This is a genomic window from Janthinobacterium paucivorans (assembly GCF_051380805.1).
GTDB lineage: Bacteria > Pseudomonadota > Gammaproteobacteria > Burkholderiales > Burkholderiaceae_D > Janthinobacterium > Janthinobacterium lividum_D.
In genome coordinates this window covers 1-111,127 of sequence record NZ_JBNYXR010000018.1, presented here as the reverse complement: position 1 = coordinate 111,127, position 111,127 = coordinate 1, and the positions used below count along the sequence as shown (strand labels likewise).

Sequence of the window (111,127 nt, the reverse complement as noted above, 5' to 3'; positions counted from 1 at the left end):
GCGCAAAGCCGGTGCCACGTCAAGCACTATTTCATTGATTTGCCATCAATTGCGCGGGCTTGCTCCTTAACTTGGGTGGATTGGGGTCCGACCCCAGCTCTTTGCCTCTGGGGTTAGCGAATTTACTGGCGCTCATAAATCACGCCAAAATCCTTAACTGAACGGCATTAGCCCTATGACCGCCTTATGACGTAGCGCTAACATTACACGCGCGCCGGCGCGCCGATCGCGTACTATGACTGCATCACCGTCACCCCTACAGCCCATGCCCAGCCAGAACTATCGCCAGCCGTGCACTATCGGCACCGTTTGTTTGCTTGCCTGCGTCGTGCTGGCGGCGTGCACACCGTTGCCGCCCGCTCCCGTCCAGACGCCGGCCCATACACCTGGGCCAGCCGCCCTTGCTGCCACACCCGCGCCAGCGCCCGCGTGGCAACAGCAAGAAAAAGGGGTCTTGCACATCGTTCCACAGCAATCCCTGCTGACCATCACCGTGCGGCGCGGCGGCGCGCTGGCCCGGCTCGGGCATGACCATGTGATCGCCAGCCGCAATCTGCAAGGCGTGGTGGCGCCGGCGCTGGGACGCGCGCAATTCCAGTTCCGGCTCGACGAGATGAGTGTGGATGAAGAGGGCTTGCGCCAGGCGGCAGGCCTGACGACGACGCCGTCAGCGGACGCCATCGCCGGCACGCGCCACAACATGCTGGTGCGCGTGCTGGAGGCCGAGCGTTATCCGTGGGTGCGTATCGAGGCGCGCCGCACGGACGACAAAGAGACGCTCGAAGCAGACATCACTGTGCATGGCGTGACGCGCACGGTGCAGTTGCCCGTACGCATAGAAGAAGCGGCCGATGGTCGCGGCCTGCAGGCCAGCGGCAGCCTGCTGCTGAAACAAAGCGACTTCGGCATCGTGCCATTCGCCATCCTCGGCGGCGCCATGGCGGTGCAGGACCAGATGGAACTGGCGTTCCGCATTAGCGCCCGCCAGGAAGTCAGCGCGCCAGGATCAGGCGCAAGCCCAGGCCGATAAAGATGCTGCCGGCCACGCGGTCCAGCCACAGGCCGGCGCGCGGCCGGCCGTTGAGCCAGCGGCCGACGGCGCCGGAAAAATAGCCGAGCAAGCCAAACAGCACACACGCCTGCGCCGTGAAGACCAGGCCCAGCTGCGCCGTCTGCCAACTGGCATTGCCTTGGCCAGTGACAATGAACTGCGGCAAAAACGAGAGGAAAAACAGCACGACTTTCGGATTGATACTGTTGGCAAACAAACCCTTGCCGAACAGGCGCAGCAATGATTCATCGGGCAAGGCGGCTGCGCCATCGACTTTCGCGCCGCCTCGACTGCGCAAGGCGCCGACCCCCAAGTACATCAGGTACAGCCCGCCGGCCACTTTCAGCACGGTCAATGCCGTGGGCGTAGCGGCCAGCACGGCCGACACACCGATGCTCGCCAGCACAGTGTGGGTGAGGCAGCCAAGGGCGCAGCCCAGGCCGAACGCCATGCCCTGGCGACGCCCGCGCGACATGCCCACGCCCAGCACCATCAGATTGTCGGGGCCGGGACTGGCGGTAATGAGAACGGCGGCGGCCAGGAAGGCCAGCAACTGGTCGGCACTGAGCATGGAAGTCTCGCAGGAAAAAACCGCCATGATACCGTAGCACTCGCCATGCCGACAGCAGATGAAATTGCACTTGCGTCACCAAGAGTCGATTAAAATGACGTATCCATAGCAAACGGCATTGCCGCCGATTCCAGCGCGACCATCACCTCACTCATCGATGCCAGCCCACCCGCCCCCATCCAGCCACCGCGCCCCCATCTGCCGCGTCAGCGGCGGGCTATGCGGCTGGCCGCTTCTGTTCGGTATGCAGTTCCTTCTGCTGTTCGCCCTGCTGGGCTTGGCCGGCGTGGCGCAGGCAGCGCCCTTGCCCCTGACACAGCAAGGCATCGTACACCTGGGCAAAGGCGGGCAACTATTTCTCGCTGCAAATGAGGTCGCGCCTGCCGACGCCGCCACGCTGCCCGCCTGGCTGGCGCGCCAGCGCCCGGCCGGACAAGTCGACCTGTTCGGCGGCGCCTACTGGTTGCATGCGCAGGTGCGCAACGACAGCAACGTCGCGGCCTGGGTCATCGACCCGAACGACACCCTGATCGATCTGGTCGACCTTTACGTGTATGGTCCGGGGCCGCAAGCGGCGCCGCAAACCTTGCTGACGGGCTACCAGCGCCCACACGAATATTTGCTGCACTACGGCAGGAACGTGCAGCTGGCGCCCGGTGCCACGTATGATATCCTGATCCGCTTTTCCAGCCCCTACTACGCGCGCGCGCCCCTGTTCGGCATGCAGACGCAGCAGGACTACCGCAAGCTGGTGGGCAAGGAAAACTTCTTGATAGTGGCCTCCATCGGCGCCCTGCTGGCGCTGGGCCTGTTCAATTTCTTCATCTTTTCCATTACCCTGGAAAAGGCCTCGGCTTATTACGTGCTGTACGTGCTGACATATGGCCTGGCCTGGGCCATGACCTTCCACGTCTTCGCCGACCTGTTCGACTGGCACCAGCTGCAGCTGCATTACGTGCCGTTTTTCCTGCTGCCCGTCTTCAGCACCCTGTTCTATATGCATTTCCTGCGACTGCGCGACTATTCGCGCCTGCTGTACCGCATCAGCAAGGTCAACCTGGTGCTGCCGCTGCTGCTCTTGCCTAGCTGCTTCTTCGCCCTGTCGTATGCACACACCTTGGCCACCATCGTGATCAGCATCTGGATGCTGCTGGCGCTCATTTGCGGCATCGTCGTGTGGCGCCGCGGCTACCAGCCGGCGCGCTTCTTCGTGCTGGCCTTCGTCGCCCTGATGCTGCCCGGCTTCATGATACTGCCGGCCAACCTGGGCCTGATGCCAGCCATGGTGGCCAACGCCCAGCTGGTGACGCTGCTCGGTGGCACGCTTGACGGCTTGCTGCTGGCCTTTGCCCTGGCCGACCAAATCCGCCTGCTGCGCAACAACCTGGAACAGCGCGTGCGGGAACGCACCTTGGCGCTGACCCTCAGCAACGACGCCCTGCTGAAGGCCAAGGAACATGCGGAAGTGGTGAGCCGCCATCGCATCGACTTTCTGTCGGCCATGAGCCACGACATCCGCACGCCGCTCGCTGGCGTGATCGGCATGCTGAAGTTCGCCCTGCGCGACCAATCCATCAAAGGCCGCACGCAAGAATACCTGCGCATCGGCTTGCACAATGGCGTCTCTCTGCTGACCATTCTCAATGATATCCTCGATTTCTCGAAGATCGACGCAGGTAAGCTGACCCTGGAAACGCTGGACTTCGACTTGCTGGCGCTGATCGGCGACGCGGCCGGCATCGTGCAGGGCCAGGCCGATGCCAAGAGCCTGTTGCTGCGCCGCGAACTGGCGCTGGACCTGCCGCGCTACGTGTGCGCCGATCCCACGCGCCTGCGACAAATCCTGATCAACCTGCTGGGCAACGCACTGAAATTCACGGCCAATGGCGAAGTACAGCTGGAAGTGCGGCGCGCCCGCACGCCACCGCGCCGCGATGGCCGTAGCGAGATCGAATTCATCATCAGCGACACCGGCCCCGGCATCGACGCCGATACCTTGCCGCGCCTGTTCCAGAAGTTCGAGCAGGCCGACCATTCCACCACGCGCCGCTACGGCGGTACGGGCCTGGGCCTGGCTATCTGCAAGGAACTGGTCGAACTGATGAAAGGCACGATAGGCGTGGAAAGCCGGGTCGGTATCGGCTCACGTTTTCATTTCACCTTGCCACTGCAAGACGGCAGCGCGCCAGCGGCCGACACGCGCCGGCCGACGCGCCAGGCGCGCCATGCCTACCGCCTGCGCATCCTGTGCGCCGAAGACGTGCGCACCAACCAGATCATCATCGGCACCCTGCTCGAAGGCATGGGCCATGCCGTGAGCATCGTCGAAAACGGCGAAGAGGCGCTGCGCGCGCTGGCCACGGGCGCCTACGACTGCGTGCTGATGGATGGCCGCATGCCGCTGATGGATGGCGAACAGGCCGCACGCCTGATCCGCGACGGCGGCAACAGCCAATTTGCTATTGCCGACGCACAGATCCCCATCATCGCGCTGACCGCCAACGCCAGCGAACATGACCGGCAACGCTACCTGGCCTCGGGCATGGACGACTTCCTTAGCAAGCCAGTCGACGAAGCGCTGCTGTTCGAAAAAATCAATGCCATCATCGACCTGCTGCTGGCGCGCGGCCAGGCACTGCCGCCGGCCATGCCGGCTGCGGACGATACCCTGGCGCGCCAATTTGGCCTGGACGACGCCAACAGCGCGGCGCAGACGGACACGCCGATGCCGGCCGATCCGATGACGACGCGCGTGCACATCCTGCCGCTGGCAGGTCTGTCACCGCAACACTTGCAGCGTATTGCGCAAGCGTTCCTGATGGAAGCGCCGCGACGCCTGGACCTGGCATGCCACGCCGTGCGCGATGGCAACGCCAGCGCAGCCGCAGCCGCCTTCCACGCCTTGAAAGGCAGCGCCGGCTACCTGAGCCGCCCTACCCTGCACAGCCTGTGCCACCAGATGGAAACCCTGGCCTCGAATGGGCGGCTCGATGAGGTAGAACAATTCCTGCCTCAGTTGCAGGCAGCACTGGACGTGGCGCGGCGCGACCTGGAAGACCAGCCCGGAACCTGAGCCATCAGGCCTGGAAGTCCGTCTCTCCCTGGATCACGGCCGGATAGCCCGTCATGGCGCGCGAGGTCTGCATGCCCGCCATCACGGCCGCCTCCACGCAGCCCGCGTTCAAGCCCGTCTTGATCCAGTCGCCCGTGAGGAACAGGTTGGAAAAGCCCGACTGATCGGTGGCCAAGCGATACTGCGTGCTGTTTACCACCGACATCACGTAGCGCTCGGACGGGTCGACGTTGGCGCGCCAGTACTGGCTGTCGAAGCGCGCCGGCCCGGTGCCGGCCTTGGCATCGACCAGCCATTGCCAGGGAAATGCGCCTGGCGCACCGGCCTCGGGCCACAGCGCGCCGATCTCGCGCTCCAGCTGATGCAGCGCGCCCTGCTTTGCCTTGTCCGCGCAGCGGGCGGGGAAACCCGTGTCGGTGACGGGCGGGTAGCTGTCAACGGGGAAGGCGCTGCAAAAGTAGGACACATTCTTCGGTTCCAGTCCCGCCGGCCAGTCTTCGCGCGCCAGCAACTGGTCCATCGGCGCCCAAGTGTCGTACGGCTCCGTAAAGGCCGACAGCACGGGCTGCTGGCCGTTGGGCTGCATGCTCCAGCCCATCTGTGTCAAATCCTTGTTGAGCCACACCTGGTAAGCCTGCGTGGCCACGGTTTTCACCTTCTCGACCGTCAGTTGCAGGGCCGGGTTTTGCGCCAGCAGTTGCGGGCACAGGGCGGGCAGCGAGCCGATGGAAATACCAAATACCACCTTGTCGAAATCGACGCCCTTCTTCAATACCGTGACCGGCAGCTCGCGGCCGCACGCTTGCCGGTATTGCTGCGGCCAGTCGCTCCAGTACGATTCCAGGTTGACGTCGTGCTCTTGCAGCAGCGCCGCCTGCGCCGGATCAAGCTGTGCGTAATCGGGCGTGCTGGGCCAGCACGCCAGGCCCTTCACGTCCACCAGCGGCGCATAGCCGGCGCCAGGGTCCTTCAATTGCACCTGCTGCGTGATGCGGATGCTGTCGATGTCGCCCGCACCCGGCACCAGCTCTTCGACCCGCTGGAAGAACTTGAATTGCACGCCGCGCTTGCGCAGCACTTCATACAGGGGAGTAAAGATGGTGTCGCCCATGCCGGCCTGCATCTTGAACATGATGCCGCCCTTGTAGGCCAAGCCGATGCGCGCCATCGATCGCAACAGCGTCCCCGCCTCGATATTCGGTTTCGCGAAATCGCCGCCCTCGTAGGCGAACACCAGGTCATAAAAACCGCGCACGGGCGCCGAATTGATGCAGAACTGCTCGTCGCCGCCATGTTTTTTCAGCCAGGCGCGGAAATCGATGTCGTTGATCACGTCAAAGCCATTCTTCAACACGCCATCGTCGAACATGCCTTTCATGACCGTTATGCCCAGGTCCAGACAAGTGAACAGGCGACGCAATTCATCGTCGCCCTCGATCAGGGCGCGGTAGCGCAGGCGCAACCAGGCACGGATGCCGCTCAGGGTGCTGGCCAGCAGCCGATGGCTGGCCGCGTCATGGCGCGTGGAATCGGGCGCCAGCTCGGCCACCAGCGCCACCAGCGCGCCCACCGACAAACCCACGTCCAAGCCCAGTTCATCGGCCCGCCCCACCACCGCGTCAGCCAGGTGGCGCAGCCAGCCCGGCCAGACGCCCTCACCCTCACTCTCGCCATCACCTTGCAGCGCGCTGCTGCGCACGATGCGCGCGTCGGCATCCGCTACCTGCCGGATCTGGCGTATCCACTGTTCGATCCAGCCCACCATGGCGATCGCCATCTGCCACAGGGTGACGTCTTCGCCGCCCTCGCCCGGCTCGCCCGGCAAGGTGGGAAAGACGATGGACCAGTTGCGCCACTGGCCCTTGACGTCTTCCGACAGGGCCACGTAATCGTGCTGCTTGAAGGCGTCGCGCCAGGTGGCCAGCGGTGCGCCGGGCGGACGCTCCAGGCTGGCATACGCTTCCTTGATCATCTTGAAAGCATTCGCATAGAAGCCGAACCAGATATGCAGGCCGTGCTCCTCGATGCGCTGGCCAAGCTGCGCATTGCGCCCACTGGCACCCTTGCCGCCCAGGCGCCAGCCCAGCTGGTAGACAGTGATCGCATGCTGGTTTTGCCAGCCAGGCTGGTTCGTCAAATAATAGGCGGCCGTCATGGCGGCCACGCCGCCGCCGAGGATGGCGATTTTTTCCGGCGCGATCTGCGAATTGTCGACCAGTTCCTCGCCCGGCATGGCCGTGAAGTCGAAATTGACATGGAACGGCAATATCGCCGCCTGCGGCCCCAGCCGCAAGCCCAGGGTCTGGTCCAGCGGGAAGCTGTCGAACGCATGCAAGGTGCATTCGTATTCGTAGCCGAGCAGGCGCGCGCTGTGCAGACGGTTGATCTCGGCCGGCGCGGCCACCAGGGCCTGGTACACGGCTTTCACGCCCGCGCTGTCGGGAAATTGCTTGAGGAAAATCTGGTCGATGCGCGGCTTGCGCAGCAAGGAAACAATATCGGCCCAGCCGGCTTGATCGAGGTCGAAGAAATCGGGGATGGAGAGAAAAATCTTGAACGCCTGCTCGATGAGTTCCAGGAAACTGTTGATGGGCTGGTGCTGCCCCGTCTGCACGCTGGCATTCACTTCCAGCAACGGGTGCAAGGCCAGCTTGGTTTCCGGCGAAAAATGCTGGAAACCCTTGGCGGCCACGGCGCAGCGCAGCGGCTCGCTGCCGGCAGCAGGAATGTCGTATTCGCACAGGTATTTCGGATAGCCGAACAGTTCGCGCCCGTTGATCAGGGCCATCGCGTCATCGACAAAAATGTGACAGGGATACCAATAAATATGCGCGAGCTTGCCAGCCGCATCCATCTCGCCGACCATGATCCAGGTGACGATATCGACTTCCGTGATCCAGCCCTTGGCCTGGTCGACGGGATTGGCCGAATCGGCATGGTTGACGCGCGTAAACGTCAGCATCACGTACGGTGACAGCGCTTTCAAGGTCATCTTGCGGCCCGCCACCTGGTTCAGCGTGGTATTGACGGTCGCTTGCAACTTCGTCAGCTCGCCCCTGACGAAATAACCATACATTTCAGACTGTTTCAATTGCAGCGGCGAGTGCATCATCACCGAACCACCCTGATAAATATACGCAGGTCTTGCCGAAGGTATCGCTGTCATTGCCCTATCTCCTTAAGTTTCAATCAAACAAGATTTCTCTAGTGTTCTAGTGTATTTGAGAAATATCAATGCATGATATGAAATAAATTAAAGGATTTGCCAAGATGCATAGCTTAGCTTTCTTTCATGCAAGAAACAGCCTGCGCAGGGCAGGCGCAGCAAGTCCCTGCCATCGGGTGTAGGATGAAGCTTCCTCAGCGTTTCGAGCACCCTGCCATGGCAATGATTACCACCGACTACGTTTCCACCTATTCCGGCAACCGTTTTTATCCTTTGCGCCCGCATATCGACAAGGTCGCCATCGAAGACATTGCCCATGGCCTCGCCTACCAATGCCGCTTCAATGGACAGACGCAAGTGTTTTACTCTGTCGCCCAGCACAGCCTGATTGTCGCCGGCCTGGTGCCGCCCCATTTGCGCCTGGCGGCCCTGCTGCACGACGCGGCCGAAGCCTACCTCGGTGACATGGTGAAACCCTTGAAAGTGCTGCTGCCGCAATTTGCCGTACTCGAAGACAAGGTCAGCGCCATCATCGCCACCACCTATGGTCTGGATTTTTCCGATTACGCGCCCATCAAACGGGCCGACCTGATCGCCTTGGCGACGGAAAAGCGCGACCTGATGCCCCACTCGGCCGAGCGCTGGGATTACCTTGACGACATCGTCCCCTTGCCCGGTATAATCGAGGCCATGGGTCCGGCCGAAGCCAAGCAGCGCTTCCTGCACGCCTTTACACAGCTGGGCGGACTTGGAATGGCGCCGTGAAAGTCTCTTTCCATGCTGCGCCAACGGGCGCTAAGCCACGGTTTTTGCACGGCTTTTTCAGATATCCACAGCAACTGTGGATAAGGTTGTTGATAAGTCCCTCTTGACAAGCCGCAACACCAGCATTGATGCGGCTTTCAATAATTTGCTGAATTCACAGGCAATTTTTTAATCCAATGAAATCAACGACTTGGAATCATGATTTAGCGCCAGAGCGAAGCAGCTGGGGCAGCATGAAAATATATTTTGCTATGCATAAGCAATCCTGCCCCAGGCCATCTTGCCTGGACAGCATTGTTTTGACAAACCCCGCAGACTGGCATAGTGTGGGGTACGCGAGTACGATCAACGGTGGGTAAATGCATGAATATGGATAGCGACAGTGCCGCCAAGGGGGCGGACGAACCCGACTGGCTCATCGACGAGCCACTCGGGCGCGCAGGCGCGACGGCAGAACCTGCGATCGCGACGCCGTGGCGCGTGCTGATTGTCGATGACGATGTCGATGTGCACGTGGTAACCAAGTTCGCCCTCAGCCAGGCCAGCTTCCAAGGCCGTAGGCTGAGCTTTTTGCACGCTTATTCGGGGAGCGAGGCGCTCGCCTTGCTGCGCAGCACGCCCGATATCGCCGTGGTGCTACTCGACGTCATCATGGAAACCCCGGATGCCGGGCTGCAAGTGGCGCACCAAGTTCGCACCGAGCTGCACAACAGCGCCGTGCGCATCATCCTGCGTACGGGCCAGCCCGGCCAAGCGCTCGAACACCGCATCGTCATCGACTACGACATCAACGATTTCTGGTGCAAGACAGACCTGACCACGCGCAAATTATTTACCACCGTAATCACCTCGCTGCGCACCTACGCCACCTTGCGCGAATCGCAACAACAAGTCACCGACCTCGCTGCTGCCCTGGCCCAGTGTGGCGACACGCCAGCGTGAGGGGCCGATGGCAAGCTTTGGAACGCCACCGCCACGTTGACAACGGCTAAGCAAACCGGCGCGCGCAGTGACATCAGCAAACAAGCAAGAAATCATGGGTAGATGCCGCGCTTGACAGCAAGCGTCGCCGACTGAAGACGACGACGCGCAGTCAGTGTTGATCGGCCTTGTCAGGCATAACAACAAGTGTACTGGATAAACATACAGGCCAATTCCCCACCGTGCCTTGGGCTGCGGCGACGCTGCATTTGCCACGCCGATCCGGCACCACTATCTAAGTGGCGGATTGTTAAGCGCTTTTTCAGATATCCACACGGACTGTGGATATCTTTGTGGATAAGGCTCTATTGACAAGCCTCAAAGCCACAGCCCGTGCGGCTTTCAATAAACTGCTCAATCAAACAGCAAAAATAAAACCGATTAAAATCAGTTACTTAGAAAATCAAACAATATCACCACAAAATTATTTCGCCAATTTCGCTAAGCCATGATTTGTGCATAACTGAGCCGTAGTGAGCAATCCGGCAACACCGGACTACGGCTGCCAGCAACACAGTTGCCGCGAGGATACTCAATGCACGGTCCGGCGGCGCTGCTCCGGATGCAACAGCACGCGCTCGATCAGTTCGGGGGCGACATTGTATGACTTCAAGTATTCCAGTGCACACAAGGTACTGAAGGCAGCCTGCACGGCAATGCCCAGGTTGACGATATCGCACATCTTCTGGTCGCTCCGGACATGCAGCACCAAGGTTTTGACGGGCATATGCAGCGTTTCTGTGTAATGAGACATGACGAACGACTCCTGCGAAGGGGATAGAGGGGTGGAAACGGCGTTGCGGCGCCGGCCGCGCTAACGCGGACAGCAACAGCGGTCGTGTTGCCTTTAAAGTATTGCTGATATATTCTTAATGTCAATAGCAGGGAAACATGAGCCACGGTTTTTTCTTGCAGGCACAAGCGCTGCCGAAAGCGATGGACAAGCGCAAGCGGCCACGGCGATAATCAACCATGCCCTCATCCCCCCTCGCCGCCCGCCCGCCCGACCTGCCCCACCCGCAACCGGCCTCGCTGGCCGACCTGTTTTTCTCGTTTACTTGGCTAGCGCTGCAGGGATTTGGTGGCGTGCTGGCCGTGATCCAGCGCGAAATGGTCGAGCGCAAGCGCTGGCTGACGCAAGAGCAATTTATGGAAGACTGGGCCTTGGCACAAATCATGCCAGGACCGAATGTCATCAACCTGTCGCTGATGCTCGGCGCGCGCTATTTCGGCTTGCGAGGCGCCCTGACGGCACTGGCCGGCATGCTGGCCGTGCCCCTCGTCATCGTGCTGTTGCTGGGCGTGCTGTACACGCACTTTGGCGACAACGCGCAGATGGCAGGCGCCTTGCGCGGCATGGCGGCCGTGTCGGCCGGCATGATCGCCGCCATGGGCATGAAACTGGCAGGCGCGCTAGGCAAGCATCCGCTGCCTCTGTGGCTGACCTTGTCCATCACGGTGCTGGGCGTGCTGATGGTGGCGATCTTGCGCTGGCCACTGCTGTACATCCTGCTGGGCCTGGGCGGCATCGGCTGCCTGCTGACCTATCGCAAGCTGTCCTCATGACGCCGCCTTTGCAACTGACCTTGAGCGCGGGCGACTGGCTGAACCTGTTCGGCCATTATCTGATGCTGTCGCTGATGTCGATCGGCGGCACCATTTCCACCACCGCAGAAATGCACCGCTTCCTGGTCGAACAGCATGGCTGGCTGACGCAGGCGCAATTCAATGAGTCGATTGCCATCGCGCAAGCCGCGCCCGGCCCGAACGTGCTGTTCGTCGCCCTGATGGGCTGGAACGTGGGCATGAATGCCGGCAGCTACGCGGCTGCGTGCCTGGGCGTGCTGGTGACCATGGTGGGCATCATGCTGCCCAGCACCACCCTCACCTACGTGGCGGCACAGTGGGGCTACCGCAACGCCGACCTGCGCGCCGTACGCGCTTTCAAGCAAGGCATGGCGCCCATCGTCGTCGCCCTGCTCATTTCCACGGGCATGATATTGGGCAGCGCGCATCACGACATCCGCACCGATTGGCCCCTCTGGAGCCTGTCCATCGTGGCCGGCCTGATCATCTGGCGCACGAAAATCCACTTATTGTGGCTGCTGGCGGCCGGTGCCATGCTGGGCTGGCTGCAACTGGTGTAGGTCGACACGGCCTGATGGCGCTGCGCTGGGCTGCACCACCTCGTCATCCATCGACTGCGCGACGCCGCTGCTGCATCCGGCCAGGAGCGCACACAGCGCCTGCCCTTAGGGAACGATGCGCGCGCCTTGCCCATTAGCCCTTGCGCGGCAAGCCTCTCAAGCGGCGCCAGCCCCTGCGTCCCAGCGGGTACAGCAGCACGAAAGCGATCAGCCAAGGCAAAATGTATGCCATGGCCGTGATGGCGTTGGCCACCCCTTGCGACAGGTTTTCCGTAAAATTACCCAGAGCGCGCTTGACGGGGCGCCAGAATGATTGCTTGCCTTCGGCGCTGATATTCACGCTCAGCAAGTCCGTGTCGATGCGCTGCAGCAGCAGCGCATTGGCCGCTGTCGCCTGCTCCAGCTCCACTTGCACGCTGGCCAGCTCCTTGCTCACCTTGATCAGGGCATCGACGTTCGCACTCGAACGTTTTTCCAGCTCCTGCAGCTGGGCCTGGTACTGTTTGAGCATGTCCAGGCGTTTCTTGCTGTCGAGCACAGGACGGCCCAGGTCTTCCACCTTGGTGCCCTCGCTGCTGACGTCGCCTCCGGCCGCGACCAGCGCAACGAGCTTCTTGATGCCGGCCGGCTTGGCGCGCAGGCTGATGCGCGCATGCACGTAAGACCCGCTGTCGATAGCGGAGTCAAGCAACAGACAGCCGTTTTCCGTATCGGCCTTGCAGGCGGCGGCCACTTTTTCAACCAGGGGCCGCACTTGCGCCTCGCTCGTATCGACGCTGACATTGTGTTCATAGGCAAGAAACGCCTTGCCTCGTTCCTTGCCATCGAAACGCGCGGCACTGGCTAGGCTGGCGCCCTCGTCCTTGCCGCCGCAACCTGCCAGCAGCACCAGGCCGATCAGATATATCCCTACTGCTTTCATGATTTCTTTCTCACAGTTATTTGTGCTGCGACAGCAACGCAATATCGGGCAAGTCGCATTCATCGGGCTACAGCACGGGACAAGCCGCCAGACATGACAGGCAAGTCATGCAAAAAGACAATCCGCGATTCTAGTCGAAGTGGCCAAAAATCGTATGTTTCCTTGCGTAGAGACAAAGAAAATCCCAGCCTACAGCAGGCACAAGGGGCGCCGGCGACTTTGGCGGCGGCGCCGTAGCTGGTATCATGCGGGCAAACGCAGCCGGCCAGATAGGCGCGGCACATGCACCACCTTGCGCAGCGGCCCCGCCACCGGGCGCGCCGCCGACGCCACCCTACAAAGCAGAGAAACGAGTTAGCTATGAGTACATCATCGTCCCACCCATCGTTCTGGCGCCGCGTCCCGCTAGCCTTCGGCGCCTTCTTCAGCACCCTGTCGGACGCCGCCTATGCGGCCCGCGTGGAAAAACTGTCCTTACCCGTAGCTGCCCCGCCGGCACCCGCTCCGACACCGGCACCGGCCCCCGTGCCAACGCCAGCGGCCGCACCCGTCATCGTAAAAGAAGCCACGCCGGACGCCGCCCTGCAATTACTGGCGTTGTTGCAACGCGAAGCACGCCTGATCGACTTCACCCAGGAAAACCTGGGCAGCCATGCCGATGCCGATATCGGCGCCGCCGCCCGCGTCGTGCATGAAGGCTGCGCCAAGGTCATGCGCGAATATTTCACTATCGACGCCGTGCGCCAGGAAGCCGAGGGCAGCCGCATCGTGCTGCAGCAAGGCTTTGACAGCGCCCAGGTACGCCTGACGGGTAACGTCGTCGGTTCCGCACCATTCACGGGCACCCTCAGCCACCGCGGCTGGCGCGCCTCCAGCGTACGCCTGCCGAAACTGAGCGCGCAACACGACGCCGCGATCCTGGCACCGGCCGAGGTGGAACTGTGAGCGATGCGATGAACACCCCCCCAAACACCGCGCGCTACGCCATCGGCATCGACCTGGGCACCACTCACAGCGCCTTGTCGTATGTGAACCTCAATGAGAGCGACGGCGAAAAGTCCAGCCATGGCGTGCTGAAAGTGCCGCAGTTGTCGGCGCCGGGCACCGTCGAAAACCTTGCCTTGCTGCCGTCGTTCGTCTATCTGCCGCACGCCGATGAAGTGGCGGCGGGCGACCTGGCCCTGCCCTGGGTCACCGAAGAAGCGCAAGCTCCCTTCGTCGTCGGCGAAATGGCGCGCAGCCGTGGCGCCACCACGCCCATCCGTTTAGTGTCGAGCGCAAAAAGCTGGCTGTGCCACCCGGGCGTGGACCGCCGCGCCGCCATCTTGCCGAACGATGCACCGGCCGAAGTGGCGCGCATTTCGCCCATCACGGCCGCCACGCGCTACCTGACGCATTTGCGCCAAGCCTGGGACCACGCCCACCCGCAAGCGCCGTTCGCGCAGCAGGAAATCACCGTCACCATTCCCGCCTCGTTCGATCCGGCCGCGCGCGAGCTGACGATGGAAGCGGCGCAGGCGGCCGGCTATACCTCGCTGACCCTGCTGGAAGAGCCGCAAGCGGCCCTGTACAGCTGGATCCAGACCAGCGAAGGCCGCTGGCGCAAGGAAGTCAAGCCGGGCGACATCATTCTGGTGGTCGACGTGGGCGGCGGCACCAGCGACTTTTCGCTGATCGCCGTGTTGGAGCGCGACGGCGTGCTGGAACCGCACCGCGTGGCCGTCGGTGAACACATCCTGCTCGGTGGCGATAATATGGACCTGGCCCTGGCCCACCTGGTAGCACGCAAGCTGGCAGCCAACGGCAGCCAGCTCGACGCCTGGCAAATGCGCGCGCTGACCTATGGCTGCCGCAGCGCCAAGGAAAGCCTGCTGGCCGACAGCGGTCTCGATGTGGCGCCGATCGTCGTGCCGAGCCGCGGCTCGAAACTGATCGGCGGCTCCATCCGCACGGAACTGACGCGCGCCGAAGTGTCCACCTTCATCCTCGACGGCTTCTTCCCGCAGGTGGAAGCGTCGAGCCGCCCAGCCGTGCGCACGCGCGCCGGCCTGACGCAACTGGGCTTGCCGTATGCGCAGGACGCCGCCATCACGCGCCACCTGGCCGCGTTTTTGGGCCGGCAAGTGGCGGCGACCAGCGAGCTGGCAGGTTTTGCGGGCCGCCAGGCAGCAGGCGCCAGCTTCTTGCACCCGACGGCCGTGCTGTTCAACGGCGGCGTGTTCAAGTCCGACTTGCTGGTGCAGCGCATCATGGCCACCGTCAACGATTGGCTGTACATGGAAGGCGCGGAACCGGCACGCATGCTGGCCGGGGCCGACCTGGACCTGGCCGTGGCCCGTGGCGCGGCCTACTACAGCTACGTGCGGCGCGGCCATGGCGTGCGTATCCGCGGCGGTACGGCCAGTGCCTTCTACGTGGCCATCGAATCGGCCATGCCCGCCATCCCCGGCATGGAACCGCCGATCCAGGCCCTGTGCGTGGCGCCGTTCGGCATGGAAGAAGGCAGCGAACTGGAACTGCCGGGCCAGCAATTCGGCCTGGTGGTGGGCGAACCCGTGCACTTCCGCTTCTTCGCCTCATCCACGCGCCGCAACGACCAGATCGGCGACTTGCTCGACTTCTGGGGCCATGATGAGTTACAAGAGCTGAGCGAAATCCAGGCAACCTTATCGGCCGAAGGTCGCCAGGCTGGCGACGTGGTGCAAGTCAAGCTGCACGCCCGCGTGACGGAAGCGGGCACCCTGGAGCTGTTAGCGGTATCTGCCGACGGCGCCGAGCGCTGGAAAGTGGAATTCGACGTGCGCGGCACGACGCAGCAATAAGCATGCGCAGCGCGAAGGTGCAGCCGGCCTGGCTGGTCGGCATCGACCTGGGCACCACCAATACGGTGGTGGCGTATGCCAATGCCAACGATCCGCAAGCCGGCATCGAGCTATTCGCCATCGAGCAACTGGTCGCTCCGGGCGAAGTGGCAGCACGCCCGCTGCTGCCCTCGCTGCGCTACCACCGCGCCGATGGCGAACTGGCGGCCGGCGATTTGCAGCTGCCGTGGCCACAGGACGCTGACAACAACGCTGCACGCCCCGTGCTCGGCGAACTGGCGCGCCAGCTCGGCGCGCAAGTGCCGGGACGGCTCGTTGCCAGCGCGAAGAGCTGGCTGTCAAATGCGAACGTGGACCGCCAGGCACCCATCCTGCCGTGGGGCGCCGATGCCGACGTGGCCAAGGTGTCGCCCGTGGCGGCCAGCGCCAGCTATCTCGCGTATGTGCGCGCGGCGTGGAATCAGCGCTTCCCCGATGCGCCACTGGAAGACCAGGAACTGGTGCTTACCATCCCCGCCTCGTTCGACGAGGGCGCGCGCGCACTCACCCTGGAAGCGGCGCGCATGGCAGGCTTGCCCACGCTGCGCTTGGTGGAAGAGCCGCAGGCCGCCTTTTATGATTATCTGCACCGCCAGCGCGAAACGCTGCACCTAGACCTGGCGCAAACGCGGCGCATTTTAGTATGCGACGTGGGCGGCGGCACCACCGATTTCAGCCTGATCGATGTCGCCTTTGATGACGATGGCGCACCGCAACTCACGCGCAGCAGCGTGGGCAACCATTTGATCCTTGGCGGCGACAATATGGACCTGGCGCTGGCCCACCTGGCAGAAACGCGCATGGCGGCAGGCCAGGAAGGCGGCATGCGCCTGTCCGCCACACGCCTGTCGCAGCTGATGCAGCGCTGCCGCGCTGCCAAGGAATTACTGCTGTCGAACGATGCGCCGGAAAGCACCAGCATTACCCTGCTGGGCGCCGGCTCTCACCTGATAGGTGCCAGCCGTTCCACCGACATTACGCGCGAGGAAGTGGCGACCATGCTGGTCGACGGCTTCTTCCCGAAGGTGGAACTGAGCGAAGTAGCCAGGAAAAACCGCGCCGGCATCGTCGAATTCGGCCTGCCGTATGCGCAGGACGCAGCCATCACGCGCCATCTGGCCAGCTTTTTGCAGCAGCATCAAGGGGCACTGGGGGGCGACCTGCCCGACACCTTGCTGTTAAATGGGGGCGTGTTCCGCGCCGACGCACTGGCGCGCCGCCTGGCCGAGACGCTCGCCCACTGGCGCGGCGCGCCCCTGACCATCCTGCACAACGACAATCCCGACGTGGCCGTGGCGCGCGGCGCCGTCGCCTACGCGCTGGCGCGACGCGGCCAGGCGCCGCGCATCGGCGGCGGTTCGCCGCGCAGCTACTTCCTCGTGCTGGGCGAGGCGGGCAAGGACAACCGCGCCGTCTGCATCCTGCCCCGTGGCAGCGCCAGCGGCGAAGAAATCGGCTTGACGCAGCGTTTGTTCGCGCTGCGCCTGGGCCGCCCCGTGCGCTTTCACCTGGCGTCCTCGATTGCGCAAACGGCCACGCCGCCCAAGCTGGGCGACATCGTCGATTTGAGCGTCGGCGAGTATCTGCGCCTGCCGCCGCTGGCCAGTGTGCTGCACGACAAACAGGATGCCAATGACAAGCGCGACATCACCGTGCAACTGGCCACCGTGATGACCGAAGTGGGTACCCTGGAAGTACACTGCGTGGCCGCAGCCGATGCCGGCCAACGCTGGCTGCTGGAATTCCAGCTGCGTGGCGAAGAGGAAACGCAGGCCCAAACATCTGCCCTGTCGCCACGCGTGAAAGAAGCCATCGAGAAGATCGAGCGCATCTTCGGCGGCAAGGCACAAAAAGTCGACGTCAAGGAAGTGCGCCAGCTGCGCCAGCATCTGGAACTGGGGCTGGGCGGGCGCGAGAGCTGGGATACGCCGCTGCTGCGCCAGCTGTTCGACGCCCTCATGCAGCGCGCCCATGGCCGACGCCGCTCTGCCGAGCATGAGCGGGTCTGGCTGAACCTGGCCGGCTACTGTTTGCGCCCCGGCTACGGCGACGCGCTCGACCCGTGGCGCATCGAACAGCTATGGGCCCTGTTCGACACGGGCATACAGCATCACAAAGACAACCAGGTGTGCGCCGAATGGTGGACCCTGTGGCGCCGCGTGGCCGGCGGCTTGAGCACGCAGCAGCAATTGCGCCTGCTCGACGACTTCGCCTTCAACCTGCAAGCCGATGCAGCCCAGCGCGGCAGCCGCCCTGTCACCCTGGTCAATGGCAGCGACGACGACATGCTGCGCCTGGGCGCGTCGCTGGAGCGCATTCCCGGCGCCTACAAGACGGAAGTGGGCGCCTGGCTGATCAAACGCATGGAAAAGGCCAGCAAGAAGGGCGAAGCGGCGCAGACGAATACCCTGTGGGCGCTGGCCAGAGTCGGCGCGCGCCAGCCCTTCCACGGCAGCGCGCACGAAGTGGTCGACAGCGCCAGCGTGGCCGAATGGCTCACGATGCTGCTGGCGCTGGACTGGAAAAAGGTGGAGCCGGCGGCGTTTGCCGCCACCCACCTGGCGCGCATGACGGGCGACCGCTCGCGCGACATCGCCGACGATGTGCGGGCCATCATCCTGGCCCGTCTGAAAGCCGTTGGCGCCCCGCCCCTGTGGCAAGCCATGGTCAGCGAAGTGACACAGCTCGACGAAGCAGTTACCCGGCGCATGCTGGGCGAGGCCCTGCCGCCGGGCTTAAAACTGATCGGCTGAAACCATGGGTCACGTAGGTCGGATTAGCGTAGCGTAATCCGACAGGCATCGCCAACAATGTTGTCGGATGACGGCCTGCGGCCTGATCCGACCTACCTTTCGCTGCGCGCGCCGCAATACCGCGGCAAGCTATCGGCCAGCCATACCCAGGCCATTGCGGCACGCCGCCTTGCGCTAAATCACGGCGATGATCAACAGCACCACCGCCAGCGGCGCCTGCACCAGCACGATGCCGGGATGCGTGCGGCGCAGCTGGGCCCAGACGGACAGGCCCGGCACCTCTTCGTGCGGATGGTGCGCTTCGTTGCGCAGCGACATCGCGTGCAGGAACATGCCGGCGATCAGGGGGCCGGGGTTGACCCACCAACCCTGTTCGAGCAAGCCGCGCGACAGGTAGATCGCCAGCGCACCGATGGCAAATGGCGAAGCCCACACCAGCAGCAGCATCAAGCGGATAGCATAGAATTCGAACAGGGTACGCAGGCGGTGCAAGCGGCTGAAATCGTGATCTTGCAGGCGCTGGTCGATGGCCAGCTCGGCACGGCCATACAATATCCACAGGCCGCCGAAGAGGCAGCCCAGCAACACGCCGATGACGATGTCGGCCACGAACACCACGTATTTATTCACGTCCGCCGTACCGATGCCCAAGGAAGCGTGGGCGGCCGCATGCAAGTGCAGGCCAGCCTGCTCGCCTTCGGCCGTCGTGTAACGGTTACGTACGTCATAGCTGCTGCCGATATACACGGCGTTCTTGCGCCCTGCCACGGCAGCCACCCCAGCCTGACCATCGATCAGGCTGGCGCGCATGCGCGTGGGATTGATGAATTGCCGCGCCACGGCAGCCGGGTGGAACGGCGCGGTGACGGCGTTCTGTTCGGCCGCGGCCTTGGCGTCGCCATGGATCACGGGTTCGAACGCCCAACGCGCCAACTCCTTTTCGCTACCCGCGCGCCGTGCCAGCTCGCATACGCGGTCGGCCAGCGCCAGCCCTTCCTTTTGCTGGGACAAGACGGCCGGCATGGGCTGCTTCTGCTCCTGCTCGTCGGCGCCATGCGCCAGCTCGAAGGCCACGGCAGCGAGCACCGGGCTTTTCAACTCGATGCGCGTGACGGCGCCCATGCGCTCGCGGATCTGCGCACTGGCGAAATGGATGCCGGCGGCGCAACGCGCGCGTATCCATGGCAGGTTCGCGTTCTGGTCCGATTGTTCGGGCAGGATCAGCACCAGTTGCCGGCCACTGCCAGCCAATTGGTCGAGCAGGCGATCCAGCGCCCGCTCGCCCGCCTTGTGCTGTTCATACACGGCCGGCGCCAGGTCCAGATCGATGGCCAGCACCGTGCCGGCGTGCGCGGCGGCGCTGGCGATCAATTGCTCGAGGCGCGTGCGCTCCAGTGGTTCGCGCTCATCGAAAACCCGTTCGAACGCAGGCTGGTCGATTTCAATGATGCCGGGCCGGTAGGCGGCACCCGGATCCTCGCTGCGCTTCAGTAGCTGTCCCTGTCCCTGCAGCGCGCTGGCGCGCAGCATGGCCGCATCGAGCCATTCGAGCACATGCAAACCTTCCAGCGCCAGCATCATCGCAGCGATCAGGCTGGCGCCGATCACGTGGTGCAGCAGGTGCGTGCCCGTCAGCTTGAAGGCCGAGCCAAGCTGGGAAAATGGCCACAGCCAGCGCCGCCAAAGCGGCAGGCACGATTTGACTGGCTCGCTGTTTTCCACGGTATGCTCCCCTTGCGTACAGCGCTTGAATTATTATTAAAATAACAAATTATACCGAAACGATAGTGTATTGCAGTTGTGTCCGTTCCGCCGCACGGCTGGCACGGACCATCCTGCTGCGCCCTGCTTCGGCTTGGCCAGCAACAGTATGCCCGGCACTTCAACAATCTGATCTCGCCCGAGGTGGACTAGCAGGTGGGCAAGGTGTGGTGATTGGGAAATAGAGAACAGAGAATAGTGGCAGCAGCAGGTGCATCACTTGTCGTGATCGCCGTCACTGCCAGGAAAAAAGAAATGGCGGCGGACCGGAGTGCGCCGCCACTTTCATTCTGCCGCCAAGAATTACTGCTTGATCGCTTCGATCGCGAACGTCAGGGTCACATCGTCGCTGACAGCGGGCGCATATTTGCCGGCGTTGAATTCAGAGCGCTTGATCTTGGCCGTCGCGTTGGCGCCGCAAGCGTCTTTTTTCAACATCGGATGCGGCGCGCAAGCGAACGAGGTGACGCTCAGGGTGACAGGCTTGGTCACGCCTTTCAGGGTCAGGTTGCCTTCGACGGAGGCCAGCTTGTCGCCGTCGAAGTTGAACTTGGTCGATTTGTAGGTGGCGACCGGGAACTTGTCGGTTTCAAGGAAACCATCGCCCTGGATGTGCGTGTTGAACAGGGTCGAACCGGTGTCGACGGATTTGGTGTCGATCAGCACTTCGACGGCGCCCGTCTTGGCGGCGCGGTCCAGCGTAATTTTGCCGGTGGTGGTGTTGAAACGGCTTTGCTGAGTCGAGAAGCCCATGTGGGTGTACTCGAAACGCGGGAAAGTGTGGCTACCATCGATGACATAGACTTCGGGCGCGGCAACGGCGGACAGCGAGAAACCGGCGGCGGCGATAAAAGCGAGCAGTTTTTTCATGGTGGATTCCTGATAGGGAGTGGAGGATGTCAAAACCGCAAGCAGCAGCAGGCGAACCACGCATGCGACTATTTGTCTGGTTTCAGTTGCAATGAATTATGCATGGCATGAAGATCGATGTAAAACGGAAAATATACCTAGTTAGTATCGAAAAAATCGATAATAAGATCCACAGTAGCTTCTCTGATGCCGATTATTGTCTGCATTCGCAACAATATCCAGCGGTATCGGGCACCTCAGCTGGCGCCACAAATGACACCACAAATGAGAATGATTCTTGTTATTATTTGAAAGGCTTGCTATCATGGCGCGCTTTGATCACGGGAACATGCGCTGTGCTTGAACGCTATTACCAGCAATTGCTGCGCCTCATTTCGCGCTCCACGGGATGCCGCGATAAGGCACAGGACGCGGTGCAGGAAGCCTATGCCCGCATCCTGGCGCGCCAGCCGCAGGGCGGCGCGCACGCCCTGCGTGGCGATACGCCACCCGACAGCGGCCAGCGCGCCCTGCTGTACGTCACGGCAAAAAACATCGCCATCGACGAACAGCGCTTGCGCCAGAGGCGGCCCCATGATGCGCTCGACGAGCCGCACATGCAGTTGCGCGCGCCGCGCGCCGATGAACCGGAACAGCGCCTGCACGACCGGCAAACCATGGAGCGCCTGCTGGCCATCATCGAGGCCTTGCCGCCGCGCTGCCGCCTAGCCTTCGCGCTGTACAAGTTCGATGGCCTGAGCCAGATCGAGATCGCCGCGCGCATGGGCATCTCCGTCAACATGGTGGAAAAACACATCATCAACGGCATGCTGGCCTGTAAAAAAGGCTTGCCCGAGCGGGACCTGGTATGAAACAGCGCATGACATCACAAGACACGACGCTCGACGAGATCGACTTCCTGGCGGCGCATTGGCGGCTGCGCCACGACGCAGGCCTGGCCGCAGCTGAACTGGCAGCATTGCGGCAATGGCTGGCAACGGACACGCGCCACCAGCGGGCCTGGGATGCGCTGGGCCGCACCAATGCGCTGCTGGCCAGCTTGCCGGCGCAGCGCGTGGCGGCCTTCAGCCAGCGCGCCCCGGCTGCGGGCACGCCGTCATCGCTGCGGCAACGGCTGCGGCAGTTGCGCCAGACGACCACCTTCCCGCCGCTCGGCGCGCTGACCGGCGGCGGCTTGCTGCTGTGCGCCGTGCTCGCATGGCCGCTGGCCAGCCATTTGCAGCAAGCGCGCTTCGAGCACGATTACAGTACGGCGCGCGGCCAGTTTGCCACGCAAGTGCTGCCCGACGGCAGCCGCATCGAACTCGATAGCGGCAGCGCCGTTGACGTAGCCCTGTACCGCGACCGTCGCACCGTGCGCCTGCTGCGCGGCCAAGCCATGTTCCATGTGCATGCCGATCCTGAGCGTCCGTTCCAGGTCATGGCGGGAGCGGCCACGGCGACGGTACTGGGCACGCATTTTTCAGTGCGCCACGTGGGCGCCACGACCCAGGTGAGCGTGGCGCAAGGCACGGTGCGCGTCGACAGCGACAACGGCGCGCATGCCGCAGTGCTGCGCGCGGGCGACACGGTGAGCGTCACGCAGCAGGGCGTGCAAGCGCTGGCCAGGGTCAACGCCCAGGCGGTGGGCAACTGGCGTGCCGGGCGCCTCGATTTCGAGGATGCCACCCTGGCCGAGGCGCTGGCCGAATTCCAGCGCTATGGCGATACCAAGCTGGTGCTCGACGATCCGGCCCTGGCCACCCTGCGCCTGAACGGCAGCTTCGATGCAAAGTTGCCGGCGCAATTTGCCGCGGCCCTGCCGCTAGCCTTGCCAGTGCGCCTGCTACCCCAGGACGGCAAGCTGCATATCGTCGCCCGCTGATTTACTCCAGCGTCCACATGCAGCGAAAATAAAATGCATGTGCACGTCAGGGTAAATGATACTCATTCGTTTTAACTATGAATGACTACCATATCACCATAGGAAAAACATGCACATGAACTCACCGCGCCATTGCTTGCACGCCCGCCTGTCTCCCCTGTTCCTGGCCATCGGCCTGGCCTTCGCCACGCCTGCCGTACATGCCGCTGCGCCGGTGGCGGCAGTGGAATGGCAGATCCCGGCGCAGCCTTTGAGCCGAGCGCTGAACGAACTGGCACGCCAGGCCGGCATGGTGCTGCTGGCAGACGCGCGCCTGACGCAAGGACGGCAAAGCGCGCCGCTGCAGGGCCGGCATTCGCTGCCCGATGCGCTGCGCCAGCTGCTGGCCGGCAGTGGCCTGCAGGCGCAGTTGCAAGGCGGCACGACCATCATCATCAGCGCACCGGCGCCCCTCGCTGCCGGCGCCGTACAGATCGGCACCCTGCGCGTGAATGGCCAGGGCGGCAGCGGCACGTTCGAGGCAGACGACACGGACCCGGCCGACCGGCCCTACCTCACGCCGGCCGCCTCTGTGTACATCGGGCGCGAACAGATCGAGCGCTTCCGCGGCACCTCCCCGGCCGACATCTTCAAGGGCGTGGCCGGCGTGCAGGTGGGCGACAGCCGCAACAGCGGCGCCGTCGACGTCAATGTGCGCGGCATGCAGGGCCAGGGCCGCGTGCCCGTGCTGATCGACGGCAGCTTGCAATCGTCGACCGTGTACCGCGGCTACGCGGGCATTGCCGATCGCAGCTACATCGACCCGGACCTGATCAGCGCCATCCACATCGACAAGGGCCCGAACCTGTCGGCGCAGGGTGCCGGCGCCATCGGCGGCATGGTCAGCATGCAGACCCTGCGCCCGGAAGACATTTTGCGACAGGGCCAGCGCGCGGGCGTGCGCCTGCGCGGCGGCATCCAGGACAACAGCGTCACGGCGCCCGACGATTTCGGCAGCGCGCCGCGCACGCAGCGCAACAAGTTGGGCGACCCGCGCAGCGGCTTTGCCAGCATTGCCGTGGCCACGCGCCAGGACGACTACGACTTGGTGGCCGCCATCAGTCAGCGCAGCATCGGCAATTATTTTTCCGGCACGCGCGGTTTCGAACGTTATCAGCTGCTCAACGAATGGGGCGACGACAATGGCGTGACGCAATTTTTCAAGCGCGGCGATGAAGTGCTCAATACGGCCAACCGCACTACCTCGGCCCTGCTGAAGGCCAATCTGCGCCTGCCGCACGAACAGAAACTGGAACTGGGCTACCGCTATTTCGACAGTAGCTACGGCGAAATCATGCCCTCGCAAATCTACCGCAACAGCACTGGCAGCATTCCCCAGTGGGACCACAGCGAGGTGCGCACCAATGCGCTGACGGCGCGCTATGAATGGAAGCCCGAAGGCCAGCAGCTGATCGACCTGAAAACCAATCTGTGGCTGACGGACATGCAGAGCAAGTCGCGCAACGGCGATATCTTCAGCAATCCACTGGAAGGCAAGCCCAATCCGGGCGACAACGAATGCAAGCAATGCGTGGAAGTGCTGTACCTGGCAAAAAACCAGGCGCGCAGGGTGGGGGCGGATCTGACGAATACCTCACGCTTCGCCACCGGCATGGGCGCGCTCAAGCTCGATTACGGCTTGTCCCTGCAAAACGAGAATATCGGCCCGGCCGACAGCGTGCGCATCGTCGACGCTGACCTGAACGCCAATCACACCCTGCGCAACGGCAAGCGCCACGAGCAAAGCGTGTTCGCCTCGCTGCAGTGGCAGGCGCGCGACTGGCTGAGCATCGACGCGGGCGGACGCTTCCAGCGCTTCGATACGCGCGACCGCAACCGCCGTGCGGAACAGCAATACCATCCACAAGGCTGGCAGTGGGTCACCATGTGGAACAAGGACGGCGAGCAGCTTGGCGCCGCGAAGTGGTATCAGGATGCGCAGGGCCGCTTCACTGCCGCCAACAATCCGGCGCTGGTGGGCGGCATGCTGGAACGCTATGGCGAGCAAGCGGTGCCACTGGACCTGTCACAGGTCGACCAGTGGAGCGGCAACAACTATGTCTACCGCGACGCCATCGCCGGCCTGTTCAAGTACAGCACGCCGATCCGTCGCAAGGACCACGGCTTTGCGCCCACGTTTGCGCTGACGGCGCGCCTGTCCGACAGCGTCAGCCTGTTCCTGCGCGACGCGCGCGGCCTGCGCATGCCCAGCCTGTACGAATCGACGATAGGTTTCTCGGCCACCTATTCGTCGCCGTTGAACGCCGAGCGCAGTCACAACCGCGAGATCGGCGTGAGCGTGATCAAGGATGGCGTATGGAGCGCCGCCGACAAGCTGCGCCTGCGCGTGGCGTACTTCGACAACGTTACCCACGGCTACATCACGCGCCGTCCGATTCCTGATTTGCCGGCCTACGCGCAGAATTTCTCGATGGCCAATACGGACAAGTACAGCGTCTCGGGCATCGAACTGCAGTCCTCGTATGACCGGGGTAGCGTGTTTGCCGATTTTTCCGGAACCTGGAACCGCAAGACACTGCTCTGCGACGCCGCCACGGCGGCCTATTTGCGCAAGGCCAGCAAGTGGCAATCGGATATCTGGAACACGCCCGACTGCTCGCCCATCGGTTTTAGCAGTTCTTACGTGAGCAACCATATCCAGCCCAAGCTGAGCGCCAACCTGACCCTGGGCAAGCGCTGGCTGCAGGAGAAACTCAGCATCGGCACGCGCCTGACGCGCGTCGGCAAGCCGCTGGCACGCCAGGACGACAAGGCCGTGTGGCAGTCGTGGACGGGCACCTCGCCGCAAGTGCTGACGCAGGCCTACACCCTCGCCGACCTGTTCGCCAGCTACAAAATCACGCCCAATGTCACCGTCGACGCGGCAGTGGACAACCTGACGGACCGATACTACCTCGATCCGCTGACCCTGAGCCTGATGCCGGGACCGGGCCGCACGGCGCGCGTCACCCTCAGCGTTCGTTTCTAATTTGATTCATCCTTATAATAGAGAGCAGATATCCATGCATGCAGCAAGCGACACCAGCAACACCTTGAACGCCGTTCCGACCAACGCAAGCCCAACTCGCAGCCAGCGCCTGAAAGCCGACACCATGGCCACCCACGAATTGCTGGACCAACGCATCATGGCTAGCGCGCCGTTTTCCAGCCGCGACAATTACGCGCGCTTCCTGCAGGCGCAGTACGCGTTCCTGCGCGATGTCGACGCACTGTACGACAACGCGCAACTGGCCGCCCTGCTGCCAGACCTGGAACAGCGCCGCCGCTACGCCAGCATCGCCGCCGACCTGCGCGACCTCGATACCGCGCTGCCAGCCGATGCTGCCACGGCGCCGTTCGACGCGCAACTGGACCTGGCCACGGCGCTGGGCTGGCTATACGTGAGCGAAGGCTCGAAGCTGGGCGCGGCCATCCTGTATAAACTGGCTGGCAAGATCGGCCTCGATGAACACCACGGCGCGCGCCACCTGGCCGGCCACCCGGACGGGCGCGCGCGCCACTGGCGCGATTTCACGTGCGTGCTCGATACGGCCGTCCTTGACGATGCGGGCGAAGCGCGTGTGATCGACGGCGCGCGCGCCGCCTTCCTGCGCATGCTAGGCCACGTCGAGGCCTGCGCCTGATGCAAGAGCCAGTCATCCGGAGCGGCGCGCAAGCGCATACGGCGCGGCTGCGCCGCTGGGCCTGGACGGCCGCCGGCATGCTGATGGTGGCGCTGGGCGTGATCGGCGCCATGCTGCCCGTCATGCCGACGACGATCTTCCTGATCCTGGCGCTGGCCTGCTTCAGCCGCGCCTCGCCACGCCTGGAGCACTGGCTGCTGCACCACCCACGCTTCGGCGCGCCGCTGCGCCAGTGGCGCGAGCACCGCGCCGTGTCGCGCCGCGGCAAAGCCCTCGCTTGCCTGGGCATGACCATCGGCTTTGTCGCCATGTGCCTCGGCCATCCGCCCTGGTGGGTGATCGTCCTCGTGGCAACGATGGAAATCGCCGTCATCGTCTACCTGCTGCGCCGACCAGATGGGCCGGGGGCGGGGCCAGCGCCGGGGCCGGGGCCAGCGCCAGCGCCAGCACCAGAAAAGACGGCGCCGACGCACTGGCACAAGCCACTGACGATTGCCACCGTCTTCGCCGTGCATGGCGCCCTGCTGGCATGGGCACTGTACCAGCGCGCTCCAGCAGCGCCCGTGCTGGCCATCGTGCCCGACGTGGCGCAGCCGGCCATGCTGCTGTATCTGCCGGCCACGGCCCCGCCGCGCCCCCTGGAGCAGAATCTTGCTGAACAGGCCAGCGCTGCGGCCGCGCCGTCGCGCGCCCTTGCCAAAAAAACAACGCCAGCCATAGCGCAATTCGTGCCGCCGCAGCCCGATGCCGCGCCCATGGCGCCGCAGGCCGAGGCCGTCGCGGCCGTCGCCGAGGTGCGCCACGCCCCCGTCTCGCCGGTGCCGGCGGCCACGGCGTCTGTCGCGGCGGCGCCGCCCTCGCCTGCCCTACCGCCTGCGCCGCAGGAGCTGCGCAGCGGCGTATCGAGCTGGGAAGGCAAGGTATTGGCGCGCATGGAGCGTTTCCGCCGCTATCCGGCGGCGTCGCGCGCGAAGCAGGAACAGGGCGTGGTGTATCTGCGCTGCCGCATCGACCGCGACGGCCAGGTGCTGGCGGCCAGCATCGAGCGCAGTTCCGGTTCCGCCGCCTTGGACCAGGCAGCGCTCGACACCTTGCAACGGGCGGCGCCACTGCCACGCATCCCCAAGGAACGGCCGGAGCCATTGGAATTATCGATTCCCGTCGAATTTTCCATCGGCTGAACCCACAAAAACCGCTTTTACTCTCGCTAAAAATCCATATAGACATTATTTGCATATTCAAAGCAAGATTCTGTCGTAGGAGCAACAACACAAACGGAGGTATACTACGCAACCGACGTAGCAGGCCGGGCGATTTGGCCCCCGCAAGCAAGCCTGTCACGGTCCAATAAAAAAGGAAACACTGCATGACCACACCACACCGTACGCCGGTGATTCGCATCGATGGCGCGAACAAGACCTTCGCGCTGCCCAAGGGCGAACAATTCCACGCGGTCAAATCGGTCACGCTGGAAGTCTATCCCGGTGATATTTTCGGCCTGATCGGCAAGAGCGGCGCCGGCAAATCGACCTTGCTGCGCCTGATTAACCTGCTCGAGCGTCCAGACAGCGGCACCATTACCGTGGCCGGGCGCGAACTGACCGGCCTGGGCAAGAGCGAATTGCGCGACGCGCGCCAGAACATCGGCATGATTTTCCAGCAATTCAATTTGCTGCAAAACGCCAGCGTCTTCGACAACGTCGCCTTCCCCCTGAAAATCCATGGCACCACCAAGGGCGCGCAAATCGCCGCCCGCGTCGAAGAATGCCTGGCGCTGGTGGGTTTGTCCGACAAGCTGCACAGCTATCCGGCGCAGTTGTCGGGCGGGCAAAAACAGCGCGTGGCGATTGCGCGCGCCTTGGCCAGCCATCCTGACGTGCTGCTGTGCGATGAGCCGACGTCTGCGCTGGACGCGGAAACTACGCGCGCCCTGCTCGACACTTTGCGCGACATCAATGCGCGCTTGAAAGTGACCATCGTCATCGTCAGCCATGAGCTGTCGGTGCTGGGCGCCATCTGTAATCGCGTGGCCGTGGTGGAAAACGGTGCCATCGCCGAACAATTCGATTTGAGCGACACGGCCACCCCACGCAAGACGGCGCTGGGACGCGAACTGGCGTATTACGGCACCGAGGCGTTTGAAGCCACCGCATGGAAGGATGCAACACATGTTTGAAGAATCGATCAAAAACGTCATCAACCTGCTGCCGGAAATCTGGGTGGCGCTGGGCCAGACCATGACCATGCTGGGCATCGGCCTCACCGCCGCCATCCTGATCGGCGGCCCGCTGGGCATTGTGCTGTTTCTCGTCTCGCAAGGCCAGTCACTGGAAAACCGGCCGCTGTCGATGATTTTGGGCTGGCTGGTCAATACCGTGCGCAGCTTTCCCTTCATCATTTTACTGGTCGCACTGACGCCGTTTACGCGCATCATCGCGGGCACCTCGATCGGCCCGCTGGCGGCTGCCGTGCCGCTGTCGTTCGCCGCCATTCCCTACCTGGCGCGCCTGGTGGAACAAAATCTGCGCGAAGTGCCGCGCGGCGTGATCGAGGCAGCGCATGCGATGGGCGCCTCGGAAATGCAGATCATCTTGCGCGTGCTGCTGGTGGAAGCGCGCTCCGGCCTGGTGCTGGCCCTGACCGTGCTGTCGATCAGTTTCCTGTCGTATTCGGCCGTGGCAGGCGTGGTGGGCGGCGGCGGCATCGGTGACCTGGCCATCCGCTACGGCTACTACCGCTTCGAGACTGACATCATGGTCGTAACCGTAGCTATCCTGATCGTGCTGGTGCAAACCATCCAGTTCGCAGGCACACGCATCGCCAAGCGCCTCGACAAACGTTAATCCAATTCAGAAACAAGGATACCTATGAACCACATTCGCCGCACCCTGCTCCTGGCCGCTACCAGCCTCGCTTTCGCCACCGCCGCCCATGCCAAGGACCCGAAAGAACTCGTCATCGGCACCAGCTCCGGTCCGTATTCCGACCAGCTGAAGCTGGGCATCAAGCCGATCCTGGAAAAACAGGGCTACAAGGTCAAGATCGTCGAATTCAACGACTACGTGCAGCCGAACTACGCGCTGGCCGAAGGCTCGCTGGACGCCAACGTGTTCCAGCACATCGTCTACCTGACCAAGTTCGCCACCGATAACAAGCTGCCACTGAGCGCATTGATCACCGTGCCTACCATGCCGATCGGCCTGTACGGCGGCAAGCAAAAGACGCTGGCCGACGTCAAGAACGGCGCCACCGTCACCATGCCGAACGACCCGACCAACCAGGCGCGCGCACTGGTGATGCTGGCCAAGATGGGCTGGATCAAGCTCAAACCGAACGTCGATCCGCTGCGCGCTTCCGAGCGCGACGTACTGGAAAACACCAAGAAGCTGAAACTGGTGCCATTGGAAGCGGCGCAACTGCCCCGTTCGCTGGCAGATGCAGACTATGCCTTCGTCAATGGCAACTTCGCCCAGGCCGCCGGCATGAAGCTGACCTCAGCTCTCGCCGTGGAAAAAATCTCGGACAGCTACATCAACCTGGTGGCCATCCGCACGGCCGACAAGGCCAAACCGTGGGTCAAAGACCTGGAAGCGGCCTACCGTTCGCGCGCCTTCCTCGACGCGACGAACAAATACCTGGCCGGCTATGAAAAGACCGATTACCAGCTGGCGCTGGAAAAGACGGCGAAAAAATAAAGCGGCGCAAACAATGCAAAAAGGACGGCCAGGTGCAAACCCGGCCGTCCTTTTTTTTCCCGCGCTACGCGAGTATCTTCAACACTTGCAAGGCCTAACAAAACCGTAGCGAGCGGAAGGAAGGCTCGGCGCCCCCGTTGGCTTGAGAAGCGCAACTGTACGAAGGTACAGTGAGCATCGCAGAGCGCAAATTCCGACGCGCAGTAGGTTTTAATGGGTGTTCTTAGAAGCGGTAGCCGACGCCTACGCCAATCAGGACAGGGTCGATCTTGACTTCGCTGACCTTGGCACCAGCAGCGGTCAATACATCGCTGCGGATCTGCACTTTCTTGATGTCGAAGTTCAAGGACCAGTTTTTGTCGAGTTTGTAGTCGACGCCGGCTTGCAGCGAGTAGCCCCAGCTATCGTGTTCCAGGCGCAGGCCAGGAATTTTGACAGCCGAGATATTCGTGTAGTTCACGCCCGCACCCACGTAAGGGCTAAACTGTTTTTCAGGCATGAAGTGGTATTGCAGCGACAGCGTCGGTGGCAGATGCTTGAACGTGCCGATATTTTGGCCCGACAAGGTGACGTCATGCTTTTGCGGATACGTCAGGATCAGCTCGGCAGCGATATTCGGCGTAAAGAAATACGAAATATCGATTTCAGGAATCGTCTTGCTGCTGACATGGATCAGGTCCGATGCGCCGACGCCACCAACAGGCGTAGATTTATTCGCAGGATCGATGTGCACGGCGCGTGCGCGCACCAGCCATGGGCTTTCCTGCGCCATTGCATTGCCGGCCAATGCGCCGATAGCGGCCAGGACGATTGCTGCTGCAGTTGCGGACTTCTTCATTCTAGTTCCCTCTTTTTATCGTTAAGTAACGCTGCAAAGTCTAAGAGTGCAGTGCAACAAAAACTTTGATCCACATCAAATAGTGCTAGATGGCATCAATCTAGGGTTTATTTCTTTGCCCAGATCAAAAAAATGCGGCATTGCAAAAATTAAACAGCGCACTGACCAGGCTGGCGCCCGAGCCGCCAAACACGCGCCCGCACAGCAAATATGGCCCGCTACGCAATCGTCATTTGCGCCGCGGCCAATCGATGCGCCCCTGCCTGCGCCACATGCTATTGCGCGTCCGTACGATACAAATGAGAATAGTAATGATTATCATTTGCGATATAATGGCGTACCTCGCTCAGCGATCACAACAAGGAATGGGAGACATGGATATATTGAGGGAACTGCGTGAATCGGGCTTGAAAGTGACCATCCCGCGCTTGCGGATTCTGCAGCTGTTTCAAGAAGGCACAATCAAGCACCTGAGTGCGGACGATGTCTACAAACTATTGCTGGCTGAAAAAATCGACGTGGGCCTGGCCACCATCTACCGCGTGCTGATGCAGTTTGCCGAAGCGGGCATCCTGTTTCGCCGGCATTTCGAATCGGGCCATGCCGTCTTCGAGCTCAATCAAGGACAGCACCACGACCACCTGGTCTGCACCGCTTGCGGCAAGGTCGATGAATTCGTCGATGACGGCATCGAGCTGCGCCAGAACGAAATAGCCGCCGAGCGTGGCTTTGTGCTCCACGAGCACGCATTGTCGCTATACGGCACCTGCGCCGAGTGCACGGCAAAGTGCATTCCACCGCGCCGCGCCTGAGGCCAGCGCGCAGCGTAGCTCGGTCGCTTGCCTGCGCCACACTGCGCACAAGCTCGACAAAGAACAAGCATGTACATCGGAGAAATCGCCCGCATGGCGGGCACCTCGCCCAAGGCCTAGCGCCATGATGAAACGCTGGGCTTGACGGGCGACGTGCGCTGGCCCGGCGCCTGCCGCGTCTACACGCAGCAGCGGGCGCGCTGGCCGGCACAGGCACAGGCGCTGGCCCGGCGCCTGCAGGCCCGGCAACGGCTTGCCATGCAGCCATCTTGCATACTATTTTAACAATTTTGTAATCAAGCCGTCACATTCAAAGGTTAATATGATCACATTGCCTGTTTGTCAGTCGCCACACCTTCGCGACAACAACGGCCCGATCGTCATGTAAAGGTAGCCGCTGTGGAGTTCAACGCTTCTCGATTGCATCTTCCCCGTTATCGCACCTCAGTCGCGCTTGATCTGTGCATTGCCACGGAATCGGTGCAGGCCGACACCAGCAATTTCGCCGTACTGGAGCTGTTTACGGAAAGGCGCGACATGATGAGCCTACCCGTTACGGAGCAGCAGAAGCCGATTGGTTTGATCAGCCGCAACATCTTCATGTCGCAGATGTCCAAACCTTTCTACCATGAGGTGTACGGCAAGAAGAGCTGCATCGCCTTCATGGACAAGGAGCCGCTGATCGTCGATGGCGCCATGAGCATCGAGGACCTCACCTTCCGTGCCGTGGAAGCAGGCGAAAAGGCACTCGCCGACGGCTTTATCATCACCAACGATGGCGCGCTGGCCGGCGTCGGCTTCGGCTTGCAGCTGATGAACGTGGTGGCCACCATGCAGGCCGAAAAGAACCGGCAAATCATGCACAGCATCGATTACGCCAGCGTGATCCAGCGCGCCCTGCTGCGCAGCTCCGACGCGCAATTGCGCCTCACCTTGCCCGACGCCCACCTGGAATGGCAGCCGCGCGACGTCGTCGGCGGCGATTTTTACTTCTTCGAACGCCATGCAGGCGGCTGGTTTGCCGCCATCGCCGACTGCACGGGCCACGGCGTTCCCGGTGCCTTCATGACACTGATCGCCTCGTCGGCCCTGAGCCAGGCCTTGCGTGAACTGGGACCGCACGATCCGGCCGCCCTGATCGGCGCCGTCAGCCGCGCCATCAAGACCTTGCTGGGCCAGGACGGCGCCAGCTGCGGCAACACCGGCCACGCAGGCTCGAACGACGGCATGGATTGCGCCTTCCTGTGCTATGACACGGCCAGCGCCAACCTGCATTTCGCGGGGGCTAAACTGGCGCTGCAGTTGGTGGCGCCGGGCGCACAGGCCGTGCGCACCGTCGACGGCGCGCGCATGGGCGTGGGCTATGTCGACACGCCAGCCAGCTACTGCTGGCACAAGGAAACGCTAGCCATCCCCGCCGGCAGCCTGCTGTTCATCACGACCGATGGCTTGCTTGACCAAATCGGCGGCGCGCGCGACATCGCCTACGGCAAGCGGCGCATGCGCGAGCTGCTGCTGGCGCAGCGTGACGCCCGCGCCAGCGACGTGGCGGCAGCGCTGCTGCAGGACAGCGCCGCCTGGCAAGGAGCACAGCCGCGACGCGACGACCTGACCTTTTTCTGTTTCCGCCTGTAGTTGGGCGCCATCGAGCCACCTTATTAACAAGAAACCGGGTCACCGGCTAGCCAGGAGCACGCACGTGCTGTACGAAGAATTCAACGAGTTTTGGGATGTGGCGCGCAAGCGCAACATCATCTTTTTTTACGTGGGCTATTTCTCGCAGCACGTGGTCAGCGCCATTTCCGAAACCATCAAGGCGCGCCTCGACACGGCCGGCGCAGCCGGGCCCACGCGACGGCGCATCTTTTCCTCGTTCATTGAGATGTCGCAAAATATCATGCACTATTCGGCCGACAGCCTGACGCCTGATGCCCAACTGGACCAACAGATGCGGCGCGGCTCGTTTTGCATCGGCACGCACGACGACAGTTTTTTTCTGCTGTGCGCCAACCCCGTCTCGACGGACAATGTGGCGCAGATCCGCACCCGCCTGGAACCGCTGCACAGCATGACGATGGAAGAAATCCGCCTCGCCTACAGGAAGGCCCTGCGCGAAGAAACGCCGACCGACAGCAAAGGGGCGGGCCTGGGCTTCCTCACCATGGCGCGCGACGCCAGCGAGCCATTGGAATTCGAATTCGCCCCGGATCCGCAGGAGCCGAGACACACCATCTTCTGTATCAAAGCCATCATCTGAAAGAGCCGCCTCAGGAAAGCATATGCAATTACCGTCACCACTGTTCATCGCCGCGACCCCGAGTTCGCCTGAAATCGACTTCCGCTTCGAGCAGCACACCCTGTCGATCAAGGGCGAGTCGTATCCGGAAAACGCGGCCGCCTTCTATGGCCCGCTGATCGCCGCCGTGCGCGCCTATCTCGACGGCTGCTGCGAGAGCAGCATCACCGTCAACGTCTCGCTGGCCTACTTCAACAGCTCCAGCACGAAGATGCTGTTTACCCTGTTCGACACCCTGAACCAGGCGGCCGTAGAGGGCAACCAGGTGCGCCTGAACTGGTATCACGACGAGGACGACGACACCATCCTGGAATTCGGCCAAGAGCTGCAGCAAGACTTTACCGCGCTCGATTTCTGCGACCACCCAGTGCAGGGCAGCTAGAGCATGCGCGCCGCCCTCTCCGACGCCGAACTGGCGCCCGACCTGTTTACAGTGGAAGCGGCGGCGCTGGCCGCCGCGCGCCGCATGCACGCCGACGCCCATGCCAGCGGCGAGGCACAGCGCCGCGTGCTCGGTGAATTGATCATCCATTACGAGCGGCTGATGCGCGAGACGCGGCGCCTGATCGGCCGCAGCGACCGCGCCGAGCGCGACATGCATTTGCTGAACCGGCAATTGCAAACCCTGGCCGGACAGCTCGAATACCGCGCCACGCACGACCCGCTGACGGGGGCGCTGAACCGCGGCGCCGTGATCGAGCATGCCTCGCGCTGCCTGGCGCACGGCGACATGGCCTTAATCGTGCTCGACATCGACCTGTTCAAGCAGGTCAACGACGATTTCGGCCACCCGGCCGGCGACGGCGTGATCCAGGCCGTGGTCGACTGTCTGAAGCAGTTATTAGGACAGGAAACGGCTATCGGCCGGGTCGGTGGTGAAGAATTTTCCGTGGTCTGGCCGACCTCTTCGCGCGACGATGCGCTGGCCGTGGCGCAGCGCATTTGCGATAACATCGGCCGCCAGCGCCATGCGGCGCCCATCACGCGGCCCATCACCGTCAGCGTGGGCGTGAGCTTGAACCGCGCCGGCACGGCCTTCGAGACGGCCTACAGCCATGCCGACCAGGCCCTGTACCAGGCCAAGCGCGAAGGACGCAACTGCGTGCGCCAGTGGCTCGAGAGTTGAAGCGCAGGCGCTAGCGGCCGTGCTCGCGCAGCATGCTGGCATCGCGCTGCATGGCGGCAGCGGCGCGCTGCATGGCAGCCGCTTGCGCCTCGGGCACCTTGAGGTTACAAGCCAGGTAGGTCTGCACGCGATTAAAGGTCAGCAGCGGCTCCACCTTGCCCTGCCACTCTTTGCCGGCAAACGGCTTGCTGCCCGGTGCCATGCTCACGGCCCACAGGTCTATGCGCCCCAGCAGCAGTTTTTGTGGATTGAGCCACTCCTGCGTCACGGGTGCGACGCTCAGGCCACGCTGGCGCAGGTAGTCGTCGCGCGCGTCGCCCAGCACCGTGCCGATCACCAAGCCACGCGCATCGGCCAAGGTATGCAGCGTCCGATGCTGCTCGACCAAGCCATACAATATCCACTGCGCTTCGTTGAGGGGGCCGATCCAGCGAAATTGCGCTTCGCGCTCTTGCGTGCGCGTGGTGGAAAAGATGCAGGTATCGGGCTCGCGCAGCGCCTGCGCATAGGCGCGCTTCCAAGGCAGCAATTCGATACTGTAAGCAATACCGGCGCGCGCCATGATGTCGCGCACCTTCGCCGTTTCGCGCCCGACGACGACATCGCCTTCCATCATGCTCGCTGGCGGCAGGTGCTCGCCGACGATACGCAGGCCGGCAGCAGCGACCAGCACCGGCATCAGCAGCGTCACTGCCAGCAGCCATGCCATGCTTGCTTGTTTCATGCTTGTTTCATGCTTGCTTTCATCTGCTACAGTCAATGCAAGCCGATGTCAGCATCGGCCCGCAGCAACATCGTTGCATATTTTCAATCACAGCATGCATGGGCGCCGCGTCGCAACACGCCAACGCCGCTACGATCACCATGCAGGGGGAAAGGGAAAAGAAGAATCACTGGCGGAAAACAGTAGGAGTCGAACCTACGGGAGAACGTCTGACGCCCTCCACCGGGTTTGAAGCCCGGCCACATCACCGGATGAGTGTGCTTTCCGCGGTACCTGAACTAGCTGTTGGGCAAGTCTGCAGTGTAGGACCATAGCGCCTGCGGGCGCAGTAAATGCCCATTGCCAACACGGCGAGTATAACCTACGCGGTCAAAAAATTCCAAGACCTGGATCGCCCGCTTTCGGCCCAGGCCGCTAGCGTCGCGGAAGGTGGCGGCACCCACGGCACCATTGCCGGCAGGCAAACCTTCTTCCTGTTCGGCTTTTTCAGCCAGGCTACGCACCAGTTGCGCCAGCTCGGCCAGCGCCGCCTGGTGATAAAACAGATCGTGCACCACCTGGCTGATCTGTCCTGCCTTGGCAAGTTTGCGCAACAGCCGGCGCGTTTCATCTTCGGCCAGGCCGAAGTCGCGCGCCAGGTCACGCGTCCACGGCGGATCGTAGCGCCCCTGCAGCAACAGCGCCAGCAAGGGTTCGGCCAGCGCCGCCTCCTGCGCCGTCAGCTCCACGCTGTGCGTCGGCAGATGCAGGCTGGCACCGCGCGCCTGCACCTCGCCGCGCGCCAGCAAGCCTTCGACCAGGTGGCTCCACAAAGCGTCTTCCATCTCCGCGTCAACGATGCGCTTCAAGCGCCACAGTTCCGGCCCTGCCTCATCGGGCGCGCGCGCGTGGAACACCGCCAGGGCGGCCAGTAGCCGCTCTTCCAGCGCGGCCTGCGCCGCCGGCGCCAGCAGCAGGGCATCGTTTGCGCGCAGAGCGATGCGGCGCGTATCGGGCGGCAGCGCGATGGCGTGCGCCGGCAGCAGCGACAGGCGCACCAGCAGCGACTCGCGCAAGCCCAGCGGGCTTTGCGCCAGCAGCGCCGCATAGTCGCCGTGCGCGACAAAGGCTGCCAGAGCATCGAGCCAGGCAAGCCTGGCCGGGCTGCGCCGCTTGCGCGCGGGGCCGAACGGATCGAGCACCATACCGCCGCCCACCGTTTGCGTCGCTTGCGCATTGCGCACGACGAAGCGGTCACCGGGCACGCCGTGCATGGGTGCGTCGAACACCAGCTGCACCCTGCCCGTCTGCCCCGGCCCCAAGCTTACGCCATCGAGCATGACGGCGCGCGCCACCTGGTGCGCCGCCCCCAAGTGCACGTGCAGCGGCGACCAGGCTTTCAATTGCACGCCCGCGTCGGGCAGCAAAGTCAGTTGCACGTCGAGGCGCTCCGAGCATTGTGCCAGTTGCGGCGCAACGATCCAGTTGCCCCGTTCGATGCGCTCGCGCTCGATGCCGGCCAGGTTCAGCGCCAGGCGCTGGCCCGCCACGCCCGTGTCCGCCGCGCGGTTTTGCGCATGGATGCTGCGCACGCGCGCGCCTGTGCCGCCCGGCACCAGCTGCAGCGTGTGCCCCACCTTGGCCATGCCGGCCAGCGCCGTGCCGGTGACGATGGTGCCCTGCCCCGACAAGGTAAACACACGGTCCACGCCCAGGCGGAACAAGCGCCGCTCGTCGCGTTGCGGCAAGTCGTGCGCCACTTGCGTCAGGTGCGCCAGCAAGGCAGCCACACCGGGATCGTTGTCGCCGCTGGCAGCGGTGCAGAAAACCGGGCTGCCTGCGAGCGGCGTGCCGGCCAGCAGCGCCTCGATGTCGGCTGTCACCTGCGCCACGCGGGCGCCGTCAACGCGGTCGACCTTGCTCAACGCCACGGCGCCGCGCCCCACGCCGAGCAGCTGCAAAATAGCCAGGTGCTCGTGCGTCTGCGGCATGATGCCATCGTCGGCAGCCACCACTAGCAGGGCAAAGTCGATGCCCGTCACGCCGGAAGCCATGGTGCGGATGAATTTTTCGTGGCCAGGCACATCGATCACGCCCAGCACCGTGCCGTCCGCCAGCGGCAGATAGGCATAGCCCAGTTCAATCGAAATGCCGCGCGCCTGCTCTTCTTTCAGGCGGTCCGTGTGCACGCCCGTCAGCGCGCGCGTCAGCGTCGTCTTGCCATGGTCGATATGGCCAGCGGTACCGACGATCATGCGGATAACCCGGCGAGCTGCGCGATGAAAGCCGTCTCGTGCGGCGCCTCCAGGCAGCGCAGGTCCAGCCACAGCGCCTCCTGGCCAATGCGCCCGATCACGGGACATGGCAAGGCGCGCAAACGCTGTTCCAGCGTTCCCAATGGATTACTCAGGCGCGAGCCCGGCACGCTGCGGATGGCCAGGCCAAAGCTGGGCAGCTGGTCGATGGGCAAGGCGCCGCTGCCGATCTGGCTTTTCATGGCTTCGGCCGTCACAACGTAGGCTTTTCCCAGCACCTGCTGCAACGCCGGCAGCAGCAGCTCGGCTTGCGCGCGCATGGCGGCCGCAGGCCGCGTCAGCAAGCGCAACGTGGTCAGGCGCTCGGCCAGCAAGTCCGGCGCGCGGTACAGCTGCAACACCGGAGCCAATGCCGCCAGCGTCAGTTTGCCCACGCGCAGCGCGCGTTTCAGGGGGTTGCGCTTGATCTTCGCAATCAGGTCGGCGCGTCCGACAATGATGCCGCATTGCGGGCCGCCCAGCAATTTATCACCGCTGAACGTCACCAGGTCGGCGCCCGCCGCTATCGTTTCGCGCACCGTCGTTTCATGCGGTAGCCCGTATTGAACCAAATCAAGCAATGTGCCGCTGCCCAGGTCCACCGCCGTCGGCACGCCGTGTTTTGCACCCAGCGGCGCCAGTTCGTCGAGCTCCACGCTTTTCGTGAAGCCGGTGATCACGTAATTGCTACAATGCACTTTCATCAGCAAGCCGGTGTGCTCGTTGATGCCGTCCGCGTAATCGTCCAGATGGGTGCGGTTAGTACTACCCACTTCGCGCAGCACGGCGCCGGCGCGCGTCATGACGTCGGGAATGCGGAAGGCGCCGCCGATTTCCACCAGTTCGCCGCGCGAAACAATGACTTCCTTGTTCTGTGCCAAAGTGTTGAGCATCAGCAGCACGGCGGCGGCATTGTTGTTGACGATGGTGGCCGCTTCGGCCCCCGTCAGTTCACGCAGCAGCTCCTCGACCAGGTCGTCGCGGTCGCCGCGCTTGCCTGTCTCGAGGTCAAATTCCAGGTTCATCGGCGATTGCATCGCTTCCACCACGGCTTGCACGGCGGCGTCGGGCAGCAGCGCCCGACCCAAATTCGTATGCAGCACGGTGCCCGTCAGGTTGAACACGGCGCGCAGCTGCGAGCGCGATTGCGCCTGCAGGCGTTCGGCCATTTGCGCGACGATGGCAGCCAGTGATGCGCCCTCTTCACAGACGGCACCGGCCAGCATGGCGGCGCGCAATTCGGCCAGCACGGCACGCGCGCAGGCCAGGCTCTGCACGCGGCCATAGTGCGCAATCAGGCCCAGGCAAGCCGCGTCACCGAGGATGCGGTCGACCGACGGCAGGCGCACGGTTTGCCCTGTCATCATGGCTGCACGTCCTCGCCGCTTTCGCTCTTGCCCAGCCACAGCAGCGGATTGCCGCTGGCGCGCTGGTAGCCCGCTTCGCCCACCAGCAGGTCGAGCATCAGGCTGGCCAGGTCGTCGGCCAGCGGCTCGACGTTGTAGTCATGCTCCTGATTGAAGACCTTGCGGTAGGTATGGCAGTCTTCGCAGGTTTCCGCGCGCGCCACCTTCTTGGGATCATTCGCCTTATTGGGCAATTTTTCGTCCTTCGCCGTCACGGGGTCGAACGGTGCCGCTTCGGCCGCGTCCAGGCCCTGATAGGCAATCTTGCCATTGTGTTCGCAGGTCGAGCACTTCACGCGCACCATATGCCATTCGCTTTCGCAGATACCGCAGTGCAGATAGCGATAGCCTTGCGATTGGCCGCCGATGCGGATCACGCTGGCGACGGGATGCGAACCACACACCGGACACAGGGTACCCGTTTCAAGGTCCGGCACGCGCGCGGCGCGCAGTTCGCTGGCCGATACCGACCACAGGATTTGCAGCGCTGCCGCAACGAAGGGCGCGTGCATGGGATTGAGGTTGTCGCCGTTTTCATCGAGCACGGCATCGGCGCAGGCATCGAGCGCTGACGCGTCGAGCGCGCGCAACTGGAGCAGCACCTGCGTCAAGCCGGCGGACAATGCCGGCACGCTCGCTGCCGTGACGGCCAGTTCATCGAGCACGCTGGCAAAGATGTCGCGCCACACGGGTGGACGGGCGCCGTTGACGGGCAACACGGGCATGCGGTGCTGCATCGCGCGGCGCAGCGCGTCGGGATCGGCGGCAGGCACGGCGCCAGGCGCCAGTTTTCCTACCACGGCGGCCTGCGCGTCGGCCAGCGCGGCCATCAGCACCAGGTAGCCCTGCATGCCCGCGTCGACGGGGATGCCCTTGATATTGCCTTGCGCCAACTCGCGCAAGCGCAAGGCGCGGGCCTTGAACAGGCTGTCAGGCTGCGGCAGCAGCAGGCGCGGAATCGCGTTGTGGTCCAGGCCTTCGATTTCGCCTGGCTGAAGAATGCGTTGTACCAATGGAGTTTTCCCATCAAAAAAGGCAAAGCAGAGCCAGCGGAGTTGGCTATGCTGTAAAAGTATTTTAATCGATATAGCGCAACGCAAGCCGCAAAGGAAAACCGGGGTCAGACCCGACGGGTCTGACCCCAGCTCTTGCACTTGGGCTACTTAAGCAAAAAACCGTTAATCCTTGCTGTTGCGTATTACCGCCTCAAACCACTTCGGATGGTGCTTGCGCGCCCAGCCGTAAGTGACGGTGCCGCGCACCATGGCGCCGATCGAGCCCTTGACCCACAGCGCCGCATAGATATGCACGATGATGGCGCAGATGATACCGAAGGCACAAACAGCGTGCAGCAAGGCGGCAGCGCGGATGACGGGAATCGGGAAATAGAACGCGAAATACGCGCGCCAGATCACGATGCCAGACAGCAACAATCCCACCATGAAAGCGAGCAGCGCGAAGAACAGGATCTTCTGGCCGGCATTGTATTTGCCGATCTTAGGAAGCTTTTCCTCACGGTTGTTGAGCACGTCGTCCATCTGTTTCAGCCACTGCTTGTCGCCGTCCTCGAACTGGTTGTGGTGCCAGAAGCGCACCACCAGGATCGCGAACGAGACAAACATCAGCACGCCGGCAAACGGATGCAAAATACGCGTCCATTGCCCGCCGCCGAACAGGTTGGCCATCCATGCCATCGAAGGATGGAACATGGCCAGGCCGGACAGCGCCAGCATGACGAAAGTGATGGAAGTGACCCAGTGATTGGAACGCTCGTTGGGATTGTAGCGTTCAATCAGGGGATTGCCATCCTTGTCGAACAGTTTGCCATCGTGATGTTCACTCTGCTGTTCACTGTGATTCATGCTGTTCCTCCCGGATACGCTTGGCCTCTTCCAAGGCTTCGTGCTCTTCTTTCTTGCTCACTTCGTTCGGACCGATGCGCGTGTAATGGAAAAAGCCTGCCAGTGCCGTGGCAGCTATGCCGGCCACTGCCAGCGGCTTGGACCAGCCCTTCCAGAAGCCCACCATCGGACTGATGCGCGGGCGTTCCGGCAAGTTCGAATACAGCTTCGGCTTGTCGGCATGGTGCAACACGTACATCACGTGCGTGCCGCCCACGCCCAGCGGATCATACAGACCCGCATTCTCGAAACCACGCGATTTCAGGTCGACGATACGCTCTTCCGCATGCACCTTCATGTCTTCCTTGGTGCCGAAGAGGATGGCGCCGGTCGGACAGGTTTTCACGCAGGCCGGTTCCTGGCCAACGGCCACGCGATCCGAGCACAAGGTGCACTTGTAGGCGCGGTCGTCCTTCTTCGAAATACGCGGCACGTCGAAAGGACAGCCAGCCACGCAGTAGCCGCAGCCGATGCAGTTTTCCTGGTGGAAATCCACAATGCCATTCGTGTATTGCACGATGGCGCCCGGCGCCGGACAGGCCTTCAGACAGCCCGGGTCCTCGCAGTGCATGCAGCCATCCTTGCGGATCAGCCACTCGAGGTTACCGTCGTTGTCTTCGTGTTCGGCAAAACGCATCACCGTCCACGATTGCGGCGTCAAGTCCGTCGGATTGTCATAGGTGCCATGGTTTTCGCCGACTTCGTCGCGCAAGTCGTTCCATTCCATGCACGCTGTCTGGCAAGCCTTGCAGCCGATGCATTTCGACACATCGATCAGCTTGGCCACGGTGCCCGTCACCGGGCTGCGCGCTTGCGGCGGCGTTACCGTGGTAGCCGACAGGCGCCGGATATCTAAGGATTGCAGTGCCATTATTGAGCTCCCATCATGCTTTTTCCACCTTCACCAAGAAGGACTTGAATTCCGGCGTTTGCGAATTGGCATCCCCCACGCCTGGCGTCAGGGTATTAATCAGATACCCGGGCTTGGCCACGCCCGCAAAGCCCCAGTGCAACGGCAGGCCCACGGTATGCACCTGCTTGCCTTCGATCATCAACGCTTTGATGCGCTTGGTAACCACGGCCTTGGCGATGATGTGGCCTCGCTTGGAACTGACGCGCACTTCACCACCGGCGACGACGCCGATGCTCTTGGCCAACTCTTCGCCAATTTCAACGAATTGCTGCGGCTGGATGATGGCATTCAGGCGTGCATGCTTGGTCCAGTAATGGAAATGCTCGGTCAGGCGGTAGCTGGTCGCCACATGCGGATATTGCTCATGCGTACCGAGCATTTTCCGATCCTCGGCGAACACGCGCGCGGCCGGGTTGCTGGTCGCCATCGGATTTTTCGGATGCATCGGGTTGTAACCGAGCGGATTTTCGAACGGCTCGTAATGCTCGGGGAACGGCCCTTCGGCCATGGCGCCACGCGCAAAGAAACGCGCCACGCCCTCGCCCAGCATGATGAACGGACCCATGCCATTTTCCGGCGGTTCGTCGGCCTTGAAGTCGGGAATATCGGCCCCGCTCCAATTCGTGCCATTCCACTCGATCAACTTGCGGGTCGGATCGAAAGGCTTGCCTTTCAAGTCGCACGAAGCACGGTTATACAGCACGCGCCGGTTCGCCGGCCACGCCCAGGCCCAGCCCAGCGTCTGACCGATGCCGGTCGGGTCGCTGTTATCGCGCCGTCCCATCTGGTTGCCCGCCTGCGTCCAACTGCCGGCAAAGATCCAGCAACCGCTGCTGGTGCTGCCATCGTCACGCAATTGCGCAAACGAGGCCAGCTGCTCGCCCTTCTTCAGCAACAACTTGGTCGGATCTTTGAGATCGTACAAGTCGGCCAATGCCTTGCCGTTGAATTCGCGGGCGATTTCTTCCGGCTGCGGGTTATGCGGCTGCGCATAATTCCAGGTCAGGTTGACGATAGGATCGGGAAACTTGCCACCCTCCTTCTTGTACAGCGTGCGCATGCGCAAGAACAGGCCCGACATGATTTCCAGGTCGCTGCGCGCCTGGCCCGGCGGTTCGGCCGCCTGCCAGTGCCACTGCAGCACGCGCGCCGAGCTCACCAGCGAACCGCGCTCTTCGGCGAAGCAGGTGGTCGGCAAGCGGAACACTTCCGTCATGATCTTGGTCGGATCGACTTCGTGATATTGCCCGTGCGGCTTCCAGAATTCGCCCGTTTCCACGGCCAACGGGTCCATGATGACGAGGAACTTCAGCTTCGACAGCGCTTCCGTGACCTTCTGCTTGTTCGGCGCGGACGCCAGCACGTTGAAGCCCTGGCAGATATAGCCGGTCATCTTGCCTTGATGCATGTTCTCGATCGCTTGCATCAAGTCATACGGCTTGTCGAGTTTCGGCAAGTAGTCGAAGGCGTAATTGTTCTCGGCCGTGGCAAAATCACCCCACCACGTCTTCATGAAGCTGACGTGGAACTTGCGGTAATTGCTCCAGTAGCTGAGCTGGTTAGGCCGCAGCGGCTTGGTCGCGCGCGCAGCGATGTAGGCATCGAAATCCTGCTCGCGCTCGTTAGGCAGGGTCATATAACCTGGCAACAGGTTTGACATCAGGCCCAAGTCGGTCAAGCCCTGGATGTTCGAGTGGCCGCGCAAGGCGTTCATGCCGCCGCCGGCGATACCCATATTACCCAGCAACAACTGCACCATGGCGCCCGTGCGGATGGTTTGCGCGCCCGTCGAGTGGTGCGTCCAGCCCAGTGCGTACAAGATGGTACCCGCGCGTCCTGGCACGGCGGTCGAGGCGAGTGCCTCTGCCACCTTGTGGAACTTTTCAGGCGACACGCCACACGTGCGTTCGACCATCTCGGTCGTGTAACGTGCGTAGTGCTTCTTCATCATCTGGTAGACGCAGCGCGGATGTTCGAGCGTCGGGTCGACCTTGGCATAGCCGTCGTCGCCGATCTCGTAATCCCAGGTGGCCTTGTCGGTGTACTTGCCTTTTTCCTTGTCATAACCCGAGAACAGGCCATCTTCGAACGCATAGTCTTCGCGCACGATGAAAGGCATGTCAGTGTAGTTACGCACGTACTCATGCTGGATCTTGTCGTTCGTCAGCAGATAATTGATGATCGCGCCGAGGAAAACGATGTCCGTGCCGGTGCGCGTGGCGCAGTAGTAATCTGCCACGGATGCGGTACGGGTAAAACGCGGATCGACAACAATCAGCTTGGCCTTGTTATGCGCCTTCGCTTCCGTTACCCATTTGAAGCCGCAAGGATGTGCTTCTGCTGCATTGCCGCCCATGACCAAAATCACATCGGCATTCTTGATATCGACCCAATGATTCGTCATCGCGCCACGGCCAAACGTCGGGGCAAGACCTGCCACCGTCGGTCCGTGTCATACACGCGCCTGATTATCAAAGGTCAGCATCCCCATGCTGCGCACTGTCTTGTGGGTCAGGTAACCGACCTCGTTGCTGCCGGCGGACGCGGCAAGCATGCCGGTGGAGAGCCAGCGGTTGACGGTCTTGCCGTCGGCATTCTTTTCGATCAGGTTGGCATCGCGATCATCCTTCATCAGGCGCGCGATCTTGTCGAGCGCCACATCCCAGGAGATCGGTTGCCATTCCGTGCCACCGGGTGCGCGGTATTCGGGCACTTTCAAGCGACTCGGACTGTGGATAAAGTCGATCAGACTGGCGCCTTTCGGGCACAGGGTGCCACGGTTTACCGGGTGATCGGCATCGCCTTCCACGTGGATGATGCTGGAGACGGCATTTTTCGCGCCGTCGCCCAGTCCATACAGCAGGATGCCGCATCCTACCGAACAATAAGGACACGTATTGCGTGTCTCGGTCGTGCGAGACAGCTTGTATTGCCGCACTTCCGCCATCGCCTGGCCCGGTGCAAAACCGAGCAAGGCGAGGCTGGAGCCAGCAATGGTCGCGCCAGTTACCCGAAGGAACTGGCGCCTGGACATCTGAACCATATTCAGGCCTCTATGATGTGAGTAAATAAAAAGTCATACGGTGTCATGGCGGTGTCATATCAATAAGATATAAGCACCATACCTGTTCCGCATGGCATCATTTTACCCCTCAAATCTCGTCAAGGCTTGGAGTGCTCGAATAAATTGCACATAGACAACATTTTTCCATAGGCAATAGGCGGCCACTCAAAACACTATCGCTACGCGAACAATGACTCCAAGCCGGTAGTGTGCGCACACATACAATTCTTCACTGATGAAAAACCAGGATCGCAAGCGACTTTTGAATGCGAACAAACTGCCAGGCTAGCGACAGACTGTCGCGCAAATCGTGCCCTTCGACGCCGTCACGGTGAAAGTCGGCAAGCTTTCCTCAGGCATAGCCGCGAGTGGCGTGACACCCAAGGTCAGGGGCAAGGCCTCCCAGTACGGCACTCGTGATCGCCTCGCCTGCGCGCATGCGCTGTTGCTGCAGAGAAGACCCTGACTGATGCCTGACTATGCCTGATTGTCATGATATGGACATCAAGCAGTGCGGTGGAAGGCAAGGCAACATGTAAGTGATAGTACTTATTGACTAGGCAATTGGTGCAGAAAAGCAACAAGAAGTAAATATCGACAAGCAATTTAAATTGTTTGAAAAACTATTTCCGTGCGTCAATGCTATACTCGCCTCAGCTGGGCAGTAGCATTCCCACGCCGTCACACCCCTTGCTTTACCTCCACGGCGCGCACTGCGCGGCGCGGCGCCATGTCACCATGCGGCACCCGAAAACCACGATCCCCTGCGCCTTGCGGCGACTGCCTGCCCCTGCGGGCGGCGGCGATCATGACAATTAACTGTTAGGAATTACATGAAAAACCTGAACATCGGCAGCCGCCTTGGCGTCGGCTTTGCTATCGTATTGTTGCTGCTTGCCGCCTTGACCGTCACCGCTATCGTACGCATGCAAACGGCCAGCGCCCTGACTGACCGCCTGCTCAATACCAGCATCAAGAACCAGCGCATGGTGGCCGAATGGTCGAAGATCATCGAAGTGAACAGCGTGCGCGGCGTAGCCTCGTTTGAAATTGCGGATCCCGTCGTGCGCGCAAAAATCGAAGAAGATCTCAAAGTCGATGCGGCACGCTCGAGCAAGCTGCAAGATGATATCGCCGCCGCATTGCGCAATCCGGGCGTGATCGAGCAATTCAAGGTGGTGCGCAAGGTGCGCACCGACTATGTGACGACGCGCGCACGCGCCTTCAAGATGAAGGCCGACGGCGACATGGCGGGCGCCAAGGAAGTGTTCGACAAAGAAGTGACACCGATCACCAAGGCTTACCTGGCCGAAGTGAAGCAATTTGCCACCATGCAGATCAACGCTTCCGACGCCGTCGGCGCCAGCATCGTCGAGTCGTATAGCGACACCCGTGCCTTCCTCATCAGCATGGGCCTGCTGGCCGTGCTGATGGGCATCGGTTTCGCTTGGTGGATCACGCGCTCGATCACCGGCCCCATCCGCGACGCCGTGAAAGTGGCAGAAACAGTGGCAGCAGGCGATCTGAGCAGCACAATCACGGTGCAAGGCCGCGATGAAACAGGGCAGCTGATGCAGGCCCTGAAAAGCATGAACGACAGCCTGGTCGGCATCGTGAGCCAGGTGCGCAGCGGCACCGACACCATCGCCACGGCTTCCGCAGAAATTGCCGCCGGCAACCAGGACCTGTCGTCGCGCACGGAACAGCAAGCCAGTTCGCTGGAAGAAACTGCCTCGTCGATGGAAGAGCTGACCTCGACCGTAAAGCAGAATGCGGATAATGCGCGCCAGGCGAATAAACTCGCTGGCGACGCGGCCGGCATCGCCAGCCGCGGCGGCGCCGTGGTGGCGGAAGTGGTCTCCACCATGGGCGAGATCAATACCTCGTCGAAGAAAATCGTCGATATCATCTCGGTCATCGACGGCATCGCCTTCCAGACGAATATCCTGGCCCTGAACGCGGCTGTGGAAGCGGCACGCGCCGGCGAACAGGGCCGCGGCTTTGCCGTGGTGGCCACGGAAGTGCGCAACCTGGCACAGCGCTCGGCAGCGGCGGCCAAGGAAATCAAGGGCTTGATCGACGACTCCGTGCAAAAGGTCGACGTGGGCACGGACCTGGTCGACAAAGCCGGCAAGACGATGGAGGAAATCGTGCAAAGCATCGGCTTCGTCACATCCATCATGAGCGAGATCAGCAACGCCAGCGAAGAACAGAGCGCAGGCATCGAGCAAGTCAACCAGGCCATTTCCGAAATGGACCAGGTGACTCAGCAAAATGCAGCCCTGGTAGAAGAGGCCTCGGCCGCAGCCGAAGCGATGCAGGATCAGGCGAGCGAGCTGGCGCAAGTGGTCAGCGTCTTCCGCCTGGACGCCAATGCGGCGACGACCGACCGTTTCAGCATGAAAGCGGCGCAACGCAGCACGCCTGCAGCGACGGCAAGCGCGGCCGCAGCGGCCCGCAAGGCTACGGCCCCTGCCCTGCGTCTGCCCGTGACACGCGCCAACAGCAAGGCAGCCAAGCCTGCCGAAGGCGAGTGGGAAGAGTTTTAAACGCTGAAGATCGATGCGTGGCAGTGACTGCCACGCAGGCGCAGCAGCCAGGCATCAGCCCAGCCTGGCTTGCGCATCCTGAATCAGTTTTGCCAGCTCGCGCGGCGCAGATTGGGCCAGAAATGCCAGCGCCAGCGCCTGCGGATCGATAGCCGCATCCGCTGGCAAGCCATGCTCGAAGCCACCCACCATATAGCGGCAGAAGTGCGGCGATTCGGCCCGCGTTTCCACATACCAGCAACCCGCATGACTCTGTACAAAGTATTCGCCGATAAAGTAGCCGAGCGTGGTTTTCACCCACTGCCAGCTCTCGTCGCGGATGACGATGGTGCGCATGGCCGCATCGATGTAAGGCAGGTATTCGGCCGCATTCGTCAATACTTCGTGCGCGGGCTGGATACCCAGACGTTCGACAAAATTCACCAGCGACGCCCCCAGCGCGTCATAATAAGCATCGAAACCCGCCTGGCTCTGTTGTAACAATTGTTCTTCTTCGTTCGACAGCATTCACACTCCACAGACATTCATCAATTGCGTCCATTTTCAATCAACGGCGCAGATCACGGCATCGCCCATTTTACGCCGCGTGCACAGCCACGTCAGCGCTCTGCTGCAGGGCTTGGTTGCGGGCGGACAAATGCGGCAATGCTGGGCTACCGCTCCCCCCGGCAGCGACGCACGCGCCTTTCCTCAAGCACGGCATGCAGATGATGATGAACAGTCGATTCTGCGGCTCATGCGAGATTAACACCGTAGCAAGGTAGGGCAACAGACAAAAAAATAGCCCACTCGAAAGTGGGCTATTTTTTTCATCTGGAGGCGAGGACGGGAATCGAACCCGTCTAAACGGCTTTGCAGGCCGCTGCATAACCTCTTTGCTACCTCGCCAGAGGAACTGCTAGGGTGCGCCTTGCGGCCCACCTTGAAAACTGGAGCGGGAGAAGAGTCTCGAACTCTCGACCTCAACCTTGGCAAGGTTGCGCTCTACCAACTGAGCTACTCCCGCATTGGAGCTTGTTTACTACTTAATCACGCCACATACTGAGCGGATAAAAAAAGGAAGCCAGCTTAGCTTCCCTTTAGAATTCTGGAGCGGGAGAAGAGTCTCGAACTCTCGACCTCAACCTTGGCAAGGTTGCGCTCTACCAACTGAGCTACTCCCGCATACGAACTACTATTTTACTGCCTTTTACACCCGTTTACCAGTGCTGCTTTACTGCTGATCCAGCATTCACTGGAGCGGGAGAAGAGTCTCGAACTCTCGACCTCAACCTTGGCAAGGTTGCGCTCTACCAACTGAGCTACTCCCGCAGTGGACAACATTGTATCAGAAGCTCTACTGCACCGCCAGTACTACTTTTTACTGCATCTGCTGTTTTTACCTATGACACGATCCAGAAAACTGGAGCGGGAGAAGAGTCTCGAACTCTCGACCTCAACCTTGGCAAGGTTGCGCTCTACCAACTGAGCTACTCCCGCGTCATCAACAACAGGCCAGCATTATAGAGGGATTACAGGGACTGTCAACTGGCAATATCTGGTCTTTTGCAAAATATTTGAAGTCAGAGCATGTGGGCCTGCCCCCTTTCAATGCAAATTGCCGGCCTTTTCCTTGATCAACGGCCATGCCAGGCGCAGGTAATAGAACATCGACCATACCGTCAGCACGCTGGCGATCCACAGCAGCTTTTCGCCCCACACGTGGGTATCGATCGCGCCGAAGATCACGTCGTGATACAGCAGCAAGGGAATGGCCGTCATTTGCGCAGCCGTCTTGATCTTGCCGATCGAACTGACGGCCACCGATTTCGATGCGCCAATCTGCGCCATCCATTCACGCAATGCGGAAATGGTGATTTCACGACCAATGATGATGAAGGCCAGCACGGCATTGACGCGATCGAGCTGCACCAGCACCAGCAAAGCGCCCGCCACCATCAGCTTGTCGGCGACCGGATCGAGGAAGGCGCCAAAGGCCGAGGTCTGGTTCCAGCGCCGCGCGAGAAAACCATCGAACCAGTCGGTGACGGCGGCAACAATGAAGACCAGGGTGGCGACGAGGTTCTGGTCGCCATGCAGCAGCATCGACGGCGGCAAGTAAAACACGCCGACGACGAGTGGGATCAGGGCCACGCGCAGCCAAGTCAAAAGGATGGGGATATTAAAAGGCATAAGCAAACAATCGGCCAACGGGTGAATTGAACATGAAGAAAGCGTAAAGAAAGCCCCCCTAGTCTACATGGCCCAAGGGCATTAGCCTAGTGCGCTTGCCGCAGCACCGGAGCAGGCAATCAGGAACCCGAACAAAACCACCGCGAGCGACGACGAATCGCCACGCACTGTCGATTTGCGCAGGCGTTCTAATGCAGCTGCTTGTAAATCTCTTCCGCAAGCTGCGTCGAAATGCCCTCCACCGACATCAAATCCTCGACGCTGGCGTCGACCACGCCGCGCAAGCCGCCAAAACGCGACAGCAGTTTCTGCCGGCGCTTGGCGCCTATGCCTTCTATCTCTTCCAGGCGCGAGGTCTGACGTGTCTTGGCGCGCTTGGCGCGCATGCCCGTAATGGCAAAGCGGTGCGCCTCGTCGCGAATTTGCGCGATCAGCATCAAGGCTGCCGACTCTTTGCCCAGCGCTTGCGGCGCACGCCCATCGACGAACAGCAGGGTTTCCAGGCCCACCTTGCGCCCTTCCCCCTTGGCCACGCCGACGATCAAGCTGATATCGAGTCCCAGCTCGGCAAATACCTGGCGCGCCATTTCGATCTGCCCCTTGCCACCATCGATCAGCACCACGTCGGGCATCACGCCATCGCCATTGGCCACCTTTTCATAGCGGCGCATCAAGACCTGGCGCATGGCCGCGTAATCGTCGCCGGGGGTGATATCGTTGATGTTGTAACGCCGGTATTCGCCATTGTGCATGGCGTGGTGATGAAATACCACGCACGACGCCTGCGTCGCCTCGCCCTGCGTGTGGCTGATGTCGAAACACTCCACGCGCAAGCTGTCGATCTCTTCCATTTCCAGTCCCAGCGCCTCGGCCAATGCACGCGTGCGCGACTGCTGCGAACCCTGCTCTGACAGCAAGCGCGCCAGCGAAATCTCGGCGCCTTTTTGCGCCATCTCCAGCCATTGGCGACGCTGCCCCTGCGGCTGAAAGATCAGGTTAATGCGGTGGCCGCACTGCTCCATCAGCGCCACCATCAGGGCTGGCTGGTCAAACTCGATATTCAGTATCAGGGTGCCGGGAATGAATTTTTCCGTGTAGTGCTGGGCCAGGAAGGCCGCCAGCACTTCCACCTCGATCGCTTCTTCGGCAATCGCTGCCGCGTCGCTGAACTGACTGGGGAAATAGGCGCGGTCGCCCAGGTGGCGCCCCCCGCGCACCATGGCCAGGTTGACGCAGGCGCGCCCGCCCTGCACCAGCACGGCGAGGATGTCGACATCGGCGTCGTCCGTGGTCTCCATGCTTTGCTGGTGCAGTACGCGCGACAGCGAGCCAATCTGGTTGCGCACCACTACCGCCTGCTCGAATTTCAGCTCGGCGGCAAAGGCGTGCATCTTCTTTTCCAGGTCCGCCATCACTTCGCTCTGGCGCCCGCGCAGGAAGCGCGCCGCATTTTCCACGTCGTTTTTATAGTCTTCCTTGCTGATCAGGTCGACGCAGGGCGCGCTGCAGCGGCCGATCTGGTGCAACAGGCAGGGCCGCGTGCGGTTCGCATACACGCTGTCCTCGCAGGTGCGGAGCAAAAATACCTTTTGCAAGATCTGCATCGATTCCTTGACGGCCCAGGAACTGGGGAACGGCCCGAAATACTGATTTTTCTTGTCCACCGCGCCCCGGTAATACACCATGCGCGGCGCATCGCCATGCGTGATTTTCAAATAGGGGTACGACTTGTCGTCGCGAAACAGAATGTTGTAGCGTGGCTGCAGCGCCTTGATCAGGTTGTTTTCCAGGATCAGCGCCTCGGCTTCGCTATGCGTCACGGTCGTTTCCAGGCGTGCAATACGCTCGACCATCATGGCGATGCGGGGGCTGGCCAGATTCTTTTGAAAATAGCTCGATACGCGTTTTTTCAGATCACGCGCCTTGCCGACATACAACACCTTGTCGGCGGCGTCGAAATAGCGATACACGCCAGGCAGGTTGGGCAGCTTGGCGACCGTCGCCAGCACCTGCGCGCGCGGCTCGGGTGGCGTTTCCATGGAATTGAGATCGGATATTGCTTCAGTCATTGCTGGCTCATTGCGCGCTCATCGTTACACTGCTTGTTCCACGATCACGAACGCGACCGCATAGTCTTCTTCATCGCTGATCGTCACTTGCGCGCTCAGGCGGTTTTCTTGCATGAAGTGCGCCAGCACGCCACTGCACACGATCATCGGCTTGCCGCTGGCATGGTTCAGCATTTGCGCCGCAGGCCACGTCATCGGCATGCGCAAGCCCAGGCCAATGGCCTTGGAAAATGCCTCTTTGGCCGCAAAGCGGGTGGCCAGAAAACGCACGCCGCGCACCGCGTTCTTGGCGCTGCGGGCATGGAATTTCTCCATCTCCTGCGGTCCCAGTATTTTCTGCGCGAAACGCTCGCCGTGGCGCGCCAGTGCCGCCTCGATGCGCGCAATCTTGCAGATATCGGTGCCGATACCGTAGATCATGCTGCCTCCTTGGTGCGCGCGTTTATGCTTTGCTGCCCAGGCGCGCGGCCACCATGATGGCCTTCATTTCGCGCACGGCATTTTCCCAGCCGACAAACACGGCGTGCGCAACGATGGCGTGGCCGATGTTCAGTTCAGTAATGTCAGCAATGGCTGCAATCGCCTGCACATTGGTGTAATGCAAGCCGTGGCCCGCGTTGACCTTCAGGCCGCGGCCCACGCCGAACAGCACGCCGGCTTTGATGCGTTCCAGCTCGGCCAATTGCTCGGCGCCTGCCGTGTCGGCATAGCGCCCCGTGTGCAGCTCGATCACCGGCGCACCGAGCTCGGCAGCGGCAGCGATCTGCTGCTCGTCGGCGTCGATGAACAGACTCACGCGGATGCCCTCGCCTTGCAATTGTTTGACCGCAGCTTGCACTTCCTTGAAGTAGCGCACCACGTCCAGCCCCCCTTCGGTGGTCACTTCCGTGCGTTTTTCCGGCACCAGGCAAACGTCGGCCGGCTTGATGACGCAGGCGAAATCGAGCATTTCCTGCGTCACGGCCGCCTCCAGGTTCATGCGCGTGAGCAACTGCGGCGCGATGGCGATCACATCGGCATCCTTGATATGGCGACGATCTTCGCGCAAATGCAGGGTAATGCCATCGGCGCCCGCCTGTTCGGCCAGCAAGGCCGCGCGCAGCGGGTCGGGATATTGCGTGCCGCGCGCATTGCGCAAGGTGGCCACGTGGTCGATATTGACGCCCAGGTCGATGACAGGGCCGGAAGGCTGCAAAAAGCTCATATATTGGTATCCGTAAAGTGCCTTGGCGCTGCATGGCAAAGAGCAGCACTACAGCTGCATTAAATCGATCAGTATCTGGCGCGTGTTCAAAGTGGCGCCCCCCAGTTGATGGGCCAGCAAAAAGCGCATCAGCAGCTTGCTTTGCGCCTGCGTGGCCACGTCTAGATAATCTTCGCGCTGCATGTCGAGCAAGGTCTTGCCCGTGATCTTAGGCCAGGCATCGCTGGCGCGTGCCGGGCGCGGCCCCCGTTCCGGGTCGACCACGTAGACTTGCCCCGCCTCGACGATCTGGCGCGTGCCGGTGCAGTGCGTCAGGTCGGCCGCCACGCCCGTTTCCTTGAGCAGGGCGCGCTCGAACTTGCGCAGCACGATAGGCGGCGGCTCATTGTGCGCCAATTGATTCAAGGTGGCAACGTAGTGGTCGAACAGGACCGGATGCGGATCGTCGCGCGCCAGCAATTTCACCAACAGTTCGTTCAAATAGAAACCACACAGCAGCGCGGTCTTTTCTAGCGGCAACATGCCACCGACCCATTCGGCACCCGTCAAAATACGCAGTTCGGATTTGCCCGTCCAGCCCGCTTGCAGCGGTTGAAACGTCTGCAGCACGCCGCGCAACTGCGAATGGGGCCGCTTGGCGCCCTTGGCGACGAGCGCGATGCGGCCGTACTCGCGCGTGAACACGTCGACGATGAGGCTGGTTTCTTTGTGCGGGTAGCTGTGCAGCACGAAGGCTGGCTGGCCCGTGATGCGGCCGTCGCGCGCGGGCGCACGGCTGCGCCGGGGGGCAGCCGAGGTGGGCGCTGCGGAAGGTGCGGAAGGTGCGGCCGGCGGCGCGATGGCCACCGGCGGGGGCGCAGATGTGGAGACAGCAGGTGAGGCTGGCGCGATATCAGGCTGCGCTGGCGTGGTGGTGCTCATGCGTGTAGCGTCGCCCCCGGGTTGCCGATTACTCGTAGCCGTAAGCGCGCAAGCCCGCCTCGTTGTCGGCCCAGCCCGACTTGACCTTGACCCAGATTTCCAGGTACACGGGGCCGCCGAAAAGTTTTTCCATATCCAGGCGGGCCTGCGTGGACACTTCCTTCAGGCGCGCGCCCTTGTTGCCGATGATCATGGACTTGTGCGTATCACGCTCGACCAGAATGGCGGCGAAGACGCGCCGCAGATCGCCTTCCTGCTCGAATTTCTCGATCAGCACCGTGCTCGTGTACGGCAATTCGTCGCCGACAAAGCGGAAGAGTTTTTCGCGCACGATTTCCGAGGCGAGGAATTTTTCGCTGCGATCCGTGATGTCGTCCGGGCCAAAGATCGGCTGATTTTCCGGTAGGAAACGCTTGATCTCGTTTTGCAAGCCTTCCAACTGGAAATGCAGCTTGGCCGAAACGGGGACGATGGCGGCGAAGTCGCGCATGGCGGCAATTTTTTGCGCAAACGGCAACAATACGGCCTTATCCTTGACGCGGTCGGATTTATTGATGACGAGGATGCATGGTACTTCCTTCGGCAGCAAGTCCATCACTTGCTGGTCGGCCGGGCCAAAGGTACCCGCCTCGATCACGTACAGAATGACATCCGAGGAAATCAGGGTATTGGTGACGGTCTTGTTGAGCGTCTTGTTCAGCGCGTTCGAGTGACGCGTCTGGAAACCAGGCGTATCGACATAGATGAACTGCGCATCGGGCACCGTCTGAATGCCCGTGATGCGGTGGCGCGTGGTTTGCGCCTTGCGCGAAGTGATACTGACCTTGGCGCCGATCAGCACGTTCATCAGGGTCGATTTGCCCACGTTCGGGCGGCCCACGATGGCGATATAGCCACAGCGGAAGTGGTCGGGCATTTTGGTGGCTGTCATGCTAGTGTCGATTCTGTTTAGTGTGAGCGGCGATCGCCGGGGCCACAGGGGCTACCGCGGCGTCGCTCTGGATGGTGGCAATGCCGGCCAGCTTGAGCTGGGCGGCGCGCGGTTTGGGCTTGCGGCTGGCGGCAGGCGACTTCAGCAGCGCCTGCTCAGCCACGTCCAGCGCCAGTTTGGCGGCAGCTTGCTCACCGGCGCGGCGGCTTCCGCCACGGCCGTAGACCTGGATATTCAATTTCGGCACCAGGCATTCGATCTCGAATTCCTGGCTGTGGGCGGCGCCGTGGGTGGCCACCACATTGTACTGTGGCAGCGAAATTTTCTTGCTTTGCAAAAACTCCTGCAGCAAGGTCTTGGCATCCTTGCCCAGGGTTTGCGGATCGACCGAGTCGAGGATGGGAATGTAGAAGGCGCGGATCACCATGCTGGCAGCGTCAAAGCCCGTGTCGAGGAAAATGGCGCCCAACAAGGCTTCCAGGGTATCGGCCAGGATAGACGGACGGCGGAAACCGCCAGACTTCAGCTCGCCTTCGCCCAGGCGCAAAAATTGCGACAATTCCAGCGTTTGCGCGATCTCATATAGCGACTGCTGCTTCACCAGGTTGGCGCGCAGGCGCGACAGGTCGCCCTCGTCAATGGACTTGAAGCGTTCGTACAGGATGGAAGCGACCACGCAATTGAGGATGGAGTCGCCCAGAAATTCCAGCCGCTCATTATGCAAACTGCTGTGGCTACGGTGCGTCAAGGCTTGCTGCAACAGGCCAGCATCCTGGAACGTATAGCCTAAACGGTTTTGCAATAGCTGAAGATTCATTGTTGTTTCTGTATCATCTGAGTAATTCGGCTGGCCACCGCGCGCGACATCGGCGCGGTAGCCATGGGCAGTCTGCCTCGGCAGACCCGGCCGGCTTAGTGTATGCCGCCCACGCGTTTCGGATTGCTGAAGTTCATCCACACCAGGAAAGCTTTGCCGACGATGTTCTCGTTCGGCACGAAGCCCCAGTAGCGGCTGTCGGCGCTATTGTCGCGGTTATCACCCATCATGAAGTAATTGCCTTGCGGCACCACACAGGTAAAACCGTCTTCGTTGTAGCGGCAGGCATCCTGCTGCGGGAAATCCTTCACTTCGCGCAAGTTCAACGCGGGAGCAGGCTCGTCGTTAAGGATGCGGTGGCTCACGCCCGTCAGGTTTTCTTCCAACTGCTTGTGGTAGACCGTGCTTTCGTCGTCCAGATAGTCGTCCAGCGCGGTGTACGCCACATCCTTGCCGTTGACCGTCAAGCGCTTGTTTTCATAGGTGATTTTATCACCAGGCACGCCGATCACGCGCTTGATGTAGTCTTGCGACATATCTTTCGGGTACTTGAACACCATCACGTCGCCGCGCTGCGGATCGTTGACTTCAATGATGCGCTTGTTGACGATCGGCAACCGAATACCATAGGTGAACTTATTCACCAGAATCAAATCGCCCACCAGCAAGGTCGGCACCATCGAGCTCGACGGGATCTTGAACGGCTCGTACAGGAATGCACGCAGACAAAACACCAGGGCGATGACGGGGAAGAAGCTGCCCGAATACTCGACCCAGGTCGGCTGGCGCAACAGCGCTGCCTCGATGGTGGCGCGGCTACCGCCGGCGTCGGACTTGATACCCTCGGCGGCCAGCTTGGACTGACGCGCATCGAAGTCAGCCAGAGCGCGGTCGGCCGCCTGGCGGCGCTGCTTGGCCAGGTAAAACACATCGAGGCACCAGACCAGGCCCGTCAACACCATCAGCACGAACAAAATTAAAGCGAAATTTCCTAAAATCACTTGCAGGTTCATTGATCAACCATCCACTTGTAAAATTGCCAGGAATGCTTCTTGCGGGATCTCCACGGAACCCACTTGCTTCATGCGCTTCTTACCCGCTTTTTGTTTTTCCAGCAATTTTTTCTTGCGGCTGATATCGCCGCCGTAGCACTTCGCCAGCACGTTCTTGCGCAAGGCTTTGACGTTCTCGCGCGAAATGATGTTGGCACCGATGGTTGCCTGAATAGCCACGTCGAACATCTGGCGCGGGATCAGTTCACGCATCTTGGCGGCGACCTGGCGGCCACGGTACTGGCTGTTCGAACGGTGCACGATGATGGCCAGCGCATCGACTTTTTCGCTGTTGATCAGCATGTCGACCTTGACCACGTCGGCCGCGCGGTATTCCTTGAACTCGTAATCCATCGAGGCATAGCCGCGCGACGTCGATTTCAGGCGATCGAAGAAGTCCAGCACGATCTCGGCCATCGGCATTTCATACACGAGCTTGACCTGGCGGCCGTGGTAACTCATGTCCATCTGGATGCCGCGCTTGCCGATACACAGGGTGATGACGGAGCCGACGTATTCCTGCGGCATGTACAGATTGACCGTGACGATAGGCTCGCGCACTTCCTCGATGCGCGACGGATCGGGCATCTTCGACGGGTTGTCGACGTTGATCAGGCTGCCGTCGCGCTGGATCACTTCATACACCACGGTAGGCGCCGTGGTAATGAGGTCCATGTCGAATTCGCGCTCTAGGCGTTCCTGCACGATTTCCATGTGCAGCAAGCCCAGGAAGCCGCAGCGGAAGCCGAAGCCCAGCGCCTGCGACACTTCCGGCTCGTACATCAGGGCCGCGTCGTTCAATTTCAGCTTTTCCAGCGAGTCGCGCAGCGCGTCGTACTGGTTCGCTTCCACGGGGAACAGGCCGGCAAACACTTGCGGCTGCACTTCCTTGAAGCCGGGCAATGGCGCGGCGGCAGGACGGCTGACCAGGGTCACGGTATCGCCCACCTTGGCCGCCTTCAATTCCTTGATGCCGGCGATGATGAAGCCCACCTGGCCTGCAGACAATTGCGGCAAGGATTGCGAACGCGGCGAGAACACGCCGATGTCTTCCACCAGTTGCACCGAATCGGTGGCCATCAGGCGGATCTTGTCTTTCGGTTTCAGGGTGCCGTTGACCACGCGTACCAGCATGACCACGCCGACATAGGCGTCATACCAGGAGTCGACGATCAGCGCCTGCAGCGGCGCATCAGGATCACCCTTCGGTGGCGGCACCTTGACGATCAGTTGCTCGAGCACGTCCAGTACGCCAAAGCCGGTCTTGGCCGAGCAATGCACGGCGTCGGCCGCGTCGATGCCGATCACGTCTTCGATCTCGGCAATAGCGTTCGGCGGGTCTGCGTTGGGCAAGTCGATCTTATTCAGGACAGGCACCACTTCCACGCCCAGGTCCAGCGCCGTGTAGCAGTTGGCGACTGTTTGCGCTTCCACGCCTTGCGACGCATCCACCACCAGCAGCGCGCCTTCGCAGGCGGACAGCGAGCGCGACACTTCATAGCTGAAGTCGACGTGACCAGGCGTATCGATCAGGTTCAGGTTATAGATCTGGCCATCGCGCGCCTTGTAGTGCAGGGCCGCCGTCTGCGCCTTGATGGTAATGCCGCGCTCGCGCTCCAGATCCATCGAATCGAGCACCTGCGCCTCCATCTCGCGGTCGGACAAGCCGCCGCACAATTGAATGATGCGGTCAGCCAGGGTCGATTTACCGTGGTCAATATGGGCGATGATGGAGAAATTGCGTATGTTGTTCATTAACTAATATATGTGCGAGTGACGACACTGCTTTAACAGGAATCATGGGGATCATGCTCGGGCCAAAACCGGGCGCCCCACTCATGATGAAAAAAGCGCTCCGAGCAGGACATCTGCATGCCCAGGCGAGCGCTTTTGAAGCGACAGAAGCTGCTGCCTCGGACAGTAGCTTTTTCGACCTCCCCATTTTACCGGATTTCAGAGCGGAAAGCCCGTCTTTCAGAGACCGGCACCGGGCGAGGCGACATTTTCAGCTGTTTTAAGCAGCAGAATGGTGCAATGCAGTGTCAATATTGACATTTCAACTATGCCAGGCGGCGACGTACGGCGGCCACATCCAGGAAATAATGGCATAGCTCGGGTTGGGTCAGGTCGCCAAACAGCACGGGCACAAGCTCATCGAAACGCGCCAGCAGCGAGGCATCGGGCGAAGTGTCGATATCGATCACATCTACCGTAAATGCTTGCTCAGGCGGCTGCAGCAGGAGCAAGGCGTCGAGCATGTCCTGGCATAAATGGCAGTAACTGCGGGAATAAAGGGTGAAATGCATGCGGAAAAAGGGGAAAGGCATCCCGGCAGGACCGGGATGCAGATTAGACCAGAAACCTACTTGAGCGCAGGACGCAGCGAGACGAACTGTGCCGTATCGCCACGGCGCACCAGCACCGCTGACGACTTCTTCGGATCGAGCTTGGCCACCAGGGCAAGGAACTGCTTGGCATCTTTCACGGCAACGTTATTCAATTGCAAGATCACATCGCCAGGCTGCAGGCCAGCCCGGGCCGCCACGCCATCGGCATCATCGACCAGCACGCCCGCATCGATCTTCAATTCCTGCTTTTTCGCAGCCGGCACATCGCTGACTTTCAACCCCAGTGCATTGACGGCTTGCGCCTCGGGCTCCCTGGCGCCCTTCTTGGCCGTTTTACCGCCTTCCAGTTCGACGACGGTAACAGCAATCTCTTGCTGCGCGCCATTGCGCCAGACGCTCACCGTCGACTTGCCATTGACGGCAGCGCCGCCTACCAGGCGCGGCAGGTCGGACGAACGCTCGATCAGGGCGCCGTTGAATTTCAGGATGATGTCACCGGGCTTGATGCCCGCCTTGTCTGCCGGACCACCGGGCTCCACCATCGACACTTGCGCACCCTTGGCATTGGGCAAGCCCAGCGATTCTGCCACGTCCTTGCTCAGCTCGCCGATCTGCACGCCGATGCGCCCGCGCACCACTTTCCCCGTCTTTTTCAGTTGCTCGCCCACGCGCATGGCTTCATCGATAGGTACGGCAAACGAAATGCCATTGTAGGCGCCGGACAAGGTGGCGATCTGCGAATTGATGCCGATCACTTCGCCCCGCATATTGATCAAGGGCCCTCCCGAGTTGCCGGGATTGACAGCCACGTCGCTCTGAATCAGGGGCAGGTAGTCGCCCGTGTCACGGGACTTGGCGGAAATGATGCCTGCCGTCACCGTATTTTCCAGGTTGAATGGCGATCCGATGGCGATCACCCACTCGCCCACGCGTATCTTGTTCGAGTCGCCGATGGTCAGGCGCGGCAAATTGGCGCCCTCGATCTTCAGCAGGGCCACGTCAGTGCGCGCATCGGCACCGATCACCTTGGCCTTGAATTCGCGCTTGTCCGTCAGGGTCACGTACACCTCGTCGGCACCGTCGACGACATGGGCATTGCTCAGGACATAACCATCGTTTGAAATAATGAAGCCGGAACCGACACCGCGCTGGACTTCCTGCTCCTGCGGCACGCCGCGACGGCCGCCGCGCGGCCCCTGCTGGCGCGGCGCGGGCATGGCGCCGCCAAAGAAACGGCGCAAGAATTCCTGCATTTCCTGCTCATCCTGACCGCCCGCGCCGGGCGTATTCATTTTCAGGCGCTCAGTGGTGCGGATATTGACTACGGCCGGGCCGACGGCGTCGACCAAGTCCGAGAAATCGGGCAACTTCACGGCCGACACGGCGGCATGCGCTGGTGGCGCCAGGCCCAGCATGCTGGGAGCAAGAAAGACGCCAGCCGTACCGAACAATAAAGCGGAAAGCGTCTTCACTGAAAACGACTTGCTGGCGGCACACATGTTTTTTTTCATGGAAAGGATCTTTTCGAGTATATAAACGGATCAAAACGCGAATCAGGCGATTGCCTGCGTGCATGATTGGCCGTCATGACGGCATCCCAGGGGCAAACACACCTGGCAGCGCGCATAGCAAACAATGCAACAATATATCGCAAAGCAATATATTGCCTGCGCACAGTGTCAATCGTAGCGAAGTCCAGTGTCAAGAGGGCCAACAGGATATTAAGCCTGGCATAAGATGGAAGTACGCTAGCGCTGCACCAGCGATGCCGCTTCCAAGGGCTCGGCCGCGGCGGCCGAAACGCTGGCAGTGGACAGGGGCGGCAATGACTGCGCAGGGACAGCCTGTCCGCCAGGCACCACCTCGGCGGCCAGCCGGCTGGCCAGGCGCGCGTCGAATTGGGCGCTCAGGGCATGGCCGCCCTGCTCCGAGCGCAGCACGTCGCCGATCAAGCGATAGGCCTGCCATGCCTGGCGACCCTGATCCATGTCGAGGGCGGCAAAAGCCAGTTCGCGTTCGCTCGCCGCCAGCTCGCCATCGACCAGGGCCGAAATCGTCTCGTGCAATCGTGTATGCGTATCCATGATGGGTCCTGCCATTTCAAGAGAATGGTTGCGCAAATAGGAGGCAACCATATATCGTTCATGTGTCCAAGATTACCAGCGCTTGTCAAGCGGCATGTCCAACAACGGTTTCAATTTCTCCGCTATCACTTCACGCGCGCGAAAAATGCGGCTGCGCACGGTGCCGATGGGGCACGCCATGATCGCCGATATCTCTTCATAGCTGAGGCCCTCGATCTCGCGCAGCACGATGGCGGTGCGCAAATCGATGGGCAGCAACGCCATGGCCGCATTGACCGTGGCGGCAATTTGCTTGCTGGCCAGCACCGATTCAGGCGTATTATTATCGCGCAATTTACTGCCGTCATCGAAAGACTCCGCCTGCTCAATGTCGGTATCGCTGGACGCGATGGCGCGCCGACCCTGCGTGGCAAGATAATTCTTGGCCGTATTGATACCGATGCGATACAACCAGGTGTAAAAAGCGGCATCGCCGCGAAAATGGCACAGCGCACGATATGCCTTGATAAAGGCTTCCTGCACCACGTCTTCGGCCTCCGACGGGTCATGCACGAGGCGCGACACCAGGCGCATCAAACGGCGCTGGTATTTCGATACCAGCACATCGAATGCCCGTTTGTCGCCAGCCTGCACCCGCTCGACCAGTAACTGATCATACTCGCGCTCTGTGCTCACGCCGAATGTCCCTGTAGTCATGCAGCGTGGCGTCTGTATGGATATAGAGTTGGCCCGCTGCAAGAAGTTCAGTGTTCGCCCACGTTTATTCTTCGCCACTGCGTACCGCGATCGCCCGGCACGCCACGGCCAGCGGGCGAAAGGCGGCGCAACTGCCGCCACGCTGCACCCACACCTGCGTGCGCCGCCCCGCCGCATCGGCCAGGCACAGCACCAGCAACGAAGGCCATAGGGTCGAGCCCGGCAACAGGCGCAGCACAGGTGGCACAGGTGGCACCGACGGCCCCGCGCCGGCCGCTTCCGCCGCGCCGCCGGCAGCACTCGCCGGCATCCCGTCATGCTCCAGATATACCGTCAGCCGCAGCTGGCCGACCGGCGAAATATCAAGTACCTGCGGCTTTCTGCGCTGGCACAGCAAAGCGAGCAAAAATATGCCGCCAGCCACACTCGACAGCGCACCGGCCCAGCCCAGCGCATAAGCACCCACCAGTTGGCCGGGACCGGGACCGGGGCCGGGAACAGAACTGGACAGGGCCGCAGCGGGCCACACGCCGCTCAGGGGCCAGGCGGCCAGCACCGCGCACAACCCCAGCGCCGCTTGCAGCAGGCGCAAACAGACAGGCGTGCGAATGACAGCCGCAACGGCAATGGACATATAGATAATTAAATGGAAAACATCAGGCGCGCCGGCTTCGTGCCGGGCAAATTCAGGCGCCAACGGGCGTTGGAGCCGAATCAGCGCTCACTACGGTTTGACCGTAGCGAGCGCTTGAAAGTTCCTACTTATTTCGCTTTACCGAAAATCAGCGTGCCATTCGTTCCGCCGAAGCCGAACGAATTCTTCACTGCATAATCGATCTTCATATCACGTGCCGTATTGGCACAGAAATCGAGATCACAAGTCGGATCCTGGTTGAAGATGTTGATGGTCGGTGGCGACACCTGATGGTGCAATGCCAAGACCGTAAACACCGCTTCCAGACCGCCCGCGCCGCCCAGCAAATGACCCGTCATCGACTTCGTCGAGTTGACGACCATCTGCTTGGCATGCTCGCCGAAGGTGCGTTTGATACCCATCACCTCCGCCACATCGCCTTGCGGGGTCGACGTGCCGTGCGCGTTCAGGTACTGAATCTGATCCGGGTTCAAGCCTGCGTTGTTGAGGGCCGCGATCACCGATTTGCTGCCGCCGCTACCATCTTCCAGCGGCGAGGTCATGTGATAAGCATCTGCGCTCATCCCGAAACCATGCACTTCAGCGTAGATCTTGGCACCACGGGCCACCGCGTGCTCGTACTCTTCCAGCACCATGACACCAGCGCCCTCGCCCAGCACGAAGCCGTCGCGGTCGACATCCCATGGACGCGATGCCGTTGCCGGATCGTCGTTGCGGGTCGACAAGGCACGCGCCGAAGCGAAACCGCCGAGGCCCAGCGGCGACACAGTCGATTCAGCACCGCCAGCAATCATGACGTCGGCATCGCCGTACTCGATCATGCGCGCTGCAGCACCTATGCTGTGCAAACCGGTGGTACACGCTGTCACGATCGCCAGGTTCGGACCCTTCAAACCATATTTGATCGAAAGGTTGCCAGAAATCATGTTAATGATCGAGGCAGGCACGAAAAATGGCGAGATACGGCGCGGACCGCGCTTTTCGTACTCGGATTTGGTTTCCTCGATCAGCGGCAAGCCACCGATACCGGAACCGATGATCACACCGATGCGCTCGGCATTTTCCTCGGTCACTTCCAGGCCGGAGTCCTGCATCGCCTGCATGCCGGCAGCCATGCCGTAATGGATAAAGGTGTCCATATGGCGGGCTTCCTTACCGGAGATGTAATCTTCGATATTGAAACCTTTGACTTCACCGGCAAAATGCGTAGTGAATGGCAATGCATCAAACTTGGTAATCGTGGCAATGCCGGATTTACCTTCAATGATTGCGCCCCACGCCTCGGCAATAGTATTGCCGACAGGTGAAACGCAGCCCAGGCCGGTGACAACAACACGACGGTTTTTAGAACGGCTCAAGCGATTCTCCTGAAGTCGGTCAGACAGGCTTAGGCCTTGACGTGTGCGGTGGCGTAGTCGATCGCCTGTTGCACGGTGGTGATTTTTTCAGCTTGTTCGTCAGGGATTTCCATTTCGAATTCGTCTTCCAGGGCCATGACCAGTTCCACGGTGTCCAGGGAATCGGCGCCGAGATCGTCGACGAAGGAGGATTCGATTTTGATGTCTGCTTCTGCAACGCCCAGTTGCTCAGCGACGATTTTCTTAACGCGTTGTTCGATATCCGACATGTTATGGCTCCAAAGTGTGTGTTACGGAAAGTGCGCGCATTTTATCAGGTTTGCGCGTCCGAATACTAATTTCGGTGTCTGCTGCTAATTCGACCGAAGCTGCTGCTAAAAGATGTGATTATAGACAAAAATGAACGTTCAATCATGCCACAAACGCCCACCCCGTCTAGCTTTCACATCAATTCATGTACATTCCGCCGTTCACGTGCAGGGTCGTGCCCGTGATATACGCCGCTTGCGGCGAGGCCAAAAAGGCCACCGCCGCTGCCACGTCTTGCGGCTTGCCCAGGCGTGACAGAGGAATTTGCGTCAACAGGGCCGCGTGCTGCTCTTCGCTCAGGGCCTTGGTCATGTCGGTATCGATGAAGCCGGGGGCGATGCAGTTCACGGTAATGTTGCGGCTGCCGATTTCGCGCGCCAGGGCGCGGCTCATGCCTTCCACGCCGGCCTTGGCGGCCGCGTAATTCATTTGCCCCGGATTGCCCGACGAGGCCACCACCGAAGTGATATTAATGATGCGCCCGGCTTTGGCTTTCATCATGCCACGCAGCACTGCGCGCGACAGGCGGCCGACGGCCGACAGGTTGGTGGAAATCACGCTATCCCACTCTTCATCCTTCATGCGCATGGCCAGCTGGTCTTGCGTGATGCCCGCATTGTTGACGAGGATAGACAGGCTGCCATAGGTTTTCTGCACTTCATCGACGACGGCCGCGCAGCGCGCCGCATCGGTCACGTTCAGAACCAGGCCCTTGCCCGCCACGCCTTCGGCGGCCAGGTAATCGGTGATGGCTTGCGCGCCACTTTCCGAGGTGGCGGTGCCAACCACGGTAGCACCGTGCTTGCCCAGTTCGGTGGCGATAGCGCGACCGATGCCGCGCGAAGCGCCCGTGACCAGCACGACTTGATTTGCTAAATTCATGAGTATCCTTAAAAGCATGCGCGGCAGACAGGCTGCCGCAATCTGATGTTTATTTGAGCTGCGTCAAAATGCGCTCCAACGAGGCCTGGTCGACAATGGCATCGCCCACCAGCACCGGATCGATGCGCTTGGCCAAGCCCATCAGGACCTTGCCCGGACCGCATTCGATCACTTGCGTGATGCCATCCAGAGCGACCCTTTGCATGGTTTCCACCCAGCGCACCGGGCTTGCCGCCTGGCGCACCAGCGCATCCTTGATGCCGGCGACATCGTTGACGATGGCCACGTCGACGTTGTTGATCAGCGCGATCTGTGGCGCCGAGAACGCCAAGCCGGTCATATACTCGCGCAAACGGTCCGATGCCGGCTTCAGCAGCGACGAGTGGAACGGTGCCGAAACGGGCAGCTTCATGGCGCGCTTGGCACCCTTGGCCTTGGCCAGTTCGCAAGCGCGCTCGACCGCAGCCGTGTGGCCGGCGATGACCACTTGCGCTGGCGCATTAAAATTGACGGGCTCGACCACCAGGGCCGGGTTTTCCGCCGCAGCTTGCGCACAGGCGGCGCGCACGTCATCATCCGACAGGCCCAGCACCACGGCCATCGTGCCCTGCCCCACGGGCACGGCTTCCTGCATGGCTTGCGCGCGGAAACGCACGAGCGGCACCGCATCCTTGAACGAGATGACGCCGGCGGCGACCAGTGCCGAATATTCACCGAGACTATGCCCGGCCACGACCGTCGGCACGGGGCCACCCGCTGCCAGCCAGGCGCGGTAAAAAGCCACGGCTGCCGTCAGCATCACCGGTTGTGTGTTGGTGGTCAGGTCCAACTCTTCCTTCGGACCTTCGGCGATCAGCTTGCCCAGGTCGAATTGCAGCGCGTCCGACGCTTCGGCGACGGTTTGCGCCACCACGGGGTTGCCAGCGAAACCGTCGAGCATCGCAATCGCTTGCGAGCCTTGACCGGGGAAAACAAATGCAAATTGTGTCATGTCGACTCCGTTTTTTTACTATTCATTCAGAGAACCAAATACAACTGCTGGGGTCAGTCCCTTCGGGAGCGCATTTCCCCAACGGGTCTGACCCCGGTGCTGACCAGTTTACATTCTTGCGAGTACCGCGCCCCAGGTAAAGCCGCCGCCCACGCCTTCCATCATGACGTTGTCGCCCTTCTTGACGCGACCGTCGCGCACGGCGATGTCGAGCGCCAGCGGAATCGAGGCCGCCGACGTGTTGCCATGCTGGTCGACAGTGACGACCATCTTGTCCAGCGGCAAGCCGAGCTTCTTGGCCGTGCTGTTCATGATGCGGATATTCGCCTGGTGCGGGATCAGCCAGTCGATCTGGTCCGATGTCATGTTGGCGTGGGCCAAAGCTTCGTGCGCGACCTTTTCCAGCACCGACACGGCCAGCTTGAACACGGCCGGGCCATCCATGTACAGGAATGCGCTGCCAGCGAGCGCGCCGCCAGCCAGGCTACCGGGCACGCTGAGGATGTTCGAGTGGCGACCGTCCGCATGCAGCTTGGTGGCCAGGATGCCCGGCTCGGTGGAGGCGGTCATGACGATGGCGCCGGCGCCGTCGCCGAACAGCACGCAGGTGCCGCGGTCATCGAAATTAAGAATGCGCGAAAACACTTCGGCGCCGATCACCAGCACGTTCTTGTGCATGCCAGATTGAATAAAACTGTCGGCCGTGGCGACTGCATACACGAAGCCGCTGCAGACGGCCTGCACATCGACGGCGGCGCAGTTGTTCGTGATGCCCAGCTTGTTTTGCACGATGCAAGCCGTGCTGGGGAAGCTGCCAAAGAAATCAGGGGTCGAACTGGCGACGATGATCAGATCCAGGTCGTTGCCGCTCAAGCCCGCCATTTCCAGCGCCTTCTTGGCAGCTTCCACGCCCAGGTCCGAGGAATTTTGCATTGGTGCCGCGTAATGGCGGGCCGAGATACCGCTGCGCGAGACGATCCATTCATCCGACGTTTCGATACCCTTGGCGGCGAGCTGTTCGGTCAAATCCTGGTTCGTCACGCGCCTCTCCGGCAAGTAGCTGCCGGTGCCGATAATTTTGCTGTAAGTTTTACTAAAAACAGTCATGCAAGTACCCGTCCACTAAATGGTAGAGCTTGTTGAAGTAGGTTCGTCCGGTACTGGCGTGCGCGGCATCAGCTCGGCGATCATACTGGCCAAGTGCGCTTGCACGTCATTTTTTGCCGCATCAAAGGCACGCCGCAAGGCCCATTCAAACGAATAGGCATCGGCGCTGCCATGACTCTTGAAGACCAGGCCACGCAAGCCCAGCAGGCTGGCGCCGTTGTAACGCGAAGGATTCAGGCGGTTACCGATGGCTTGCAAGGCGCCGCGCGCGATCAGCGCGCCCAGCATGGTGATCGGATTGCGCTTGAATTCTGACGTGAGCACGTCCTTCATGAAACGCGCCAGGCCTTCGATAGCTTTCAGGGTGACATTGCCGACAAAACCGTCGCAGACGACGATATCGGTCGTGCCCTTGAAGATATCATTGCCTTCCACGTTGCCGTAGAAGTTCAGTGCGCCACGCTCGTGGTCGGCCTGCAGCAACTTCGAGGTCAGTTTCACCACTTCATTGCCCTTGATATCTTCCGTGCCCACGTTCAGCAATCCGATCGTCGGACGTGCGATGCCTTCCATGGCGGACACCAGCACGGAACCCATGATGGCGAACTGATGCAAGTGATGCGGTTCGCAATCGACATTGGCACCCAGATCGAGCATGTAGGTCGGGCCGTTCTTTTGATTCGGCAAGATGCTGCAGATGGCCGGGCGGTCGACGCCGGACATGGTTTTCAATACATAGCGCGACACGGCCATCAGGGCTGCCGTATTACCGGCGGAAACGGAGGCTTGCGCCGCGCCGCTCTTGACCTGTTCGATGGCCACGCGCATGGAGGAATCCTTCTTGCGGCGCAGGGCCACTTCCAGGGGATCGTCCATGGTAACTTGTTCGGAGGCATGCAAGACCGACAGGCGCGGGTGCGTGTCAGCTTTATGTTTCTTCAGTTCGGCACGGATCACATCTTCCAATCCAACCAGGATCAGTTCTGCTTCAGGCTCATGTTTTACGAAGGAAATTGCTGCAGGGATAGTGACTGAGGGACCATGATCTCCGCCCATGCAGTCGATAGAAATTTTGATTGTCATTTGTGTTGATTCAATACCGCTGCGGGCGTGCGGCAAGATGTGAATCGGACTGGAGCATATTCAGGGCGTAGCACGTCATGCACGGACCTGGACAGCGTGATTCAAAATGACGGGTGTGCAAGATGAATTGCAGCCGATAAAAAAGAAGAAGCGGCGCCACGCCGAATAACCACGCAACACCGCTTTCATCTTACCCAACAAAAACGTCGATTACTCGTCGTTTTTGGTCTTCAACACTTTACGGCCACGATAGAAGCCGTTAGGGCTGATATGGTGACGCAGGTGTGTTTCGCCGGTAACTGGCTCGACGCTCAATTGCGGCGCGACCAGGAAGTCGTGCGAACGGTGCATGCCGCGCTTGGAAGGGGTTTTCTTGTTCTGTTGAACTGCCATGATGACTCCTAATACATAAGTTCTAAAATTTTAGCACAATCGATTGGCAAATACCTGCGAATCGAGTATCCCAGCGGCAAAGACTACCCGAAAATAGTCCGGACCGACATCGTTTATTACAATTACATTTCACTACACTTGCCATACTCGATTACAACACGCGTTTGACACGTTCTTTACTAGAAAAGCAGCAAAAACTGTCGCGCCACCTGCTCGCTACGGCTTTTGAGGCTCTCTACAAATCATTCCTACTTTATTCTGGCTTCAAGTCTTTCAGGGCCGCAAACGGCGACTTCTTTTCATTCTTGAGAGCATCGAGCTGCGACGTATCTGGGCAGACCTCATGTTTGGGCACCTGCGGCAGGGCCAGCAAGGCTTCATCTTCGAGCAGTGCCGCTGCATCCATGTTGCGGCTACCGACGATCACGTCGATCGTTTCATCGTTGATGATTTCTTCGATCTCGTCCGCGTGTTCGTCATCCTTGCCCAGCATCAGCGTGGTTGTTGAATCAATTGCGTAAGCATACGGAGTCAGGCAGCGCTGGCAAACCAGCTGAACGGTGCCGTTGACCGACAAGGTCAGTTGTGGGTAGCCCAGCTTGCTGGTGCCGCCAACGATCTTCCAGGCGATCTCGCCGGAAGCATCTGCACAATCCTTGGTCAACCGGGTCATTTCAGCGACAGCAGTTACACCCTCGCGGCTCCCGCTGATACGACAAAAATCAAAGGCGTCGATCACAAAAGCATTCATTGGTAGAAAATTTCCCCGGAAAACCTGCGATAATAACAGGGTTTTCAGCACCGAGTCAAAGCCTACGCACGTTTTTTGACGACTCGATTGCCGTATTTGTGACAAAATCAGTGATGAACTCGGCGGTAAGCCCTGTTGCAAACTCATCAACATCATTAACACCGTCATGCCGCATGGGGCTTCAGTGATGAGTCCTAAGCCCTGGAATTTGCGTGACATTCCACTGACATCGACCAAGGCGCCCTGCCGGCCGCCATCTAACACCGAATGATACCAACTTCCACCCCATTGCGCTTGATTCTTGCATCGAGTTCAGCCTACCGCAAGGAACTGCTGCAACGCCTGCGCCTGCCTTTCGAGGTCGCCGTGCCCGATCTCGACGAAAGTGCCCTGCCCGGCGAAAGCCCCAGCGCCACGGCCCTGCGCCTGGCCCAAGCCAAGGCACAGGCCGTGCTCGAGCGCTACCCTGGCAGCGTCGTCATCGGCTCCGACCAGGTCGCCACCCTGGATGACGCGCAGATCGGCAAGCCGGGCAATCACGCCTGCGCCTTGCAGCAGCTACAAACCATGCGCGGGCGCCAGACCGTATTCCATACGGCCCTGTGCCTGCTCGACGGGCGCCACTCGCCCGCCGTAGCGCAAGTGGAAGATATTCAAACCATCGTTACCGTGCGCGACTTGTCCGACGCCGAACTGGACGCCTACCTGCGCATCGAGCAACCGTATGATTGCGCCGGCAGCGCCAAGAACGAGGGCTTGGGCATCGCCCTGCTCGAACGCATCGACAGCGTCGACCCCACCGCCCTCACCGGCTTGCCGCTGATCGCCCTGACGGGCATGCTGCGTAAGGCGGGCGTGACGTTTTTTAAAATTTAAATACCCCTAACGACAACATCTGGGGTCAGACCCGACGGGGGAGTGCGTTCCAGTGGAGCGCACTCCGATCCCGAAGGGACTGACCCCGACCAATACAAAGCTAACAATATGACCGGCACCCTGTACCTGATCCCCAACCACCTTGGCCTGTCCGAAGGCGCAATCGATCCACTGAGCCGCCTCATTCCAGAGCAAGTGCAGCACATCACTTCGCAGCTCGATTATTTCGTCGCAGAAAACGCCAAGACGGCGCGCGCCTTCCTGAAATTGATCGGCAACCAGCATCCGCTGGCCAAGCCCTTGCAGGACATAACGATTTCCGAACTCAACGTCAATACGCCTGCGCAAGCACTGGCCAGCTTGCTGGCCCCCTTGCTGGCGGGACGCGATGCGGGTCTCGTGTCAGAAGCGGGCGTGCCAGCCGTGGCCGACCCCGGCGCCGACCTGGTGCGCCTGGCGCATCAGCACGGCATTAAAGTACGCCCGCTGGTAGGCCCGTCATCAATCCTGCTGGCCGTGATGGCCAGCGGCTTGAACGGCCAGAGTTTCGCCTTCAACGGCTACCTGCCCACCGATGCATCGCTGCGGGCCAAGCGCATCAAGGAACTGGAAGTGCGCTCCCGCACGGAAAAGCAGACCCAACTTTTCATCGAAACGCCCTACCGCAACGCCGCCATGCTCGAAGCGCTGGTGGCGCAATGCGCGCCGTCCACGCTGATCTGCGTCGCCACCGACCTGAGCCTGGACACGGAAAGCGTGCAAACGTGGAATGGCGGGCAGTGGAAGAAACAATTGACCGCCGGCAAGGCACCCGACTTCCACAAGAAACCGACCGTGTTCTTGTTGTTGGGACAGTAAACGACAAACGCCACGAACATATTTGCCGTGGCGTTTACTTTGTTCAACTACGATAGTTACGCCACCTGACAAAACCGTAGCGAGCGGAAGGGAGAGGTGGCTAAGAAGCGCAACCGTACTCTACTACGGTGAGCATCGCAGGCCGCCTATACCGACGCGCAGTAGGTTTGGTCAGGCGTCCTCAGACTCGACGTGTGCCGGTATTTTTCTGACCGCCCTTGCCCGTTTCCAATACAAACTTCGCGCCATCGTCGCGGCCCAGCACCTTGACCAGGTAAGGCATGACTTCGCGCAACATCGGCTCGAGCGTGTACGGCGGGTTCAAAATGAACATGCCGCTGCTGTGCAAGCCGAAACCATCCGGCGACGGCGTGTTGACCGTCAAGGTCACGTGCAGCCAGTCCGAGCTAGGCAATTGCTTGAGCTTATCGGCAAACTGGCGCGACTCCATGCGCTGCAGCACTGGATACCAGACGGCGTAGATGCCCGACGGGAAGCGCACCAGGGCGTCGGCCAAGGTGTCCTTGACCTTGCGGTAATCCATCTTGTCTTCGTATGGCGGGTCGATCAACACCAGCGCGCGGCGCGACGGCGGCGGCAACAGCGCTTTCAGGCTCTGGAAGCCGTCGGCCTTGGTAATCAGCACGCGCTTGCCGCGCACGCTAGGACGCTCGCCCTGGGCCAGCGCATGCGCCTCGACCTTGCGGAAGTTGTCAGCCAGAATTTTCGCGTCAGCTGGATGCAGCTCAAACAGGCGCAAACGGTCTTGCTCACGGCTGACCTTGTCAGCGCAGTATGGTGAACCCGGGTAATAGCGCATCTTGCCGCTCGGATTCATTTCCTTGATCAGCTTCATGTACTCGGCCAGCGAGGCCGGCAAGTCCTTGCGATCCCACAGGGGCGCGATGCCCGTTTCATACTCGGCATTTTTCGAGGCATAGCCACCGTCGAGCGCATACACGCCCGCGCCGGAGTGGGTATCGATATAACTATAGGCGGTATCTTTTTGATTCAGATATTGCAACAACTGAATCTGCACATAATGCTTCAACACATCGGCGTGATTACCCGCGTGAAAGGCGTGGCGGTAACTCAACATAAGCTGGCTAATTCCATAATAAAAATAAACAAAGGCGGGGCTGCGCTGACACCGGGCGGGGCATGAAAACAGACTGGAGGAGTCAGGCTGCGGGGCCAGGAAACAGCATGGACCAGCGTAATCAGCGCGCATTTACCAGCATTATCCACCAGAAAGGCCTGTTACATCAAAAAACACAGCGAAACAAGCGCATGCATTCTCAAGACCAAGGGAGTCGGGCGCGGTAGAATACGCGCCTCGGGCACCCCGCGCCCATCAGCCTACTAATATAGATACTGCCATGCACAGCCTGACCCTCACGACCGATAACCGCGCCGACGTCGCGGCAGCCCTGGCCGGCCCGCGCTGGACGGTGGCCTGCCTGTGCGCGCTATGGTGCGGCACCTGCGGCACTTACCGCGCCACGTTCGAGGAACTGGCAGCGCGCCACCCCGATAGCGTGTTCGTCTGGATCGACATCGAAGACCAGGCCGACGTGGTGGGCGACCTCGACATCGACAACTTTCCCACCCTGCTCATACAGCACGAGGACCAAGTCGCCTTCTTCGGCACCGTGCTGCCCGACGGCGGCCTGGCACACCGCATGGTGCAGGCGCAGCAAGCCCTCAGCGGCGATGAACTGGCGGCACTCGCCAGCAGCACACAAGAGCGGCGCGACTGGCAGCGCGACTGCAACCTGCGTACCCTGCTGGCCGCCAGCCTGGCCTAGAACACCCGAAAAAACCTGCTGCGCGCCGCCATTGGCGGCCTGCGGTGCTCACTGCGTCGCCACACAGCGAGGCCTCCGGCCACAACTGGCTGCCGCCCGCGACGCTGTTGTGCGTGTTCTGCATCAACTTTAGCCGAGCCGTAGCGGCAAGCTGCGCAGCCGTTTCCCCGTCAAACTGAAGATGGCGTTGGCCACGGCCGGCGCAATCGGCGGCGTGCCGGGCTCGCCCACGCCTTCCGGATGCTCGGCGCTGGCGATGATGATGGTTTCGACCTCGGGCGCCTGCCCCATGCGCAGCACCGGATAGTCGTGGAAATTGCTCTGTTCCACCTTGCCATCCTTGAAGGTGATCTCGCCACCGAGCGCCGCAGACAAGCCAAACAGCACGGCCGACTCCATCTGCTGGGCAATGATGTTCGGATTGACGGCGATACCGCAATCAATCGCGCACACCACGCGTTGCACGCGGATTTCGCCGTTTTCCACGCTGACCTGCGCCACTTGCGCGACGATGCTGCCGAACGACTGGTGCAAGGCCACGCCATGCGCATGGCCAGGCGGGGCACTGCCCGCCCTGGCCACCGCCGCATCGAGCACGGCCAAGTGGCGCGGATGCTGCAATAGCATGGCGCGGCGAAAGGCGATGCCATCGTGTCCCGCCGCGTGGGCCAGTTCATCGATAAAACTTTCCTTGAAGAAGGCATTGTGCGAATGCCCCACGGAGCGCCAGTAGCCGATAGGAACAGCGCTGTCGGCGATGACGTGGGCGATGCGCTGGTTGGCTATTTCATACGGCAGGTCGAATTCGCCCTCGACCGTGGTCTTGTCCGGCCCTGCGGCGGGCAAGCCGAAATTGCGCTGCAAGAACTGGTGCGTGATCGAGCCGCTGACGGATTGATTGTCCCAGGAAGCGATGCGACCATGCTCGTCCAGGCGTGCCGCAAAGCGCGCCAGCGCGGCGGGACGGTACATATCATGCTGCGTGTCCTGCTCGCGCGTCCACACCAGCTGCACCGGCGCGCCATCGCACTGCAACGCGATGGCCACGGCTTGCGCCACCATGTCCACTTCCAGGCGGCGGCCGAAACCGCCACCGAGCAGCAGCACCTCGATGGCCACGTCTTTCGCATCGACGCCGGCCACTTTCGCCGCCACGTCGACGGCGATGCCAGGCGCCTGCGTCGATACCCATAGCATCACCTTGCCATCCTTGACCTGCGCGGTACAGTTGACCGGTTCCATGGCAGCATGCGCCAGGAAAGGCGCACGGTACTCGGCTTTGACGCTGCGCATGCCTTGCACGGCTTTACCTTCCGCCTCGCCGCTGACGTGGTACGCATGGCCCACGTCGTTATCTAACAGGCGGGTAAACTCGGCATACACGCCGGCGCTGGACAGGCCCGCTTGCGCAGCGGCCTTCCACTGCGTCGGCAAGGCGGCCGCCGCCTGCCTGGCGCGCCACCAGGTGTCTGCCACCACGGCGGCGCACGAGGTGACCGATGTGCTGCGCTGCATCAGGTGCGGCGTCAGGTCGAGCACCTTGCTAACGCCGGGCATGGCCAGGATGGGCGCCGCATCGAAGGCAGCGAGGGTGTCACCGAGACGCGGTGGCAGATGCAGGGCCGCGTACAACATGCCCGGCGGCCGCGCATCGATGCCGAAACGCGCGCTGCCATTCACTTTGGAAGGCGTATCGCGGCGCGGCGCCGGCTGGCCGATCAACTTGAAATCCTTGGGCGACTTCAGCACGGGCGTGCCTGGATCGATGGCAGCGGCCAGTTGCGCCAGGCTGGCGTAGCTGGCGCGCCGGCCGTCCGGGTGGATCACGGCGCCATCGTGCGTGCGGCATTGCGCGGCCGGCACCTGCCACTGCGCGGCGGCAGCTTTCAGCAGCATGGCGCGCGCCGATGCGCCCGCTTCGCGCATGGGCCCCCAGCCATCCTTCACGCTCGACGAGCCACCGGTGACGATCACGCCCAGTTCGCGCGCCGCCTTCGCCACCGTCCATTGGGCCAGCGCCTTCAGGCGACCCTGGTCGTCCGGGTGAAACGGCAGGCTGTCCTTGAGCATGGCGACATTACCGAAGATTTTATCCATAGGCGCCTGAATCAGCTTCACGCTAGACAAGGGCACGTCGAGCTCCTCGGCCACCAGCATCGGCAAGGCCGTATGCACGCCCTGCCCCATCTCGCTGCGCGGCATGGCCAGGGTCACGCTACCATCGCCAGCAATGGCCAGCCAGCCGTTCAGCGCCACGGCGCCCTCCTGGAGCGCCAGCGGCACGCTGCCCTGCAGGCGCTGGCGCGGCGGCAGCACGCCCCAGCCCAGCACCAAAGCGCCCACGCCGGCCACGCCGAGACCGAGGCCGCCGAGCAAAAAACGGCGGCGCGACGTGGTGTGTGCTGCGCTCATGGAAACTCCCCTTATCTCGTTAATCATCGATCCAGCGCGCCAGCATATCCTGTGGCAGCACCGGGCGGCTAAACAAATAACCTTGCGCCAGCTTGCAGCCATGACGCAGCAGGAAGGCGGCCTGTTCTTGCGTTTCCACGCCCTCGGCGATCACCGACAAGTGCATGCTCTTGCCCAACTCGATGATGGCAATCGCGATCGCTTCATCGTTCACGTCCGTCGAGATATCCTTAATGAAGGAGCGGTCGATCTTCAAGGTTTGCACGGGCAACTGTTTCAGATACGCGAGCGAGGAATAGCCGGTACCGAAGTCATCGATGGCCAGACCCACGCCGATGGCATGCAAATCATTGATGAAGCCGAGCGCGTCGCCCGTGTTCATGATCACCGATTCCGTCACTTCCAGCTGCAGGCGCTGCGGCTCGAGTCCCGTTTCCTGCAAAATATCGGCCACCATGCCGGCGATGCTGCCCCGCTCGAACTGTTTCACCGACAAGTTGACGGCCATCTTCGGCACGCGCAAGCCCTGCGCCTGCCAGCGCATCATCTGGCGGCACGCTTCGTCGAGCACCCATTTGCCCAGCTGGTTGATGAAACCGCTATCCTCGGCCAGCGGGATGAAGCGCGCCGGCGGCACCAGGCCCAGTTCCGGGTGGTTCCAGCGCACCAGCGCCTCGACGCCAACCAGGCGACCCGTGTCGATTTCCACCTGCGGCTGGTAATTGAGGAACATCTCGTTTTTTTCCAGCGAGCGGCGCAAAAAGGTTTCCAGGCGCAGACGCTCGACGCCCTCGCCCGTCATCGACGGCGCATAAAAGCGGTAGCCATTGCGCCCGCGCGCCTTGGCCTGATACATGGCCACGTCGGCATTGCGGATCAGCATATTCAAGTCCAGCGCATCATCCGGATACAGGCTGATGCCCACGCTGCAGGTGATAAACAATTCATGGTCGGCCACGGTGAAGGGCTGATCGAACATGGTCATCAGCTTTTCCGCCACCTGCGTAACGCCGCACTCGCCATCAACGCGCTCGAGCAGCACGATGAACTCGTCGCCGCCCAGGCGCGCCAGCGTATCGCTTTCACGCAGGCAGACAGCCAGCTGGCAAGCCACTTTTTGCAGCAACTCATCGCCCACATGGTGGCCCAGGGTATCGTTGACGTTCTTAAAACGGTCCAGGTCAATAAACAGCACGGCCAGTTGCTCCTGGTCGCGCGCGGCGCGCAGCAGGGCGCGCTGCAAGCGGTCGTGAAACAGCAGGCGGTTCGGCAATGCCGTCAGTGGATCGTGGTGCGCCATGTGGTCGAGCTTTTCCTGCGACTGCTTGATCAGGGTGATATCGCTGAACACGCCCACATAATACTTGGTGTCGGCGCGCGCGTCGCGCACCGCGCTGATAGTCAGCCATTCGAGATAGACTTCACCATTCTTGCGCTGGCGCCAGATTTCGCCGCGCCAGAAACCGCTGGCCTTCAGTTCGCTCCACAGGGCCTCGTAAAACGCCGCATCATGGCGCGCCGAGCGGTTCAGCGACGAATGCCGGCCCAGCGCCTCGGCTTCGCTGTAGCCCGTGATCTGCGTAAAGGCGGGATTGACGGTGACGATGATGCCATGCGCGTCGACTACCATCACGCCGTCGGCGATGTGCTCGAGCACGGTGGCCGACAGGCGCAGCTTTTCTTCCGCTTCCTTGCGCGCCGTGATATCGGCATACACCCAGATGCTGCCTTCGTTGGGGTGCAGCGGATCGAGCGCGCTGCCACTGACCAGCGCCCATAACAGGCTGCCGTCGCGGCGCCGGTACTGGCGCTCCTCGCTGAAATCGACGCCATTTGCCAGCACCGGATACTGGCGCTCGCCCGCCTCTTCGAAGTCAAACGACGTCATGAATACGATGGCGGTCGACTTGCCCGTCATTTCGGCATGGCCGTAGCCAAACAGCTCCTCGCAGCGGCGGTTGACGGAAACGATGCGGCGATGGCGCACGAACATCACGCCAAACATCACGTTGTCGAGAATGGCGCTTTGCTGCGTCAGCAGCGCCTCGATGCGCATTTCGTGGTGCTTGCGCTGGCTGATGTCGGCAATAATGCCGTCGACCCAGACGACGCCCTGCGCGCAGGCCTGCGGCTGGCCATTCTCGGCTACCCAGCGCTCGATACCGAAAGCGTCGATGATGCGATATTCCAGCGCATACGGGCGCACCTCCTGCACCGCCTGGCGCACGGCGCGGCGGTGCGCCAGGCGCTCTTCCGGGCTGATCAGGGCGGCCCAGGCATGCGTGGTGCCGCTCATGAACTGGCGCGCCGAATAGCCGCAGATGGCCTCGATGGCATCGCTGACGAAGTCGATCGCGCCGTCAGGCCGGTAGCGGAAAACGGCACCCGGCACCTGCGTGACGATGGTGCGGAAACGCTCTTCACGCTGACCCACATCCTCGAATAGCTGGCCGATGGCGGCGCGCATTTGTTCGAGCTGGGCCGTCAGGCGTCCCAGCTCGTCGTTGCTGTGCGAGACCAGCGGCGTATCGAAATCGCCGTGCGACAGGCGGTCGGAAAAGCGCATCAGGCGGCGCAGGGGCCGCAACAGGCGACGGTTCAGGAACAATACGATCAGCGCCATCGACACGGCCAGCTGCGCGCCCAGCACAAAAAGATAGGACATCTGCTTTTCGCGCAGCTCCTGCTGGCTGCGTGCATCATCCATCTCGACGACGACGTGGCCGATGCGTTCGCCGCGCACGATAATGTCGCGCTCGGCGCGGTACAGATTACCCACGGGCCGCTGCGGTGCCTGCAGGCGGATGAATTGCGCGTCGCCCAGTCCCAGCACCGTCACCAGCAGCACGGCTTGGTCGCGCATCACCGACTCGACCAGCGAATGGGCCGATTCGGCATTCATGTTCCACAGCGACTCCTGCATGCCCAGCGCCAGGATGTCGGCATTGCGCTGCAAGGCCTCATTCAGAGTGGTGCGCGCCGACTGGCGTTCATGCACGCCGACCAGCAGATAGCTGCCAAAAATGGCGGGCACGACCAGGCCGCCTAACACCACTAGCAGCAGGGCGCCATAGATCGACGAGCCGAAAAGCTGACGCAGGCTGGCGCGCAGGCGCTGGTAGGGCGAATTAAACATGCGGCAATAGGGCAACAGACATCAGGCAGGCAATCATGGAACGTTACAAGGGCATTCGGGTGATACGGCGGGAAGAAACTTTTTCAGCGCCAATTATGCATGGAAAAAGCGGGAAAAGTCACCAATAAACACGCGCCAACGCCGACCTCAGGCCATATACATGGGACTGAAAAACCACACCTGGGCTGGCGCGTCCGGCCAGCGCCAGCAGAAAAACGCGCCGCTTGCTATCATCGCCCCACTTTACCTAGAGGAACCACCATGACCTTCTCCATCTACTCCGCGTCGATCCCCGTCTTCAAACAGATCCTGGGCAGCCTGGCCGCCATCCTGGACAAGGCGGAAACGCACGCGCAAGACAAGAAAATCGACCCGAACGCCCTGCTGCAATTCCGCTTGTTCCCGGACATGCTGCCGTTCGTGCGCCAGGTGCAGATCGCCACCGACTTCGCCAAGGGCTGCGGCGCGCGCCTGGCCGGCGTGGCCGTGCCAGCGTATGAAGACAGCGAACAAAGCTTTGCCGAGCTGAAGGCGCGCATCGTGAAAACCATCGCCTTCCTGGAAAGCCTGCCGCAAGCGGACATCGACGGCAGCGAAACACGCGCCATCACCACCGGTAGCGGCGAAAAAACCAAGCACTTCACGGGCCAGACCTATCTGTTCCACTACGCACTGCCGCATTTCTTCTTCCACGCGACGACGGCGTACGACATCGTGCGCCATAACGGCATTGAAGTCGGTAAAAAAGACTTTATCGGCAGTTATTAATAGTTGACGCTGAAAGATCTGGGGTCAGACCCTCGCGCACGCTAGCGCTGAGCTCTGCGTTAGCGTCCTTGGGGGTCTGACCCCGGCAGTTAGGGGGTCTGCCCCCGGCAGTTCAGCAGTTGCTGCTGGCTAAGCTACGTATTGCGGCGCGGATACCCTTGAGAAAGAATCCGCACCCACACCACTTCCTTCTCTGCATCCGTCATCGACACCCAGTGGGCCACTTCCACCACGCTGCGCCCGCAGCCGCGGCAAATTTCGTCGAACGTCGTCGAGCAGACAGCCACGCAGGGCGTATCGGCACGGGGAGGTAATTGCTTGTCCGCCATCATGATGCCTGCGGCAAGCCGAGCTTGGCCCAGCCTTCGACGCCCAGATTTTCCAAGGTGGCGATATTCTTATCAAAGATTTCCGACGCTTCCGGGAAGGCCTCGACGGCGCGCTCTATGCTGTCTTCGCGCAGCAAGTGCAAGGTCGGGTAGGGCGAGCGGTTGGTGTAGTTGCTGATGTCATCCTCGAACGTCTCGGCAAACTGGTAGTTCGGGTGGAAACTGGCCACTTGCAGTTCGCCGGCCAGGTGCATGTCTTCGACGGCGGCGTCGGCCACATCGAGAAACTCGTTGTAGTCGAGGAAATCGTTCAAGGTGTATGGGTGGATCAGCAAAGTCGTGTCGATCTGCTCGGGGGGCGTGTCGGCCAGAATTTGCAACTCGTCCATCAGCATGGACAGCAAGTCTTCCGGATTGCTCGATTCGCACACCACATAGCGGATCTGCTGCTTGACGTGCACGGCCTTGGCGAACGGGCACAGGTTCAGGCCGATGACGGCCTTTTCCAGCCAGACAACGGTATTGGCGATGATGACGGCGTTGTCGTCGTCATGGCGCGGCGGGGTGTTCATATGCATGGCTCTCTATCAATATGGCGGCCGGCAGCCCAATGGCCGGCACTAACCAAATTGTACGCACTGTCCACATTCTTTGCGCAGTCTCATACGGAATGCCTGCCAAACTTGCGCGATCGTCCTCGCCATGTATGCTATAACAACGGCCGAATCGCGCATCGGACGAATAAAATTTGCAATGATGACGGTACTTACGAATGGAAACCCAGGCGTTTACCACTTATTGACGCTTATTTCCTGTCATCATGCTGACATAATTCTTGACTGCGACATGAGGATATCCGTACACTCGCACCTTGATCATGGGTCTGTCCGATGTTTCTCCGACGACAATAATGGAACACTATGCACGAAAACTCCTTTACATCTACCGTCCTGGCGGCGTTGGCCCTGGCGCTTGCGCCCGCCCTCAGCCAGGCGTACGAAGCCGGTGTTGAGAGCGATAACGCACCAGTCGCCACCACCGCACCGGCGCTGATCCCGATGACCGCCCAGGTCACGGCAAAACTCCCCACCCTCGACAACCGCCTGCAAAAGACCGACCGTCTGCTGAAAAATCTCAGCGACAATTCCGATCCGCTGCGCGAAGCCGACGTCTGGGGCCGCATCCGCAGCGGCTATGCGATTCCCGACATCAATAACCAACTGGTGGCCAACCACGTCAACTGGTACGCCACCCGCCCTGACCACATCGCCCGCACCACGGCGCGCGCCTCGCGCTACATCTTCCACGTGGTGCAGGAACTGGAAAAGCGCGGCATGCCGACGGAACTGGCCTTGCTGCCGTTCATCGAGTCCGCCTTCAACCCGCAGGCATTCTCCAGCGCCAATGCAGCCGGCATGTGGCAATTCGTGCCTGCCACGGGGCGCGACTTTAACCTCAAGCAAAACATGTTCAAGGACGAGCGCCGCGGCGTGCTGGCCTCGACCGATGCGGCCCTGACATATCTGCAGCGCCTGTATGACATGTTTGGCGACTGGCAACTGGCGCTGGCTGCCTATAACTGGGGCGAAGGCTCGGTGCAGCGCGCCATCAAGAAAAACCAGGCGCTGGGCAAACCCACCGATTTCGACAGCCTGGCCGACCTGATGCCGGCAGAGACGCGCAATTACGTGCCCAAGTTGCAAGCGGTGAAAAACATCATCGCCAATCCAGCCCAGTTCGGCCTGACCCTGCCCGTAGTCGACAACCAGCCGTACTTCACGGCCATCGACAAGACCAGCGACATCGATATGACTGTTGCCGCACAACTGGCCGAACTGTCGATGGATGAATTCAAAGCCTTGAATCCGCAGTTTAACCGCCCCGTCATCATCGGCGGTGAAAAAACCAAGATTCTGTTGCCGCAGGAAAATGCCGCCAAGTTCACCACCAACCTGGCACAGTGGGGCCATGCCTTGTCGAGCTGGACCACGCACAAGATCACCAACGCGCGCGAACGCATCGAAACGCTGGCGTCGAAATTTGGCACCACGCCCGACGTGCTGCGCCAGGCCAACAATATCCCCCAGCGCACCAGCCTGCGCGCCGGCTCCACCATCCTCGTGCCGAAAACCTCGACCACGGTGAACAAGGACATCAGCCAGGAAATCGCCGACAGCGCCACCATGCTGCTCGAAGCGGACCGCCCGGAACGGGCCGCCAAGACACTGCGACGCGCGACCAAGGGCGGCAAGGTGCAGGCGGCGCCAATTTCCCTGGTAAAACCGCGCATCCAGCGCGGCGGCGGCAACAGTCGCGCCAAGGCCCGCCATTGAATGCACCTGCCGTGAGCGACACTTCTGGCCGGCGTTGCTAGGCCTTGCAAGCCACCCGGCATCGGATTTCCACCGGCCGCCACAGCTTTGCTGTCGCGGCCGGTGACACATCCGCCCTGGTCCGTTTACTCTCCCAAACAGGAGTCGTCATGGCTTTCTTGCAAGGCAAAAAAATCCTCATCACCGGCTAATGCCGTTCAGTCAAGGATTTTGGCGTGATTGATGAGCGCCAGTAAATTCGCTAACCCCAGTCCTTGTTCTTGGGCTAAAAAAAGCATCACTGACACTAACTGAACGGCATTACTCATCCCGGGCCTGCTGATTGGCAACAGCTCGATGGCCTGGCGCACGCCATCGGTTTTGCACCGCGGAAGCGATCGACGGCGACTTCCTCGATGGCTTATCGCGCGACAGCTTCCACATTGCGCACGATATTTCCGCCTACAGCTTTCCGGCCATGACCAAGGCCGCACTGCCGCTGCTGCATCCGGGTGCATCGGTGCTGACCCTGACGTGCTTGGGCGCCGTACGCGCCGCGCCCTATTACAACACCATGGGGCTGGCCAAGGCGTCGCGGGAAGCGTCGGTGCGCCACCTGGCCGAATCGCTGGGCCAGCGCGGCATCCGCGCCAATGGCATCTCCGCCGGCCCCATCAAGACGCTGGCCGCCTCCGGCATCAAGGATTTCAGCAAACTCCTGGGCTTTGTGGCCAAACACGCGCCGCTGCGTCGCAACGTCAACATCGAGGAAGTGGGCAACACGGCCGCCTTTTTGCTGTCCGACCCGGCCTCGGGCATCACCGGCGAGATCACCTGCGTCGATGGCGGCTCTTCACAAGTGATGGCCGTCCATACAGAGACAGAGCAATGCGCCGGTGATCGATACTTCACGCGCGCCGCTTGTCGTCTCTTGATAGCCAGAAACCCATCGGGCCAGGAAAACGCAGCCGCCGCCGCTGCCTGCCGACATCGTGGCAAGAGGCGATTGAGCGGCTAAAAACTGCGTCATTTTACTGATTTTGCATAGGAAACATGTGCAAAACGTGGTAGGACTTTCGTTTTTCCCCATTTATACCGTGCAAAACGGCGGCAAATACGGTATAGTGTCGTTGTGCGCTGCAATATGTTCCCTTGAAGCGATAGCAATACCGCAGTAAATGCACTACAAACGCAGTACAAACTTAGCAGCTTCGCAAGCCTTAGCGCATCCACAGGATGCCGCTTATAAAGCCCTCCCGCCTTGTGTGTCGCACCTGACACCGTCCCGGCGCAAAGCTTTTGTGCCGAAATTTCTTTCTAGTTGAGTCATTTCGTTTTGGTTGGCGTTGCTATTTTGCGTTCTGCTTTTTGCAAGAACGCTGATTTTTACGAAAGAAAAGAATGACATTTGAATCCTTAGGCCTGCATCCGTCCATCATCGCCGCACTGACCGAATCGGGCTACACCGCGCCAACCGCGGTACAGTCGCAAGCGATTCCCGCCGCGATCGAAGGCCGTGACTTGCTGGTCTCGTCGCAGACCGGTTCGGGCAAGACCGCAGCGTTCATGCTGCCGTCGTTGCACAAACTGGCCAGCGCCGAACAAAGCGCCGCCGGCAAGACGCCAAACCAGGAAATGCAAGCATCGCGCGCCCGCGGCGAGCGTCCACGCTTCAAGGCTGCCCAGCCAAAAATGCTGGTGCTGACGCCAACGCGCGAACTGGCCCTGCAAGTGACCACCAACACCGACAAATACAGCAGCGGCATCCGCCGCATCAAGGCTGTGTCGATCCTGGGCGGCATGCCTTACCCTAAACAAATGCAATTGCTGGCCAAGAATCCTGAGATTCTGGTCGCCACCCCTGGCCGTCTGATCGACCACATGGACTCGGGCAAGATCGACTTCTCGCAACTGGAAATCCTGGTGCTGGACGAAGCCGACCGCATGCTGGACATGGGTTTCATCGACGACATCGAAAAAATCGTGGAAGCGACGCCAGAAGGCCGTCAAACCATGCTGTTCTCGGCGACTCTGGACGGCGTCGTTGGCAACATGGCGCGCCGCATCACGAAAAACCCACTGGTTATCCAAGTGGCAAGTTCGAGCAACAAGCATGAAAACATCACCCAGCGCGTCCACTTCGTCGACGATCTGTCGCACAAGAATCGCCTGCTGGACCATCTGCTGCGCGACGAAACGCTGGATCAAGCTGTTGTGTTTACCGCCACCAAACGTGACGCTGACACCATCGCCGACCGCCTGAACATCGCCGGTTTCTCGGCTGCCGCCTTGCACGGCGACATGCATCAGGGCGCGCGTAACCGCACCCTGGACGGCATGCGCCGCGGCCAGGTCAAAGTGCTGGTCGCCACCGACGTTGCCGCCCGCGGTATCGACGTACCGACGATCACCCACGTATTCAACTACGATCTGCCGAAGTTCCCGGAAGACTACGTCCACCGCATCGGCCGTACCGGCCGCGCTGGCCGCAATGGCCTGGCCATCTCGCTGGTGAACCACGCTGAAGGCATGAACGTCAAGCGTATCGAACGCTTCACCAAGCAATTGATCCCAGTCAATGTCATCGAAGGTTTCGAGCCTAAGAAAACGGCATCGGCACCACGTTCGAGCGCCCGTCCAGGCGGCTGGAAACCAGGCGACAACCGTGGTGGCGCAAAGCCAGGCCAGCGCACGTTCAGCAAGCCGGGCGCACCACGCAAGGATGGCGCGCCTAGCACCGGCGGCGGCTACAAGGGTTCCAACCCGCGCAGCACCGACGGCGCACGCCGCAGCTACGGCGACCGTTAATCACGGCGCCCCGCCGCCGATAGGCGGCAAGCAATAAAAAACGGCCACCAGATCACTCTGGAGGCCGTTTTTTTATGCGCGGCGCATTTATTTCTTCGACACCTTCTGGCGCGACAGCTTGCGCAGCTTGGCCTGTTCGAAGCGCACCTGCTGCTCCGGCGTCTCCAGCACCAGCGGCGGCACGGCCACCGGCTTGCGGTCGGCGTCCACCGCCACCATGGTGAAATAGCAGCTATTGGCATGGCGCACCAGACGCTGCTGGATGTTTTCCGTCACCACGCGGATGCCCACTTCCATCGAGGTCGTGCCTGTGTAATTGATGGCGGCGAGGAACGTCACCAGCTCACCGACGTGAATCGGCTGCAAGAACATCACTTGGTCCACGGACAGGGTCACCACATAGCTGCCCGAATAGCGGCTGGCGCAGGCGTAGGCGACACTGTCGAGGTATTTCAGGATGGTGCCGCCGTGCACGTTACCGGAAAAGTTGGCCATATCGGGCGTCATCAAGACCGTCATCGTCAGTTCGTGGGCCGACCAGTTCATCGCGCTGTCCAAAAGTGTTCTCCAAAGGGGATATAAAAGTGTGGGGATGTAAAAACCGGCCTCAGGGGCCGGCTGCTCGGTGCAAAGTCTAGCCCGGCAGGCAAGCTCTTCTGCTGACAGTGCCTCAGGTGTGCGGACAAGGGACGCGCAAGACGCGTGGCAAGCCATGCGGCGACGGACAAGGCAGTCCCCCGCGCCTGAGCGGCGCCGGCAGACGATGTCTTCATCTACCGGGAGAGGCGCTTACAGGCCCAGGGTGTCGATGTCGACCAGCGAGTCGCGGCCCTTGTCAGAAATGTCGTGGCCCTCGCCTTCCGCGCGCGCCACGATGTGGGCTTTCTTACCCAGGAAATAGGCCACCTCCGAGTCCAGCTTGGTCAGCGGATCGGCGGCGACGGCGCGCAAACCCATGATGCAGCGGCGCAGGAACAGCAGTTGTTGTGCTTTATCGGTGATGGACAGACGGCCATCGCGTGCATAGCTGAGCAGCTTCAGGCCGGACAGGCGCTTGGCATTGCGGGCAACGCAAGCACTGGGGCGCTCGGTCTTGATGCCGCGTGCAACTTGCTCCAGCGCGTCATATTCATCGGTTGTTAATTTCTCGTTCTTCATTACTTTTCCATAAAAGGCCAGGTGTTCGGCCCTCATGGTACGCGCCCAGCAGCGCATCGGCAACAGGCAACGTAATTCAGTCGCCGCCAACACCACCGACGGCATGCTGAAATGCGCGCAGATTGCGCCTATTTGTAGCTACGCAGCAGCAGCCACGCCAGGCCGCAACCGGCCACGGCGCCTGCCAGGGCCAGCGCTACGAGGTTTTTGCCAGCCATCACAGGGCGTCGGCCCAGATAAATTTTATTATGCAAGGAATTGCCCACGGTGGTCTCCTGTACAAGAATTTTTATGATGTCTTATTATAAGAACAGAATCGTGACGACCACATGACACACAGCAGTTAGCGCTTGATTTGTATCCATCAGGCAACACTTATTGGCGTTTCTGTTGTTTAAATGGCGCGGCGATACTGCCGCCTGCGCAAACCATTTCCGAACAAAAATAGACAGCGCGCGGCTGTGGCCCGGCAGCGTAGCTAGGCGCACGTGCTCGAATGCTTGCTCTTAAGCCATCTTGACGGGTGGTGGCGGCGGCGTCGGTTCCTCGACCGGCACGGGATCAGCGTACGGCGGCTTTTCCAGCGGCGGCATCAGCGGATCGCCTTCGGGCGGCGGGCCGATATCCGGTTCAGGCGTGCTGTGGGCGCGCAACGGGGCATGACGCGATTGTGGCTGCATGGTGACCTCCTTTGCCACACTGTAAGCGATGATGAAAAACACTGGCGCCCGCGAGGCGCGCGCTCCATGCTGCCGGCGCCGCACCTGGCATGACTAGCTCAGCTGGGATGGGCATGCAATTGTGAGGGCCAAATCGAATGTCGATTTTTTTTACATACGCGCGACAAACGACCTATCTATTTTTATAAACTATTGAATTTAAATACAAATATTACATGGTACGAATTCTGCTTCAAGGGCGTATGAGGTTATCTGCGGCAGCCGCCACAGTGACCTGCTCCGATTCACCCTCACGCTGAAGGAAATACCATGAAACCGCTGTCCTCAGTCCTGCGTCTCGCTCTATCTGCGGCTGCCATCGCTGCTGCGCTGATCAGTTCTCCCGCACTCGCTGGTCCTTTATTTACCGCCGATGAAGGCTCCGTTCCCGGTACCGCTCCCAATCTGGTGGTGGCCGACCGCATCAGCTTTGAATATCACTCGCGCGTCGAACAAACCATCGTTGGCGGTTTGGGTGGTGGCAACGATCCCTTCACCCAAACTGGCTTCCTGACCAAGGCCGCTTTCGGCAGCCCCAATGGCGGTAGCGTTCCATCGCAACTGAACGCCCTCAATGGCTATGGCATCTATGGCCTGTTTACCATCACCGGTCAGTCGAATGGTTTGGGGTCCGGTATCCTCGCCAACTTTCAAACCCTGAGCATGACGCTGTACATCGACCCCAACCAGAACACGTCATTGTCGGTCAGCAACGTAGCCGGTTCGCCGGTAACTGTGGGTGGCGTCTCCGCAGATGACTATGCGATCGTCACCTACACGCTTGATGTGGGTGAAGCACACGTTTTCAACGGTCTGGCGCAAGGCGACTTCAAGGCCTTGATGAACGCCACGCTGACGCCGCAAGGACAGTTATTCTTTGTTAATCCCAACCCGTTTTTCCCTTTCGAGTCTCTCAGCGGAAATACGAACAGCTTCGTCGGTGGCAGCTTGACGAATAGCTTCATCGCGATGTCCGACGGCGGCGGCCTGGAATTATTTCAAGCAGCTGTACCTGAACCAGGCACCATCGCCCTGCTCGGCATCGGCCTGTTTGGCCTGGGCATGACTGCGCGCCGCCAGCAAGGCGGGCAGCGCCAGGCTTGACATGCGCTGATCGAATTGACAAGCCGCTCATGTCTGAGCGGCTTTTTCCACTGCGGCAGCCGGCAAACTCCTGCCGCTCACGCAGGCATCCTCGCATCGACCGGCGCCACCAGCAAATCTTGCAACGGCCGGCGCAGCGAGCGCGCCTGAGCCGCAGGGCCGGCGCCGATGCGGCCAAAGAACACGGCCCGTTCGAGCACCGCCGCACCGAGTACGCCCTGGCATTGCAGCGCCAACTCCTGCGCCAGCTCCTGCATGCCTTCGGTGCGCGAAAAGGCTTGCCGTTCGCGCACATAACGGGCAAAAATCAACGGCGTCAGTTCCGGCTGCAACTGCACGCCCAGCTGCGTGGCCGTCAGCCAGAAACGCTGCATGGCACGGCCCGCCGCCACGTAATCGTCGATCTGGCGCGCCGGCGCATCGGCCAGCAGCACGAAATGTGCGGCGCAATACAGCCCCGGCAGCAAGTCCATCTGCAGCCGCGGGGCAATGGTGCCTCCCAGCCAGGTGTTGAAAAAATCCACGCGGCGCCAGCTATGCATGACCCAGCGCATCAGGCGCCCTGTGATCGGATCGATACCCAGCGCCTGCTCCGGGATGCGCTCGCTACTGAAACGCGCGCCCCATTCGATCACGTCACGGTGCACCTTGTGCGCTTCGGGCATGGTCAGACGCAGCTTCGCATTATCGAACAGCAGGCGCGCGCAGGCCAGGCGCGCGCGCCAGCCTTCGAACCATTGCACGCCGTAGCCGGGCGGCAAACTGGCGGCCAGCGCCGCCTTTTCGCTGGCGCGCAGGCGGCGCGTGCTGAGCCGTCGTCGCTGCACGCTGCGCTGTGGCAGGAACGCCGCCAAGGGGTCGGGCAGCATGCCTGGACTGTCGGCAAAGCGCACGTCAAACTTGGGCAAGGTTTCGGGCAAGCCGCCGCGCCGGTGCGCCTCCATGCACAAGCCATGGCTGCTGGCCGCCAAGGCCAGGCTTTCGAGCAAGGCGCCCACCGATAGCTGGCTGGGATGGCCGTCAAGGTCATACACGCAATGGCTGCGCGTATCGAAGCCATGCACGACGACATGGCGCGGCGCGACGACTTCAAAGCGCCACGGTTGCGTATTATCGCCGCTGGGCGCCCAGCGCGCCTGGTCGAGGATGTTTTCCAGCACGGGATCGAGCAGCAGTGCTTGCGTCATTTACGCCCCCTGCGCGGCGCGACGCCGCTTGATGATGGCCATGCTCAGGCGTTGCAGCGGATGACGGTTGCCCCCGGGACGCCATGTGTGCACGAGCTTGTTGCGGTAAGCGTCGAAATGCATGCCATGCGGCGCCGCCATTACCTTGCCGCGCTTCAAGAGTATTTTTAGTGCCTCGGTGGCGGCAGCGCCCGCACACAGCTGGCACCCCATGATGGTCGATGGCCCGCGCCGCTGCTTGAGGTTGATGGCCGACGGGTCGACCAGGTAGCGGCCGTGCAAGCCCGCCGGCGCCAGCCCGACCAGAAAACGCAGGGCTTTTTCTTCTTCAGGCAAGTCACCCCAGCCGAAATACGCGTCGAACGTCATGCCGCCCGGCATGAAGTTGAGCACGGCCGTCCCCATGCCCAGCGGCGCGGCCGTGATGGCAGGGATGCCGAGGCGCGCACAGCAGGCGAAGGTGGCTTGGCGCGCGGCAAAGGCGAAGAAATCCAGGCCGTCCACATACAGGTCGACACCGGCAAAAAACGCTGCCAGATTGCTGTCATGTATCCCGTCTGGAAACTGTTCAATCTCCAATTCAGGATTGATGTCCGTCGCCATCTGCGCCAGCACGGCGACCTTCGGCTGGCCCAGGGTGGACATCATGGCGCCGGCTTGGCGATTGAAGTTGGCGATATCGAAAGTGTCGAAATCGGCGATGTGAAAAGCACCGATACCCAGCCGCACCAGGGTCAGCAAATGCACGCCCCCTACGCCACCCATGCCGGCAATGGCCACGCGCTTGCCACGCAAGCTATCCTGCTCGGCCGGCGTGACCCAGCCCAGGTTGCGGGCGAATGCTGCAGGATAAGAAAAACCGTCTGTCATGCCAACCTCTTCTGTATGTTCCTAAAGAACCAAGAATAGTTTGACAGACGGTCGGGCGATAAGTTCCCGCCAGGATGACGGCTTAGCGCGCCAGACGGCGTGGCGCAGCCACTGCCGTGTGCGAGGGCAGCGCCACATGCCGCGCCGCTGCGTCCACCTTGAACACGCTGACGATCTGTGCCAGCCCGGCCGCCTGCTCGTTCATGGCTTGCGCTGCTGCCGAAGCCTGCTCGACCAGCGCCGAGTTTTGCTGCGTCATGTTATCCATCTCGGCGATGGCCTGGTTGATCTGCTCGATACCAGTGCTTTGCTCGGCGCTGGCCGAGGAAATCTCGGCCACGATATCGGTCACATGCTGCACGCTGCTAACGACTTTTTCCATCGTCTCGCCCGCCAGCGCCACCAGTTTTTCACCGGCGCCCACTTGCTCGGCGGAACTATCGATCAATTGCTTGATTTCCTTGGCAGCGGCCGCCGAACGCTGCGCCAGGTTGCGTACTTCGCTGGCCACTACGGCGAAGCCACGGCCCTGCTCGCCTGCACGCGCCGCCTCCACTGCGGCGTTCAAGGCGAGGATATTGGTCTGGAAGGCGATGCCGTCGATGACGGCAATGATGTCGCCGATCTTTTTCGACGAGGCATTGATGGCACCCATGGTGTCGACCACCTGGCTCACCACACCGCCCGCCTGGGTCGCCACTTGCGAGGCAGAAATGGCCAACTGGTTGGCCTGGCGCGCATTGTCCGCATTCTGGCGCACAGTGGAAGTCATCTCTTCCATGGTCGACGCAGTTTCTTCCAATGATCCCGCCTGCTGTTCCGTGCGCGCAGACAGGTCGTGGTTACCCGAGGCAATCTCGCCCGACGCCGTGGAAATAGCATCGGCATCGTTGCGCACCTGGCTCACCAGGTGCGCCAGGTTATCGCGCATGGCCTTGATCGCCATCAACAAGCTGTCCGTGTCGCCCGGGCGCGTATCGATGTGCGTGGTCAGGTCGCCCTGAGCGATTTGCGCGACGATGCTGACCGCATAGTCGGGTTCGCCGCCCAACTGGGCCAGGATGCGGCGCAACATCAGGGCCGCCAAGGCGCCCACCACCAGCATCAGCGCGCCGCCAATCGCCAGCAGCACGCCGGCCTGGTCCCAAAACTTATCGTTGATATCATCGATATAGGTGGCGGTGCCGATCACCCAGTTCCAGGGCGCAAATTTCACCACCGCGTACATCTTCGCCACGCGCTCCTTCACGCCGGGACGCGTACCGTCGGCTTGCACCAGGCCGATGCGGCTACTGGCCAGCGCTGCCCGGTAGCGGTCACCCGACTGCTGCATATTTTTTTGCGGCGTGCCGATGCGCGCAGGATTCGGATGTACGTACAGCAAGTCGGTACTGAAGTCGCGCACAAAATAATACATCTCGTCCTTGACGAAACTGCCGAGGGCCAGCTTGGCCTGCTGCTGGGCCTGCTCACGCGTGAGCTTACCCGACTGTTCCAGCGCATACGCCTTTTCCACCGACGCATTGGCCAGCTCCACCAGCACCGTCAATTGTTCGACCCTTTCGGCCATCATGGTCTGGCGCAAGGAATACAGAGAGAATGAAGCGATGAGGACGATGCCCAGCAAGGTGCTGAAACACAATAAAAGAATGCGCGAACGGAGAGTCATGGTGGCCCGTGTAAAAAAATGCAGCGTGGAATTATAAACAATTTCCATAAGGAAATCTTTTCAAAAATGCAAAGCGGGCGGCGCTACCAGGCTGATGCCCGGCAGGCACCGCCCGCTTTGATACTACTCGAATGTCGTTAGCAGATCACGCCAGCGCTTCCTTGGCTGCCTCTTCCGGCGTCAAGCCATCGTAAAATTGATCGGTGAACCATTCGACCTGCTCTTCGATATGGTCTTGCGCCTGCGCCACAGTGGCGCCACCAGCCACGAGGAAGCCTTCGACCTCGATACACCAGTTGATCAACTCCAGGGTTTCCGGGTCGAGCTCTTCTTTCTTAGCCATCGTATTTCCTTGCTTGTAAAATTGCGATATCAGATCAATAATGCATAGTTTAACAGCTTCGGCGTCCTGCGCCCCCTGCTGCTAAACAATAAAAATTACTTGACAGCAACTTCTTTGCGTTCCGGGTAAAGCACCACTTGCACATAATTGTGCAAGTCCAGATAGCGCTGCGCCGCCTGCTTGACCGCTTGCGGCGTGATGGCGCCCACGCGCTGCGCATAGCGCAGCGTATGCTCAAGATCGCGGCCCTGCGTCACAGAACCCATCAGTTGCTTCATCCAGTAACCATTTTCCCGCAAGGATTTCTGCTGGCGCGTGATCCAGTTCAGCTTAACCTTTTCCAGGTCGGCTATGGACGGCCCCTCGGCCTTCATTTTGTTGATTTCGGCAAAGGCCGCAGCGATTACCTTGTCCACGTTCTCCGGCCCCGTCGGCAAGTTCAGCGCCACCGAATAATGGCCATACGGATGCTGGCCCATGAAAGTTTCAAAGCCGCCGCCATAGATCATGCTCATTTTTTCGCGTAGCACTTCGATGACTTTCAGGTTCAACACCTCGCCCAGCGCTTGCAGGGTCAATTTTTGCTCGTCCGAATATGCCACGGCGCCATTGAAGGTGATGGAAATCGTGCTCTTCGGCTCGCTGCCCATGTAAATATCCTTCTTGACGATCCCGGCCACCGGGCGCATGCCCACGTCGCGGTAGGCGTGCGGCAGCTCGGCCACCGGCAAGGTACCCAGGTAGCTGGCGATCAGCGGCTTGATCTTGTCGAGCTCAAAGCTACCGGCGAAGATGAAGGTCATGTCGCGCGCGCTGGAAAAGCGCTGACGGAAGATCTCCAGCGAGCGCTCCAGGCTCACCTTGTCAAAGTCGGCCACGCGCGGCACGCCATCGACGCGCGGGTTGTCGCCGAACATGGCGTGCTGGATGGCATCGTAAAACACGGCTTCCGGCTGTGCCATACTGTTTTTCGCAAAGTCCTGCTGCTTGCCGATGAAGGACTGGTACAGACCGGCATCCTGGCGCACGTCATGGAAATACAGCGTCACCAGTTGCAGCATGGCTTCCACGTCGGCGCTGCTGGACGAACCGCCAAAGCCTTCGCTCAGTTCGCCCAGCGAAGCGCCCACATTGACGGTCTTACCGGCCAGAACCTTTTGCAAATCGAGCGGCGCCAAGTCCTTCAAGCCCATGCTGCCGACCACGGCGCTGGCATAGCGGGCGTTGTAGATGTCGGCATCGCCAAACAGGGACTGGCCGCCGAAGCGGGTCGAGCCCATCAGCACCTGGTCATTCTGGAAGTCCGTCGGTTTCAGCAATACGCGTACGCCGTTGCCCAGGGTTAGCTGCGTCACGCCGGTGGCGCTATTCAATTTTTCGGCGACGATGCTGCCGCCGGCCGGCGGGCCATCCATCAGCTTGCTGGCAAACACTTTTTCCTTGCGCGGCTCGACTTTTTGCTGCTCGGCGCGCGCCACTGCGTCGAGCAATTGCTGCTGCGTCGGCACAGTCGAGGCCGTATCGCCGGCTTTCGGCTCGGCACCCATGAAAACGACGAGTTTCTTTTGCTGGTCGGGGATGCCCCTGGCCGCCGCCGCATTGATTTCCTCTAAGCTGAGCTGCGGCATGAGTTCCTGCGCGTACAAAAATTCATTGGCGATGCCGGGGATGGCTTCCTGCTCCAGGAAATTGAGCGCATATTCGGCGACGAAACCGGCGGAATCGGACTTGTCGCGCTCGCTGTATGCGCGCTCGTAATTGCGCAAGCTGTTCTTGCGCGCGCGGTCCAGCTCATCCTGGCTGAAACCGAAGCGGCGCGCCCGCTCATCTTCCTGCACCAGCGCTTCAATGGCCGGCTGCACGCCGCCCTTGCCCAACAAGGCGTACGCGCTGAACGACTCGTAGCCGCGCACCAACTTGCCCATGCTGCTGCCGCCGTCGATGAAGGGCGGGTTGGCTTGCTGCGTCAACTCTTGCATACGCGCGCTGAGCATCTGGCCGTACAGATTTTCGATCATCTGGCGACGGTAATCGGCAATGGTGACGAGCTCTTGCGCAGGGCGGATCTGGTAGCGGATGAAGACTGTGTCGACCGATGCTTCCTTGTCCGTGATCACCAACGCTTCCGTCTGCGCGCGCGGCGGCACTTCCGCATACAAACGAGGACGCGGGTGCACGGGGTTTTTCAGCTTGCCGAAATGCTGCTTGATGAGCTTTTCAGCCTGTTTCGGCTCGACGTCACCGACCACCATCACGGCCATCAGGTCGGGCCGGTACCAATCCTTGTAGAAACGCTTGATGGCTTCCGGCTTGAACGTTTTCAAGACAGATTCCTTGCCGATCGGAATACGTTGCGCATAGCGCGAACCGTTGAGCAGCTTCGGATACAGGACCTTGTTCATGCGGTCGCTGGCACCCTTGCCCAGGCGCGCCTCTTCCAGCACGATGCCGCGCTCGCTGTTGATGTCGGCCGGATTCAAGTTCAAGCCATGCGCCCAGTCTTCCAGCACGAGAAAACCTTTTTCCAGGTTGCCCTTTTTTGTCGTGGGAATCGGCAAGATATACACGGTTTCGTCAAAGCTCGTGTAGGCGTTCAAGTCGGCGCCAAACTTCACGCCGATCGATTGCAAATAGGAAATCAACTGATTACGCTTGAAATGCGTGGACCCGTTGAAGGCCATGTGTTCCGTAAAATGCGCAAGGCCTTGCTGATCATCATCTTCCAGGATGGAACCGGCTTTCACCACCAGGCGCAATTCCACTTTCTGGGCCGGACGGGCATTTTTCTTGATGTAATAGGTCAAGCCGTTCGGCAATTTTCCTACGGTAACTTCTGGTGCCAGCGGCAGCGGATCGCTCAAACGGATTTCTGCCTGGGCCATGCAGGCGCACGCCAGCAAGACAGCGCCCGAGATCAGGCGTAATTTACTCAGCTTCATGTATTCTCAAGGGTAATATTGGGTCACCATACCTTACACTAAAATCATCTTTCCGCCCTTAAAAACAGCTTAGGAGAAACTGTTTTTCTTATGCAACTTTGCCCGACAAGAAACTTGACAGTGCCTCGCCACACTTTTCATCTGTGCTAAAGTATTGCCGCCGGTCATGTGGACCGGCACAACAATACGTCTTCGGGGCGGGGTGCAATTCCCCACCGGCGGTAAGACCGGCAACGGTCAAGCCCGCGAGCGCCTGTCAAACATCGTTTGGCAGGGTCAGCAGATCTGGTGTAACTCCAGAGCCGACGGTATAGTCCGGATGAAAGAAGATGTGCAGTAGTGTGCTGTCCCATCGCCACGGCGATGCGGTCAGTTGCGTCTATTCGCTTGCCCTGCAGCGTTTTTCGCCTATGCGAGGAGCGTTTCGCCATGTTAGTCAACAGCTACACCCTGCTTTCCAATGACTTGGAAGGTCGCATCCAATCCGCGCTGGCCGCCATGCGCGCCGGTATTCCCGTCATTCTGCTCGACGATTTCGACCGCGAAAATGAAGCCGATCTGATCTTGTCGGCGGAAAAAATCACGCACGAAACCATGGCTTTGCTGATCCGCGAGTGCAGCGGCATCGTCTGCCTGTGCCTGCCGACGGACGTCGTCAGCGCGCTGGAATTGCCGCCCATGTCGTCCGACAATGGCAGCCGCTACGGCACGCCATTTACGGTATCGATCGAGGCGCGCGACGGCGTCACAACGGGCGTATCGGCCGCCGACCGCGTGACCACCATCCGCGCCGCCATCGCCAAGGACGCCAAGCCGGCCGACCTCGTGCGCCCTGGCCACGTCTTCCCCCTGCGCGCTGCGCCCGGTGGCGTGCTAGAGCGCCGTGGCCACACGGAAGGCTCCGTCGACCTGTCGCGCATGGCGGGCCTGAACCCTGCCGCCGTATTGTGCGAACTGATGAACCCGGACGGCAGCATGATGCGCGGCGACGATATAGAGCGCTTTGCCGAACTGCATGGCATGCCTATTCTGACCATCGAAGAACTGGTGGCGTGGCGCAGCACGCGCGAACAGTAAGCGCTCAGGCGGCGGCCACGGCCTTGGGCAAATGTACATGTTTGTACACGAGGCCCGCCGCCAGGCCATACGCGACGGCAATCGTCGCGTAGGCCAGCGGCAAACGCAGCGACCAGTCCTGCAGCATGTGCAGGATGCTGCCGATCAACGCCACGCCCACCAAGGCGCCGATTTGCCGGTTCGCATTCAGGGCCGCCGCCGCACTGTTCGCATGCTGCTTGCCGGCCACCCGCATCACGGTGGCCGTCATGGCGGGAATGGCAATGCCGATGGCCACGTTCATGACAGCCGTGCCCAGCGCCAGCAGCGCGTACGGCGTACCCGGACGCAAGCCCATCAGCAGCAAGGCCATGACGGCGCCCACCAGCAAACCAGCCAGCATGGGCAAGCGCGTGCCATGACGTGCCGCAATACTTCCCGCCATGAAGTTCCCCACCGTATAGGCCGCCATCATGGGCAACAGGCGCAAGCCCGACTGCAAGGCATCGGCGCCGCCAGACTGCTGCAGGAACAGGCTCAATAAAAACAGCTGGCCAAAAACGCAGAAATTAATCAAGAAGCCCACGCCATTGGCCGCGCCAAAGCTGCTGCTATAAAACAATTCACGCGGCAACAGCGGATGGCTGCCGCGACGCTCGCGCCGCAACAATTGCCAGGCCGACAGGACCATCAATGCCCCCGCCGCCAGCACGCCAGGCGACAGCCAGCCCAGCACTGGGCCTTCGATCAAGGTAAAACTCAGGCCCGCCAGCGCCGCCACACCGAGCACATGGCTGAACAGCGACAAGGCGCGCTGCTGGCGCGCCGGCGCGGCCAGCAGCACTTGCGCCATGACGATGGCCAGCACGCCCAGCGGCACATTCACCCAGAAGACGCTGCGCCAGCCGAACTGATGTACGAGGATGCCGCCGATCAGGGGGCCGGATGCGCCCGCCACGCCCACCAGCGCCGACCAGGCGCCCAGCATGCGCGTGCGTGGCAGCCCGGCAGCCTAGCCGCACACAATAATTCTCAAAAGAAACTTTATTTCTTATGAGTCTGATAAAATTCGCAACCCCGTCGCGCCCAGCCGCCGCCACGCCGCCGCGGGATCCCTCAATCCTCATGGAGAATTTTTATGCTTATCTGGCAAGGCTTCGGCATACTCGCCCCCCTTATCTGTTTTATCGTCGTACTGGCCGCACAAGCGCTGTTTGGCGCCACCCTGGGCGAGGAATACACGAAGAGCCACACATGGACCCTGGCCCTGGCTTTCCTGCTGGCAGCGGCCGCCAGCTGGTATGCGGGCGTGCGCCTGAACAGCGCGCCCGGACGCGAATTGATCGACCCGAGCACGCAGGAAAAAGTGATCTTGCGCAAGCGCCACACCCTGTTTTGGATTCCGATGCAATACATCGCCGTGCTGATGGTCGTGATGGCCGGCTTCGCCCTGTTCGAATAGGCGCGCACGCTAGCCGTGCTTGACGGGGCGGGCTGATGTTAAGATGCCATGATGACCGTTTCCGTCTCCCTCATCATCAGCCTGCGCCGCCTGCACCGAGCCAGCATGGCTTGGCTGGTCAGCTGGTGGCACATGCTGCATTTCGCCACCCTCATGTTTTCGCTGGCCCTGTCGCCATCGAGCTATCAGCGCGCCAACCGCCCCATCCTGGCGCACCGCCTGGTATCGGATACGGCGCCCAATCTCGTGTGGTTCAGCGTCGCCTGCGCACTGCTCAGCCTGGTGCTGATCCGCATCGTCGTCGTCAGCGCGCAAAGCTACGGCCTGTCGCACTATGCGCTGGAAATGGTGGTGCGCGTGCTGGTGCTGGAACTGATACCGCTGACGGCTGCCCTGTTCGTGGCCCTGCGCCTGAGCCTGCCCGACGGTATCGCGTTTGCGCAAATGCGCGCAAGCGGCATGCTCGACACCATGCAGCGCCAGGGCGTCGATCTGATGCGCCGCGAGTACTTTCCGCGCGTCATGTCGGGCATCTTCGCCGTCTGGATGCTGGCCATCGTCAGCTGCGTCAGCTCGCTGATACTCGCCTATGTCAGCATCTACGGTTTCACGCCGTGGGCGCTGCCAGGCTACACGCGGGTGGTCGGGCAAATCTTCAATCCCGCCGTGGCCCTGATCCTGATGCTCAAGGTGATCTTTTTCAGCTTTGCCGTGGCGCTAATCCCGCTGGCCTCCTCGTACTATCAGACACCGGCATACGGCCGGCGCAACCGCGTCTGGGCCGCGCACGGCCTGTCCGAGATGCTGCGCTTGTTTTCCGTCATCCTGCTGATCGAAGTCGCTACGCTGATGGGCAATTACTACTGATGCCCCGGCGTGCCACCGCCAGCGATCCCCCAAACCATCCCTACGAGAGCCAGAATCGATGCGCCAGAGCCAGCCCCCCAATCCCGACCAGGTCGACGTCACGGCGCCCGCCGGTCTCACGCACGATGCGGTACTGCCCGCGCCACCGCCCGTGCGCCACGCCGAGCTGAAGGCGGCCATCCTGCTCGTCTTCCTGTTCGTGCTGCTGCTCGGCTGCGTCGTCTACCTGATGTATGCGCGCGGCGCCTTTGAGTCGACGCAAACGCTGGTACTGACGGCCGGCGATTCGGACGGCGTGAACGTCGGCGCCGACCTGACCTTTTCCGGCTTTCCCATCGGCCGCGTGCAACGCATCGAACTGGCACCGGACGGCCGCGCGCGCGTCGTCATCGACGTGCCACGCAAGGATGCGCATTGGCTGCGCAGCAGCTCCATCTTCACCCTGGAACGGGGTCTCGTGGGCGGCGCCAAGCTGCGCGCCTACAGCGGCATCCTGACAGACCCGCCGCTACCCGACGACGCCACGCGCGACCTGCTGGTGGGCGACATGGCGGCGGAAATCCCCCGCCTGCTGGCCGCCGCCAAAGACCTGTTAAACAATCTGGGCAGCCTGACAGGCAGCGATTCGCCGCTAGACGGCACTCTGCGCAATGTGCAGGCCGTCACCGGCAAATTGAGCGGCCCGGGCGGCGCCATGGGCTTGCTCACGGGCGACGACAAGCAAGCGCGCCTGCTGTTCGAGCGCACCAATGCCCTGCTGCTCACGACAGAGCGGCTGGCGCGCCGTACCGATGGTCTGGTGGCCAATGCCGATACGCGCGTCTTCGGCGAAAAAGGTGTCATGACGGATGCGCAGGCGAGCATCGTGCAGCTGAACGCCCTCTTGGCCGATACGCGCGCCAGCTTGAAAAAAGTCGACGCCGTGCTGCTCGAGGCGCAAGCCGTGGGCGCCAATGTCAGGGCGGCGACGGCCGACCTGGGCCCGCTGCGCGCGGACGTGGAAAGCAATCTGCGCAAGGTCGAGCAGCTGGTCAATGAAATCAACCGAAAATGGCCGTTCAAGCGCAATCCGGAGATCAAACTACCATGATCAAACGCTCTCTCACCGCGTCGGCCCTGGTCACGCTGCTGTCCACCGTGCTCGCTGCCTGCTCCAGTGGCCCGCCCGTGCCGGACTGGAAAATGAATGCACAAAGCGCCATCGAACGGTTTCAAACGGCCTATTTGAATGGCAACACCCTGGTCGAGCAGACCGAATTTCGGCGCGCCCGCAGCCAGGTTGCAGGCACCGGCAAGCTCGAACTGGTGGCGCGCATCGAGCTGCTGCGCTGCGCCGCGCGCGTGGCCAGCCTGGCCTTCGGCGACTGTGCCGGCTTTGACGCCCTGCGCGCCGACGCCAGTGCCGCCGACCGCGCGTACGCAGCCTACCTGGCAGGCCAGGCGCAGCCGGCCGACGTGGCCCTGCTGCCTGAAGCACAGCGGGCGGCCGCCGGCGCCAGCTCCGACACGGCCGCCGCCAGTGCCGTGGCGGCCATCAAGGACCCGCTATCGCAACTGGTGGCCGCTGGCGTGCTGCTGCGCGCCAGCCGCGCCACGCCGGACCTGCTCGATACTGCCGTGGGCACGGCCTCGGACCAGGGCTGGCGCCGCCCGCTGCTGGCATGGCTGGGCGTACAGCGCTTGCGCGCCGAACAGGCGGGCGACATGCCAGCGGCGCAGCGCCTGGCTCGGCGCATGGCGCTCGTCGAGCAGCCGCTGGCTCCTTGAACCTGCCGATGAGCGGCCAAACAAAGGAAGAATCAGGCATAATCGAGGCAGGACGAGATGAATGCCGTGCAGCCAACGAGGTATGACGATGCAATTCGAGGACTTCGACCTTTCCACCCCCGAGGCCAGCCGGCATGCCAGAGGCGCGCCCGGCGAAGAGGCACCTGCCGCCACAGCCGTGCGCCTGCAATACCTGCTCGACAATACTCCCTCCATCATCTATTGCACCGTGCCCAGCGGTGATTTCAAGATGACCTTTGTCAGCAACAATGCCTTCAATGTGCTGGGCTACCGGCCCACCGACATGGTGGCCGATCCCAATTTCTGGTTCGACCACATCCACCCCGACGATGCGCCCGGCATCTTTTCCAGCCTGGCGCAAATCTTCGTCGAAGGCGCGCGGGCCTATGAATACCGCTTCCGCGTGAGCGACGGCAGCTATCTGTGGATGCATGACAGTCTGCGCCTGGTACGCGACGAGCATGGCGTACCGTTCGAGGTGATCGGCTCGCTGACGAACATCACGGAACGCAAAGGCATGGAAGCGATGCTGCAGGCGCGCGGCGAAGAGCAGCAACTACTGATCAGCAAGCTGCAAGAAGCGCACGACCAGCTGCTGCAATCGGAAAAAATGGCCTCCATCGGCCAGTTGGCAGCCGGTATCGCGCATGAAATCAACAACCCGATCGGCTTCGTCAACTCCAACATGAGTTCGCTGCAAGCGTATGTCGGCACCCTCTTCGGCGTGATCGCTCAGTACGAAGCGGCGATGCGCGAAGCGCCCGCCACGCCCGCCCTCGCCAACTGCGTGGAACAGGTGCGCACGCAAGCCGACCTGGCCTTCCTGCAAGACGACATGGTGGACCTGGTGCGCGAATCGATGGATGGCTTGAAGCGCGTGCGCGACATCGTGCAGGCGCTGAAAGATTTTTCACACGTGGGCGAGACGGACTGGCAGGTCGCCAACCTGCACGCGGGCCTGGACAGTACCCTCAATATCGTCGCCAACGAATTGAAATACAAGGCGCGCATCGAGAAACAGTATGGCGAACTGCCGCCGATACGCTGCCTGGCCTCGCAGCTGAACCAGGTATTCATGAATTTACTCGTCAACGCGGGCCAGGCCATCAGCAGCGACGGCGTGATCAGCATCCGCACCGGCCTTGCGGGCGACTGGGTGTGGGTGGAAATCGGCGACACGGGTTCCGGCATCGCGCCCGAGCACCTCAATCGCATCTTCGAACCGTTCTTTACCACCAAGGCCGTCGGCAGTGGCACGGGCCTCGGGCTGTCGCTCTCGTACGGCATCGTCAACAAGCATGGCGGGCGCATCGAGGTGGCGTCGGAAGTGGGCCGCGGCACGCGCTTTACGGTACACCTGCCGCTGCAACCGCCACTGGCCAGTGCCTAGTTTTCCTTCAGGGGTGCGTACACGCGGATGCTGAGCCGGCCGCCATTCTTGCCTTCGAAATCGAGCAACTGGCTGATCACGCGGGGCGTCAGCACATGTTCGGCAGCGAGCAGCATCAGGCCATCACGGCTGATCAAGTCGCGCGACAACATCATGCCCGGCTCCAGCTGGCCCGACAGCACCGTCAGGTCGCGCGCCGGCGCCTCTGTCTCTTCCATGATGCTGCGAAAGGCAGCCACTACGGCGGGGTCGTAGCGCTTGCCGACGCTGTCATAGATCAAGGTACGCGCTTCGTCGGCGCGAAGCTTGCGCTGCACCATGGCGCCGATCTGCAAGCCGTCATAGTCCGATGCCAGCGCCAGGATGCGCGCGCCCAGCGGAATGGCAAGACCCACCATGCCATCGGGAAAGCCGCCACCGTCGTAGCGTTCCAGTTGCGAGCGCAAGATCACCGAGACGGCACGCAGCTCCTCTAGCGCCATCAGCAATTGTTCGGCGCGCAACGGGTGCTTGCGAAAGGCGGCCAGTTGCTCGCCCGTCCAGGCGCTGGCCGGCAGTTCCAGCACATCGTCGCTCAAGCTGAGCTTACCGATATCCTTGAGCAATGCCGCGATGAACACGTCGCGTGCTTCCTGCCCTTCCAGGCCCAGCGCCTGCGCCAGCTTGCGCGACAATTCCGCCACCCGCCGCGCATGGCCGACCAGCTTGCCGCCACGCATCTCGATCAGGTTGGAAAACACCTTGATCGTCGTCACGAACGTCGATTTCAAACGTTCATTGGCCGCCTGCACCTCGTCGTGCGACTGCTTCAGCTGTTGCGTGCGCATGGCCACCTTCGCTTCCAGGCTGGCATTGAGCGCTTGCAGCTGCACGTTCTGGCTCGCCGTCAGCGCTTCGAGCTGCACTTTTTCCTGCTCCAGCGCGCGCCGTTCCAGCGCGTGGCGCACCACCAGCACGATATCGTTCTCGTCCCAGGGCTTGGTCACATAGCGGTAAATTTCGCCTTGGTTGATGGCGTCGAGGATGGACTGGATATCGGCATAGCCCGTCAACAGCAAGCGCATGGTGTCGGGCCAGCGCTGGCGCACCTGGGCCAGGAATTGGGCGCCATCCATCTGCGGCATGCGCATGTCGGAAATGACCAGGTCCACCGTCTCGTTCTCGAGCAAGACCAGGCCCGCCGCGCCGCCGTCGGCCGTCAGCACGCGGTAGCCGTGCGGGCGGAACAAACGCCGCAGCGACGACAGGATGTTCGGTTCATCGTCGACGCACAGGATGGTCGGCGGCGCGATCACGGTGCTGGTGCCGATGCTGGTGCTGGTGTTCATGCTGTCCCGTTCATTGATGGTCATGGTGTGGCAGCCTGCGCCTGGCGCACGGGCAAGGTGATACGGAAGGTGGTGCCGCGGCCGATGACGCTGTGCACGTCGATGCGGCCATGGTGCTTTTGCACCGTGCTGTAGGCTAACGACAGCCCCAGTCCGGTGCCCTTGCCGATGGCCTTGGTGGTAAAGAAGGGGTCGAAGATGCGCGACAGGTGTTCGGGCGCGATGCCGCCGCCCGTATCCTCGACTTCGATCCACACTTCCGCAGCATTGTCGCTGCCCGTGCGCAGCGTGATGCGCCCGTGCTCCTCGCCCATGGCGTGGGCGGCATTGACGACCAGGTTCATGATCACCTGATTCAGTTCGGAAGGCTGGCATTCAATATCGGGAATATCGCCATACTCGCGCACCACGTCCGCCTTGTACTTGACCTCGTTATTGACGATATTGAGCGTGGTATCCATGCCCCGGCGCAGGTCGACCCAGACCCACTCCTGGAGCGCATCCGTGCGTGAAAAATCCTTCAAGTCTTGCACAATGCGACGCACGCGCGAAATGCCTTCCCTCGACTCGACCATCAGCAGCGGGATGTCGGTGCGCAGGAAGTCCAGGTCGATCTTTTCGCGCAGCGCGCGCAGGCGCGCCGCCACCACGGGATCGGCGACGGCCGGCTCGGCTTCCTTGTAGGCATCGAGCATGCCGAACAAGTCGTCCAGATAACCGTCCAAGGTGCCGACATTCGAAAACACATAGCCGATGGGGTTATTGATCTCGTGCGCCACGCCAGCGGCCAGCTGGCCGATCGAAGCCAGCTTTTCAGACTGCAGCAGCTTTTGCTGGGCCACCGACAGCTTGCTGTTCAATTCCATCAGGGCCAGGTTGCGCTCGCGCAATTCAAGATCGGCGATCTCGCGCTGGCGGATGTCGTCGGCCAGGCGCTCGTTCATTTCGGCCAGCTGGGCCGTGCGTTTGGATACCAGGTGCTCCAGATTATCGTGCGCCTTGCGCAGTGCCAGCTCGGCCAGGCGCCGTTCGCTGACATCACACAGGGTTTCGATGGCGCCCACCAGGCGCCCTTGCCGGTCGCGCAGGGGCGCTGCCGTGAAATGCAGCCAGTGCCCATTCTGGCCGATATCGGCAAAATAGTCTTCGGCCTCGTAAGCGCCGGGAATCACGGAGGAACGCTGCAGCTTGCCAAGGTAGAGTTCATTTTCGCCGAAAGCGATATTATCGGCCACCAGCAAATCGGCCAGACAGGCGCGCGGCTGCGGATAGAACGCCTTCCAGTGGTCGCGCGTGCCAACCATCTCGGCGGCGCTAAAGCCCAGCAGCTGTTCGCAGGCGCTGTTCCAGTGCGTCACCACATGGTCCGTGTTGATGGCGAAGGTGGCCACCGGATGGCCATCGAAAAACGCCGATAGCGCGATGGCATCGGTCTGACGGCGTTCCGGCATGGCGATCTGCGCCTGCGTTGCATCAGTTTCCATGGCCTCTTTCCTGTTCATGCCAGCATGATCTGCGACATTTCATCGAAGCTGTGTTGCGTTTGCCGCAGCAGCGCCAGCCAGGCTGGCTCGTCCAGGGCAAGCTTGTGCCAGACTGCGGGCGACAGGGGCGGCACCAGCGCGTCGTCGATACCGGCCAGATCGAGCGCCAGGGCGACGGCGTTGGCCATATGCACAGCCAGCGGCAAGCCGCCCGCCTCCAGCCGGTCGGTGGCATGGTGCTCGGCTACCGCCTGCTGTATTGCCTCGGGAAACTTCCAGTAAGCGGCCAAGGCGCTGCCCACTTGTGCGTGATCGATGCCGATGACGGCCATTTCCGCATCGGCCATCTGGCAGTCATGGGCCTGGCGGTAGCTGCGTACGAGCGCGTGCTCGGCCGGGAAGCGCGTCACCAGCACCAGGATGCCCAGGTCGTGCAGCAGGCCAGCCGTGAAAGCGGTCTCGGGATCGACATGCAAGTGCGGCGCCAGCAGGCGCGCGGCAATGGCCGTGGCCAGCGAATGGCGCCAGAAGGCTGGGAAATCGAAGTCGCCGCGCACCGGCGCGAAGCTGTCCGTCAGGACGCAGGCCGTGACCACGGTACGGATGCTGTGAAAGCCCAGCACGGAAACGGCTTGCGCGATACTGGTGACCTTCGATTGCATGCCGTAGAACGAGGAATTGGCGATACGCAAGGTCTTCGCCGCCAAAGCCTGGTCCAGCTCGATCTTGTGCGCCAGCACATGCACGTCCGTATCGTCCTGCTCCATGCTCGACAGCAGTTCCAGCACCACCACCGGCAGCGAGGGCAATTCATGGACCTGGCGGAGGATATGTTCAAAACTGAGCCGTGTCATGCCCCACTCCCTTGCCGATAGCGCTGCAGCAGCGACAGCAGTTGCGCCCCAGGAGAGTCGGGCGGCGTGGCGCGGAACAGCACGGCCAGCCGTTCCAGGCGGCGCACCCGTTCCTGCTCGGCATGGGCCTGGGCGACGGGATCGACGTCGTCGTCGGCGACGACGTGACAGCGCTCCACATTGCGCCTGCGCAAGGCCGTCAGGCTGGCCGCCGTCAGGACGGCGCCCTGGGCCAGGAGCACGGCGCCGCTGGCGTCGCTCAGCGTCTGCGCCAGCACCATGCCTTCCTGTGCCTGCTGCATGGAAATCTCGCGTCCGCTTTCACTCGCGTGTTCACTGATGCGTTCACTCATGCGTTCGCTCATACAGCCGTCCCATGCCGGCTCAGGGTGACCAGGCTGCCGCGCGAGCGCGAACGCACGCCCATGGGATGGACCGCAACGGCATAGGCCTGGCCATCGATGGCGGCCAGACAGGGTGCGCCCGGCCCGTCGAATAGCTGCGGCAACACCAGCATGGCCTCGTTACCCAGCAAGGCCGCACCACGCTCGAACAGGTTTTCCGCCGCCGCGTTGATGAAAGCGATCATGCCATCCTCGTCGAGTCCGATCACAGGCAGCGGCAGAAATTGCAGCAATTCGCGCGCGATACCCAGGCTGATCTCGTCGCGGCTGATCTGATGCTGCTGCTGACTCACCAGCGCCTGCATGGCGGCGTTGGCAGTCTCTAACGCCTGATTGGCTACACGCAGTTGCGCATTGAGGCGCGCATTGTCATCATCGATGCCCTTCAGGCGGAAGGCTTCTGCGATATGTTCGCGCAGCTGATGATCTTCCCAGGGCTTGGTGAGAAATTTGAAGATGGCACCCTCGTTGACGGCATCGGTGACGGCCTGCAACTCGGTAAAGCCCGACAACATGATGCGTATGGTTTGCGGATACAGCAGCTTGGCCTTGCGCAGGAAGTCAGCGCCCAGCATGCCCGGCATGCGCTGATCCGATACGATCACATCAACCGCATGGCTGGCCAAGATGTCCAGCCCTTCCTGGCCGCTGCCGGCCGTGAGGACATGGTAGGCATCGCGCCGTAGCAGGCGCTTGAGGGAAGCAAGGATATTGGGCTCGTCGTCGACCAGCAGCAAGGTGCGCGCCGGCAGCACCGCAGTTGCTGACATACCATGCTCGTCGTGCACATCCATCGGACCATCCTCTCGTCGCCACGCGATATGGGAGCTTGCCTGGAGGGGAAATCTGCAGCGCGGCATCGTCTTGCGCAGCAGTCCGCTTGCACACAAATTATACGACTAAATATTCCTTCATGGCACTTATCGGGTATTTATCGGACACTTATCCGCGCCGTGCCGGACAAGGTATGTCGCGGTAAAACACAAAGCCACCCAAGCCGATGGCTTGCGTGTCGGCCTTCACGGCGTACACCAGTGTGTTCCTGGCCGCCTCGACGCGCAGCAGATTCTGGTGCAAGGCCGTTTGCGCGTGCGCCAGCCCCAACGATGGCGTCGGCGCCAGTTGCAAACGCAATTCGGACGTCACCGCATCATAAGTCCAGCGGCCCGGGTTAAAAAAGGCGAAGCCACCGTCGAAACGCAGGCTGCCATCGTTGAACTGGGTCAGGCACATGCCGGGAAATTCGCTGGGCGGGTTGTACCAGGTGGCGGCCACGGCTGCATCGGCCGCCTCGGCCAACCTCTTGCCGGGCATCTGCAAGCTGCGCTTGTCAGCGGCATGGTTGCTGTTCCCGCCCGTGCCGGCGCAACCGGCCAGCGCCAGCGCACAAGCCAGTGCGCCCGCGCGTTTGATGCTTATCATGTGCATTCCCGCCCCTTACTTTATTGATAGAAACACAGTCTTGGCCCGGCAAGCCTGGCAGTTCCAGCCGTCAGCGCAGATACAGGAAACTTAATTGCCCTCGGCCGCCTTGGCAGCGGCCTCGCGCAATTTATCCTTTTTACTCTTGCGCGCGCCCTTCACGCCGCCGTTGAGCGTATCCGTCAGCGCACTCACGGGCGCGGGCAGTTGCGTCGGCTCGAAACCGGCTACCACTTCGCGCACGATGCGCAAGTCGTTGCGGTTTTCGATCAGGCGGAAATGTGCTTCCATATCGGCCGTGACAAAACTGATGGCCGTGCCGCTTTCGCCCGCGCGGCCCGTGCGCCCGATGCGGTGCGTGTAATCGACTGCCGAGCGGGGCAAGTCGTAATTGACGACGGCCGGCAGCCCGGCGATGTCGATGCCGCGCGCGGCCACGTCGGTGGCCACCAGCACCTGCAAACGACCGGCCTTGAAGTCAGCCAGCAACTGGCTGCGCGTACCCTGGCTAAATTCGCCGTGGAAGGCGCCCACGTGCAGGCCGGCGCGCTGCAGCTTGTCGGCCACGTGTTCGGCTGCGTACTTGGTGGCGACAAACACCAGCACCCTGTCCCACTGCTGCTGCAGTATCAGGTAGCGCAGCAGTTGCGTGCGGCGCGGCACGTCGACCGTGATGGCGCGCTGCACGATGTCGGGCTGGTCCTGCGGTTCGGACGCCACTTCGATGCGCGCGGGTTCCTTGAGCAGGCTGTCGGCCAGCGCCTGCACGCTGTCGGGGAAGGTGGCCGAGAAGAACAGGTTTTGCCGTGTCGATGGCAGCAGCGCCAGAATCGCCTTGATTTCTTCGCTAAAACCCATGTCGAGCAAGCGGTCGGCTTCATCGAGCACGCACAGCGACACGCCGCCCAGTTTCACGGCATTTTGCCGCACCAGGTCCAGCAGGCGGCCCGGCGTGGCGACGACGATATCGGCACCGCCACGCAGTTGCATCATCTGCGGATTGATCGACACGCCGCCGAACAGCACGGAAATCTTTAACTTAATGGGCAGCGGCTTGGCCAGCGCGTGTACCGTCTGCCCCACCTGCGCCGCCAGTTCGCGCGTAGGCACGAGGATCAGCGCGCGCACCTGGCGCGGGCCGGAAGCGGGCACCATCAGCGCCTGCAGCAGCGGCAGGGCGTAGGCGGCCGTCTTGCCGGAACCGGTTTGCGCCGCGCCCAGCACGTCGCCGCCGCGCAGGATGGCGGGAATAGCGGCCGCCTGGATGGCCGTCGGCGCGGCATAGCCGGCCTTGGCAACGGCGCGGACCAGGGCGGGAATCAGACCCAGTGAGGAAAATGGCATAGCGGGCCTTCTTTATTCGTCAAGTGAGACCGGCCGCGAAAGGCGGCCGGTCGGATAGGTTGACAGTATAAAGCAAGGGTAGGACTCAGCGGACAAAATGCTCCGCGCTGGTCACCATGCCGCTGACGGCAGCCAGTAAGGCAAGTCAATGGAACAATGCCGTGGGAATGTTGTCGGCTACTGCCTGGGCATTTGCAGCTTCGGGTAGCCCGCTTCGTCATAGCCGGGCATGGCGCGCCGGATGGCGTGCGAAAAATCTGCATCCTTGTTGGCCGCCCGCGCGCGTGCCGTGATGTGGCCGCCGTCGCGCAGTTGCTGGAAGCTCTGGCCGGGCACCAGACCGTTGACGTCGAACAGGTAGCGGTCCAGATAGCCCGAGGCCAGCAAGCGGTAATCAAACGGCAGGCCCGGCACGACCCGACGCACCATCTCGAAAACGAGGGTGGTGCAGTTGGCCGTCAGCGTGTGATAGAACTGCGGCTTGGCCTTCAGCGCTTGCGCCTCGTCCAGGTAGGCCAGGAACAGTGAGCGCATGGCCGCTTTCGGCATCATCACGCGGTACAAATGCATGTCCTCGCCGCGTGCATTCGTGCGCACGCGCAGGATGTCGCGCTCGTCAGCGGCGATCAGGCTCATCTCGAAATGCTTGAAAAAACCACCGATGGCGGAAAAGCTCTCGCCCTTTTCCTTGCGGATTTCGATGGAAAACGTCAGGAAGCGCCCGTCCGCAAAGCCGAACGAGATCAGGGTGTGCGCAATGTAGGGCCCGGTCCAGTACGACAGCGCCGCGTCCAGCGTGCGCAGCTCGTCGAGGTCATAGCTGCGCTGCTCCCACTTCACCGTGTAATCGTCATCGCTGCGCCAGTCGAAATTGCGCACATTGTCCAGCGTGACGCGATTGCCCGTCACCGTGCCCGTGACATTGCGCGCCACGTCGTCGGCCCACACGCGCTGCTGCTGTGGCGTGATCAAGCTCCACCACAGCAGCAGCAGCGCGAACCCGGCCGCATACGGCAGCAGCACGCGCACTTCGCCGCGCGTCCACCACAGCACCACGCTGGCCACGCCCAGCGCGCCCCACAGCAGGGCGCCGATGGCTTGCGCCGCCATGCCGCCGGAGAGCTGGTAGCACAGCGCCAGCGCACCCCACAGGGCCGTCAGCAAGAGCATCAGGGAAACGGCCATTTTGCCGATGCTGCCCAGCACGCAGCGGGCACGATGTGATAATGAAGTCATGCCTCGATTATAGGGGCAAGTGCTGCGAGCATGACGGCAACGCCACTGCCAACGCGATCGGGCATGTCGATGCTGGCGATGGCAAGCGCTCGCCAAAGTGCGCGCTTTTATCAATTTTCTGGGCCAGTAATTGCCGCCGGAAGCGGCGACAGTAGCGTAGTCAGCTTAGACTATAATATTACTATATGGAAATATTATGAAGGAGTAAGTTTTGCTAGTCATACTGGGATTTCTCATCGTGGTGTTGTCGGTCTTCGGCGGCTTCGCCATGCAGGGTGGCCACCTGGCGGCCCTGTTCCAGCCGCTGGAATTGCTGATGATCGGCGGCGCCGCACTGGGCACCTTCTTTGTCGGCAACGACGCCAAGGCCATCCGTGCCACATTCGCCGCCCTGCCCACCCTGTTCCACAGTTCGCAATACACGAAGGCGCGCTATATGGAACTGATGGGACTACTATATGAAATCCTCAGCAAAATCCGCAAGGAAGGCTTGATGGCGGTCGAGAACGATATCGACGACCCTTACCGCAGCCCCATCTTCGTGAAATATCCGTACACGCTCGGTGACGAGCACATCCTGGAATTCATCACCGACTACCTGCGCCTGATGGTGTCGGGCAATATGGATGCCTACCAGATCGAAAACCTGATGGATAACGAGATCGAGACGCACCATGAAGATGCGGAAATGCCGATCCAGACGATTTCACAGCTGGCCGACGCCATGCCCGCCTTCGGCATCGTGGCCGCCGTGATGGGCGTGGTGCATACCATGGCGTCCGTCGGCTTGCCGCCGGCCGAGCTGGGCGTGCTGATCGCGCAGGCGCTGGTGGGCACCTTCATCGGCATCTTGCTGGCTTATGGCTTCATCGCACCGCTGGCCAGCTTGCTGCGCCGCAAGCACCATGAAACGGCAAAGATGTACCAGTGCGTGAAAGTGACTTTATTGGCTAGCCTGAACGGCTACGCGCCGGCGCTGGCCGTGGAATTCGGCCGCAAGGTCATTTCCGCAACGGAACGCCCGTCGTTCAGCGAACTGGAAAACCACGTGCGCCAGGTGCGCACGAAGAACTAGCCAGATCCGTTTCAGCGACATCATCAACCTACCCGGCGCTGTAATGCCGTTCAGTTAAGGGTTTTAGCGTGATTTATGAGCGCCAGTAAATTCGCTAACCCCAGAGGCAAAGAGCAGGGGTCGGACCCCAATCCACCCAAGTTAAGCAACAGGCTGCCATCAAGCAACCTTGTAGGCCATGTATTTATGGGGCTTGTAGGCGTTGGTTTGCCGTGACCTTGATTGTCCTGGGC

At 61.4% G+C, this 111,127-nt stretch carries 98 protein-coding genes, 6 tRNA genes, 1 pseudogene and 1 riboswitch; of the genes and pseudogenes, 39 read left to right on the top strand and 66 right to left on the bottom strand.

Annotated elements, in window-relative coordinates:
• Nucleotides 1–454: 454 nt before the first annotated feature.
• The gene (locus ACQ4V8_RS19485; RefSeq protein WP_010399367.1) at nt 455–1,030 is read left to right on the top strand and encodes a YceI family protein; all 576 of its coding nucleotides are present in this window, start codon (nt 455–457) and stop codon (nt 1,028–1,030) included.
• Here ACQ4V8_RS19485 and ACQ4V8_RS19480 read toward each other — a convergent pair.
• Nucleotides 993–1,622, bottom strand: a complete 630-nt coding sequence (locus ACQ4V8_RS19480; RefSeq protein WP_010399370.1) for a LysE family translocator — start codon at nt 1,620–1,622, stop codon at nt 993–995. The two genes, ACQ4V8_RS19485 and ACQ4V8_RS19480, sit on opposite strands and share 38 nt — an antisense overlap.
• 244 nt (nt 1,623–1,866) lie before the next feature.
• Here ACQ4V8_RS19480 and ACQ4V8_RS19475 point away from each other — a divergent pair, with 244 nt between their 5' ends.
• Complete coding sequence (locus ACQ4V8_RS19475; RefSeq protein WP_436572027.1) at nt 1,867–4,695, top strand: hybrid sensor histidine kinase/response regulator; 2,829 nt, start codon at nt 1,867–1,869, stop codon at nt 4,693–4,695.
• A gap of 4 nt (nt 4,696–4,699) precedes the next feature.
• Here ACQ4V8_RS19475 and ACQ4V8_RS19470 read toward each other — a convergent pair whose 3' ends face one another.
• Entirely contained in the window at nt 4,700–7,861 is a 3,162-nt protein-coding gene (locus ACQ4V8_RS19470; RefSeq protein WP_436572026.1) for an NAD(P)-binding protein, read from the bottom strand.
• Between the two features lie 216 nt (nt 7,862–8,077).
• Here ACQ4V8_RS19470 and ACQ4V8_RS19465 point away from each other — a divergent pair, with 216 nt between their 5' ends.
• The 3 genes from ACQ4V8_RS19465 (at nt 8,078) to ACQ4V8_RS19455 (ending at nt 10,059) form a co-directional block, all read left to right on the top strand.
• Nucleotides 8,078–8,626 (top strand): phosphohydrolase, encoded by a 549-nt coding sequence (locus ACQ4V8_RS19465; protein WP_196855566.1) that lies wholly within the window; start codon nt 8,078–8,080, stop codon nt 8,624–8,626.
• Nucleotides 8,627–8,989: 363 nt separating this feature from the next.
• Nucleotides 8,990–9,568, top strand: coding sequence for a response regulator (locus ACQ4V8_RS19460; RefSeq protein WP_436572025.1), 579 nt, complete (start codon nt 8,990–8,992; stop codon nt 9,566–9,568).
• Nucleotides 9,569–9,900: 332 nt separating this feature from the next.
• Entirely contained in the window at nt 9,901–10,059 is a 159-nt protein-coding gene (locus ACQ4V8_RS19455) for a hypothetical protein (protein ID WP_157998747.1), read from the top strand.
• A gap of 80 nt (nt 10,060–10,139) precedes the next feature.
• Here the strand turns inward: ACQ4V8_RS19455 and ACQ4V8_RS19450 are convergent, their stop codons facing one another.
• Complete coding sequence (locus ACQ4V8_RS19450; RefSeq protein WP_010399409.1) at nt 10,140–10,361, bottom strand: hypothetical protein; 222 nt, start codon at nt 10,359–10,361, stop codon at nt 10,140–10,142.
• A gap of 218 nt (nt 10,362–10,579) precedes the next feature.
• On the opposite strand from ACQ4V8_RS19450, the gene ACQ4V8_RS19445 reads away from it, so the two are divergent.
• Both ACQ4V8_RS19445 and ACQ4V8_RS19440 read left to right on the top strand, forming a co-directional pair.
• Entirely contained in the window at nt 10,580–11,173 is a 594-nt protein-coding gene (locus ACQ4V8_RS19445) for a chromate transporter (RefSeq protein WP_010399413.1), read from the top strand.
• Entirely contained in the window at nt 11,170–11,754 is a 585-nt protein-coding gene (locus ACQ4V8_RS19440; RefSeq protein WP_436572024.1) for a chromate transporter, read from the top strand. Before ACQ4V8_RS19445 ends, ACQ4V8_RS19440 begins: the two co-directional genes overlap by 4 nt.
• Nucleotides 11,755–11,887: 133 nt before the next feature.
• Here ACQ4V8_RS19440 and ACQ4V8_RS19435 read toward each other — a convergent pair whose 3' ends face one another.
• Nucleotides 11,888–12,676, bottom strand: coding sequence for a DUF4349 domain-containing protein (locus ACQ4V8_RS19435; RefSeq protein WP_436572023.1), 789 nt, complete (start codon nt 12,674–12,676; stop codon nt 11,888–11,890).
• A 360-nt stretch (nt 12,677–13,036) separates the two neighbouring features.
• On the opposite strand from ACQ4V8_RS19435, the gene ACQ4V8_RS19430 reads away from it, so the two are divergent.
• From ACQ4V8_RS19430 to ACQ4V8_RS19420, 3 genes are read left to right on the top strand one after another with little or no spacing between them, the layout of a single operon-like run.
• The gene (locus ACQ4V8_RS19430; RefSeq protein ID WP_010399418.1) at nt 13,037–13,621 is read left to right on the top strand and encodes a DUF2760 domain-containing protein; all 585 of its coding nucleotides are present in this window, start codon (nt 13,037–13,039) and stop codon (nt 13,619–13,621) included.
• An 8-nt stretch (nt 13,622–13,629) separates the two neighbouring features.
• Nucleotides 13,630–15,498, top strand: a complete 1,869-nt coding sequence (locus tag ACQ4V8_RS19425) for an Hsp70 family protein (RefSeq protein ID WP_196855563.1) — start codon at nt 13,630–13,632, stop codon at nt 15,496–15,498.
• A gap of 2 nt (nt 15,499–15,500) precedes the next feature.
• Nucleotides 15,501–18,290, top strand: coding sequence for an Hsp70 family protein (locus ACQ4V8_RS19420; RefSeq protein WP_436572022.1), 2,790 nt, complete (start codon nt 15,501–15,503; stop codon nt 18,288–18,290).
• 174 nt (nt 18,291–18,464) lie between these two features.
• On the opposite strand, the gene ACQ4V8_RS19415 is transcribed toward ACQ4V8_RS19420, so the two are convergent.
• Nucleotides 18,465–20,012 (bottom strand): hypothetical protein, encoded by a 1,548-nt coding sequence (locus ACQ4V8_RS19415; protein WP_436572021.1) that lies wholly within the window; start codon nt 20,010–20,012, stop codon nt 18,465–18,467.
• Between the two features lie 342 nt (nt 20,013–20,354).
• A complete protein-coding gene (locus tag ACQ4V8_RS19410; protein WP_010399422.1) occupies nt 20,355–20,921 on the bottom strand; it encodes a YceI family protein in 567 nt (188 codons plus the stop codon).
• A gap of 335 nt (nt 20,922–21,256) precedes the next feature.
• Between ACQ4V8_RS19410 and ACQ4V8_RS19405 the strand changes: the two genes are divergently transcribed.
• The 8 genes from ACQ4V8_RS19405 to ACQ4V8_RS19370 all read left to right on the top strand — a co-directional run bounded on the left by ACQ4V8_RS19405 (nt 21,257) and on the right by ACQ4V8_RS19370 (nt 30,163).
• Complete coding sequence (locus tag ACQ4V8_RS19405) at nt 21,257–21,772, top strand: RNA polymerase sigma factor (protein ID WP_010399423.1); 516 nt, start codon at nt 21,257–21,259, stop codon at nt 21,770–21,772.
• An 8-nt stretch (nt 21,773–21,780) separates the two neighbouring features.
• A complete protein-coding gene (locus ACQ4V8_RS19400; RefSeq protein ID WP_436572020.1) occupies nt 21,781–22,785 on the top strand; it encodes a FecR family protein in 1,005 nt (334 codons plus the stop codon).
• 109 nt (nt 22,786–22,894) lie between these two features.
• Nucleotides 22,895–25,813, top strand: a complete 2,919-nt coding sequence (locus ACQ4V8_RS19395; protein ID WP_082261071.1) for a TonB-dependent receptor — start codon at nt 22,895–22,897, stop codon at nt 25,811–25,813.
• A 34-nt stretch (nt 25,814–25,847) separates the two neighbouring features.
• A complete protein-coding gene (locus tag ACQ4V8_RS19390; RefSeq protein WP_010399428.1) occupies nt 25,848–26,468 on the top strand; it encodes a biliverdin-producing heme oxygenase in 621 nt (206 codons plus the stop codon).
• Nucleotides 26,468–27,649 (top strand): TonB family protein, encoded by a 1,182-nt coding sequence (locus ACQ4V8_RS19385; protein ID WP_436572019.1) that lies wholly within the window; start codon nt 26,468–26,470, stop codon nt 27,647–27,649. The genes ACQ4V8_RS19390 and ACQ4V8_RS19385 overlap by 1 nt, the downstream gene beginning before the upstream one ends.
• A 185-nt stretch (nt 27,650–27,834) precedes the next feature.
• Nucleotides 27,835–28,644, top strand: coding sequence for a methionine ABC transporter ATP-binding protein (locus tag ACQ4V8_RS19380; protein ID WP_010399432.1), 810 nt, complete (start codon nt 27,835–27,837; stop codon nt 28,642–28,644).
• Complete coding sequence (locus tag ACQ4V8_RS19375) at nt 28,637–29,311, top strand: methionine ABC transporter permease (RefSeq protein ID WP_070346784.1); 675 nt, start codon at nt 28,637–28,639, stop codon at nt 29,309–29,311. Before ACQ4V8_RS19380 ends, ACQ4V8_RS19375 begins: the two co-directional genes overlap by 8 nt.
• Nucleotides 29,312–29,335: 24 nt before the next feature.
• Nucleotides 29,336–30,163, top strand: a complete 828-nt coding sequence (locus ACQ4V8_RS19370) for a MetQ/NlpA family ABC transporter substrate-binding protein (protein WP_010399436.1) — start codon at nt 29,336–29,338, stop codon at nt 30,161–30,163.
• Between the two features lie 223 nt (nt 30,164–30,386).
• Here the strand turns inward: ACQ4V8_RS19370 and ACQ4V8_RS19365 are convergent, their stop codons facing one another.
• On the bottom strand, nt 30,387–31,001 hold the full coding sequence (locus ACQ4V8_RS19365) for an OmpW/AlkL family protein (RefSeq protein ID WP_070346785.1): 615 nt from the start codon (nt 30,999–31,001) through the stop codon (nt 30,387–30,389).
• A gap of 374 nt (nt 31,002–31,375) precedes the next feature.
• Between ACQ4V8_RS19365 and fur the strand changes: the two genes are divergently transcribed.
• The 5 genes from fur (at nt 31,376) to ACQ4V8_RS19340 (ending at nt 35,235) form a co-directional block, all read left to right on the top strand.
• Nucleotides 31,376–31,813, top strand: a complete 438-nt coding sequence (fur, locus tag ACQ4V8_RS19360; protein ID WP_010399439.1) for a ferric iron uptake transcriptional regulator — start codon at nt 31,376–31,378, stop codon at nt 31,811–31,813.
• 420 nt (nt 31,814–32,233) lie between these two features.
• Entirely contained in the window at nt 32,234–33,448 is a 1,215-nt protein-coding gene (locus ACQ4V8_RS19355; protein WP_208760767.1) for a SpoIIE family protein phosphatase, read from the top strand.
• A 64-nt stretch (nt 33,449–33,512) separates the two neighbouring features.
• Nucleotides 33,513–34,070 carry a SiaB family protein kinase gene (locus ACQ4V8_RS19350; RefSeq protein ID WP_010399445.1) on the top strand — a complete coding sequence of 186 codons (558 nt, stop codon included), beginning with the start codon at nt 33,513–33,515 and terminating at the stop codon, nt 34,068–34,070.
• 22 nt (nt 34,071–34,092) lie between these two features.
• The gene (locus tag ACQ4V8_RS19345) at nt 34,093–34,491 is read left to right on the top strand and encodes a DUF1987 domain-containing protein (protein ID WP_010399447.1); all 399 of its coding nucleotides are present in this window, start codon (nt 34,093–34,095) and stop codon (nt 34,489–34,491) included.
• Nucleotides 34,492–34,494: 3 nt separating this feature from the next.
• Nucleotides 34,495–35,235 (top strand): GGDEF domain-containing protein, encoded by a 741-nt coding sequence (locus ACQ4V8_RS19340; protein WP_010399450.1) that lies wholly within the window; start codon nt 34,495–34,497, stop codon nt 35,233–35,235.
• 10 nt (nt 35,236–35,245) lie between these two features.
• Here the strand turns inward: ACQ4V8_RS19340 and ACQ4V8_RS19335 are convergent, their stop codons facing one another.
• The 8 genes from ACQ4V8_RS19335 to fdnG all read right to left on the bottom strand — a co-directional run bounded on the left by ACQ4V8_RS19335 (nt 35,246) and on the right by fdnG (nt 45,495).
• Nucleotides 35,246–35,959 (bottom strand): substrate-binding periplasmic protein, encoded by a 714-nt coding sequence (locus ACQ4V8_RS19335; RefSeq protein WP_436572018.1) that lies wholly within the window; start codon nt 35,957–35,959, stop codon nt 35,246–35,248.
• A 170-nt stretch (nt 35,960–36,129) separates the two neighbouring features.
• Nucleotides 36,130–36,225, bottom strand: a tRNA-Sec gene (locus ACQ4V8_RS19330).
• Between the two features lie 12 nt (nt 36,226–36,237).
• The gene (gene selB, locus ACQ4V8_RS19325) at nt 36,238–38,193 is read right to left on the bottom strand and encodes a selenocysteine-specific translation elongation factor (RefSeq protein ID WP_010399454.1); all 1,956 of its coding nucleotides are present in this window, start codon (nt 38,191–38,193) and stop codon (nt 36,238–36,240) included.
• Nucleotides 38,190–39,599 carry an L-seryl-tRNA(Sec) selenium transferase gene (selA, locus tag ACQ4V8_RS19320; protein ID WP_010399458.1) on the bottom strand — a complete coding sequence of 470 codons (1,410 nt, stop codon included), beginning with the start codon at nt 39,597–39,599 and terminating at the stop codon, nt 38,190–38,192. The genes selB and selA overlap by 4 nt, the downstream gene beginning before the upstream one ends.
• Complete coding sequence (gene fdhE, locus ACQ4V8_RS19315) at nt 39,596–40,651, bottom strand: formate dehydrogenase accessory protein FdhE (protein ID WP_436572017.1); 1,056 nt, start codon at nt 40,649–40,651, stop codon at nt 39,596–39,598. The genes selA and fdhE overlap by 4 nt, the downstream gene beginning before the upstream one ends.
• A gap of 165 nt (nt 40,652–40,816) precedes the next feature.
• Nucleotides 40,817–41,500 carry a formate dehydrogenase subunit gamma gene (locus ACQ4V8_RS19310; protein ID WP_010399462.1) on the bottom strand — a complete coding sequence of 228 codons (684 nt, stop codon included), beginning with the start codon at nt 41,498–41,500 and terminating at the stop codon, nt 40,817–40,819.
• Nucleotides 41,487–42,410, bottom strand: a complete 924-nt coding sequence (gene fdxH, locus ACQ4V8_RS19305; RefSeq protein ID WP_010399464.1) for a formate dehydrogenase subunit beta — start codon at nt 42,408–42,410, stop codon at nt 41,487–41,489. The genes ACQ4V8_RS19310 and fdxH overlap by 14 nt, the downstream gene beginning before the upstream one ends.
• Before the next feature lie 13 nt (nt 42,411–42,423).
• On the bottom strand, nt 42,424–45,495 hold the full coding sequence (fdnG, locus tag ACQ4V8_RS19300) for a formate dehydrogenase-N subunit alpha (RefSeq protein WP_080570662.1): 3,072 nt from the start codon (nt 45,493–45,495) through the stop codon (nt 42,424–42,426).
• An 854-nt stretch (nt 45,496–46,349) separates the two neighbouring features.
• On the opposite strand from fdnG, the gene ACQ4V8_RS19295 reads away from it, so the two are divergent.
• Nucleotides 46,350–48,065, top strand: coding sequence for a methyl-accepting chemotaxis protein (locus tag ACQ4V8_RS19295; RefSeq protein WP_070346789.1), 1,716 nt, complete (start codon nt 46,350–46,352; stop codon nt 48,063–48,065).
• Nucleotides 48,066–48,119: 54 nt separating this feature from the next.
• On the opposite strand, the gene ACQ4V8_RS19290 is transcribed toward ACQ4V8_RS19295, so the two are convergent.
• From ACQ4V8_RS19290 to ACQ4V8_RS19155, 28 genes are all read right to left on the bottom strand, one after another.
• Nucleotides 48,120–48,572: a hypothetical protein gene (locus ACQ4V8_RS19290; protein WP_010399471.1), complete on the bottom strand. Its 453-nt coding sequence runs from the start codon at nt 48,570–48,572 to the stop codon at nt 48,120–48,122.
• A gap of 307 nt (nt 48,573–48,879) precedes the next feature.
• Nucleotides 48,880–48,953 (bottom strand) — tRNA-Cys (locus ACQ4V8_RS19285).
• Between the two features lie 42 nt (nt 48,954–48,995).
• A tRNA-Gly gene (locus ACQ4V8_RS19280) sits at nt 48,996–49,071 on the bottom strand.
• 82 nt (nt 49,072–49,153) lie between these two features.
• Nucleotides 49,154–49,229, bottom strand: a tRNA-Gly gene (locus ACQ4V8_RS19275).
• A gap of 71 nt (nt 49,230–49,300) precedes the next feature.
• A tRNA-Gly gene (locus ACQ4V8_RS19270) sits at nt 49,301–49,376 on the bottom strand.
• 92 nt (nt 49,377–49,468) lie between these two features.
• Nucleotides 49,469–49,544 (bottom strand) — tRNA-Gly (locus tag ACQ4V8_RS19265).
• 108 nt (nt 49,545–49,652) lie between these two features.
• Nucleotides 49,653–50,237 carry a CDP-diacylglycerol--glycerol-3-phosphate 3-phosphatidyltransferase gene (gene pgsA, locus ACQ4V8_RS19260; protein ID WP_010399474.1) on the bottom strand — a complete coding sequence of 195 codons (585 nt, stop codon included), beginning with the start codon at nt 50,235–50,237 and terminating at the stop codon, nt 49,653–49,655.
• 188 nt (nt 50,238–50,425) lie between these two features.
• On the bottom strand, nt 50,426–52,276 hold the full coding sequence (gene uvrC / locus ACQ4V8_RS19255) for an excinuclease ABC subunit UvrC (protein WP_436572030.1): 1,851 nt from the start codon (nt 52,274–52,276) through the stop codon (nt 50,426–50,428).
• Between the two features lie 54 nt (nt 52,277–52,330).
• Nucleotides 52,331–52,726, bottom strand: coding sequence for a holo-ACP synthase (gene acpS, locus ACQ4V8_RS19250; RefSeq protein WP_010399478.1), 396 nt, complete (start codon nt 52,724–52,726; stop codon nt 52,331–52,333).
• Between the two features lie 22 nt (nt 52,727–52,748).
• Nucleotides 52,749–53,510, bottom strand: coding sequence for a pyridoxine 5'-phosphate synthase (gene pdxJ / locus ACQ4V8_RS19245; protein WP_010399480.1), 762 nt, complete (start codon nt 53,508–53,510; stop codon nt 52,749–52,751).
• Nucleotides 53,511–53,558: 48 nt separating this feature from the next.
• Nucleotides 53,559–54,431 (bottom strand): DNA repair protein RecO, encoded by an 873-nt coding sequence (recO, locus tag ACQ4V8_RS19240; protein ID WP_436572016.1) that lies wholly within the window; start codon nt 54,429–54,431, stop codon nt 53,559–53,561.
• Nucleotides 54,432–54,459: 28 nt separating this feature from the next.
• Nucleotides 54,460–55,362, bottom strand: a complete 903-nt coding sequence (era, locus tag ACQ4V8_RS19235; protein WP_010399483.1) for a GTPase Era — start codon at nt 55,360–55,362, stop codon at nt 54,460–54,462.
• A gap of 1 nt (nt 55,363) precedes the next feature.
• The gene (rnc, locus tag ACQ4V8_RS19230) at nt 55,364–56,179 is read right to left on the bottom strand and encodes a ribonuclease III (RefSeq protein WP_010399484.1); all 816 of its coding nucleotides are present in this window, start codon (nt 56,177–56,179) and stop codon (nt 55,364–55,366) included.
• 95 nt (nt 56,180–56,274) lie between these two features.
• On the bottom strand, nt 56,275–57,192 hold the full coding sequence (gene lepB / locus ACQ4V8_RS19225; RefSeq protein ID WP_010399485.1) for a signal peptidase I: 918 nt from the start codon (nt 57,190–57,192) through the stop codon (nt 56,275–56,277).
• Nucleotides 57,193–57,195: 3 nt separating this feature from the next.
• Nucleotides 57,196–58,986, bottom strand: coding sequence for a translation elongation factor 4 (gene lepA, locus ACQ4V8_RS19220; protein WP_010399487.1), 1,791 nt, complete (start codon nt 58,984–58,986; stop codon nt 57,196–57,198).
• Between the two features lie 305 nt (nt 58,987–59,291).
• Nucleotides 59,292–59,537: a glutaredoxin family protein gene (locus ACQ4V8_RS19215; protein ID WP_436572015.1), complete on the bottom strand. Its 246-nt coding sequence runs from the start codon at nt 59,535–59,537 to the stop codon at nt 59,292–59,294.
• Nucleotides 59,538–59,593: 56 nt separating this feature from the next.
• On the bottom strand, nt 59,594–61,090 hold the full coding sequence (locus ACQ4V8_RS19210; RefSeq protein ID WP_010399491.1) for a DegQ family serine endoprotease: 1,497 nt from the start codon (nt 61,088–61,090) through the stop codon (nt 59,594–59,596).
• 237 nt (nt 61,091–61,327) lie between these two features.
• Entirely contained in the window at nt 61,328–61,663 is a 336-nt protein-coding gene (locus ACQ4V8_RS19205) for a sigma-E factor negative regulatory protein (RefSeq protein WP_070346865.1), read from the bottom strand.
• 72 nt (nt 61,664–61,735) lie between these two features.
• Nucleotides 61,736–62,359 carry an RNA polymerase sigma factor RpoE gene (gene rpoE / locus ACQ4V8_RS19200; RefSeq protein ID WP_043462313.1) on the bottom strand — a complete coding sequence of 208 codons (624 nt, stop codon included), beginning with the start codon at nt 62,357–62,359 and terminating at the stop codon, nt 61,736–61,738.
• Between the two features lie 64 nt (nt 62,360–62,423).
• Complete coding sequence (locus ACQ4V8_RS19195) at nt 62,424–62,993, bottom strand: hypothetical protein (protein ID WP_436572014.1); 570 nt, start codon at nt 62,991–62,993, stop codon at nt 62,424–62,426.
• Between the two features lie 128 nt (nt 62,994–63,121).
• Nucleotides 63,122–64,372, bottom strand: a complete 1,251-nt coding sequence (gene fabF / locus ACQ4V8_RS19190) for a beta-ketoacyl-ACP synthase II (RefSeq protein WP_010399499.1) — start codon at nt 64,370–64,372, stop codon at nt 63,122–63,124.
• 29 nt (nt 64,373–64,401) lie between these two features.
• Complete coding sequence (gene acpP, locus ACQ4V8_RS19185) at nt 64,402–64,641, bottom strand: acyl carrier protein (protein ID WP_008449912.1); 240 nt, start codon at nt 64,639–64,641, stop codon at nt 64,402–64,404.
• Nucleotides 64,642–64,819: 178 nt separating this feature from the next.
• Nucleotides 64,820–65,563 carry a 3-oxoacyl-ACP reductase FabG gene (gene fabG, locus ACQ4V8_RS19180; protein WP_010399510.1) on the bottom strand — a complete coding sequence of 248 codons (744 nt, stop codon included), beginning with the start codon at nt 65,561–65,563 and terminating at the stop codon, nt 64,820–64,822.
• A gap of 49 nt (nt 65,564–65,612) precedes the next feature.
• The gene (gene fabD, locus ACQ4V8_RS19175; RefSeq protein ID WP_010399512.1) at nt 65,613–66,554 is read right to left on the bottom strand and encodes an ACP S-malonyltransferase; all 942 of its coding nucleotides are present in this window, start codon (nt 66,552–66,554) and stop codon (nt 65,613–65,615) included.
• 108 nt (nt 66,555–66,662) lie between these two features.
• Nucleotides 66,663–67,661, bottom strand: coding sequence for a beta-ketoacyl-ACP synthase III (locus ACQ4V8_RS19170; RefSeq protein WP_436572013.1), 999 nt, complete (start codon nt 67,659–67,661; stop codon nt 66,663–66,665).
• Nucleotides 67,662–67,676: 15 nt separating this feature from the next.
• Nucleotides 67,677–68,744, bottom strand: a complete 1,068-nt coding sequence (plsX, locus tag ACQ4V8_RS19165) for a phosphate acyltransferase PlsX (protein ID WP_029496521.1) — start codon at nt 68,742–68,744, stop codon at nt 67,677–67,679.
• A 210-nt stretch (nt 68,745–68,954) separates the two neighbouring features.
• Nucleotides 68,955–69,137, bottom strand: coding sequence for a 50S ribosomal protein L32 (gene rpmF / locus ACQ4V8_RS19160; protein WP_010399517.1), 183 nt, complete (start codon nt 69,135–69,137; stop codon nt 68,955–68,957).
• A 253-nt stretch (nt 69,138–69,390) separates the two neighbouring features.
• Nucleotides 69,391–69,888: a YceD family protein gene (locus tag ACQ4V8_RS19155; RefSeq protein WP_010399519.1), complete on the bottom strand. Its 498-nt coding sequence runs from the start codon at nt 69,886–69,888 to the stop codon at nt 69,391–69,393.
• A gap of 267 nt (nt 69,889–70,155) precedes the next feature.
• Here ACQ4V8_RS19155 and ACQ4V8_RS19150 point away from each other — a divergent pair, with 267 nt between their 5' ends.
• On the top strand, nt 70,156–70,764 hold the full coding sequence (locus tag ACQ4V8_RS19150) for a Maf-like protein (RefSeq protein ID WP_029496522.1): 609 nt from the start codon (nt 70,156–70,158) through the stop codon (nt 70,762–70,764).
• Between the two features lie 108 nt (nt 70,765–70,872).
• The gene (locus tag ACQ4V8_RS19145; protein ID WP_436572012.1) at nt 70,873–71,622 is read left to right on the top strand and encodes an SAM-dependent methyltransferase; all 750 of its coding nucleotides are present in this window, start codon (nt 70,873–70,875) and stop codon (nt 71,620–71,622) included.
• A gap of 181 nt (nt 71,623–71,803) precedes the next feature.
• On the opposite strand, the gene ACQ4V8_RS19140 is transcribed toward ACQ4V8_RS19145, so the two are convergent.
• On the bottom strand, nt 71,804–72,721 hold the full coding sequence (locus ACQ4V8_RS19140) for a 23S rRNA (adenine(2030)-N(6))-methyltransferase RlmJ (protein ID WP_010399525.1): 918 nt from the start codon (nt 72,719–72,721) through the stop codon (nt 71,804–71,806).
• A 280-nt stretch (nt 72,722–73,001) separates the two neighbouring features.
• On the opposite strand from ACQ4V8_RS19140, the gene ACQ4V8_RS19135 reads away from it, so the two are divergent.
• Nucleotides 73,002–73,430 (top strand): thioredoxin family protein, encoded by a 429-nt coding sequence (locus tag ACQ4V8_RS19135; RefSeq protein ID WP_010399527.1) that lies wholly within the window; start codon nt 73,002–73,004, stop codon nt 73,428–73,430.
• A 129-nt stretch (nt 73,431–73,559) separates the two neighbouring features.
• Here ACQ4V8_RS19135 and ACQ4V8_RS19130 read toward each other — a convergent pair whose 3' ends face one another.
• Complete coding sequence (locus ACQ4V8_RS19130; RefSeq protein ID WP_196855534.1) at nt 73,560–75,842, bottom strand: xanthine dehydrogenase family protein molybdopterin-binding subunit; 2,283 nt, start codon at nt 75,840–75,842, stop codon at nt 73,560–73,562.
• 19 nt (nt 75,843–75,861) lie between these two features.
• Nucleotides 75,862–78,978 carry a bifunctional diguanylate cyclase/phosphodiesterase gene (locus ACQ4V8_RS19125; protein ID WP_436572011.1) on the bottom strand — a complete coding sequence of 1,039 codons (3,117 nt, stop codon included), beginning with the start codon at nt 78,976–78,978 and terminating at the stop codon, nt 75,862–75,864.
• Nucleotides 78,979–79,239: 261 nt separating this feature from the next.
• Here ACQ4V8_RS19125 and ACQ4V8_RS19120 point away from each other — a divergent pair, with 261 nt between their 5' ends.
• Nucleotides 79,240–79,746 carry a DUF1993 domain-containing protein gene (locus tag ACQ4V8_RS19120; RefSeq protein ID WP_196855532.1) on the top strand — a complete coding sequence of 169 codons (507 nt, stop codon included), beginning with the start codon at nt 79,240–79,242 and terminating at the stop codon, nt 79,744–79,746.
• 134 nt (nt 79,747–79,880) lie between these two features.
• On the opposite strand, the gene ACQ4V8_RS19115 is transcribed toward ACQ4V8_RS19120, so the two are convergent.
• On the bottom strand, nt 79,881–80,078 hold the full coding sequence (locus tag ACQ4V8_RS19115) for a DUF1289 domain-containing protein (RefSeq protein ID WP_128089281.1): 198 nt from the start codon (nt 80,076–80,078) through the stop codon (nt 79,881–79,883).
• Nucleotides 80,075–80,647: a DUF1415 domain-containing protein gene (locus ACQ4V8_RS19110; RefSeq protein WP_436572029.1), complete on the bottom strand. Its 573-nt coding sequence runs from the start codon at nt 80,645–80,647 to the stop codon at nt 80,075–80,077. The genes ACQ4V8_RS19115 and ACQ4V8_RS19110 overlap by 4 nt, the downstream gene beginning before the upstream one ends.
• A gap of 348 nt (nt 80,648–80,995) precedes the next feature.
• Between ACQ4V8_RS19110 and ACQ4V8_RS19105 the strand changes: the two genes are divergently transcribed.
• The 3 genes and pseudogenes from ACQ4V8_RS19105 (at nt 80,996) to ACQ4V8_RS19095 (ending at nt 85,195) form a co-directional block, all read left to right on the top strand.
• Nucleotides 80,996–82,408, top strand: coding sequence for a transglycosylase SLT domain-containing protein (locus ACQ4V8_RS19105; protein WP_070346795.1), 1,413 nt, complete (start codon nt 80,996–80,998; stop codon nt 82,406–82,408).
• Nucleotides 82,409–82,731: 323 nt separating this feature from the next.
• Nucleotides 82,732–83,267, top strand: a pseudogene (locus ACQ4V8_RS19100) (SDR family oxidoreductase); the annotation flags it as partial.
• 521 nt (nt 83,268–83,788) lie between these two features.
• Nucleotides 83,789–85,195 (top strand): DEAD/DEAH box helicase, encoded by a 1,407-nt coding sequence (locus ACQ4V8_RS19095; protein ID WP_010399540.1) that lies wholly within the window; start codon nt 83,789–83,791, stop codon nt 85,193–85,195.
• Nucleotides 85,196–85,282: 87 nt separating this feature from the next.
• On the opposite strand, the gene ACQ4V8_RS19090 is transcribed toward ACQ4V8_RS19095, so the two are convergent.
• The 4 genes from ACQ4V8_RS19090 to ACQ4V8_RS19075 form a co-directional block, all read right to left on the bottom strand.
• Nucleotides 85,283–85,741, bottom strand: coding sequence for an acyl-CoA thioesterase (locus ACQ4V8_RS19090; RefSeq protein WP_043462425.1), 459 nt, complete (start codon nt 85,739–85,741; stop codon nt 85,283–85,285).
• Between the two features lie 243 nt (nt 85,742–85,984).
• Nucleotides 85,985–86,353 (bottom strand): hypothetical protein, encoded by a 369-nt coding sequence (locus ACQ4V8_RS19085; RefSeq protein ID WP_029496523.1) that lies wholly within the window; start codon nt 86,351–86,353, stop codon nt 85,985–85,987.
• 128 nt (nt 86,354–86,481) lie between these two features.
• On the bottom strand, nt 86,482–86,619 hold the full coding sequence (locus ACQ4V8_RS19080; RefSeq protein WP_193365534.1) for a hypothetical protein: 138 nt from the start codon (nt 86,617–86,619) through the stop codon (nt 86,482–86,484).
• A gap of 240 nt (nt 86,620–86,859) precedes the next feature.
• The gene (locus ACQ4V8_RS19075) at nt 86,860–87,033 is read right to left on the bottom strand and encodes a hypothetical protein (protein WP_193365535.1); all 174 of its coding nucleotides are present in this window, start codon (nt 87,031–87,033) and stop codon (nt 86,860–86,862) included.
• 309 nt (nt 87,034–87,342) lie between these two features.
• On the opposite strand from ACQ4V8_RS19075, the gene pepA reads away from it, so the two are divergent.
• Nucleotides 87,343–88,176 carry a flocculation-associated PEP-CTERM protein PepA gene (pepA, locus tag ACQ4V8_RS19070; RefSeq protein ID WP_010399547.1) on the top strand — a complete coding sequence of 278 codons (834 nt, stop codon included), beginning with the start codon at nt 87,343–87,345 and terminating at the stop codon, nt 88,174–88,176.
• Nucleotides 88,177–88,253: 77 nt separating this feature from the next.
• On the opposite strand, the gene ACQ4V8_RS19065 is transcribed toward pepA, so the two are convergent.
• The 5 genes from ACQ4V8_RS19065 to ACQ4V8_RS19045 form a co-directional block, all read right to left on the bottom strand.
• Nucleotides 88,254–89,363, bottom strand: a complete 1,110-nt coding sequence (locus ACQ4V8_RS19065; RefSeq protein ID WP_436572010.1) for a nitroreductase family protein — start codon at nt 89,361–89,363, stop codon at nt 88,254–88,256.
• Nucleotides 89,364–90,233 carry a ThiF family adenylyltransferase gene (locus ACQ4V8_RS19060; RefSeq protein ID WP_010399551.1) on the bottom strand — a complete coding sequence of 290 codons (870 nt, stop codon included), beginning with the start codon at nt 90,231–90,233 and terminating at the stop codon, nt 89,364–89,366.
• Nucleotides 90,234–90,315: 82 nt separating this feature from the next.
• Complete coding sequence (locus ACQ4V8_RS19055; RefSeq protein ID WP_070346867.1) at nt 90,316–91,902, bottom strand: methyl-accepting chemotaxis protein; 1,587 nt, start codon at nt 91,900–91,902, stop codon at nt 90,316–90,318.
• A 145-nt stretch (nt 91,903–92,047) separates the two neighbouring features.
• Entirely contained in the window at nt 92,048–92,245 is a 198-nt protein-coding gene (locus tag ACQ4V8_RS19050) for a hypothetical protein (RefSeq protein WP_010399555.1), read from the bottom strand.
• A gap of 95 nt (nt 92,246–92,340) precedes the next feature.
• On the bottom strand, nt 92,341–95,184 hold the full coding sequence (locus ACQ4V8_RS19045; protein ID WP_010399558.1) for a M16 family metallopeptidase: 2,844 nt from the start codon (nt 95,182–95,184) through the stop codon (nt 92,341–92,343).
• A gap of 184 nt (nt 95,185–95,368) precedes the next feature.
• A riboswitch (FMN riboswitch) is annotated at nt 95,369–95,519 on the top strand.
• Between the two features lie 94 nt (nt 95,520–95,613).
• Between ACQ4V8_RS19045 and ribB the strand changes: the two genes are divergently transcribed.
• Nucleotides 95,614–96,261, top strand: coding sequence for a 3,4-dihydroxy-2-butanone-4-phosphate synthase (gene ribB, locus ACQ4V8_RS19040; protein WP_070346798.1), 648 nt, complete (start codon nt 95,614–95,616; stop codon nt 96,259–96,261).
• A gap of 4 nt (nt 96,262–96,265) precedes the next feature.
• On the opposite strand, the gene ACQ4V8_RS19035 is transcribed toward ribB, so the two are convergent.
• Nucleotides 96,266–97,228, bottom strand: coding sequence for an MFS transporter (locus ACQ4V8_RS19035; protein WP_010399564.1), 963 nt, complete (start codon nt 97,226–97,228; stop codon nt 96,266–96,268).
• A 150-nt stretch (nt 97,229–97,378) separates the two neighbouring features.
• Here ACQ4V8_RS19035 and ACQ4V8_RS19030 point away from each other — a divergent pair, with 150 nt between their 5' ends.
• From ACQ4V8_RS19030 to ACQ4V8_RS19010, 5 genes are all read left to right on the top strand, one after another.
• Entirely contained in the window at nt 97,379–97,702 is a 324-nt protein-coding gene (locus ACQ4V8_RS19030; RefSeq protein ID WP_010399567.1) for a hypothetical protein, read from the top strand.
• Between the two features lie 48 nt (nt 97,703–97,750).
• The gene (locus ACQ4V8_RS19025; RefSeq protein WP_436572009.1) at nt 97,751–98,569 is read left to right on the top strand and encodes an MlaE family ABC transporter permease; all 819 of its coding nucleotides are present in this window, start codon (nt 97,751–97,753) and stop codon (nt 98,567–98,569) included.
• A gap of 58 nt (nt 98,570–98,627) precedes the next feature.
• On the top strand, nt 98,628–99,659 hold the full coding sequence (locus ACQ4V8_RS19020) for an MlaD family protein (RefSeq protein WP_436572008.1): 1,032 nt from the start codon (nt 98,628–98,630) through the stop codon (nt 99,657–99,659).
• Nucleotides 99,656–100,336, top strand: a complete 681-nt coding sequence (locus ACQ4V8_RS19015) for a hypothetical protein (protein ID WP_436572007.1) — start codon at nt 99,656–99,658, stop codon at nt 100,334–100,336. Before ACQ4V8_RS19020 ends, ACQ4V8_RS19015 begins: the two co-directional genes overlap by 4 nt.
• An 88-nt stretch (nt 100,337–100,424) precedes the next feature.
• Entirely contained in the window at nt 100,425–101,747 is a 1,323-nt protein-coding gene (locus ACQ4V8_RS19010; protein WP_436572028.1) for an ATP-binding protein, read from the top strand.
• Here the strand turns inward: ACQ4V8_RS19010 and nosR are convergent.
• From nosR to ACQ4V8_RS18970, 8 genes are all read right to left on the bottom strand, one after another.
• Nucleotides 101,744–103,099 (bottom strand): response regulator c-di-GMP phosphodiesterase, NosR family, encoded by a 1,356-nt coding sequence (gene nosR / locus ACQ4V8_RS19005; protein ID WP_010399577.1) that lies wholly within the window; start codon nt 103,097–103,099, stop codon nt 101,744–101,746. The two genes, ACQ4V8_RS19010 and nosR, sit on opposite strands and share 4 nt — an antisense overlap.
• Nucleotides 103,096–104,559: an ATP-binding protein gene (locus tag ACQ4V8_RS19000; protein WP_010399579.1), complete on the bottom strand. Its 1,464-nt coding sequence runs from the start codon at nt 104,557–104,559 to the stop codon at nt 103,096–103,098. The genes nosR and ACQ4V8_RS19000 overlap by 4 nt, the downstream gene beginning before the upstream one ends.
• Before the next feature lie 14 nt (nt 104,560–104,573).
• A complete protein-coding gene (locus ACQ4V8_RS18995; protein WP_070346800.1) occupies nt 104,574–105,413 on the bottom strand; it encodes an HDOD domain-containing protein in 840 nt (279 codons plus the stop codon).
• Nucleotides 105,410–105,766: a hypothetical protein gene (locus ACQ4V8_RS18990; protein ID WP_128089283.1), complete on the bottom strand. Its 357-nt coding sequence runs from the start codon at nt 105,764–105,766 to the stop codon at nt 105,410–105,412. The genes ACQ4V8_RS18995 and ACQ4V8_RS18990 overlap by 4 nt, the downstream gene beginning before the upstream one ends.
• Before the next feature lie 8 nt (nt 105,767–105,774).
• On the bottom strand, nt 105,775–106,587 hold the full coding sequence (locus ACQ4V8_RS18985; RefSeq protein WP_261981024.1) for a response regulator: 813 nt from the start codon (nt 106,585–106,587) through the stop codon (nt 105,775–105,777).
• 172 nt (nt 106,588–106,759) lie between these two features.
• Entirely contained in the window at nt 106,760–107,239 is a 480-nt protein-coding gene (locus tag ACQ4V8_RS18980) for a hypothetical protein (protein WP_436572006.1), read from the bottom strand.
• 90 nt (nt 107,240–107,329) lie between these two features.
• On the bottom strand, nt 107,330–108,583 hold the full coding sequence (locus tag ACQ4V8_RS18975) for a DEAD/DEAH box helicase (protein WP_436572005.1): 1,254 nt from the start codon (nt 108,581–108,583) through the stop codon (nt 107,330–107,332).
• Between the two features lie 177 nt (nt 108,584–108,760).
• The gene (locus ACQ4V8_RS18970) at nt 108,761–109,819 is read right to left on the bottom strand and encodes an Lnb N-terminal periplasmic domain-containing protein (protein ID WP_436572004.1); all 1,059 of its coding nucleotides are present in this window, start codon (nt 109,817–109,819) and stop codon (nt 108,761–108,763) included.
• A 211-nt stretch (nt 109,820–110,030) separates the two neighbouring features.
• Between ACQ4V8_RS18970 and motA the strand changes: the two genes are divergently transcribed.
• A complete protein-coding gene (motA, locus tag ACQ4V8_RS18965) occupies nt 110,031–110,894 on the top strand; it encodes a flagellar motor stator protein MotA (RefSeq protein WP_436572003.1) in 864 nt (287 codons plus the stop codon).
• Nucleotides 110,895–111,127: the final 233 nt, after the last annotated feature.

Coding starts and splice junctions, on each gene's coding strand:
- ACQ4V8_RS19480 (WP_010399370.1), bottom strand. CDS start 1,622: ATGCTCAGTGCCGACCAGTTGCTGGCCTTCCTGGCCGCCGCCGTTCTC.
- ACQ4V8_RS19475 (WP_436572027.1), top strand. CDS start 1,867: ATGCAGTTCCTTCTGCTGTTCGCCCTGCTGGGCTTGGCCGGCGTGGCG.
- ACQ4V8_RS19470 (WP_436572026.1), bottom strand. CDS start 7,861: ATGACAGCGATACCTTCGGCAAGACCTGCGTATATTTATCAGGGTGGT.
- ACQ4V8_RS19465 (WP_196855566.1), top strand. CDS start 8,078: ATGGCAATGATTACCACCGACTACGTTTCCACCTATTCCGGCAACCGT.
- ACQ4V8_RS19460 (WP_436572025.1), top strand. CDS start 8,990: ATGAATATGGATAGCGACAGTGCCGCCAAGGGGGCGGACGAACCCGAC.
- ACQ4V8_RS19450 (WP_010399409.1), bottom strand. CDS start 10,361: ATGTCTCATTACACAGAAACGCTGCATATGCCCGTCAAAACCTTGGTG.
- ACQ4V8_RS19445 (WP_010399413.1), top strand. CDS start 10,580: ATGCCCTCATCCCCCCTCGCCGCCCGCCCGCCCGACCTGCCCCACCCG.
- ACQ4V8_RS19440 (WP_436572024.1), top strand. CDS start 11,170: ATGACGCCGCCTTTGCAACTGACCTTGAGCGCGGGCGACTGGCTGAAC.
- ACQ4V8_RS19435 (WP_436572023.1), bottom strand. CDS start 12,676: ATGAAAGCAGTAGGGATATATCTGATCGGCCTGGTGCTGCTGGCAGGT.
- ACQ4V8_RS19430 (WP_010399418.1), top strand. CDS start 13,037: ATGAGTACATCATCGTCCCACCCATCGTTCTGGCGCCGCGTCCCGCTA.
- ACQ4V8_RS19425 (WP_196855563.1), top strand. CDS start 13,630: ATGAACACCCCCCCAAACACCGCGCGCTACGCCATCGGCATCGACCTG.
- ACQ4V8_RS19420 (WP_436572022.1), top strand. CDS start 15,501: ATGCGCAGCGCGAAGGTGCAGCCGGCCTGGCTGGTCGGCATCGACCTG.
- ACQ4V8_RS19410 (WP_010399422.1), bottom strand. CDS start 20,921: ATGAAAAAACTGCTCGCTTTTATCGCCGCCGCCGGTTTCTCGCTGTCC.
- ACQ4V8_RS19400 (WP_436572020.1), top strand. CDS start 21,781: ATGACATCACAAGACACGACGCTCGACGAGATCGACTTCCTGGCGGCG.
- ACQ4V8_RS19395 (WP_082261071.1), top strand. CDS start 22,895: ATGCACATGAACTCACCGCGCCATTGCTTGCACGCCCGCCTGTCTCCC.
- ACQ4V8_RS19390 (WP_010399428.1), top strand. CDS start 25,848: ATGCATGCAGCAAGCGACACCAGCAACACCTTGAACGCCGTTCCGACC.
- ACQ4V8_RS19385 (WP_436572019.1), top strand. CDS start 26,468: ATGCAAGAGCCAGTCATCCGGAGCGGCGCGCAAGCGCATACGGCGCGG.
- ACQ4V8_RS19380 (WP_010399432.1), top strand. CDS start 27,835: ATGACCACACCACACCGTACGCCGGTGATTCGCATCGATGGCGCGAAC.
- ACQ4V8_RS19375 (WP_070346784.1), top strand. CDS start 28,637: ATGTTTGAAGAATCGATCAAAAACGTCATCAACCTGCTGCCGGAAATC.
- ACQ4V8_RS19370 (WP_010399436.1), top strand. CDS start 29,336: ATGAACCACATTCGCCGCACCCTGCTCCTGGCCGCTACCAGCCTCGCT.
- ACQ4V8_RS19365 (WP_070346785.1), bottom strand. CDS start 31,001: ATGAAGAAGTCCGCAACTGCAGCAGCAATCGTCCTGGCCGCTATCGGC.
- fur (WP_010399439.1), top strand. CDS start 31,376: ATGGATATATTGAGGGAACTGCGTGAATCGGGCTTGAAAGTGACCATC.
- ACQ4V8_RS19345 (WP_010399447.1), top strand. CDS start 34,093: ATGCAATTACCGTCACCACTGTTCATCGCCGCGACCCCGAGTTCGCCT.
- ACQ4V8_RS19340 (WP_010399450.1), top strand. CDS start 34,495: ATGCGCGCCGCCCTCTCCGACGCCGAACTGGCGCCCGACCTGTTTACA.
- ACQ4V8_RS19335 (WP_436572018.1), bottom strand. CDS start 35,959: ATGAAACAAGCAAGCATGGCATGGCTGCTGGCAGTGACGCTGCTGATG.
- selB (WP_010399454.1), bottom strand. CDS start 38,193: ATGATCGTCGGTACCGCTGGCCATATCGACCATGGCAAGACGACGCTG.
- selA (WP_010399458.1), bottom strand. CDS start 39,599: ATGATGACAGGGCAAACCGTGCGCCTGCCGTCGGTCGACCGCATCCTC.
- ACQ4V8_RS19310 (WP_010399462.1), bottom strand. CDS start 41,500: ATGAATCACAGTGAACAGCAGAGTGAACATCACGATGGCAAACTGTTC.
- fdxH (WP_010399464.1), bottom strand. CDS start 42,410: ATGGCACTGCAATCCTTAGATATCCGGCGCCTGTCGGCTACCACGGTA.
- ACQ4V8_RS19295 (WP_070346789.1), top strand. CDS start 46,350: ATGAAAAACCTGAACATCGGCAGCCGCCTTGGCGTCGGCTTTGCTATC.
- ACQ4V8_RS19290 (WP_010399471.1), bottom strand. CDS start 48,572: ATGCTGTCGAACGAAGAAGAACAATTGTTACAACAGAGCCAGGCGGGT.
- pgsA (WP_010399474.1), bottom strand. CDS start 50,237: ATGCCTTTTAATATCCCCATCCTTTTGACTTGGCTGCGCGTGGCCCTG.
- uvrC (WP_436572030.1), bottom strand. CDS start 52,276: ATGGAAACGCCACCCGAGCCGCGCGCGCAGGTGCTGGCGACGGTCGCC.
- acpS (WP_010399478.1), bottom strand. CDS start 52,726: ATGATCTACGGTATCGGCACCGATATCTGCAAGATTGCGCGCATCGAG.
- pdxJ (WP_010399480.1), bottom strand. CDS start 53,510: ATGAGCTTTTTGCAGCCTTCCGGCCCTGTCATCGACCTGGGCGTCAAT.
- recO (WP_436572016.1), bottom strand. CDS start 54,431: ATGAGCACCACCACGCCAGCGCAGCCTGATATCGCGCCAGCCTCACCT.
- era (WP_010399483.1), bottom strand. CDS start 55,362: ATGACAGCCACCAAAATGCCCGACCACTTCCGCTGTGGCTATATCGCC.
- rnc (WP_010399484.1), bottom strand. CDS start 56,179: ATGAATCTTCAGCTATTGCAAAACCGTTTAGGCTATACGTTCCAGGAT.
- lepB (WP_010399485.1), bottom strand. CDS start 57,192: ATGAACCTGCAAGTGATTTTAGGAAATTTCGCTTTAATTTTGTTCGTG.
- lepA (WP_010399487.1), bottom strand. CDS start 58,986: ATGAACAACATACGCAATTTCTCCATCATCGCCCATATTGACCACGGT.
- ACQ4V8_RS19215 (WP_436572015.1), bottom strand. CDS start 59,537: ATGCATTTCACCCTTTATTCCCGCAGTTACTGCCATTTATGCCAGGAC.
- ACQ4V8_RS19210 (WP_010399491.1), bottom strand. CDS start 61,090: ATGAAAAAAAACATGTGTGCCGCCAGCAAGTCGTTTTCAGTGAAGACG.
- ACQ4V8_RS19205 (WP_070346865.1), bottom strand. CDS start 61,663: ATGGATACGCATACACGATTGCACGAGACGATTTCGGCCCTGGTCGAT.
- rpoE (WP_043462313.1), bottom strand. CDS start 62,359: ATGACTACAGGGACATTCGGCGTGAGCACAGAGCGCGAGTATGATCAG.
- ACQ4V8_RS19195 (WP_436572014.1), bottom strand. CDS start 62,993: ATGTCCATTGCCGTTGCGGCTGTCATTCGCACGCCTGTCTGTTTGCGC.
- acpP (WP_008449912.1), bottom strand. CDS start 64,641: ATGTCGGATATCGAACAACGCGTTAAGAAAATCGTCGCTGAGCAACTG.
- fabG (WP_010399510.1), bottom strand. CDS start 65,563: ATGAATTTAGCAAATCAAGTCGTGCTGGTCACGGGCGCTTCGCGCGGC.
- fabD (WP_010399512.1), bottom strand. CDS start 66,554: ATGACACAATTTGCATTTGTTTTCCCCGGTCAAGGCTCGCAAGCGATT.
- ACQ4V8_RS19170 (WP_436572013.1), bottom strand. CDS start 67,661: ATGACTGTTTTTAGTAAAACTTACAGCAAAATTATCGGCACCGGCAGC.
- plsX (WP_029496521.1), bottom strand. CDS start 68,744: ATGACAATCAAAATTTCTATCGACTGCATGGGCGGAGATCATGGTCCC.
- rpmF (WP_010399517.1), bottom strand. CDS start 69,137: ATGGCAGTTCAACAGAACAAGAAAACCCCTTCCAAGCGCGGCATGCAC.
- ACQ4V8_RS19155 (WP_010399519.1), bottom strand. CDS start 69,888: ATGAATGCTTTTGTGATCGACGCCTTTGATTTTTGTCGTATCAGCGGG.
- ACQ4V8_RS19150 (WP_029496522.1), top strand. CDS start 70,156: ATGATACCAACTTCCACCCCATTGCGCTTGATTCTTGCATCGAGTTCA.
- ACQ4V8_RS19145 (WP_436572012.1), top strand. CDS start 70,873: ATGACCGGCACCCTGTACCTGATCCCCAACCACCTTGGCCTGTCCGAA.
- ACQ4V8_RS19140 (WP_010399525.1), bottom strand. CDS start 72,721: ATGTTGAGTTACCGCCACGCCTTTCACGCGGGTAATCACGCCGATGTG.
- ACQ4V8_RS19135 (WP_010399527.1), top strand. CDS start 73,002: ATGCACAGCCTGACCCTCACGACCGATAACCGCGCCGACGTCGCGGCA.
- ACQ4V8_RS19130 (WP_196855534.1), bottom strand. CDS start 75,842: ATGAGCGCAGCACACACCACGTCGCGCCGCCGTTTTTTGCTCGGCGGC.
- ACQ4V8_RS19125 (WP_436572011.1), bottom strand. CDS start 78,978: ATGTTTAATTCGCCCTACCAGCGCCTGCGCGCCAGCCTGCGTCAGCTT.
- ACQ4V8_RS19120 (WP_196855532.1), top strand. CDS start 79,240: ATGACCTTCTCCATCTACTCCGCGTCGATCCCCGTCTTCAAACAGATC.
- ACQ4V8_RS19115 (WP_128089281.1), bottom strand. CDS start 80,078: ATGATGGCGGACAAGCAATTACCTCCCCGTGCCGATACGCCCTGCGTG.
- ACQ4V8_RS19110 (WP_436572029.1), bottom strand. CDS start 80,647: ATGAACACCCCGCCGCGCCATGACGACGACAACGCCGTCATCATCGCC.
- ACQ4V8_RS19105 (WP_070346795.1), top strand. CDS start 80,996: ATGCACGAAAACTCCTTTACATCTACCGTCCTGGCGGCGTTGGCCCTG.
- ACQ4V8_RS19095 (WP_010399540.1), top strand. CDS start 83,789: ATGACATTTGAATCCTTAGGCCTGCATCCGTCCATCATCGCCGCACTG.
- ACQ4V8_RS19090 (WP_043462425.1), bottom strand. CDS start 85,741: ATGAACTGGTCGGCCCACGAACTGACGATGACGGTCTTGATGACGCCC.
- ACQ4V8_RS19085 (WP_029496523.1), bottom strand. CDS start 86,353: ATGAAGAACGAGAAATTAACAACCGATGAATATGACGCGCTGGAGCAA.
- ACQ4V8_RS19075 (WP_193365535.1), bottom strand. CDS start 87,033: ATGCAGCCACAATCGCGTCATGCCCCGTTGCGCGCCCACAGCACGCCT.
- pepA (WP_010399547.1), top strand. CDS start 87,343: ATGAAACCGCTGTCCTCAGTCCTGCGTCTCGCTCTATCTGCGGCTGCC.
- ACQ4V8_RS19065 (WP_436572010.1), bottom strand. CDS start 89,363: ATGACGCAAGCACTGCTGCTCGATCCCGTGCTGGAAAACATCCTCGAC.
- ACQ4V8_RS19060 (WP_010399551.1), bottom strand. CDS start 90,233: ATGACAGACGGTTTTTCTTATCCTGCAGCATTCGCCCGCAACCTGGGC.
- ACQ4V8_RS19055 (WP_070346867.1), bottom strand. CDS start 91,902: ATGACTCTCCGTTCGCGCATTCTTTTATTGTGTTTCAGCACCTTGCTG.
- ACQ4V8_RS19050 (WP_010399555.1), bottom strand. CDS start 92,245: ATGGCTAAGAAAGAAGAGCTCGACCCGGAAACCCTGGAGTTGATCAAC.
- ACQ4V8_RS19045 (WP_010399558.1), bottom strand. CDS start 95,184: ATGAAGCTGAGTAAATTACGCCTGATCTCGGGCGCTGTCTTGCTGGCG.
- ribB (WP_070346798.1), top strand. CDS start 95,614: ATGTTAGTCAACAGCTACACCCTGCTTTCCAATGACTTGGAAGGTCGC.
- ACQ4V8_RS19035 (WP_010399564.1), bottom strand. CDS start 97,228: ATGCTGGGCGCCTGGTCGGCGCTGGTGGGCGTGGCGGGCGCATCCGGC.
- ACQ4V8_RS19030 (WP_010399567.1), top strand. CDS start 97,379: ATGCTTATCTGGCAAGGCTTCGGCATACTCGCCCCCCTTATCTGTTTT.
- ACQ4V8_RS19025 (WP_436572009.1), top strand. CDS start 97,751: ATGATGACCGTTTCCGTCTCCCTCATCATCAGCCTGCGCCGCCTGCAC.
- ACQ4V8_RS19020 (WP_436572008.1), top strand. CDS start 98,628: ATGCGCCAGAGCCAGCCCCCCAATCCCGACCAGGTCGACGTCACGGCG.
- ACQ4V8_RS19015 (WP_436572007.1), top strand. CDS start 99,656: ATGATCAAACGCTCTCTCACCGCGTCGGCCCTGGTCACGCTGCTGTCC.
- ACQ4V8_RS19010 (WP_436572028.1), top strand. CDS start 100,425: ATGCAATTCGAGGACTTCGACCTTTCCACCCCCGAGGCCAGCCGGCAT.
- nosR (WP_010399577.1), bottom strand. CDS start 103,099: ATGACCATCAATGAACGGGACAGCATGAACACCAGCACCAGCATCGGC.
- ACQ4V8_RS19000 (WP_010399579.1), bottom strand. CDS start 104,559: ATGGAAACTGATGCAACGCAGGCGCAGATCGCCATGCCGGAACGCCGT.
- ACQ4V8_RS18995 (WP_070346800.1), bottom strand. CDS start 105,413: ATGACACGGCTCAGTTTTGAACATATCCTCCGCCAGGTCCATGAATTG.
- ACQ4V8_RS18990 (WP_128089283.1), bottom strand. CDS start 105,766: ATGAGTGAACGCATCAGTGAACACGCGAGTGAAAGCGGACGCGAGATT.
- ACQ4V8_RS18985 (WP_261981024.1), bottom strand. CDS start 106,587: ATGTCAGCAACTGCGGTGCTGCCGGCGCGCACCTTGCTGCTGGTCGAC.
- ACQ4V8_RS18980 (WP_436572006.1), bottom strand. CDS start 107,239: ATGATAAGCATCAAACGCGCGGGCGCACTGGCTTGTGCGCTGGCGCTG.
- ACQ4V8_RS18975 (WP_436572005.1), bottom strand. CDS start 108,583: ATGCCATTTTCCTCACTGGGTCTGATTCCCGCCCTGGTCCGCGCCGTT.
- ACQ4V8_RS18970 (WP_436572004.1), bottom strand. CDS start 109,819: ATGACTTCATTATCACATCGTGCCCGCTGCGTGCTGGGCAGCATCGGC.